The organism is Brevundimonas sp. NPDC046655 (assembly GCF_044901625.1).
Lineage (GTDB): Bacteria > Pseudomonadota > Alphaproteobacteria > Caulobacterales > Caulobacteraceae > Brevundimonas.
This window is the reverse complement of sequence record NZ_JBJDPV010000002.1, coordinates 165200-277127: the sequence shown is the minus strand read 5'-3', so window position 1 is coordinate 277127 and position 111928 is coordinate 165200. Positions and strand designations below refer to the sequence as shown.

The following is a 111928-nucleotide window of genomic DNA, read 5'->3' as shown; positions in this document are numbered from 1 at the left end:
CTTTGGCGAGCTTTTCCCCGACTGGGCCGAGCAACTTGTCGTGGTGTCCGCCGCCCATCGCCCTCACCCCCTGGCCACCGCCTGGCGCGGCATCCAGCGCCGCATCCTGCAACTGGGCCTTGAAACCGGCCGAGTGGATCAAGCCGTGGGCCTGGCCCGCGAACTGGCCATGACCACCTATCGCACACCCGACGAGTTCGGCGAGCGCTTCGATTCCGAGGCCCCCAGCCACGCAGGGCAGGCCTATCCCGTCTGCGACTATCTGACGGCGCGTGGCAGGGCCTACCGCGACCGCACCACCCCCTCGCGCTGGCTGAGCCTGTCGGATTCCATCGACCGCCACCGGGTCGAGCCCGAGGCCATCACCGCCCCGGTCACCTTGATCGGCTTCACCACCGACCGCCTCTGCCCCATCGACGACATGAGGGAACTGGCCGCGCGCCTGCCCAACCTCTGGCGCTTCGAACAACACCCCTCCCTCTACGGCCACGACGCCTTCCTGAAGGAAGACGCCCTGGTCGCCGACATCCTGACTTCCGTACTGAAGGACATTGACCAATGAGCCGCGCCCGTCCCGCCGATCCTCGCACCATCGCCGCCCGCTCGGGCGTGGATACGGACACGGCCCACGGCGCGGTCATGCCGCCGCTGTACCTGTCGTCCAACTATTCCTTCGCCGGGTTCGACCAGAAGCGGAAGTATGACTACTCGCGCTCGGGCAATCCGACCCGCGACGTCCTGGCCGACACCCTGGCCGAGTTGGAAGGCGGCGCCGGCGCCGTCGTCACCGCCACCGGCATGGCCGCGGTCGACTTGCCGCTGAGCCTGCTCAACCCCGGCGAGCTGCTGATCGCGCCGCACGACTGCTATGGCGGCACCCACCGCCTGTTGTGCGCTCGCGCGAAGAAAGGCCACTTCCGCGTCGCCTTCGTCGATCAGAACGACGGCGAAGCGCTCGACGCCGCGCTCGCTGACTGCTGCAAGCTGGTGCTGATCGAGACCCCCTCCAACCCCCTGCTGCGCGTCGTGGACGTGGCCGACGTCTGTCGTCGCGCCCATGCCGTCGGCGCCAAGGTCGTGGCCGACAACACCTTCCTGTCGCCCGCCCTGCAACGCCCGCTGGAGCTTGGCGCCGACATCGTCGTCCACTCGACCACCAAATACATCAACGGCCACTCCGACGTGGTCGGCGGCGCCGTGATCGCGGCGGATCCGGCGGACCATGAGCAACTGGCCTGGTGGGCCAACTGCCTGGGCGTCACCGGCTCGCCGTTCGACGCCTACCAGACCCTGCGCGGGCTGCGCACCCTGTTCACCCGCATCGAGCGCCAGCAGGCCACCGCCGGTCTGGTCGCCGCCGCCCTGGAACAGCACCCGACGGTCAAGGCCGTCCATTATCCGGGTCTGAAGTCCCACCCCGGCCATGCCCTGGCCGCGCGCCAGCAGTCCGGCCCCGGCGCCATGCTCAGCTTCGAACTGAACGGCGGAACCGACGCCGTGCGCGGTCTGATCGAAGCCCTCGACATCTTCACCCTGGCGGAGTCGCTGGGCGGGGTCGAAAGCCTGATCGCCCACCCGGCCACCATGACCCACGCCGCCATGACGCCGGACGCCCGCGTCACCGCCGGCATCACCGACGGCCTGATCCGCCTGTCGGTCGGGCTGGAGCATCAGGACGACATCCTGGCCGACCTGGTTCAGGCCCTCGACGCCCTGGTGCTGCAACAGGCGGCCTGATGCGAAAAGGGCCTCTCCGGTGCGCCGGAGAGGCCCTCGTTTTCACTCGCGCTGCAGGCCTCAGGCCACCGCCCGCGCCAGCATCCGCTGCTGACCGCGCGCGTCCATCGCCGCCTCTTCCAGCGAGAACTGACCCATCATCCGGTCCAGCTCACGCGCGTCCTGCGCCAGCGAGTGGCTGGCGGCGGTCGATTCCTCGACCATGGCGGCATTCTGCTGGGTGACCTGATCCATCTGGGCCACGGCGATATTGACCTGCTGCAGGCCGCTGGACTGCTCCTGCGACGAGGCCGAGATCTCGCGGGCTATAGAGGTCAGGCGCGTGATCTGTTCGGCGATGCGTTCCAGCGCATGGCCGGTGTCGCCGACCAGGGCCACGCCCTCGCCGACCTGACGGCTGGACGCCGAGATCAGGGTCTTGATCTCTTTCGCCGCCTCGGCCGAGCGCTGGGCCAGAGCCCGCACTTCCGAAGCCACCACGGCGAAGCCGCGACCGGCCTCGCCCGCACGCGCCGCCTCGACGCCCGCGTTCAGGGCCAGCAGGTTGGTCTGGAAGGCGATCTCATCGATCACGCCGATGATGTTGCCGATCTCGTTCGAGGACTGCTCGATCTCGCCCATGGCGACGATGGCGCGACCAACGACGGCCTGACCTTCAAGCGCTTCGTGACGCGCGCCGTCGACGACGCCGCCGGCCTCGACCGCACCTTCGGCGGAACGGGCCACGGTGGCGGTGATCTGTTCCAGAGCGGCGGCGGTTTCTTCCAGCGAAGCGGCCTGCTGCTCGGTGCGGCGCGACAGGTCATCGGAGGCCTGGCTGATCTCATGGGCGCTGGCGCCGATGGCGCTGGAGCGGTCGACGATGACGCGCATCGTCTCCTGCAGCTTGGCCATGGCCCCGTTGAAGTCAGCGCGCAGCTTTTCGTACTCGGGCGCGAAGACGGTGTTCAGGCGATAGGCCAGTTGACCGTTCGACAGACGGTCGAGGCCTGAAGCGATGCCTTCCACGACCTGGGACTGCTGACGGGCCGCCTCGGCGTCACGTTCGGCCTGGGCGATGCGGGCCTGTTCGGCGGCGGCGCGCTGCACCTCGGCCTCGGCCTCCAGACGCACCTTCTCCTCGGCGTTCTGTTTGAAGGTCAGGACGGCGTCGGCCATGTGGCCGATCTCGTCGCGACGGCCGACAGCGGGAATGGCGACGTTCAGATCCCCGCCCGCCAGACGGACCATGGCGCGCGTCATGGCCTCGACCGGACGGCTCAGCGCCCCGATCAGCCAGGCGATGGCGCCCAGGGCGACGACCAGGGCCACGACCCCGCCGATGGCGAAGCTCCAGTATGCCCCATTGTAGGCGACAGCCTTGGCCTCTGCGTTTTCGGCGGCGACCACCGCCTCCTTGTCCTGAATCGAGGTGATGGCGGCGCGGATATCCGACAAGCGGGCGCCGGCTTCCAGACCAGCCACGGCCTGCGGCTGGGTGGCGGGGTCGCGTGCCAAGGCGATCAGGCCGTCGGCGCTCTGGTGGAAGGCGTCCACCGCCCCCTTCAGCGCCGCCTGCTCCTGGCCATAGGCGGCGTTGACGTCGGCGGCGGCGAGATCGGCCAGCCGCGACACCAGAACCTTGCCCGGCTCCTCGTATTTGGGAATGAAGTCGGCGTCGCGCGTCGCCACAAAGGCGCGCATGGCGTTCTGCTGCTCGACCGCGGCGGCCAGCACCAGGTCCGAGGCCTTGAACATCTCGGCGGAGGCGGCATTGGCGGCGTCGGCGCGCTGCAGCACCGTCACGGCCCAGAGGACCACCATGGTCGCCGTCCCGCAGGCCGCGATGACGGCGGCGAAGGACAGCATCAGCTTCTTGGGTACGGACAGGTTCTGCAGCATTTTCTACGCTCGGGGGAAGACTACAGCCTCTCCCTAACCGCGTGCTGTTCGCCAAAGCCTTAGCGTGGCACCCCGGAAATTTACGTAGGCGAAATGGGCGTTTCCCAAAGCGCCTTCCACACCACCGACAGGGCGGTCAGCAGCAGGTAGACCGCAAAGGCCCTCCTCAGCACCTTGCGGTTGAGCCGGTGCGCCAATCGCGCGCCATAGGGGGCGGTCAGGGCGGTCAGCAGCCCCATGATCACCGCCGCCGGCACGTTGACGTAGCCCAGAGACAGCGGCGGCCGTCCCGGCGCGTCCCAGCCGAAGACCGCGAACCCCAGCGCCGCCGTCGCCCCGATGGCCAGACCGAAGCCGCTGGCCGTCGCTACGGCTTGATGGATGGGCCGCCCGCACAGGGTCATCATCATGCCGCCGAAACTGCCGCCGCCGACGCCCATCATGGCCGACAACAGGCCGATGCCCGTCCCCACGCCACGCCGCCCCCAGCCGGTCGGCAGGTCCTTGCGCAGGGTCATATGCTCGGGCAGCAACCCCATCTGCATGGCGATCAGCAGCAGGCAGACGCCATAGACGACGGCCAGTCCCTCCATCGAGGTAAAGCCCGCAATCGCCGCCCCGACCAGGCCGCCGAACGCCACCCAGGGCGTCCAGGTCTTCAACACCACCTCGTCCACCGCCCCATGCGCCCGGTGGGTCGCCAGGGACCGCAAGGACGTCGCCACGATGGTCAGCAAGGAGGTGCCGATGGCGACGTGCAGATTGCTCTGCCCGCCCACGCCCAGCACCGAAAAGGCGTAGAACAGCGCCGGCACCAGCACCGTCCCGCCCCCGACCCCGAACAGGCCGCCGATCACCCCGGCCACCGCCCCCGCCGCGACCAGGGCGGCGGCCATCATCAGAAATTCGAACAGGGGCAAGGCGCTCATGGCTTGGGCATAGCCTTGCCGTTCGCCAGCGTCATCCCGGAAAGGGGATCAGGCCGCTTCTTCGTTCTCGCCCAGCCGCGCCTGCCGCGCCTCGGCCTCACGCACGGCCTCGACCGCGCGGTCGACGACCTCCAGCCCGGCCCCGGCCTTCACGCCCTCGACCGTCAGGATGCGGCGGAAGGCGCGCGCCCCCGCCCGACCGTGCATCAGACCCAGCATATGTCGCGCCATGCTCGCCAGATGCGCCCCTTCGGCTAGCCGCCCGGCCATATAGGGGCGATAGCGTTCGATGGCGGCGAAGGGGTCGACGTCCTCGACATCCATCCCAAACAGTCGCCGGTCCACCTGCCCTAGCAGGGCCGGTTCGTGATAGGCGGCGCGGCCCAGCATGACGCCGTCCAGCTGCACGCCGTCAGCATCATCCAGATGCGCCTCGGCCTGATCCAGATCGCCGATCCCGCCGTTGATGCAGATGGTCAGATGCGGCCGCTCGCGCTTCAGACGCCGCACCAGATCATAGTCCAGCGGCGGCACGTCGCGGTTTTCCTTGGGCGACAAGCCCTTCAGCCAGGCCTTGCGCGCGTGGACGACGAAGCTGGTGACGCCCACCGCCGCCGAGGCGTCGACCGTGGCGAACAGGCTGACTTCCGGGTCCTGATCGTCGACGCCGATGCGGCATTTGACCGTGGCCGGGACGCTGACCGCGTCCTTGATCGCCGCCATGCAGTCGGCCACCAGTTCCGGCTCGCGCATCAGGCAGGCGCCGAACTTGCCCGACTGCACCCGGTCCGAGGGACAGCCGACGTTCAGATTGATCTCGTCATAGCCATAGGCCGCGCCGATCCGCGCCGCCTCGGCCAGTTGCGCCGGGTCGGAGCCGCCCAGTTGCAGCGCCACCGGATGCTCGACCGCGTCAAAGCCCAGCAGCCGCTCGCGATCGCCGTGGATCACCGCCGGCGCCGTGACCATCTCGGTATAGAGCAGCGCCCGGCCGCTCAGGGCGCGGTGAAACGCCCGGCAGTTGCGGTCGGTCCAGTCCATCATGGGCGCCACGGACAGCCTATGAGCTTGATTTATCGGCATTTTTTCAGTAAGATCAAAAAGTTGGAAGGCGGCGTGTGCACTCGAATTTGCGACGTGATGCGACGTTTTTTCCGGGTTTTCGACACCTCAGTGCACACAGAGCGCACACGAAATGGCGACCTACTCGAAACTCCCGTCAGGAACGTGGCGGGTCCAGGTAAGACGGAAGGGTCGCTATATAAGCGAGACCTTCCTCAAACGCGATGACGCCCGGCGGTGGGCGACCGAAGCCGAGGGACGGATCGATCGCGGAGAAGTTCCCACTCCGTCTCGTTCGGCCAAGCTGCGCACATTTGGCGAGCTCATCGACCTGCACATCCACGACATGAAGTCCGTCGGGAAGGCGCCCAGGCGATCGAAAGCGGCGACGCTCAAGATGCTGAAGACGCGCTTGGGCGGGAAGAAGATCGCCCAACTGGATCGACAACTGTTCATCGACTTCGGTCGGAGACGCGCCACCGAAGGCGCCGGCCCCATGACGCTGAGCATCGACATCGGCGCGATCAAGCTCATCCTCTCCCATGCCGCAGCGGTTCACGGCCTGACTGTCTCGGTTGAGGCTATTGATATGGCCCGCCTCGCCCTCAAGCGCCTTGGCTTGATTGGCAAGGGCGTCGAGCGAGATCGCCGCCCCAGCGATGAAGAACTGGAGCGCTTGATCCGCCACTTCGAGGACAAGCCTCGTCAAACCATTCCCATGGGCGCCGTCATTCGCTTCGCAGTCGCGACGGCGATGCGCCAAGAAGAGATTTTCAAGGTCGTCTGGGACGACTATGCAGCGCGGACCAAGATGCTGACCATCCGCGATCGCAAGGACCCTCGCGAGAAATCGGGCAACGACCAGCGTATTCCACTTCTTTCAGTCAGCGGCTTTGACCCCGTGGCGCTCATTGAAGAGCGGCGTTCCTCGCAGACAAATGCGGACGCCCGCATCTTCCCTTTCAATCACCGGTCAGCCGGCACCGCGTTCACGAGAGCCTGCAAAGCGCTCTGCATCATCGATCTCCATTTTCACGACCTTCGCCATGAAGGGACAAGTCGCCTGTTCGAGGCGGGCTTCCAGATCCACCAGGTCGCGCTTGTTACCGGCCACAAAGACTGGAAGATGCTCCGACGGTATACGCACCTTCGTCCGGAATCCCTTCATCTCATTGCAGCGGGTCTGGCGACATGAGCGGCACGCCGGTCACGGAAGCTGGGGCGGCGTAAAGCTTGGGTGGAAACCCTCACCATGCCAAATGCAGTCGCATGAACTCGATCCGAATTCGTCCGTATGATCCGGCTGATTTGACCGCTGTCGTCGAGCTGTTCAATGGCTCGGTCAGAAAGGTCGCCAATCGTGACTACAGCCCGGCTCAAATCGAGGCCTGGGCGCCGGTAGCGGTTAACCTGGTCCAGTGGTCCGAACGTCTTGAGCGTAAGCCGACGTTCATCGCCGAACACATGAATCGAATTGCAGGTTTCAGCGACCTCGGACCGACAGGCCATATCGATATGCTTTTCGTCCATTGCCAACATCAGGGCCGAGGCGTCGCCAAGAGCCTGATGGACCACATCCTGCTCAAGGCTCGCGAACAAAAGCTGTCGTCTTTATGTACGGACGCGAGCATCACGGCAAAGCCGTTCTTTGAACGCAGCGGATTCGAGGTGGTCCAGGAACAGGACGTTGAACTCCGCGGCCAGATCTTCCGCAACTATCGCATGATCCGCTTTCTTTAGCATCGCTCAGTCGCCCCGACCGCCGTCATCCGAAGGTTGGAAAAACCTGATGGAGGCTTCCCGCGATCGTGTCGCCTGGTTCGACACGGCGCGATCAAAACCGTTTTGCTCATCAGCATGATGGCTCACGCCGCCGGCGCTCCGACGTTCCCTCATGTGCCGGAACGAAATCGACCAGGTCAGATTGTCTCCTGACGGAGATCAAAATGCCCAAGACGTTCGATGTCGGAGATCATGTGATCTGGAATTCCGAGGCAGGGCGAGTAACTGGCCGGATCACTCGAGTTCATACACGCGACTTCGAATACAAGGGTCACACTCACCGCGCTTCCAGAGCAGAACCTCAATATGAGATCAGGAGCGACAGGACTGATCACATCGCCGCTCACAAGGGGACCGCGCTGGATTATGTGCGACGTCGAGAATGACGCTGCCGTTCTACACAATCGGGCACTCGAACCGCAGCCTGGAGGAATTCGTCGCCCTGTTGCAGGGAACACAGGTTCTGCAGGTCGTAGATGTCCGGAAGATTCCGAGGTCCAGAGCCAACCCTCAGTTCAACCAGGAAACGCTTCCCCACAGACTGGCGGAGCGCCAGATATCCTACGCCCACAATGTCAAACTCGGAGGAAGACGGGGTCGGATCGGAGATGTGGCCGACGGCATAAATGGCTACTGGGAGAACAAGAGCTTCCACAACTACGCCGATTACGCTCTCTCCGCCCCGTTCCGCGCCGGGTTAGAGCTGTTGATCGAAACGGGGCGGCGCCAGCCTAGTGCGATCATGTGCTCTGAAGCGGTCTGGTGGCGGTGTCATCGACGGCTCATCGCCGACAATCTTCTCGCTCGGGGCGAGACCGTCATTCACATCATGGGACACGGCAGGCTGGAGAAGGCTCGATTGACGGCAGGTGCTATCCTTCATCCCGACGGGACGGTCAGCTATCCGGCTTCTGCGCACCACGAACAGCGTCCATAGCAAGGCCGTTGGCGCCATTCCTTCGGGAGGTGCGTTGCGTCATGGAAAGGAGCTTCCATGCCCAGACGCAACTTGATCGCTGCGAGATCGCCTAGACGCCCATTCCATTCGTTTGCGAACATCCCTGATCAGACGGGCAGCCAGGAAACCAGACCCGCCCGAGGCGGGCACAAGCCATGACCGCGGAACGCTCCGTGTGGTCCAGACCGAAAACCACGACCGCCCTGCCCGCTTTTCGTCCCGTGCAGCTCGCCACGCTCGTCGACGCCGTGCCAGGAGGAAATCGCTGGCTGCATGAGATGAAGTACGATGGCTACCGGCTGGAGGTCGTCGTCGGCGGAAGTCGCGCTCGAGCCTTTACGCGCTCCGGACTTGACTGGTCGGAGAAGTTTTCGGGGATCGTCGACGCCGCTGCGTCCCTGAAGGTGGATTCCGCCGTGCTCGACGGCGAGGCTGTCGTGTTCGACGCCGAAGGGCGCTCCAGCTTCCAGACGTTGCAAGGCGCTCTGAAGGGCGAACCAGGCAGGATCGCCTATGTCGCTTTCGACCTTCTCGCGCTGAATGGCGAAGATCTGACGTCTCGCCCGCTGCTTGAGCGCAAGGCTCTCCTGCGTGACCTGCTTCCAAAGAGGCCGGGACGGCTCCGTTACTCCGATCATATTCGAGGCAATGGCGAAAAGCTGTTGAACAGCTTTTGCGCAAACGGCCTGGAGGGGGTGGTGTCGAAGCTGGCCGATAGCCGATACGTCGGCGCACGCTCGGCGGCTTGGGTGAAAACCAAGTGTATCCAGCGTCAGGAGTTTGTCGTGGCGGGATGGCTTCCTTCAGACAAGTCACGCGCCTTCCGCTCCTTGATCCTCGCCGTAAATGAGAATGGCGCCCTCCGTTATGCAGGCAAGGTCGGCACAGGCTTCGATACGATGGAGTTGCAGCGGCTCCTGGAGGTCATGAGACCGCTCGAACAGGACAGTCCCACCGTCAAGGCCCCCCGCGCCGAGGTTCGGGACGCCCATTGGCTCCGCCCCCGGCTGGTGGCGGAAATCGCTTTCACTGAAATGACCAACGAAGGCACGTTGCGCCACCCGAGCTATCTCGGCCTGCGGGATGACAAGAGGCCCGAGGCGGTCGTTGTCGAGAAGCCAGCGTTGGAGACACCGGCGCCGGCTGGTGAGACCGTGCCAATCAGCAACGCTCAACGGATCCTCTTTCCGGAGTGTCAGATCACCAAGGGTCAGCTGGCGGACTACTACGCCGCCGTTGCGCCTATCATGCTGCCCTGGGTCGCATCTCGTCCGATCAGCCTCGTGCGATGTCCCCAGGGCCGATCGAAAAAGTGCTTCTTCCAGAAGCACGACGCCGGAAGCTTCGGCGAGGCCGTGCGCCATGTGGCGATCGAGGAGAAGGACGGCGAGACTGAACCCTACCTCTATATAGATACGCCGGAAGGTCTGATGACTTGTGTCCAGATGGGAACCATAGAGTTCCACGGCTGGGGCGCACGGATCGAAGACGTCGAAAAGGCCGACCGCCTGGTCTTCGATCTCGACCCGGACGTCGGGCTCGATTTCGAGGCCGTGCGTTCCGCCGCTTTTCGATTTCGCGATATACTCGCGACTATCGGACTGGAGACATTTCCAATGGTCACCGGGGGCAAGGGCGTTCACGTCATCGCGCCGCTGACCCCCGAGGCCGAATGGCCTGAAGTGAAAGATTTCGCCCGGCGTCTGGCTATTGCGGTCGCTCAGGCAGAGCCGGCCAAGTTCACGGCCGCTCTGCCGAAGGCCCAACGCAAGGGTCGCATCTTTGTCGATTATCTCCGCAATCAGCGCGGCGCTACGGCCGTCATGCCTTACAGCGTGCGCTCAAAAGAGGGCGCGCCCGTAGCGGCGCCGGTCACTTGGAAGGAAATGGAGACAATCGCGAGCCCTGCGCTGTTTCATGTCGGCGATCAGCTTGAGCTCCTCAAACGCGCGGGATCGAAAGCCCTTTCTTCATGGGGGCGGGCTGATCAGGCGCTGCCGGATTTGTGAGCATCGCACTGACAGCGTGAGCGCTTTTCGCATTGGCGTCGATGATCCCGTCGAAGGCCGTTTCGTCGGTCGCCGCGACGGGCGTTTCCAGCCCCACGCGCCATTTGAGAACAGAACCTACTCCCGACCGAAAATAGCATGGGCTCACGCGGGCTCGAACCAGGTCGGCGAGCCTCGCGACATCGCCCTAAATGGTGAAGACGTCCGGGCCGATGTCAGCCTTCACCTCGTCCAGGTCCTCATCGTCTCGACCTACGATCTCTACGCGCGCGCCGTGCTCATGAAACTGCCTTGCCGTCAGGAGACCAATGCTGCCCGATCCGCCGATGATCTGGCGGGTTGGCCTTCAAGATTATGAATGCGCCATCCCTGAGCCTAATCGGTGATCGGCGAGTGAACCGTGCCTACCGACCCGCGCTGCGCTTCGATGCAGCGGGCGGCGATAAAGTCGATAGCTCGACTGTTATACCGCGCCGAGCGCTCCAAGAAGCCCATGTGATTGACGCCGGAGATGGGCTCCAAAGTGGCATCCGACGCCATCTCGTGGATTGCTTCGCTGGCCTCCAGCTTGGTCACTATATCGAGGTCGCCGCCGAGGATCAGGAGGGGACATTTCATCTTTGCCACTGCGCGGGAGCCGTCCCAATCGAACATGGCGAGATTGCCCTTGGCCAGAATAGCGGGAGAGTTGCGGGTCCCCAGCAGGGTCGTGTGCTCAAGCTGGCTGCGGGTCACGTATCTGCCGAACTGAAGCCTGTTCGCCATGTGGGCCGTGCCGTTCAAGTAGCCCTGCCAGGCGCCGAACCAAGCAAGCGGTTTGAACAGAACGGCCATCTTGAAAACGGGCTCAAGCACCGGGCGACGCAGGGCCAGAGCCAGTCTGCTCAGGATCATGGTGCGCAGGGGACTGGTATAGGTCGTGTCGATTAAGACGACGCCGGTGACACGTGCGCTGAACAGTTCAGGACGGTCACGCGCCAGTGTCTGGATTGTCATCCCGCCGATGCTGTGCCCGATGAGAACGACGGGTCGGGGCGAGACTTGAGCGATCAGGTACGCGAGGTCATTGGCGAAGAGCTCCAACGAGATCTTACCGTCAGCTGGGGGCTTTGAGCGCCCCAGGCCGGGAAGGTCCCAATTGACCTGTTGATGGGGGACTTGGCTGCGGTGGGTAGCCAGGTCGCGGTTCAGATAATGCCAGATCGTGCTGTCCAGGCCCCAACCATGGACGGCAATGACCACCGGTCCGTCAGTTGGACCACGTGTCTCGACATAGAGTTTTGAGCCGGTCGGACTATCGATCATGACGCCATCGGCCCGCCGGGGCGCCGTCGCGTCGATGTCTTTTCTGGCTAAAAGGAGGGTCGTGGGCCAGCGGCCGAGGATACTCCAAGCCAGGAGCCCGGCCGCCGTCCAGGCACGCCAATCCTCACGAGCCCGGTATTCGGTTCCCTGCATCTGAATAACAATCTGGCCAGACCACCACGTCCACAACAGATAGCCGGCAACGACAAGGAGCAGCCATCCAAGCCATGAAGCCAGGATGCGGGTGAAAGGAATCAGAGGCATGGGGATCTTCCTGTTCGTGGCGAACAGAATGTCGCGGCACGAGCCAAGAAGACGTCGGAGCTGCAAAAAGTTGCTGTATCGCTTGCCCGACACAGAAGGTTCAGCGCCGAGTTTCGATGGACGCCGGACAGCAAAACTGCGGCCGTGATTAACGCAGCGATCGCCAGTCAAGGGTCGCGCTTGTTCGGCGCGCCGTGGTCGAGCAAGAACTGGAACGCGGCCGTTTGGTCCATTTTCCGCCCCATGTGCGCTGGCTGGTTCGATGGGCCTACTACGTCGTGGCTTTCCGGCGGGCAGCGCAGCGCGGAGAGGTCAGAGCGTTCCGCGACTGGCTAGCCGGCTCTAGCGCCCGCGAAGGCACGCGCGGGGACTGCTTAGCGACGGCCGCTCCGTCACGTTTGCGCCAGCGGCGGACATTGGTCGGCTGGCCGAGCGGACGTCATACCGGTTGGAGTCTTCGGATCCGCTATCGACCCGTTGCGGACCTATCCGATTGCCTTGGTCAATCGTCCAGCTAACGTAGAGCTATGGAAATCAACCGCAGAATCGTCGTTGCTGGAGTGGGTTTGACCGTCACTTCACCCCTCCACGCCTCTGCTGCGAGCACGAGCAGCGCGCCGATGTACGGCTTGATCGGGAAAATGACAGCGCAGCCAAGTCGTCGCGACGAGCTGATAAGCATCCTCATCGAGGGAGTCAGCGGTCTGCCAGGCTGTTTGAGCTACATTGTTGCTGCCGACCCTCAGGAGCCGGAGGTGATCTGGATTACAGAAGCGTGGCAGAGCAAGCAGGCGCACGGTGCTTCACTCACGCTCCCGTCTGTCCGGGATGCGATCTCAAAAGGGCGTCCGATGATCGCGAACATGTCGAGGGTGGCCGAGACGGAGCCGGCAGGAGGACACGGCCTCCTCACTCCTGCTCTCTGACATCCGCTTCCACCCTCAGACCCTCGAATGGTCCGCCTGGGGGCGCGAGATTGGCGGCTAAGTCCAGTGCTGGCCTCTCATTTCGCCCCACTGGCGGTGGCCGCCGTGGATGATCCCGAGACTATCCAGCCTTGTTAGTGTCAACAGCGGGCGTTGCTCTGTTGCCAGAAAGCGGACGTTCGACCGGACGGCGGCCTGCAGGCCGCACTCACCAAGGCCGTCTCACGTTTGATATTTCTTGCGTCGTCTGCTGCGGCGGGGCATGAGTCCGCCCAACCTCGGACCGTCCCCCACTTCGTGGAGCGAACGGTGGCTATCCTGACCGCCCATCCGTCAGGAAACCGAGCTGCGAATGCGGCTCATCCAGTTGAACCTCCATGTCTCTAATCGCTTCCACGCGCCAGCAATGGCTCGCTAACCCGCGCCGCGAACTGCTCGCTGGTACGGTCGTCGCCCTCGCCCTGATCCCCGAGGCGATCGCCTTCTCCATCATCGCCGGAGTCGATCCGGCGGTAGGCCTCTACGCCAGCTTCATCATCGCAGTGACCATCTCCATCGTCGGCGGTCGCCCGGCGATGATTTCAGCTGCGACCGGCGCCATGGCTCTGGTCATGGTCACGCTCGTTCGGGACCATGGGCTTGAGTACCTGTTCGCCGCCTCCCTGCTGACCGGGGTATTCCAGATCATCGTCGGGCTGCTGAAGCTGGGCCGCTACATCCGCTTCGTCAGCCGCAGCGTGATGACCGGTTTCGTGAACTCGCTAGCCATCCTGATCTTCCTTGCGCAGATGCCCGAGTTGATCGGCGCCAACTGGCAGACCTTCGCCCTCGTCGCGGCATCCCTGGCGATCATCTACGGCGTACCGCGGATCACGAAGGCGATCCCGTCGCCCCTCATCGCTATTGTGGTCATCAGCGCCTTCGTCATCTGGTCCGGACTGGATGTCCGCACCGTTGGCGACATGGGGCAGATGCCCTCGACGCTGCCGATGTTCCACCTCCCGACCGTCCCACTGACGTGGGAAACCTTCACCATCATCGCCCCGGTCGCGGCGACCCTGGCCTTCGTGGGCCTGCTGGAATCCCTGCTGACCGCCAACCTTCTGGATGACATTACCGACACGCCGTCGGACAAGGACCGCGAGACCCGCGGGCAGGGCATCGCCAACATCGCCGCCTCCCTGTTCGGCGGCATGGCGGGCTGCGCCATGATCGGCCAATCGATCATCAATGTGACCTCCGGCGCGCGCGGGCGCTTGTCGACCCTGTGGGCGGGCCTGTTCCTGCTGTTCCTGATCCTAGTGCTTCAGGACTGGGTGGCGCGCATTCCGATGGCCGCGCTGGTGGCGGTGATGATCATGGTCTCGGTCGGAACCTTCGACTGGAAATCAGTGCTGACCCTGCGTTCAACCCCAGTCCAGTCCTCCATCGTCATGCTGGCCACCACGATCACGGTGGTCGTCACGCATGACCTGTCCAAGGGCGTGGTGCTGGGCGTGATCCTGTCGGCTATCTTCTTCATGCGGAAGCTGGGCAAGACCATCGTCGTGCAGGAAATCGAGACTCCAGAGCCCGGCGTGCTGCGCTATCACGTCAGCGGCCAGTTGTTCTTCGGCTCGGCCGACGTCTTCGCCGCCTCGTTCGAGCATCATGGCCAGCCGACTCGCGTCGAGATCGACATGAGCGACGTGCATCTGTGGGACCTCACGGCCGTCGTCGCCGTGGACAAGGTGGTGTTCCGCTATCGCCGTCAGGGCGCGGAGGTGCGTCTCATCGGCATGAACGAGGCTGCGCAGTCGCTGATCCAGCGTGTCGGCAAGCACGACAAAGCGCACCTGCCTGTCGGCATTGCTCACTGACTAGAACGCGTCATGAAAGGACGTCCGGCCCGTCGGCGACCTCAGGACCACTTGCCCCAGAGGAGACATTCAGCCTTGGCCCCGTCCTGCCCGCGCTAGAGATATCCAAAAACCCATCAACAGCGTTGAAGCCGCTTTAGTTTGGCATCCGGTCAGGGATGAACCGTGAGGTACATCCGGACGAGTTCGGACAGGCTTCCGGCCTGCATCTTGGCCATGAGGTTGGCGCGATAGACTTCCACGGTCCGCGCGCTGATCTCGAGATCATAGGCGATGACCTTGTTGGCGTGGCCCTGAACCAATCCTGCGAGCACGTCGCGTTCCCGTCCTGACAGGGCGTCGAGACGCGCCGCCAGCATCCGCTTCTCGGCTTCGGCCGACGCCGTCTCGCCCGCTCGATCCGCCGCACGCTGGATCGAGGCCAGCAGGACCTCGTCGTCGAACGGCTTTTCAATGAAATCCACCACGCCTGCGCGCAACGCCTCCACGGCCAGAGGCATGTCGGCATGGCCAGTGATGACGATTACAGGTTCCCCGGAACCGTCCGCCTGTAATCGGCGCGCTAGCTCTATCCCGGTCATGTCAGGCATGCGGACATCCGTGATAATGCACCCGGGCTGTCGGTCTTTCACGGCGAGAAAGGCGACGGCGGACTCGTGGGTTTGCACGCATAGTCCGGCTGTACTCAGGAGGAAGGCGATCGAATCCCTCACAGCGGCGTCGTCGTCGATGACGTGCATGATCGGAGCGTTTGTCATGCGAGCTCTTCCTCAAGTCGGGCGCGATGAAGCGTGAAGTGAAAATCCGCGCCTCCAGCGGCGTTGGCCTCGAACCACAGGCGCCCGCCATGGGCTTCCATTATGGTCCGCGATATCGAAAGCCCAACCCCCATGCCGGTCCGCTTCGTCGTAATGAAGGGCTCGAACAACTGGGCCGCCACATCGGGATCAATCCCCGCCCCCGTGTCGGAAACCGTGACCTGAACATGATCCTCATCCAGCGCCGAGGCGGATATGGCCAGGTCTCGTGTCCCGCCGTCCTGCATGGCGTCCATAGCGTTTCGGATCAGATTGAGCAGTACCTGCTGGATTTGAACCCTGTCGGCGATGACGAGGTCAGCGGACGGATCGAGGGCGAACCGCACCTGAACGCCGTGCTCGCGCGCCCCGACCAGCGCCAGTGCGCTGGCCTCCTCGATGAGCGAATGCAGGTTCTCGATCCGCCTTTCAGTCTCTCCCCGGGCGACGAACTCTCGCAGGCGCCGGATGATCACGCCGGCGCGCAGCGCCTGGTCAGCCGCCCGGTCCACGGCGTCGGAAATGCGATCGGCCGGCGCATTCTCCGCTCGAAGCAGTCGCCCCGCGCCCTTCAGATAGTTGGTGATGGCGGTCAGCGGCTGGTTCAGCTCATGAGCGAGCGCTGACGCCATTTCGCCCAGCGCCGTCAGACGCGAGACCCGGATCAGGTCTGCCTGAAGCTCCTGCATCCTGGCCTCAGCCTGTTGGCGTTCCGTCAGATCCCGCACAAACCCGGTGAAGAAACGTCCCTCCTTGGTCCGCATCTCCCCGACGGCGAGTTCCAGAGGAAAGTCGGACCCGTCCTTGCGACGCCCGACCACGACGCGCCCTACGCCGACGATCCGGCGCTCTCCGGTCCGGTAATAGCGTTCAAGATAGCTATCGTGCGCTTCGCGATGAGGGGCGGGCATCAACAGGCTGACATTCTGCCCGATGGCTTCAGCCGCAGTCCAGCCGAACAGCCGTTCTGCAGTGGGGCTGAAGGCTCGCATGGCCCCCTTCTCGTCGATAAGGATCATAGCGTCAGGCACGGTATCCAGAATCAACCGTAGATGGGTCTCGCGCGAGGAAAGCTCCTTCAGAACCCGTTGGAACCACTCGCCTCCCCAGGTCACGGCGCCCGCGACGACGAGGAAGAGCACGGCTTCCGCAAGATGCGGCTGACCGTCCCCCAGAAGCAGTCCCGTCGCGACGCCCAAGCTGGCGGCCAAGGCGCCGGGCCAGACGCCGCCCAAGGCTGAGCCCGCCACCACGGCGGGCACAAAGACCAGAAAGGACAACCGGACGTCGAAGAGGGACGGCAGACTTGCTCGCGCCCACGCGCCCATGAGGATCAGTATGAGAACCGTGGCGACCGCGAGCCAAGGCGAAGACGGCCTCACAAGGGGAGAAGACGAATGAAAGACGCGCATCGTCCGATTTCTATCCTTGTTCACCAATGGGCCGCGCCTCCGGAATTTCCCCTAGGGTCAAGACCCGGATACCGCGTTCAGGCCGCCCCTTCTACATCGGCCTCATCCTCTTTCGCCGGACGAACCGGCCCGGGACACCCCGGTTTCAAGGACCAAGGCCATGAGCGCCCCACTCGTCGATCTCTCCGTCCACCACCAGCCCAAGGGACTGTCGGACCGCGTCGCCTTCGGCTTCACCAAGCTGCTGCGCTTCTGCGCCGATACCTTCTTCGCCAAGCGATACGGACATCGCGCTGTCGTGCTGGAAACGGTCGCGGCCGTGCCCGGCATGGTCGGCGCCACCATCAACCATCTGAGCTGTCTGCGTCGGATGTGCGACGACCGGGGCTGGATCAAGACCCTGATGGACGAGGCCGAAAATGAACGCATGCACCTGATGACCTTTATCGAGATCTCGAAGCCGACGCTGTTCGAGCGGTTCGTCATCGTCTCGGTCCAGTGGGTCTTCTACCTTTTCTTCTTTGGTCTCTATCTCGTGTCCAACAAGACTGCCCACCGGGTGGTCGGCTATTTCGAGGAAGAAGCGGTGATCAGCTACACCCACTACCTCGCCGAAATCGACGAAGGGCGCTCGCCCAATGTACCGGCCCCAGAGATCGCCAAACGCTACTGGAACCTTCCTGACACTGCGACCCTGCGCGACGTCGTCCTCGTCGTTCGCGCGGACGAGGCCCACCACCGGGACGTCAACCACGGCTACGCCAACGAGCTCGGGGGATTGCCCGTCCAGGCCGTGGCGCCCTGCCCGCCTCACGCTGCTCTGGAGCCGACCTGGAAGACTGCGGCCTGAAGCCTCGCCTCTCCGTCGAGCCGTCTGCCCCCTCACATGCGCGGACATCTATGAAGCGCCGCGCGTGTCCTGCCGACCTGACCCGGCTTGGGCACGCCGCCGACAATCCTGCGGCCTGAACGACCGCGTTTTCCAGTTTCCAGTTTCCAGTTTACCGAGGACACCTACTGATGTCGCAAGCCCTCAGCGAGCGGACGGTCACGATCGTCAAAGCCACAGTTCCAGCCCTTGAGGCCCATGGCCTGGACATTGTCCGGGAGATGTACGCCCGGATGTTCCAAAATCCGGAAATCCGCGATCTCTTCAATCAATCCCACCATGGCGATACTGGCTCCCAGCCCCGGGCGCTCACAGGCGCCATCCTCGCCTATGCCGCCAATATCGACAATCTCGGCGCGCTGACGGCCGCAGTTGAACGCATTGCGCAGAAACACGTCGGGCTGCAGATCATGCCGGACCATTACCCTCATGTCGCAAGCGCCTTGCTTGGCGCCATCGGCCATGTCCTGGGCGAGGCTGCGACCGAAGACGTTCTCGCTGCCTGGGGCGAGGCCTACTGGTTCCTCGCGAACATCCTCATCACACGCGAGGCGGCCCTCTACGAGAACCTCGCCGCCGCCGAAGGCGGATGGAACGGCTGGCGCGCCTTCGAGGTGGCGGAAGTCCAACCCGAGAGTTCGGTCATCACCTCCATCATCCTGCGGCCGGTCGATCGCGGACCGGTGCTGGCTCACAAGCCTGGGCAGTACCTCACCTTCTGGCTTGACCTGCCCGGGCACTCGCCGATCAAGCGCAACTATTCGATCTCCTCCGCGCCGAACGGGGAGACCTATAGGATCTCAGTGAAGCGGGAGCCGCATGGTCTCGCCTCGACCTGGCTCCACGAACACGCCCGGCCCGGCAAAATTCTCAAGGTCGGCGCGCCGGCGGGCGACTTCTTCTTGCCGGAGGATCCGCAACGACCCATCGTGCTCCTGTCTGGCGGCGTCGGCCTGACCCCCATGGTTTCGATGCTGGAGACGCTGGCGGCCCGACAACCGCAAGCCGGGGTTCACTATGTTCACGGCGCGCGCGATGTCGCCTCCCACGCCATGGGCGATCATGTTCGCCGGCTCGCCGCAGCCATTCCCGCCAGCCGCAACACTGTCTTCTACGAAAGCGTACCGGAGGCCGCGAACCTGGCCGCTCACGAACGGACGGGTCGGATCTCAGGCGCCTGGCTGGCCTCGGAGACCCCGGTGAACGAGGCCGACTATTACCTGTGCGGCCCCCGCCCCTTCTTGCGGGCTCTGGTCTCCGAGCTGGTCGCCATCGGGGTGCCCGCCGATCGCATCCACTATGAGTTCTTCGGCCCTGCCGACGAAGCCCTGGCGGCCTGAGGGCCGCCCTCTCATGGTCTGCCGATGTCGGACGTCCTCGATCCGGCGTGTCAGTCGTCCGATCACCGGCGCCATGAATCGGAGCAGGCGCCCAAACACCTCAAGGGCCGCGCCATCGCCGTGGCCATTGTCGGCACGCCACTGGCTCTTTCGATCGGCATTCCCGTCGGCACGATGGTCAGCGGCGTGATCGGCCGGCGAGCCGCCTTTCTGGTGTTGATCGGCCTCAGCCCGCTGCTCGCACTGATCGGTTGCGTGATCTTTCTGAATCGGAAGGCAGGTTTCGCCTAAAAGCACATTCGATTGAGTTCCGGATGCGCCTTGAGCCATCATTGGCGCGCGGCCCAAAATGAGGACTCTTGGCAGCCGCATGAAAAACAGTCTGAGAGTCGCACCACCTCGGACTCTATAGATAAGTCATGAATGAAGGCGCGCTAGCGACCTGTGAATTCACGATATTTGCGGGTCAGATCGCCGCAGATCAGCCTATAGTTCTAATGCGGTCCGTTCTCTAGGCTAGCAACGCCCCGCAACAGGAACTCCGTCACGCATGCCCCATACCCTGCTGCTGCTCATTCCGTTCGGGGCGCCCTTTGTGGCGGCAATGATGGCGATCTTTCTGCCGTCACGCGCCCGGAACGCCGCAGCAGCACTGGCCTGGCTGACGTCTCTGGCGGGCCTGCTCTGCCTGGTGGCCCTTTTCCCCGCCGTCGCCAGCGGAGAGTCTGTGCGCTGGTCCACGCCCTGGATGCCCACGTTCGGCGTCCACTTCACCCTGCGGATGGATGGTCTGGCATGGCTGTTCGCAGTCATGGTGCAGGGCATCGGCGCCCTCGTGGTGCTCTACGCCCGCTACTACATGTCGGCCGACGATCCGGTCCCGCGCTTCTTCGCCTTCCTGCTGGCCTTCATGGGCGCGATGACCGGCATGGTCATGGCCGGCGACCTGATCCAGTTGGCCGTCTTCTGGGAGCTAACCAGCCTCTTTTCCTTCCTGCTGATCGGCTATTGGCACCATAGCGCGTCGGCCCGCGACGGGGCGCGGATGGCGCTGACCGTTACGGCGGCGGGCGGTTTGTGCCTGCTGGCCGGGGTCGTTGTGCTGGGCCGCATCGTCGGCAGTTTCGATCTGGACGCGGTGCTGGCGTCGGGCGAGATCATCAAGAACAGCCCCTGGTATCTGACCGCCCTGCTTCTGATCCTGGCGGGCGCCCTGACCAAGAGCGCGCAATTCCCGTTCCACTTCTGGCTGCCCCGCGCCATGGCCGCTCCGACCCCGGTCAGCGCCTATCTGCATTCGGCGACCATGGTGAAGGCGGGCGTCTTTCTGATGATCCGCCTGTGGCCGGTGCTGGCGGGAACCGACGCCTGGTATGTCATCGTCAGCACTGCGGGGATTGCGACCCTGTTGTTCGGGGCCTGGAACGCCGTCTTCCAGAACGACCTCAAGGGCCTGCTGGCCTATTCCACCATAAGCCATCTCGGGCTGATCACCCTGTTGCTGGGGCTGGGCAGTCCGCTGGCGGCCGTGGCGGCCATCTTCCACACGGTCAACCACGCCACTTTCAAGGCCTCCCTGTTCATGGCCGCAGGGGTCATCGACCACGAGACCGGCACGCGCGACATGCGCAAGCTCAGCGGTCTCAGGCGGTCCATGCCGGTCACGGCGGCCCTGGCCATCGTCGCCGCCGCCGCGATGGCCGGGGTGCCCCTGCTGAACGGCTTTCTGTCCAAGGAGATGTTCTTGGCCGAGGCGATCGCCCATACCGGCGGGCGCCACCTGAACCTGGCCTTGCCGGTTCTGGCCACGGTCGCAAGCCTTCTGAGCGTGCTCTATTCGGTGCGCTTCATTCACCAGACCTTCTTTGGCCCGCCGCCCGTCGATCTGCCCGAGACCCCGCATGAGCCGCCGCGCTGGATGCGCTTCCCGATCGAGGTTCTGGTGGGCCTGTGCATCATCGTCGGCGTTCTTCCGGCTATCACCATCGGCCCGGTTCTGGCCGTCGCCGTCCGTTCGGTGCTGGGCGAAAACGTCCCCTATTACAGTCTGGCGGTCTGGCACGGCTTCAACCTGCCGCTGGTGATGAGCGCCATCGCCTTGATCGGCGGCGTCGTGGCCTACAGGCTGCTGGGTCCGCGCATCAACGCCAGCGAGCGCCCCTGGGTGGTCGGACGTTTCAACGGCGCCCGCGCCTATGACCGGGTCATGCGCGCCTTCAAGGGCGGCGCCGAGTGGATCGTGCGTCGCCTCGGCGCCACACGACAGCAGGCGCGCCTGCGGGCCATCATCCTGACCTGTATGCTGGCGGCGGCGCTGGCCAGCGGCGTGGCGGGCCTCGGCTTTGATGAGGCCGGGCTGACGGTTCATCGTCCCGGCTTGGGCTTCACCCTGTTGTGGATCATCGGCGGCGCCTGCGCGATCGCCGCCGCTTGGCAGGCCAAGTATCACCGTCTGGCCGCCGTGGTCCTGGTCGGAGGGGCCGGCCTGGTCAGTTGCCTGACCTTCGTCTGGTTCTCGGCCCCCGACCTGGCCACGACCCAGATGCTGGTCGAGATCGTCACTACCGTCCTGCTGTTGCTCGGCCTGCGCTGGCTGCCCAAACGCCTACCCGACCTCGCTTCGCCCAAACAGGAAGCCAAGGCCCGCTGGCGGCGTGTGACGGACCTCGTCATCGCGATCATCGCCGGCGCCGGCGTGGCCCTGGTCGCCTTCGCCGTCATGACCCGGCCGTCGGCGTCGCCGCTGGCTCGCTACTTCCTGGATCACGCCTATTCCGAAGGCGGCGGGCGCAATGTGGTGAACGTGCTGCTGGTCGACTTCCGAGCCTTCGACACCCTGGGTGAGATCACGGTCCTGGGCATCGTCGGACTGACGATCTGGGCCCTGCTGCGGCGTTTCCGTCCGGCGTCGGACAGTCTCGGCCATACCGAGCAGAAGCAGCACCAGGACCACAGCGATGATCGCCGCGAGGATCGCGAGCTGGGGGACACCCTATCCGAGACCATGCTGATCCCGCGCGTGGTGATGCGCTGGCTCTTCCCCTTCATCATCCTGCTGGCGCTGCATCTCTTCCTGCGCGGGCATGACCTGCCCGGCGGCGGCTTCGCGGCGGGGGTGGCGCTGTCGATCGCCTTCATCCTGCAATACATGGCCTCGGGCGCCCGCTGGGTTGAGGAACGGCTGGAGATTCGGCCCCTGGTCTGGATCGGCGGGGGGCTGCTGATCGCGGCCCTGTCGGGGGTCGCGTCCTGGCTGTTCGGCTATCCGCTGCTGACCTCCTGGTTCACCTATGTCGACCTGCCGCTGATCGGCAAGACGCCGCTGGCGTCCGCGGTCGTGTTCGACGCAGGCGTGGCCCTGCTGGTGGTGGGGGCGACGGTCCTTATGCTGGTCGCCATCGCTCACCAGTCCCTCCGCAAACCGCGCGCCGTCGCGCCCGCGACCACTGATGAGGAGAGCGTCTGATGGAACTGGTCCTCGCTCTCGGCATAGGCGTGCTGACCGCCGCCGGCGTCTGGCTGCTGCTGCGCCCGCGCACCTTCCAGGTCATCATCGGCCTGTCCCTGCTCGGCTATGCGGTCAATCTGTTCATCTTCGCCATGGGTCGCCTGCGCGCGGGCGCGCCGCCTGTGCTGAAGGGCGAAGGGCCGGTTGATCCCGCCGCGTATGCCGACCCCGTACCCCAGGCCCTGGTCCTGACCGCCATCGTCATCAGCTTCGCCCTGACCGCCCTGTTCCTGGTGGTGCTGCTGACCAGCCGGGGCATCACCGGAAGCGATCACATCGACGGACGGGAGCCGGGCGAATGACCGACTGGCAGGACCACCTCATCGTCGCGCCCGTCGTCCTGCCGCTGATCGCGGCGGCGGCCATGCTGCTGCTCAAGGAGCAACGCTATGGGTTGAAGGCCTTGATCAGCCTGCTGTGCTTGGTCGCTCTGGTCGGCGTGGCCTATGCCCTGCTGCACGAAGCAGCCGTCGGCGGTCCCGCGGGCGACGACACGGCCCGCATCTACAACCTCGGCGCCTGGGCCGCTCCCTTCGGCATCACCTTGGTGGCGGATCGGCTTTCGACCCTGATGCTGGCGCTGACAGCCACGCTGGCGGCCGGCGGCTTGCTGTTCTCCTACGCCCGCTGGGACCGGGCCGGACCACGCTTCCACGCCCTGTACCTGCTGCTGGTCATGGGGGTGAACGGAGCCGTTCTGACAGGGGACCTGTTCAACCTGTTCGTCTTCTTCGAGGTCATGCTGGCCGCCTCCTACGGCCTGCTGCTGCATGGGTCGGGCGAAAAGCGGGTGCGGGCCGGACTGGGCTATGTCGCCATCAACCTGACGGCGTCGCTGTTCTTCCTGATCGGGGTCAGCCTGATCTACGGCGTGACCGGTGCGCTCAACATGGCGGACATCGCCAGCAAGGTCGCCGCCATCCCGGACCATGACCGCGCCCTGTTCCATATCGGCTGCGCCATCCTGGGCGTGGCCTTCCTGGTCAAGGCGGCGGCCTGGCCGCTCGGCTTCTGGCTCCCGGGAGCCTATGCCGCCGCCAGCGCCCCGGTCGCAGCGGTCTTCGCCATCCTCAGCAAGGTCGGGGTCTATGTCATCCTGCGCCTGGCCGCCCTGCTGTTCGGCGCCGACGCCGGCGCCTCGGCCGGGTTCGGCAATATCTGGCTACTGGCGGCGGGCGCGGCCACGGTCGTCTTCGGCGCCGCCGGCATGGTGGCGGCGCGACGCCTTGAAGGGGCGGCTGGTTATGCCGTCATGGTCTCCTCCGGCACGGTCCTGGCCATAGCGGGGACGGCTGTGCCTGACGCGGTCGGCGGCGCGCTCTTCTACATGGCGGCCTCCACCCTGGCGGCTGGGACCCTGTTCCTGATCGCCGAGATTCTTGCGCGCGGCGAGGACGTGGCGGCGTCGCCCCAGGATGCGGTCTTCGACGACGAATATGACGACCCCTTCGCCGCCGACGACGTGCAAGAGGTCGGGCGTGTCCTGCCGGCCTCGACCGCCTTCCTCGGCGGGGCCTTCATCCTAGCCGCCCTGGTGACCGTCAGCCTGCCGCCCCTTGCCGGTTTCGCGGGCAAGCTGGGCATCTTCGTCGCCCTCTTGTCCGGCGACGGCGCCCTGTCGCCCGCCAGCTGGGCCCTGGTCGGGGTGCTGACCCTATCCAGTTTCGCCGCCCTGATCGCCCTGACGCGGTTCGGCGTTGCGGGCTTCTGGCGCGAGGACGCCGTGGCGCCGAAGGTCCGCAGTCCCGAGTTCCTGGCCATCGGCGGCCTGGTCCTGTGCTGTCTGTGGTTGAGCGCCGGGGCCGCCGCCGGACTGACCTATGCCGAGAAGACCGGCGAATGGCTGGCTTCGCCCACGGCCTATATCAGCGCCGTGTTGGGAGACGCCGCATGATCCGCGCCCTCCTGCCCCACCCCCTGTTGGCCCTGGGGCTGTTTGCCAGCTGGCTTGTGCTGAGCGGGCCCATTTCGGCGGGCGACGTCCTTGTCGCCCTGATCGCCGCTCTGGCCATCCCCCAGGTCATGCGACGGCTGGAGCCCGACCGATCCGGAGTCCGCTCGCCGGGCGCCATCCTGCGGTTGGCCGGCTATGTCGCCGTCGATGTCGTGCGCTCCAACTACGCCGTGGCCATCATCATCATGGGGCGGCGCAGACGTCAGCGTGTTTCCGGCTTCATCCATGTGCCGCTGGACCTGCGCAACCGTTACGGCCTGGCGGTGCTCGCCATCATCGTGACCAGCACGCCCGGCACCCTGTGGGTCCAATATGACCGGCCGTCGGGGCGCCTGCTGCTGCACGTCCTCGACCTGGTCGAGGAGCAAGACTGGATCGACCTGATCAAGGGTCGTTATGAGCGCCTGCTGTTGGAGATCTTCCCATGACCGCCTCCGCCGTTCTCTATTGGGGGTTGGGCGCGGCCCAGGCCATGCTTTTGCTGGCCATGCTGCTGGCCGCCTTGCGCATGATGCGCGGGCCGCGCGCGCAGGACCGCGTCCTGGGTCTCGACACCCTCTATCTGAACGCCATGCTGCTGATCCTGGTTCAGGGAATGCGCAGCGGGGTCAGCCTCTACTTCGAGGCGGCCCTGATCATCGGCATGCTGGGCTTCACCGCCACCGTCGCCCTGGCCAAGTTCCTGATGCGTGGCGAGGTGATCGAATGACCCCTTCCGACCTACCGCTGTGGGCGGCCTGGACCATCGTCGCCGTCACGGTTTTCGGCAGCCTGCTGGCGCTGATCGGCTCCGTCGGCCTTGTGGTTCTGAAACGCTTCTATGAGCGGGTTCATGCGCCCACTCTGGGAGCCACCCTGGGCATGGCGCTGATCGTCGTGGCCTCGGTCGCCTTCTGGTCACTGACCGAGGGGCGGCTTGCGCTCCGCGACCTGCTCATCGGGGTCTTCCTGACCGTCACGACGCCCGTGACCCTGATCCTGCTGGCCCGCGCCGCCGTCTATCGCGACCGCGTCGAGGGCGTTAAGGCTGCACCGCCGGAATAGGGCGACAGATCGTCACGAGCGCAACGCCGGCCATCTCAGAAGCGTTGCAGATCAAGACCACTAAGATACGGAGTCATCATGGCGGCGGTTTTTGAAGTGACCCTCGGCGCGGAGGACGGCTCCTCGCGGCTGATCCGGACAGAAGCCCTCAGCGCCGATGACGCACGAGACGCCGTTCAGAGCCACCTTCGTCCAGGCGAGACCATCATTTTCGTTGAAGCTGCTGAACTCGATGAACTGGACGAAGACGGCTTGAGAGATCATCCCCAGGATGGGGCTGATCTGAATCTCGCACCATCCCCAAAGACCAGCGATCTTCTCTAAATAGGCACGACTCATCACCCCGTCGTTTGATGCGGCAGACAGCATTATCAGCTTGGGACGGTGCCTGCTTGCTCGCGTTTGAGCAGGCACCCTGACGTCAGACAAGCGCCATCAGCGGACATTGGCACCCGGCCAGTCACGCGACCTTCGGGTCTGCAAACTGAATGTCGCGGGTTCGATTCCTTCAGCCAGCACCGGTAAAATCAGTAACTTACTAGGTTGGGCACCGTGGACTTTCCCGCGAGGGACACACGCAGCTTTGTCCCGAATGGGCTGAAGCCCAGCATTTTCATGCTTTTCGCGGCTGCTCAGGCGGCATCTTCGCCGATGCAGAGGCGTCGAGTGAGGAAGTTCTGGCCTGACGCCTCTCTCTCAGTGAGACGTGCCGACCATGGCCCGCTGGAAGAACGATCCAGCTTGGCCTTGCCGCAGTATTCCGCGGAATAGCCCCCGGCAACAACCTATGAGCGACCGCCACGGGATGGTATCCGATCCGTCTAACCGTCAAGCTGGACTCATGCCGCTCGCTATTATCGATCATCCGGCCGACATTGCGGCGGACTGCAGTGGACCGTCGACGACATCGACCTCCTCGCCCAACTGGTGGCCACGGTCCTGCAGGGCCGCGCGCGGCACGCCGCCAACGTCCTGGCCGGTGCCACCCACCTTCCGGCGACCTCGCCCGAAGGGATGAAGGCGCAGATTCGCGCGGACCTGTTTCCGCACAATCCGGCCAATGTCTTCCACCGCGACGGCCTGTTGTTCGAAATCATCTGCTGGATGGTCTCACGAGAAACCGCCTTGCCGGGCGACGTCATCTCCGAACCGCATACTCGGGCCACACAACAGGGCGTCGACACCTTCAAGGTCACCTGGAACGAGGCCGACCGGTCCCTGATCTCGGCGACCATCTACGAGTACAAATGCACGACCGGCGCCCGGGCGGTGTTCCGAAGCCAGGTCGTCGGCGCCTTCCGGGACTATTTCGACGGCAATCGGGACCCTCAGCTGGTTCAGCAGGCGATCGCCCTGCTCGACGTCTTCCAACTTACGGATCAGGAGCAGATCCAGACTTGGTCCCGGATCGTCTATGACCGGCCGCTGGTGTTCGACGCGGCCCTGACCGTCCAGCCGTCGCCGTTCGGCGCCGCCGCCTGCGTCGACCTTTTCGACCGCTACGCGACCCTCGGCGTGCGGGACCAGCGGCTCGGATCCACCATGCCGCTGGCCGACGTTCGGGCATGGTTCGAGCAGTTCTCCGCGCTCGTCTGGGCCAAGATCGATGTTTGACGCCGATTCCGCACGCCTGATCCGGATGGCGCCCGCGATCGGCGATAACAATCCCCAGACCCTGCCCCAGGACCTGACCCGGGCGTATGCGCAGCTTGTGGCGCTGCGTTTGCGCACCGATGAACCGGACGCGGAAGCCCAGGCCGAGCTCCGCCATGATCGATTGATGAAGATGGCGGCGGTCTATGAAGGTCTGGTCGATACGCTCGCCGATAAGAACCACCGCCGCGGCGCGGCCTTCGTGGCCGCCACCGCCTATCAGATTCTCGGTCGGGTGGCGGGGCCGGACGCCGTCGATCTGCCGGTCCTGAGCCCCGACGCTATCCACCCGCAGGTCGCCGCGCCCCTCCTGTTCATGATCGCGGGCCAGGCCCCCGACGCCCGCGAGGCCGGGACCCGCCTCATCGCCCCGCGCGACGCTTCCGTGCTGGTGCGCGCCCTGGTCGAATCCGTCATCGATCTAGCGCGGGAGAATCTGGACGGCATCCTGTCACGCGCCGCCCGTCTCGCCGAAAGTCGGCCGTCCGCCAGGGCCGGGGTGGTCGATCAGGTCGAGCAGACTCTCTATGGCCTGTGCTGGGCGGGCCTCGTGCAGCTTGCCGCCGCCGTGCTCGATCGGGAGACGCCGCGTTCGGTGTTTCGCCTCGGCGACACGCCGGCCGAGACCTTCCGTCGCGTCGAGACCCTCGCGGCGTCGGATCCCGACGGAGACGGCGGCCCCGGCGTCTCCGTCAATGCCTATGCGGGGCCTCGCCATCTGGCCCGGCTGCTGCGGCATGCGGCCGGCGAATTCATGGGACACGGTCTGGCCGGCCTCGCCGCGCCTGCGGGGGCCGACGAGGCGGTGTGGCGGCCGTGGCTGTACCGGCGCGCCCTCGACAAGCCGATGATCTGGCCTAACCACCGTCAGGCCATCGCCAAAGGCGTGCTCGAACCCGGCCGGTCCGCCGTGCTGGTCCTGCCCACGGGAGCCGGCAAGACGACCCTGTCGGAGCTCAAGATCGCCGCGACCATCGCCAGCGGCAAGACGGTGATCTTCCTGGCGCCGACACTGGCCCTGGTCGACCAGCTCAAGGATGATTTTTCGAAGAGCTTCAAGGACGGCATGGGCGACATCGTGGTCTCAGCCGACGGAGACCTGAGCCTTATCGCCAACGGCCCCAGCCTCAGCGCCATCGAGGTGATGACGCCGGAACGGTTGCTGGCCATGCTCAGCTTCGCCGACGCCGACCTGTCCGACGTCGGGCTGGTGGTCTTCGACGAGTGCCATCTGCTGGCGCCGCAAGGGGGCGGCAGCCGAAGCTTGGACGCCATGCTTTGCCTGCTGCACGCGGCGCGCCGGGCTCCGGACGCCGACTTCCTGTTCCTTTCGGCAATGCTGACCAACGGCGAGGAATTCGCCCGCTGGATCGCCGATCTGACCGGTCGTCCGACGGAATTCTTCCATGACCCCTGGAAACCCAGCCGGCAGGCCCGGGGCGTGGTCATCTATCCGCAGGACGAGCTGGACGCCGTGCGCGCCGCCGTCCTCGCCGGATCGAAGGACCGGACCTTTCCGGCGTCGCCCAACGCCCTGTTCGGCCTGCAGCAGAATTGGGTCGCGGGAGCCGGAGCGGACACAGCGGTCGTAAGGCTGACGGACCGGACCGTACCCCTGACCGCAAACGCCTGGCAGGCCACGCCGAACGCCAACGCCGTCGCCGGCGTTCTGGCCGAGCGCGCCGCCCGCGCGGGCCTCAAGACGATCATATTCGTCCAGCAGGCCGACTATGCGCCGTCCACGGCGAGGACGATCTCCGAGCGCTACGTTGGGCCGTGGAAGCTGACCCCGCTCGAACAGGGGCTGATCGCCGACATCGCCGTCGAGCTGGGGACGGGCGACTCCCTCGTAAACGCCCAGGCTGGCGCAGTGCCTCACAACGGTGACATGATTCCACTCGAGCGACGCTTGGCCGAGTCCCTGTTCAGACGCCCCGATGGCCCGTCGATCATCGTCGCCACCCCCACCCTCGCCCAGGGCATCAATCTGCCGGCCCAGGTCGCCCTGCTCGCGGGCGACAAGCGCGTCCAGATCAACGGCGGCCGAGAGCCGCTGGAGCAGCACGAACTCCTCAACGCCGCGGGCCGGGCCGGCCGCGCCGGCTTCCTCGCCAATGGGACAGTCTTGCTGGTGCCCGAACCGGTGATCGGCTTCACGCCAGGCGTGGCGGCGATCGGCGCCTACGGCAAGCTGCGGTCCATTCTGCCGCTCGACGACCGCTGCGTGGTCATGGAGGACCCGGTCGAGGCCGTCCTGGATCGCATCCAGAACGGCGTCAGAGGCGCGGAGATCGACTATTTCGTCAACCGGATGCGGTTCGGCGAGCCCGGCGAGGCGGATGCGGCCGCCGTGGCCCTGGCAGGACGTTCGTTCGGCGCCTGGCAAGCCCGGGCCCGAGGCGAGACGATCGACGCCGCCGTGACGGCGCTCGAAGCGGTGCTCGCGGACACCCCGGCCGAGGACGACGCGACCGGGGCCCGCGTCGCCGCCTTGACCGGCCTGCCCCGGGCGTCGGTGGCGGCGCTCGCGGCTCGGCTGGGAGACGATCCGGCCGCCTTTCCGCAAACCATTCCGGCATGGGTCGCCTGGATCGTGGCCTTCTTCCGCGCCGAACCGGCGCTGGCCGGCGAAATGGTGGGCGATCTGGAGACAATCAAATCGGTCGTCCGCGGTCGAAAGACAGGGCCGGCCATCACCGACGACGAATGGGCGCGCCTCGACGCGGCGCTGCTGGCCTGGATCGGCGGCCAGACCTTTTCTGACATTGAGCTGGCTTTGGGCGTGGTGCCCGACAGGGTGCGGGCCTGCGGCCGAGCCCGCGACCTCGTGCTCAAGGTGATCAATCGCAATCTCTATATGGTGGCTACCGCCGCGGCCGAGCTTGCGAAACGAAGACTGCCACCGGGCGCGGACGGCGCCACGCCGAATGTGCCGGCCGTGCTGGAGATCCTGCCCTACGCCCTGCGGTCGGGCTATGACACACCCGCCGCGGCCGCCTTCCATCACCTCCAGACCGACATCCGGACCCGCGTCGGCGCTCACCAGGCTTTCGGCGCCGATCCCGTGCTCGCAGCCCTGTCGAATGAGGGGACCTATCGTCAGGTCTACGACCGTGTCGAAACCCATCTCATCCTGCAGGAGATGGAGACGCTCGATGAATGAGGGCCGCGCGCCTCCGGACGAATTGGCTCAGGATCGGCGGCATGTCCGCCGCTGATCTCTGAACATTCCGGAGGAGGATCGCACCTGACCCTCGCGACCTATCGGCTCTGGGAGTGGCTGACCGGCGCACCGTCGGTCAAAAGCCTGGAGGGACGGCTGGTCCGACGGATAGCCGCGCAATGGATCCACCTCGCTCCCCGAAAGAAGACGTGCCGAATCGCCGCTATGAGTCAAAAGCGGCCACAGCACCGGCTAAAAGACTTTCTGAGACACGGGTAGAGGGCCACGGCCCCGGTAACGCTATTTCGAGAGCGGCTAAGGGGCACTTCTAGCGCAGCAGCAATGCGTCCCAGCGCCCTGACGTCACCCGCCTACCCGGCGCGGACAACAAGACGCGAGCAACTAGCGATATACGAGGTCGCCGCCAAAGTCAGTTGCACCCACCCGCATCGTGCCCCATCAATCTAGTTTGAGACAAGTCTCGCGTTGTCGTGATGACGCGAAGCGGCGCCAAAGCGGTTCGGCGAGCAAGCGTAAACGTCGCGAGCCCTGCGATCGCACTATCGCCTTGCCTCTAAAAGACGGGCCGGCCCCACGTCCAAGGCCTCAGCGATAGCCACAATCGTCTCGAGGCTTGGATTTTCTTCACCTCTTTCGATCCCAGCGAGGAACCGCAAAGACAAGTTTGCTTCACCCGCAAGCGTCTGTTGCGACCAAGTCTTGTCGGCGCGATAGCGCCGGATGTTCTGACCCAAGCAAATCTTCCAATCCATCAGCAGATGAGAACATTTGAAAGAGCCACAATGAAAGGTTCTGAAGTGCTAGCAATATATTGCTAGCCACAGCAACACGTCTCCCCTTCTTCCGGACGAAGCAAAGCCCAAGTCGGAACACCGAGAGCTAGAGAAATCGCGGTCATTGTAGCCAAAGAAGGATTCTCCTCCCCGCGCTCTATACCAGCGAGGTAGCGGAGAGAAAGCTCTGCTTCGCCAGCCAAGTCTTGCTGGGTCCACTTCCGAAGAGATTGAAAGCGGAAGACGTTGCGCCCGAGAATAACTCGCCCATCCATCTGAGATGATGTCGCCGTTTGCGAGCACCTATGAAAGGTGATAAGTTGCTAGCAATATATTGCCCGCTCACAGGAGGGCTGATTTGTCATTGTCAGACGCTTCACGGCTCAAGGAGGTCAGCCTTGGTGAGCTCTATCGCTGCCACTCAGACTGGCTCTCATCCCGTCTCCGCGGTCTAGGCGTCACGGGCGTCGACGACGTCGTCCAGGAGACCTACCTCCGCATCGCGCCCTACCAGGCCCGAGGCGAGGTCCGTCACCCGAAGTCTCTCCTGCTCCGGATCGCCACCAACCTCGTGGCCGAGGAAGGCCGTCGCGTCCAACGACAGCGCCTGCACGCCGCCACCACCACCGCTTGCAGCGACGCCGCCTCCCAGACCGAAGCCGTCCTGCTGAAACAGCTCATCCTCAAGCTTCCACAACCCGAGCGAGATATTTTCATGCTCAGCCGCTTCGGAAGTTTGACAAACGAGGAGATCGCAGCGCGACTAGAGTTGTCGGTAAAGACCGTGGAGCGTCGCATCACGCGGGCGCTAAAACAGGTCGATGCTCAACTCCGACGCTAGTCCAGGGGCTGCAATGCCGACTGAGGTGAAGACACGAACGGCCGCCGACGATCAGGCCGCCAACTGGATAGCGCGGCTCGGCACGCGCACCATTTCGCTCGACACCGTCCAGGCCTTCGCCAAATGGCGGGAGATCCCTGAAAACGCGGAGGCCTACCGTCGCGCAGAACAGCTCTGGGCTCAGAGCGGCGCGCTCGCGGGCGACCCGGACATCCAGGCAGCCCTTCAGCAGGCCCAGAAGCGCAGGCCGCGTCGTTTCGGCTCGCGCGAAGTGCGCGCAATCGGCCTGACAGCGGCCTTGGCCGCGACGCTGGCCGCCGGGTTCGTCTTCTGGGAGGGGCGCAACACCTACTCCACCGGGGTTGGGGAACAGAGAACGTTGCAACTGGCCGATGGGTCACGGGTCCGTCTGGACACGGCCTCCAGGATGCGGGTCCGCTTCACCGCCGGTGAACGTCGCATTGAGCTGACGGAGGGACAGGCCCTGTTCGAGGTGGCGCACAACGCCGCCCGTCCCTTCGTGGTGTCAACCGCCGACGCCTCCGTCACCGCGGTCGGGACCGTTTTCGAAGTTCGTCGCGTCGGTTCGGAAACCCGCGTCGTCCTGGTGTCGGGCGCCGTTGACGTCGCTCAGGCCGCTGCACCGGCCGCGCCTCAGAGGCTGAAGCCCAACCAGCAATCGGCGATCCGCGCTGGCGCCGCCAGAATCTCGGCCGTGAACGCTGATGTCGCGACCAGTTGGACCGACGGCCAGCTCACCTTTGTGGATACCCCGCTCGCCGACGCCGTGGCCGAGATGAACCGCTATCTGACGACTCCGATCATTCTGGACGCGCCCTCGTCGGCGAACACCCCGATCAACGGCGTCTTCCGCAGCGGCGAACGGTCGGCCTTCGTCTCCGCGGCCGCCCACCTGCTCGACCTGAAGGTGATCCGGGAGCCTGACGGCACGGTTCGACTCGTCAGCCCAAGGAATAATGAAAAGGGGTGAGGGTCAGACCCTAGCTCAACCGTCTCTACCCCGACGCGCTCCTGCGTCGAGGGGGAGAGACAAGATGACCGCCCACCGTTTCAGCCTTTTCGCGGGCGTGGCCCTAGCCGCCGTATCCGGCGCCGCGCACGCCCAGTCTTCGGCCCCGCCTTCGACATTAGCCCAGGCGCCGGCCCAGACCGTTTTCGCGATTCCCGCCGGACCTCTGGGCGCGGCCCTCAACGCCTATGCTCGCCAGGCCGGCCGGCAGTTGATGTTCACCTCGGACCAGGTCGCGGGCCGTCGGACGCCTGGCCTGAACGCCCGAATGAGCGCCGACGCCGCCCTCGACCAGCTGCTGGCCGGGTCCGGCCTCGTCGCGGTTCAGTCCTCCAGCGGGGCCTGGGTTCTTCAGCGCGCGCCCCGAGATGAATTCACGGACGCCTTGATCGTCGACGACGTCCACGTCACCGGCACCCTGTTGCGCGGTCCGAGCGACACCCCCTCCCCGGTCACGGTGATCCGGCGCGACGATCTCGACCGCACCGGCCGCGCCACTATCGCGGAAGCCTTGGCCGCCCTGCCCCAGAACTACGCCGGCAGCGGCACGCCGACGGCGGCCCTGGTCGGATCGGATCCGATGCAGAGCAATTCCGGGCTGGCGACCGGGGTGAACCTGCGCGGTCTCGGACCGGACTCAACCCTGGTGCTGGTCAATGGCCGTCGCATGGCCGGCGCCGGCGGCAGGGGTGACTTCGCGGACGTGTCGGCGGTTCCGACCGCCGCCGTCGAACGTGTGGACGTCCTGCTCGACGGGGCCTCCGCCCTCTATGGCGCCGACGCCGTCGGGGGCGTGGTCAACATCATTCTTCGGCGGGATTTCGACGGCCAGGAAAGCCGCCTGCGCCTAGGCGCCTCGAAAGGCGGCGGCGAGTCCGTCATCGCCGCCCATACGTTCGGCCGGACCTGGTCGACCGGTCAGGCGCTCCTTTCGTACGAGTTCGAGCGGCAGAATGCGTTGAGCACCACGGACCGCGTCTATACGGCCACGGGCGACCTGAGGCCCTTCGGCGGCACTGACCATCGGACCTATTACGCAGTCCCGGGGAATATCGTCCGCTTCGACAACGCCAGCAGCAGCTACGTCGTCACCCACGCCATCCGCCCGGGGGCCGGCGGCGTCGCGGTTTCGGCGGCGGATTTCGCGGCTGGCCAGCAGAACTACGGCAACACCCGAACAGGCGCCTCCCTCGTCCCGGAGTTCGACCGCCACGCGGCCTATCTCTACGTCAGGCAGCAGGTCGGCGCGCATCTCGAGTTCACAGGCGATCTTCGCTTTAGCCAGCGCGCGTTCGAAACCGAAAGCACCACCCCGACCGTCATCGCGACGGTCACGACGGCGAACCCGCACTTCGTGTCGCCGACCGGCGCGACATCGCACAGCATCGCCTATTCCTTCGGTGAAGACCTTGGGGTCTCGCAACGTTCGGGTCGAGCACGCAGTCTCGGCGCGACCCTGGGCGCGCGGGTCTTTCTGCCCTCGGACTGGGAGGCCGAGGTCTTTCTGACCTATGGGGCGGAGCGGGCCGACGACGGCCGTCGCGGCATGATTCAGTCCACCTTCCTGCAAGAAGCTCTGGGAAACACCGCGGACGATCCGGCGACCGCCTTCTCGGCGCCGCGTGACGGCTACCTCAACCTCTTCGGCTCCGGCGCGGCCAACTCTCGCGCTGTCCTGGACTTCATTTCCAGCGGCTGGAGTCGTTATACCGACGAGAACGAGGTGGCCTCCGCCAACCTCATGGCCCAGGGCACGGCGTTCAGCCTGCCCGCGGGAGATCTGAAGGTCGCGGTCGGCGCCCAGTTCCGAACGGAGGTGCTGAAGAACAGCGGCGTCACCTTCACCTCCGGTCTCAGCCGCCTGTCGACGCGCTCCCCTGACAAGGACCGCAAGGTCGCCGCCGCCTTCATCGAGGTTCGCGCACCGCTCGTCGGTCCCGCCAATGCAATCCCGGGAATCCAGAAGCTCGAGCTTTCTCTGGCGGGACGGTTGGAGGACTATGACGACATAGGCTCCACCGCCAATCCCAAGATCGGTCTGATGTGGACCCCCGTCGAGGATTTCAAGGTCCGCGCCAACTGGGGGACGTCCTTTCGCGCGCCGGCCATGACCGAGCTGGCGCAACGACGCTACATTTCCGCGACCTTCGTCGCTGATACCGTCGGCCAACAGGTCGCCCTGTTTGAAGGGGGCGGCAATCCCGACCTCAAGCCCGAGACCGCGGACACCTTCACCCTCGGTTTCGACTACCGCCCCGGGGACAGGTCATGGCGTTTCGGCGCCACCTGGTTTGACATAGTCTTCTCAGATCGGATCGGGCGTCCGGCGCTCGACAATCTCACCCAGGTCCTGCTGGATCCCACCCTGGCGCCCTTCGTCCATCGGGTCGATCGCAACTCGGCCGCCGACCGGGCGGCTGTAGAGGCGCTGATCAACAGTCCCGACTTCCTGCTGCCGGGCGTGCTTCCCGCAGACGCCTTCGGTGTCATCGTCGATGGGCGTTGGCTGAACACGGCGGCGGTAGAGGTGCGGGGCCTCGATGGTTACGCCGCCTATGATCTGGACCTGGCTGGCGGCGAGCTCACCCTGGAAGCCACGGCCTCCCACATGACCGACTACAAGCGCCGCATTACTTCCGCCGCGCCGACCGTCGACCTTGTCGACACCTACGGCTTCCCGGTCGATCTGCGCGGCGCCCTATCCGGTCGCTGGGTCCGGGACGATGTTTCGCTCCGGGTGGCGGTGAACCATGTCGGCGGCTACCGCGACCTCCTGGAGTCCCGGATCGGCTCCTGGACGACGACGGACCTGCAGGCGGGATGGACGCCCTCGGGCGCATGGGGCGAAGGCCTCAGTCTGACCGCCTCGGTGCGGAATGTCTTCGATGCGGACCCGCCCTTCTATGACGCCGTCACCGGCATCGGCTTCGACGCCGGGCAGGCCGACCCCCTGGGTCGGACCTTCGCGCTGCAACTGACCAAGCGCTGGTAGGTCTCCCATGTTTCGCACTGTGCTCGCCGCCGCGGGCGCGGTCCTGATCTGCGGATCCGGACCCGCTCTCGCCGCGCCTATCACCCTGGACGACCTCCTTTGTGTCGAACGCTTCGGCCAGGTCGCCCTTTCCCCTCATGAAACCACCCTCGCCTTCGAACACATCGGCCCCATGATCGAGGCCGGACCCTACGAATATGACGCCCTGGATCTGGTGCTGCGCTCGAGCATCATGATCGCTCCGGCCAACGGAAGCGCCGCCCCTCGCCGCCTCCTCCCGAGGGCGAAGGGCGAGGGCCATGTCATCGGCGCCTGGTCTCCGAATGATCGACGTCTGCTCATCTATCGGCTCGCAGAACGCTCTTTTGCGGCGGGGATCGTGGACACGGCCACAGAAGACGTCCTGTGGCTGCCCGGCACGCCCGACACCTCCATGTGGGGTCGGGCGGCCCAATGGCGCAACGACGCTGAGCTGGTCATGATCCAGCGCGTCGAGGGCGACCTCCCGCCCATGGTGCGCCAGGGCTTTCATGTCCAGGATCGGATGAGCGAGTTGTGGCGGTCCACCCGCGAGGGGCTGCAACCCGGCCGCACCCTGATCGGCGGGGGCGCCTTTCTGGACAGGAACCCCAGGCCGGCGGAGTCCCGTCTGGTTCTTGTGTCCGCCGCGACCGGACGACAGCAGAGCCTGGCGACGGGCCGTTTCCACGACCTGGAAATCGCCCCGGGCGGAGCCTTCGCCGCTGCGGTGCGGTTCTCCGGGGACCGCGCGTTCGATCCAGACGCCCCCTTCCTTCAGGGCGATTTTTCAGAAAGGCGCGAGCTCACCCTGGCCAACCTCGAAAGCGGCGAGGTCTGGGAACCGCTCCCGGGACAGGACATCTCCCCGCTCCTGATGTCATGGTCGCCCTCTGGCGATCGTCTGCTGGTCTGGGCAAGGCAGGACGGCGAGCCCTGGTCGAGCGGTCGACTGATGCAGATCGACCCCCGACGGAAAACCGTCAGTGCTGCGGACCTGGGCGGCTTCAAGCCGGCGCGGCTCGAGACCGGACTTCGCACGGAATTCATCAGCGCGGACTGGCTTGGCGAAAACCCGATCCTCTATGTCCAGAACGGCGACCGACGCGACTGGATCTCCCTCACGGATACCGGCCCACGGGTCCTGACGACCGCGCTGACCTCGCCCTCCTTCTCGCTGATCGCGGTTTCCGCTGACCGCCTTGTGGTGCAATCCGGAACCGAGGCCTGGTCCGTCGATCAGAACGGCCAGGCGACACGCCTGGGAAGGGCGATCCGCGCCAGGCCGAGCGCGACATCCGCCCTCTTCAGCCGGGGTCAGCGCTTCTCGTTCAACAGCCCGGCGCGACGGGACTGGACATTGACCGGTGATGGCCAGGAGATGTGGCGCGTGGATATGACCACGGGCGCTGCGACAGGCTCGCGATCGGAAGTCTCATCCCGGATCGTCGCAGCGGGGGAACGGCGCACCGTCGTCGCGATCAGGGATGACCGCAACCGGGAAGCGCTCGCCGTGGACGGCGCGCCTCCCTTGATGCGATTGAACGATCGGCTCGCCGAGGTGAGCTATGCTCCTGCGGAAACGGTGATCCATACGGGTCGGGACGGCGCGCCGCTCACGAGTTGGCTCTACCGTCCGCTCAAAACAGGCGCTCGCAAGCCCCCACTGATCGTCGTTCCCTATCCCGGCGAGCCGGCATATCAGCCAGCCTCGCCGGAAGACGGCGTGACCTCCAATGTCCAGCTGATGACGGCGGCCGGCTATGCGGTGCTGATCCCGAGTCTCCCTAGACCGGACCGGCGGGGCGAGCCCGCCCTCGGCATGGCGGACGACATCCTGGCTGCTGTTGACGCCGCAGAGTCTCTGGACGCCTTCGACCGGGACCGGGTCATTCTCTGGGGGCACAGCTTCGGCGCCTTTGCGGCCGTGGCCGCGGCGACCCAGTCAGACCGCTTCTCAGCCGTGATCGCGGCGAACGGCCCCTATGATCTGCTCAGCGCCTGGGGCCAGTTCTCCCTGCCCGCCGCGCTTTCGCCGGCAGACGGGCTGCCGGTGAGATCGAGAGCCGGTTGGGTCGAGACCGGTCAGGGAGGGCTCGGGTCTCCTCCCTATGCGGACACGGACCGTTATGTGCGCAACAGTCCGGCCCTGGCCGCCGACCGGATCTCGGCGCCGGTTCTGGTTGTCACAGCCGATCGGGACTATGTTCCGCCCGGCCAGGCCCAGGAGCTTTTCTCAGCCCTCTACCGGCAGCAGAAGGACGTCGTCCTCCTGACCTACATGGGCGAGGGCCATGTCCTCTCCAGCCCGGCGAACATCCGCGACTTCTACGAAACCGTTTGGGCCTGGCTGGATGAGGTGCTGCAATCTTCGCCCGTCAGGTCCGGTCGCCAGAATGAGTAGCCTTCCTTCATAGGCCTGACGCGCTCAGGTCCGGCGCCCCAGGCACTGGATCTGAGCGATCGTCAGTCTCTGAGGTCCGATCAGCGTCGGCTCGGTCTCGCGCCAAAATCAGTCCGCGCGGCTCGACGCCGATCGCCCTGCGGCGCTCGATCCGGACGGCTGATCTCCTTGATCAGCCGGTCCGGCTGTTGCCGATAGCAGCCGAACGCGGCGCCAAGGCACAGCCCTGCGCCGCTGCGTCATCAGCCCGCCTTCGACCTGCCGCCCGACCTGGCCTTTGGAGCCGCCTTCGCCGCCCTGCGACCACCGGCCCCCAGCCCCATCCGCTTGGCCAGATCGGACCGCGCTTTGGCATAGTCGGGGTGGACCATTGGGAAATCCGCTGGAAGGCCGAAGGCCTCGCGATAGGACTGCGGGGTGTGCCCGTGGATCGCCAGGTGACGTTTCATCGACTTGAAGGGCTTCTGCGTGATCAGGCTGATAATGCCCGCGGGGGTGATCAGCTTGCGAGCCTGGGCCGCCGTGAGCTTTCGTACCGGTTCAACCTCCTCGACGCGCTCCGAACCGGTGGAACCGAGCGCGGCATGGACTGAGGTGATCAGGCCGGGCAGCGCGCCGGCCTCAATCATGTTGTTCGTCACATAGGCTGCGACGATGTCGGCGGTCATGTCGAGAAGGTCCCGGTCAGGCGTCATCGCGTCTTCCAAGGTACGGCTCCAGTAAAAAACGGGGCTTCCTGGATATCCTGTCACGCCGTCATCGGACAGGTCGAATAGGGCTCGCCAGTTCGAGGGGCGGCCGACACGTTGCTAGCCAAGCCAGGCGCTCACCCAGCTTTCGACAAGGCTCAGCATCATCAGTTCCAAATAGCCGCCTTGCCAGATCAGGTGTTCAACCTGCAGCGCGGCTTCGACCTGCCCCCGATCGATCAGGCCCTGGCGAGCAAGATGTCCCTCCAGCAGATGCGGTCGGAGACGGTCGATGTTGGCGGCCAGCACGCGACCGTAATAGCCGCCGAGTTCCGCCTTCGAGCGCCGCTGGATCAGGGCGGCGGGCAGCCTGTCGGCGAACGCCTCCCGAGCCAGGAGTCGATCATGCCCGCCCCTTGTCAGTTCATAGGCGGGTGTGGCGAGGACGGCTTCCATGACGGGTTGGCTGAGTGCCGGATGAAGCAGATCCGCCCTCGCATTTCGCAGTGATCCGCTGTGAAGCCCGAGATTGCTGGTGAAGCCGACGACCTGCTGACGTTTGGCGGGCCCCAGGTCAGCCACGTCCTGCAGCCAGGGATGAGACGCGCCTTCCATTTGGCGGATATCCGGATGAAGAAGTCCGTTCGCCGACGGGGCGTAGTCGTGCGGGCGTCGCGCCGAAACCAGCGCCGCCCTCATGGTCCGCCAGGCGGAGCGCCTCATGCGGCGGGCCAGCACCGGCGCCGTCGGGGTCAACAAAGCCCCCAGCCCGCAATCTCGAATCTGGTCGGCGAGAATGCTGGAACTCGCCGTCTGCATGAAGGCGACATCCCCGCCCTTGCCGGTCAGAACCCCTTCGACGCCATGCCGCTCGCACAGGTCCGCCTGCAGGGCGTCGTAGGCTGCATCGAGCTTGTTGAGGCTGGGCCTGAGCGACCGGGGATGGTCCAGCGCCAAGCCATCGACCAGATCCCGGGCGGACCGGGACATGATCGTCAGTTCAACGCCGAGGGTCTCGGCCACCGCCCGGGCGTAGGCCCGCTCATCCGACTCGGCATAGGGCCCGCAGGTGTTGAGCCACACGGCCCTGCCGCGGAAACCGCCCGCGAGGAGGCTGGAGGCCATGATCGCCGAATCCAGGCCGCCGGAAACCTCGGCCAGGACAGAGGTCCGCCTCCCGACCAGGCCGGTCACCGCAGCATCGACCGTCGCTCGCAACCCGGCCGCATCGGTCGGCGATGAATGACGCGCGGCCTGAGCCGGCGACCATATCTGGCGATTTCGTCCGTCAGGAAGGTGGAGCCCTCCTGGCGGCACCGTCTTCCACCCGGCGACCAGATCGGCGGAGGACAGGGTGATGGGGTCGCGAAGCACCTCCGCCACCGTTCGCCAGGAGAGCGCCGGACGATCGTTCGTCGCCTCGATCATCCAGGCCGAAGCATCGCTTGCGACCAGCCAGGTCGATCCGCTTCGCGATACGGCGCAGTCGACGGCTCCCGACGGATCCCTGAACACCCCGCTCAAGACCTGATCCGGGCCTAGTAAGAGGGCAATGTAACGGCCCCAGAGGCTCTCGCTCAGATCCCGACACAGGGCGTCGACCGTCTTCCCCGAGATCAGGAGCGGCGAAGACGTTACGACCTCGCCTATGATCAGAAGTTCGCCGGAGGCGTGAGGAAGGCGGGCGACGACCGCCCGGTCCGTCGCGACCCACAACCGAGAACCGATCTCCGTGATCCGCCAGGCTTCACGGCGAGCCGCTTCCTTCATTGCCTGGAAGGCGCCTTCGTCCGCCTCCGGACCCAGCACGGCGACGAAGCGCGTCACGCCCCGATCACCAGGATAGGAGTGTACAGCGCCACCCGATCGAGATCATCGTCGAGAAGCACATCCCCGACCTGGAGCCAGCAGTGGGCGGAAAAGGGCCATGTCCGGACCCCGAAAATCCAGGTCGAGCCGAGGCCGCGCGACGCCAGGTGGGCCCGCAGAAGACAGGCCCTGTAAAGACACTGCCCCTGCCCCGGCGCCCATGGCGTCCAGCGATCAAACAGGCGGGCCTCGGCCATGGCGTCGTCAGCCCGATCATACCGCAAGGGCAGGCCGGGCGACCGTCCGATCAGGGCTCGCAGAGGACGGCCAGGGATGCGCCAGGCCTCGGACGCCATGACCCTCGCCAAGGCCAAATGGGAAAAGAAGCCGCCTTCGGGACCTTCATAGCGCCTGGAGGTCCGGACGGCAGGCGCAGGCATGATAGGCGGGTGGTCTGAACAGCCGGTCTGGAACAGCCCTGTTTCAACAAGGCCCTGCGCGACCGCGGCGCTTGCGGCTATCCACCGGCCGTCGCCTTCGCATTTCAGATAGCGGCCCACACCAGGGAGGCAGAAATAGGCGTCTGTCTCGAGATCCAGCGCGACCAGGTCGTCTTCGACGACGGCGATATGGATGGAGGGCGCTGGCGAGATCATGACGCGCAGGACGGTCGGCCGCCGGCCGAAGCCGACGGCCTGCGTCCTCAGCCCTGCGGCTTGATGCGGGTGAAGTCGATCTCAAGGACGCCCTCGAGTTCGCCGCCGCGGGTCAGGGCGCGCGCTTCGCCGAGGCGGATGAGGCGGATCGGTCGGGTCATCTCAGTCTCTCCTCTGGTATGCCGCGGAAGTGCGGCTTCTTCAGGAGGCGACCGAGGAGCGGAACCGGCAAGCTATATTGCCATATATTCCATGGCCGGTGCAGGCGCCGGCGTCATTCCGGCGCCTGCGGGTCCGTCAGGCCATGCGGATGTAGGAGCCGTCCAGTTCCAAGACGCCGACGTGCCATCCGCCGCGAGTGAGGTCGCGGGCCTTGCCCAGACGAACCAGGCGAACACGGGTTGAGTTTTGCATCACAGTCTCCTTGATCAGCCGCAGGATTGCGGCGCCTCCATGGGCTGCCCGTCTCAAGGCGGTGACAAACTATATCTCGATATATTCAACGGCCCGGCTTCGGCCTGGCCCGACGCAGGGCCTCCTCGCCCGCCTTCAGCCAGTCGGCCTCATCGCCGCCCGCCGATTTTTCCACGAGATCGCGCACGCTCGCATTGACAGCCGCGACTATGGTGCGCGCCTCCAGGGCCGCCAACCGGTCGCCGAGCTGATGATTGAGCTGCTGCACGCCGATCATCACGATGCTCATCAACTTGTTCGAACGGCATCGGATCGCGAAATCCGGAGATCCGATCGAAAGAGAGGCGAAGATGGCGTCCGGATCGGCGTCCACGAAATGGCAGAAGCGGTAGATGTAATCGACGTTGAGACGTCCTCGCCCCGCTTCGAAATCTTGATAGGTTCGGAGAGCCAGGTTCATTCCTTGAGCGACTTCCGCCGACGAGAAGCCGCGCAGGCGTCTAAGACCCCGGATCGCGGCGGAAAGCACTGCGCTGTCGCTTTCAAGCTCTGATTGGTCCGGCGGCTTCATTTCACAACCTCCCCGCGACAGGTGTGGGCGGGGAGAGCGTTTCAGGCAACAGAAGTCAGCGTTTCTGTGCTCAGAATTCACCGTTTGCGCGAATATACCGCGTGTAAATGCGAGCTTTTCATCTCCCGGCGAGGATATGCCGCGCCCGGACCATCCGCAGCTTCCCCCTCGTGCGAGATGGCCCGACTCTGGCGATTCGAAGCCCGGAGTCGTCGGATGGCGCGTAATCGCGACCCTTTCGCCAACGCCTTACGTACGCTCCGCGAGCGCGCGATCGCCGGCGTCTTCTCCCCCGGCAAGCCCATCATTATTCTGGACGAAGCCCAGGCTCTGGGCCTGTCCACCACCCCCGTCCGCGAAGCTCTCGCCTGGCTCGGCGGCGAAGGTCTCATCAGCCGCGCCCCCGCTGGAGGCTATGCCGGTCTCAGCCTCGACCCCATGGGGCTGGTCGGTCGCTACAGGCTCCGTCTCCACTGCCTGGAAACGGGTCTCTCCAGCGCCGCGACCCTCAACACATTTCAGCCGGACGCCGAACCGGCCCGGCTTTTCAGACATATCGTGGCGGGGGCCGCCGATCCCGCCTTGATGGGGTTGTATGACCGCACCCAGAACGTGCTCCAGAGGTTCGCCGGCGCCGAAGCCAAGCTGCTGGGGGATATGCCGCTCGCCCTGGAGAGGGTGACGGGCCATCTGGCCCGGGGCGATACCGAGGCGGCCGACGCCGAGCTTCGCGCCTTCCACCATCGACGCATCAACGCCGCCGCCCTTCTGGCGGAGAGCGAAATGCCCGAGGCGGGCGCGGTGTGAGGGCAGGACCTGCCTCGCGGCTGGACCTGACATCCCTGAGGTGGAGCATCGCCGTCGCCAGCGCCGGCGGGTTCCGAAAAGCCGCCCAGACCCTCGGCGTCGAACAGTCGGCGCTCAGCCGGCGGATTCGGGGCCTTGAAGACGAAATCGGCGTCTCCCTGTTCCACCGCAACCCCGGAGGCGCCTCCCCGACCTTCGCCGGGACATCCTTCATCCGGGGCGTGGAACACGCGCTTGATCTGCTGACCGACTGCGTAACGGAGGCGCAGGAGGCGGGCCAGGGGCGACTGGGCAGGCTGAAGATCGGGCTGACCCCCTCCTTCCTGTCGGACGCCCTGTTCGGCCTCCTCGATCGATTTCGCGGAGCCCATCCCCATGTCCAGATCGAGATGGTCTGCGGCGCTGCCGAGGATCATCTCGCCGCCGTCGCTGATCGGCGGCTTGACGTCGCCGTCCTGCCCGGAGGCATGACGGTGACCGGCCTGGACATGTCGGAGCTGTGGCGGGAAAGCCTTCACCTCGTTCTCCCCGCGCGCCACGTCCTGGCCCAGGGCTCCACGGTCGATCTCCTGGCCCTTGAACAGGGTCCGTTGCTGATCAGCGAAGGCGACCTGGGCGCCGATGTGCTCGCCCATATCGGCCTGCCCCCCTCCGTGACCGTCAGGATCGTCCGGGCCGGACTGCCGATCCTGTTGTCACAGGTCGAGCTCGGCCTCGGGCTGGCGATCATCGCCTCCAGCGCGCTTGCGCACGCCCGTCTGCCGGCCGGACTGACCCACCGGCCGCTCAGCGCCAGGGATGGTTTGAGCGTGAGCTTCGCCGCGGCCTGGTATCACCAGAACGACAATCCGGCGCTCCGTCGGTTCGTCAGTTCAGCCCGGGCCTTCTGACGCCGCAGTATCCCGCGCCTCTGAAGCTATCGGTCGACGCCATGACGCGTCTTGGCTGTGATGAAGGATCGATCGGACGCCATGAAGCGGCTCAGCATGGGAGCGATGAGCTGGACGGCCGTGTAGGATCTTTCCCCGTGGGCCGAAAGCACCTCGGCGTACAGGACCAGGTCACGGTGGATGTCTGCGGGCATTTCAATCGTCATCTTCACCGGGGTGTCGTCCTGCAATCCGGCGAGCTTAAGGGCGCTCATGAATCAGCCTCCGTAGGGTTGAAGGTTCAGGTCCCGGGTCAGGATGATGCGAAAGGCGAACCCCGCGCGGACGGTGATGCGGGGCGGGATCGACAGACCGCGCTCGACCAGACCTCGCCCCAGAACGTTCATCCCTCGCCCTGTCCCGTCGCGGAGGGCGCGCGCCACGCGGTCTGCATCATCCCCTTCAACGGCCGCGCCGCCGACGGCGAGCAAGGTCGTCAGGGCTGCGGCCCTCAGTCGTTCGCCCCAGCGCGGGTCTGTGCGGTCCTCAAGTCCCGCATAGCCCCGGGCGTCGGACGCCGCCTCACCCTCGAGAGCGATAGAGCGGCCGTTCGGCAGGATGATCCGGGTCCAGCGCACCATGAGGCGAGACTGCCCCTGGCTTACATCCGCGGCCTGCGATCCGATGAGCCGCGAACCCTTGGGGATCAGAAGGTCCCGACCGGTCAGGGTGTCATGCACATCCGCCGTGATCTGACCAAGCACCGGTCCCGCCAGGTCTGACCGAACACCCGTCACCAGGCTGGCCTCCAGGACCGCTCCCGCCAGCAGGGTTGCGTCCGCCTCAACGTCCGGCGACCTGTCGACCTTGACCTCGGACGGGTCGCCCGGCGAGCCTCGTGCGCCGCCGGCCCGGATCGAGCCGTTCTGGATCAGAAGCAGTGGCGAGCCGAGCGCCGCTTCGGCCTCCGCGCGGCGGCGTTCACGTTCAGCGCGGCGGGCCTCCGCCCGATGCTCGTCGCGATCGGCAGAAGCCGTCGCGCCCGGGCTCGCCTCGACGGCGTTCCGTGCGTTCAGGACAGGCTTGCCCAGGTCACCGGGCAACGGCGGCCCCAGCCGCGGCGCCGCATAATCCCCTGGCAGGGCGCGCACCGCTTCGGGCGGCGGAGCCCTGGACGGGGCGAGTTCCACTGGCGGCGTTTCCTTCGGAGAGTTCAACAGGCCGAAACCCGCTGCGGTCGAAATGGCCGCCACCAGGCCGGCGGCCCCCGCCATCGCCGCCTTGCGCGAAAGCCGGAGAGGTTTTGGAGGATCAGCCCTGAGCCTCATGGCCCTGACGGCGGGATCGAGGTCGGCGGACGCGCCCTTCATCGTCCGTCCCTCCTCTTTTCGATCGCCACGGTCTGGGTTCGCCGGCCGGAAACCAGACGAAGCTCCGCCTTGTCGAACAGACGGTCGACGACGACCCGACGGCCGAGCACGCGGTAGTTCACCAGCGCCGCCTCGCCGTCGGCTTCGATGATAAAGAGCGGCGGCAGCCTTGCCTGATCGATCGCGGCGTCGAACTCGAGAACGACCTGCCGACCGTCGTCAAACACTCGCACAGGCCGCCAGGCCAGTCGCGGACCCGATACGCGATAGCCGAAGTCGAGATCCTCCAACCTCATCCGGGGCTCGGCGTCGCGCTCGGCCTGCCGCGTGGCCCGAGCCTCAAGGGCGACGAGGTCGTCGAGCGGATAGCGCCAGGACACGCCGGCCATATAGGCGGCGGGTCGGGCATTGAGCTCGATATGATAGGTCCGCCGGTGGGTGTTGATGACGAGGTTGGTTTTCAGATCACCGCGCGTGGGCTTGACCAGAATATGGGTCCGACGGGCGTCGCCGGCGCCGCTCTCCGTCTGGCCGATGATCCAGCGAACCGTGTCGCCGGCCGCCACCGGCCCCTGCGCCGCCAGGGCCTCTCCCGGCTGCAAGGCGATGTCGGTGACATGTCCGGGCGCGGCGTAGACCTGAAACAGCGCGCCCGCCTCATAGGCGAAGACCTGGGTCGCATTCAGATAGTTCTCGCTGGACGGTTGCACACGCGCGGCGGCGTTGGCCGCGGCGACGTCCGCTCCGGGAGAGGAGACGCTTCTCCGCGCGGACTGGAATGTCGCCGCTTCTGTCACCCAGGGAACAGCAAGGCAGAGCGCGACCAGGGCCGCGGACGACAGGTGGCTGCGGCGCATCAGTTGATCTCCTTCGACCAGTTGAAGGCGTGAACGAGCACGCCGAGAGGGTTCTTCCGCAGGTCGTCGGCCGTCCTCGGCGGCTGGATCGTCACCGTCAGGATCGCCGTCCATCGCTCGCTGGCCGAAAGGCGGCCGTCGATGAAACGCCGCTCCGTCCAGGCGACCCTGAACGAGGACGGCGAGGCGCGGATGATGCTGGAAACCTCGACCCCGACCTGAATTCGGCCCACATCAGCGAAGGGATCATGGGTGCGGGCGAAGTCGGACAGAGCAGCGGCGCCTTGGTCGGTCGTATAGTCGTAGGCGCGCAGCCAGTTGTTCCGGACCACGACCGGATCCGCCGGGATGCTGCGGACCTGCTCGACGAACCGACCGAGATGCCAGGCGATCTGGGCGTCGCTGGGCGAGTATCCGGCCTGGGCCGGGGCGACCGCGATCGCCTCGCCATGCGCGTCCACCTCGACGATCCAGGGGGTGACGACGCCCCGAGCGGACTGGACCACGAGGGCGGAGGCCAGCCCCCCGGAAAGGCCGAGCGCCATCAGGGCGGCGAGGCGCCAGCTGCGCGCCTGGACCCTGGCCGACCCGATCCGGTCGTCCCACGCCTGCGCCGCCCGCTGATAGGGCGTCTCCGGCGCGGGGGTGCGCCCGTAATGGCCGCTGGAGCGTTTGAACGGATTCATGAGCGGTCCTCGCTGACGGAAACGGATGCGGAGCCCCCAGGGCGATCACCGGACCGAACCGCGTGAAGCGCGCCGGCCACGCCATGGGCGAGAGCCTGACGGCGCTCCATCTCCCTGGCCCACTGCGGCTTGTCCTTCGGGCTTGATGCGGTCGATCCGGCGTCGGCCGGGGTCGCCGCCCGTTGGGTCCCGGCCTCGGCCGACGGCGCCCCGTCCCGCCGACCGGCGCCCGTCTCCGAGCCCGCCGAGGCGGCTTCGGGCGGGGCGGCAGACTTCTGCTGCGTCCTTCCTGACGGTTGGGTCGCCGGATCAGCGCCTGCGCCTCCTCGACCGCCGCCGCGGCCAGACCCGCGCCCGCCTTCGCCGCCTCCCGTCCCCTTCCCGTCTCGAGATCCGCGGCCTGAACGCGGGCCTGAACCCGGGCCTGAACTCCCGCCGGAGGCCGGAGCCCCGGCGCGCGACGCGGTCGCGGCCGTCCCGGCCCGTCCCGCCAGACCGGCCCCCGCACCGGCGGCCAGTCGGGCGCCGGCCACGCCGACCGCCGCGACGCCCCCGACCGCCAGACCGGTTCCGATCGCGGCGCCTGCCCCCAGTTGAGGCCCGCCGGACACCAGGCCTGTGGCGATGCCGGGGCCGAAGATGGCGAGGCCGGCCAGACTGAGAGCCGCCAGGGTGACGGCGAGAACGTCCTCAAGCGCCGGCGGCTGGCCGCCGAAATCCGTGACGAAGGCGTCGAACAGGCTGGATCCGATGCCGACGATGACGGCCAGAACCAGGACCTTGACGCCGGAGGCCACCACATTGCCGAGAACACGCTCCGCCAGAAAAGCCGTCTTTCCAAACAGACCGAAGGGAATGATGACGAAGCCCGCCAGGCTCGTCAGCTTGAACTCGATGAGGGTGACGAAGAGCTGGATCGCCATGATGAAGAAGGCGATCAGGACGATCAGAAAGGCGACCATGAGGATCGCGATCTGGACGAAGTTCTCGAAGAAGCCGGGAAAGCCGGACATTTCGGCGGCGGCCATGAGCATCGGTCGCCCCGCATCAATCCCCGCCTCGGCGAGTTTGCCGGGCCTGAGAAAATCTTCGGTCGAGAGTGTCGTGCCGGAACCTTTGAGGCCTAGGCCGGCGAAACTGGCGAAAACGATCTCGGACAGCTGTTGGAAATTGCCGATCAGGAAGGCGAAGAAACCGACGAAGAGGGTCTTCTTGACCAGTCGGGCGAGAATGTCGTCGGACGGCCCCCAGGCCCAGAACAGGGCGGCGAGCGTCACGTCGATGACGATCAGGCTGGTCGCGATGAAGGCGACCTCCCCTCCCAGAAGCCCGAAGCCGCTGTCGATGTAGCGGCTGAAGACCTCGAAGAACCGGTCGATGACGCCGGAGTCAGTCATGGCGCCCTCCGGCGAAAAAGCGTCGTCGGCTTTCCGCCCAGGCCGCATGACAGGCCGGATCGGCGCCGCCCGCCTCCCCAAGCGCGCGGCAGCGGACCAGTTCTGCTGAAGGCCCGGCCGCGGTCGGCCCCACGGATCGTCCTGACCGGAGCTCCCGCGGGCTCGCCAGCGCCGCCGCGACGAGGGCGCAGATCGCGATCATGACGGCGGCCGCCGCCAGAGGATCCTTACGGATCAGGCTTCTCACTGTTCCGGCTCTCCCATGAAGCGCCGAAAGCGCGCCTGGGCGTCCGCACGCGCGGCGGCGCGGTCGGCGGCGTCCAGGGCCTCCGCCCTTCCTTGTGCGGCGAGCAGGGCGGCAAGCTCGACCAGTTGGCTGGACTGCAGGGCCAGCAGCTGATTCCCGGCCTGGGCGGCCTGGAGCGCGCCCGCTGCGCCCTGACTGGCGCTCACCAAACTTTCCAGCTCTTCCCGGGTCGCGCCCAGTCCCTGGACCACGCCGGCCTGGACGCGCATGGCGTCCTCGAAACCGGCCACGGAGGAAAGCCAGCGCTGACGCGCCCGCGCCACCAGGTCTTTCTCGGAAGTCGACAGGGCCACGGCGCCGTAGCGGGCGTCGAACGCCGCCTCGATCTCCCCCACGTCAAAGGCCAGGGTTTGGGCCTGCGACAGAAGACCGCGCGTGCGCTCCACCTGGCCCTGCAGGGTCCGGAGCGAGGAATAGGGCAGGCTTGTCAGATTCCTCGCCTGGTTCATCAGGGCGGTCGCCTCGTTCTGCAGCGACTGGATTTGGTTGTTGATCTGCTCGAGGGCGCGGGCGGCCTGGATGACGTTCTGAACGTGATTGGTCGGATCATGGACCACGACCTGGCCCGTCGCCGGACCTCCGCACAGAAGGACGACAATGGCTGCGGCGGACACGGCGAAAGGCGAGCGCGGGCGCTTCATGGTCAATCTCCGGCTTGGGGAATGTTCGGGGTTTCAAGCAGATCGGCCGCCCACGGCAGGCCGCGACGACGCAGCCAGGCGGCTCCGAAGCCGGTTCGGCCGGCCTGGGCGAGAACAGCGCGGACGGCGGCCTGATCCTCCGTCGAGGAGGCGGCGCAGAAGGCCAGGGCGACCGGGCCGAGGCCGAGTTCGAACAGCCGGTTCCCTGCACGTGACTGGCAGTAATAGTCGCGTTTGGGCGTCGCCCGGGTCAGGATGTCGATCTGCCGGTCGTTGAGGCCGAAACGACGATAGACAGCGCTGATCTGCGGCTCGCGCGCGCGGGCGTTGGGCAGGAAGAGTCGGGTATGGCAGCTTTCGACAATGGCGGCGGCGAGGGGACTGCCGTCGATATCGGCGAGCGACTGGGTGGCGAAGACCACCGAGGCGTTCTTCTTGCGCAGGGTCTTGAGCCATGCCCGCAGCCGGGCGCCGAAACCGGACGCATCCAAAGCGATCCATCCTTCGTCGATGAGGATCAGGGTCGGGCTGCCGTCCAGCCGCGCCTCGACCCGATGAAAGAGGTGATCCAGAACGGCGGGCGCGGCGGCCGAACCCATGAGGCCTTCCGTTTCAAAGACCTGGACCGCCCCCGTCCCGAGGTGTTCATGATCCCCGTCGAGCAGGCGTCCCCACGGCCCGGCCAAGGTGAAGGGCGCAATCGCCTGCTTCACGGCGATGTTCTGAACCAGGGCCGCAAAACCGGACAGGGTGCGCTCGCTCGCCGGCGCCCCCGCCAGACTGGTGAGGGCGGACCAGATCCGATCCTTGGTCTCGGGATCGACCGTCACGCCTTCTCGCGCGAGAAGATCCCTCAGCCAGGCCTGGGCCCAGGCGCGCTCGCCGGGATCGTCGATCCCCTCGAGCGGCTGGAGGGTTAGACCGCCTTCGCGGTTCTGCATGGCCTCTCCGAGGTCGTGGAAATCGCCGCCCATGCCGAGCGCCGCCGCCCGGATCGATCCGCCGAAGTCGAAGGCGAAGACCTGGGCGGCCGGATAGCGGCGGAACTGCAGCGCCATAAGCGCCAGTAGAACGCTCTTCCCCGCCCCTGTCGGCCCGACCATCAGGGTGTGGCCGACATCCCCGACATGATGGGAGAAGCGGAAGGGCGTGGCGCCGTCCGTGCGGGCGTGGAAGAGGGGCGGCCCGTCCAGGTGGGGGTTCCAGTCCGGCCCGGCCCACACGGCCGACATCGGCATGATGTGAGCCAGGTTCAGCGTCGAGATCGGCGGCGTCCGCACATTGGCGTAGACCTGCCCCGGCAGGCCGCCGAGCCAGGCCTCGACGGCGTTGAGGCTCTCGGCGATGCAGGTGAAGTCGCGTTCCTGCACCGTCTTCTCCGCCTGTCGCAGCTTGGCGTCGGCGACCGCCGGGTCCTCGTCCCAGACCGTCAGGGTCGCGGTGACGAGCGCGTAGCCCACGCCGTCGGCGCCGAGATCCTGAAGCGCCAGATCGGCCTCCGCCGCCTTGTTGCCGGCGTCCGTGTCCATGAGGACGGACGCCTCATTGGTCATCACCTCCTTGAGAAGGGCGGCGACCGACTTGCGCTTGGCGAACCACTGGCGACGGATGCGGCCCAGCAGGCGAGCGGCGTCCGTCTTGTCCAGGCACAGAGCCCGGGTGGTCCATCGGTAGTCGAAGGCCAGGCGATTGAGTTCGTCGAGCAGCCCCGGCCAGGTGGCGGTGGGAAAACCGATGATCGTGAGGACCCGCAGGTGCGACCGGCCCAGTCGCGGCGCCAGCCCGCCGACCAGGGGCTGGTCCGCCAGGAGGGCGTCGAGATGCATGGGGGTTTCCGGCAGGCGCACAGCCTGGGGCGCGGTCGAGACCGTGGCGTGCAGATAGGTCAAGGTGGCCTCATCGTCGAGCCAGTCCGCCTGGGGCATGAGCCCCTCGATCAGGGCGAGGAGGCGGTCCGTGCGATCGACGAAGCCCTTGATATGCCCGGGCCAGTCCACGCCCTTTTCCGCCTCCCCCTCGTACAGCCAGCGCGCCGCCCGTCCCCGATCCTCGGTCGGCGGCAACCAGACCAGGGTGAGATAGAAGGCGCTCTCGAAATGCGCCCCGCGCGTCCGAAAGGCGGCCTTGCGCTCCTCGTCGACCAGACCGGACACAGGGTCGGGAAAAACGCTCTCGGGATAGGCGGCGGCCGGATGACGCTGCGCTTCCACGAAGAGGGCCCAGCCGGAGCCGAGCCGACGCAGGGCGTTGTTCAATCGCCCCGCCGCCCCGGCCAATTCGGCATTGGTGGCGGAGTCCAGATCCGGCCCGCGAAAGCGCGCGGTGCGCTGCAGGCCGCCGTCCTTGTTGAGGACCACGCCCGGGGCGATCAGCGCCGCCCAGGGCAGGACGTCTGCGAGTCGTCGCGGCCGGGAGCGGTATTCCTGAAGCGAGAACATGGTCAGACATCCAGATAGGCGGGGAGCCGCAGGTGGCGACGCGCCGCCTCGACGAAATCCGGGTCGTGTCGGGCGGCGAGGACCCCGAGCGCATGCCCGATGATCCAGAGGGCCACGCCGACGGCCCACAGCCGCAAGCCCAGCCCCAGGGCGGCGGCGACGGTGCCGTTGACGAGGGCCAGGTCGCGCGGCGCGCCGCCCAGAAGGATCGGCTCGACCAGGGCTCTGTGGACCGGGGCGACGAAGTCTTCGGGGATTGGATCGGACATCAGACCAGGGCGCCGCCGCCGAAGGAAAAGAAGCTGAGGAAGAAGGAACTGGCCGCAAAGGCGATGGAGAGGCCGAAGACGATCTGGATCAGGCGACGGGCTCCGCCTGAAGTGTCCCCGAAGGCCAGGGTCAGGCCGGTGACGATGATGATCATCACGGCGATGATCTTGGCGACCGGCCCCTCGATCGACTCGAGGATGGACTGAAGCGGGGCCTCCCAGGGCATGGAGGAACCGCCGGCCAGGGCGGGTGAAACCGAGGCTGCGGCTGCGACCAGCGCAAGGGCGGCGTGAAGACGACGACAGGCGATCATGGAGATGCTCCTGGGCAGATGACGACAGTTCAGCAGGCGATGGGCGACAGCCGGTAAGCCCCGTGGGGGTCCAGGCCGTCGACGGCGGCGAGTTCGACCAGGCGTCTTTCAGCGCCGCGACCGGCGAGGACGGCGATGAGATGGATGGTGTCGGCGATCAGGGCGCGAGGCGGGGTGACGACGGCTTCCTGGATGAGTTGTTCGAGCCGGTGGAGGGCCCCGCGCCCCGAGTCGGCGTGCAGGGTGCCGACCCCGCCCGGATGTCCTGTGCCCCAGGCCTTCACCAGATCCAGAGCCTCCGCGCCGCGAACTTCGCCGACCGGAATACGGTCCGGCCGCAGGCGCAGGGCGGAACGCACCAGGTCGGACAGAGTCACGGCTCCATCGAGGGTGCGCAGGGCCACGGTATTGACCGCCGCGCATTGCAGCTCGCGGATGTCCTCGAGCAGGATGATCCGGTCGTCGCTGTCGGCCATCTCCGCCAGCAGGGCGTTGACCAGGGTGGTCTTTCCGCTGGACGTGCCGCCTGCGACCAGAATATTGCGTCGTCCTGCGACAGCGTCCCGCAAGCTCCGGGCCTGGCTCGCGGTCATGACGCCGGCGGCGACGTAGTCGTCCAGGGTGAAGACCGCGACGGCGGGCTTGCGGATGGCGAAGGCCGGGCCGCGCACGATCGGCGGCAGCAGGCCCTCGAAGCGCTCCCCCGTTTCGGGCAACTCAGCGGAGATGCGGGGACGGCTCTCGTCCACCCCCAGTCCGACGTGGTGCGCGACCAGCCTCACGATCCGCTCCCCCTCCGAAGGCTCCAGCCTCTGGCCGGTGGCCTCCAGGCCGCTCGTCAACCGATCCAGCCAGATCCTGCCATCGGGATTGAGCATGACCTCCGCCACGTCCGGCTCGGAGAGGGCGTCCAGCAGCGCCGGCCCTAAAGCTGTGCGAAGCATTTTGAGGCTGCGCGCCGGAATGGTCATGGCGTCCCGTCTGCGAGAGCGGATCGACGACCGATCCGGACGGGGGCGACAAGAAGGCCTCAAATCACCAGGGTTCAACACCCCTGACGGCGTAGTAGGGCCTTGGCGCAGAAAGACAGGCGATCGGCGGCGCGGCCGCCCGCACCCGAGAACGGGACCTCTGTTCTGAGGCTCGCGATATCAGGATTCCGGGTCACTGACTGAAAGGACGAGGTCATCCGACCGGCGGAGCGAATCGTATCGCGCTCAGGCCCGGGACTTGCTCCAGGCCTGCTGCACGAACACCCTTGTCGAGTTCCGCTTCATTATGACCCGTTCCTCCCGCATTTCCGAACTTCGCCAGCTGCAGCTCAACGCCGAACGCATGGCCCGTCTTTCGCCGTTCGAGGCCGATCGCGACCGGTTCGCCGGCATGGCGGAGCGCTATCGCAAGGATGCCGATGCTCTCGAGATGAAAGACGAAGACGCGCCGCTGACGGGCGGGTCCGCCCGGAGGGTTTGACCGCGTCGGCCTCCCGAAAGAACGGCCGCCGCTCAGCCGCCGATGGTGCGACGGGCATGCGCCCCAAGAAAATCTCTTCGGGCGACCGCGACGACTGAAGCGCCGATATAGCCAGGGTCCGGCCAGGAACGCCCGCGCAGCTTCATCGCGTGCCCCTTGCGGATCATGCCGGATGGCGTCGACACGCAACGCCGGCTGTCCAGCTCAGGAGCAACCCTTTCCCGACTTCACGGTTATTCCGGGCTGGTGATCAATTTCGCTCTTGCCGGTAGAAGTTGGTCGTGCGTCGAGCCCTCGGGCTCCGCCTCGAGGCCCGCCGCCTTTAAACGAGGAGGCGGGCCTTTGGCTTTGTCAGTACAGATCACAGGCTACCCTAACCCGCAAACGAGACCCGACCGGGAGCCGCCTCGGCTATCCGGCATAGGTCTCGGGTCGGGCGCATGGCCATGCCCGTCAGCGTAAGCGTGGCGCCGTGTCGCAACTCGCCTGCGATCTGGATCAAATCCTCGACCGAGCGGGTGTCGGCATAAACCACGATACTGCCGCCGCTTCGCGCGAGATCGCAGAGCTCACTGGTCGTTTTCCGCTGCATCCCCCACCCTCCTGAAGCCCGTCACCGGGCATTACCGCCCCCTTGACTTCAGGCGTCAAGCGCCGCCGATCCATTGAAGGCCGTCCGGACTCGCTTTGTCCTAAAGCTTGAAAGAGAGCCGTCGGGCCCTGGCGATGGGGGGAGCCCCCGCTGAAGCAGCCGCTCGGACTCCCGCTAAGTGGAGCGAGGCGGAAGCTCCAGATAAGCGCCGTCGAATTCCGCCAGCCTGGCCACTTCCCGCCATTGTCGGAGCCGGACTGCATGCCCGCTCCAGGCGATCAGACCCTCATGGCGCATCTCCGAGACCACGCGATTGACGTGGACCGCCGACAACCCCAGCGCATCGCCCACCTGGGCCTGAGTGAGGGGGAGACGAAAGCTGTTGTCCGCCGCGCGGTCGACAGCCTCCAGCCGACAGTAGATCTCGCACAGGAAGCGGGCCAGTCGCGCCTTGGCGCTCTGCGCGCCCAGTGAGAAGATCCATTCCCGGCCTATGGCGCCGTCCACGAGGGTCTCCAGCCAAAGGACCTTGGTGAGATCGGGGTCGCCGTCGATCAACAGCTCCAGGCGCGGATGGGCGAGCGAAACCGTCTTGCAGTCGGTCAAGGCCAAGACGCTTTGGGGTTGTCGTTTCTTCAGCACGGTCCCCAGATTGATGAAGTCTCCCGGCACCACAATGTCCGTGAACTGGCGCCGACCGCTCTCCAGCAGGCGGTACCGGGCGGCGAAGCCATCCAGAAGCAGGAGGCAGGATGACGCTCGGACGCCCTGGACGATCAAGTCCTCGGCCGCGGGCGTTCGATCCAGCGGTTCGAAAGCGTCGGCGACATTCTTCACCGTCGCGAGAGACAGTGGTCTTCGGCGAGTCAGCTTCGCCTTCAGGAGATGGAAGAGTTCATTAGACAACCTTTGAGACCTCCTTCCTGCGTGGCGGTTTCCGGAAAATGGATCCGAACTATATCTTCCTCCTCAGGTCTGACGAACGTCTGACAACCGTGGAGCTTGAAGTTCCAGATCACAATGCAGCTGCGGCGCAGGCGTTGCTCGCGACGGCGGATATTGTGAGAGATCACGCATTGCGCGGGACGACCTTCAGCCGTCTCACCGTGAAAGTGATGACTTCCGATGGAGAGCCCGTCTTCGAAGCGCGACTGGACGTGTCGCGCCCATCGCTTCCTGCCGACGAGGGCGGCCAGGTCTGGCTGGACGCGTAAAAACAGCCACGGCCCAGGCGCCGCGAGCCGTCCCTAACAGCCCGCACGCCAGGGCTTTCACTCCCCTGGGCCGGCCGCGCGCTTTTCCCCAGCCCCATCCTCGAATGACTCGGCTGGCGCATCTCGGGTCGCCGCCTCAAGTTCGAACGCCAGCTCGCGCGTGAACGACCGCCCCGACGCCAGCCGGCGGCCCAGGTGCTCAACGAAACGTTCGTAACGATCGCGCCCCCTCGCACGCGCCGCCGCCTGGGCGGCGTCCGGCAGCGAGGGCGTCGCGGCCATCCAGGTCCGGACGAAAAGCGCCATCATCTCGACCGCGATTTCGAGGTCCCGTTCCAACCGGTCCGCGTGACGATTGAGCCGATCCAGCCGCCGGCCGAGCGCGGCCTCCTGCTGCTGGGCGGCGTCCGGGGTGAGAAAGCTGGCGATGGCCGCCTCGGCGACGGTCGACTTGGGCACGCCCCTTCGCTTCGCCTGCGCGACCAGGCGGTCGAGCAGCTCGGGCGTCAGGTAGACGGTGAGGAAGGGCTTCTTCATTGCACCGGCCTAAAGAGCGATGCCGTCGTCAGGATCGAGCGCGACCTGGCGCGCGACGCGCCGCATCCGGGCTTCGAGGTCGTCCGGAAGAACCGCGAAGCCCTCGTCATCCTCGCGGTCGGAACCGAGCGGATCGCATGACGGGTCGTCGACGACGAGCGCCGGCCCCAGGACGTCCGGCGCTTCGAGATCCTGTGCCTGTCTCAGGACTCCGTCATCGGCCTCCCCCGGCTTTGATCGCCATGCAGCGACTGGAACCGAGGGAGTCGGCCAGGGCACATAGGCTCCGCCCGCAATCGCGCCTCGCGACGCCGGAGGCGGAAGCACGCGCGCCTTGAGCTGACGGTCCGCATAGTAGCGGACCTTCTTCACCCGCAGCGGCGCGCATCCCGACGCCAGCACCAGGGCGTCCGTCGAGGGCAGTTGCATCACCTCGCCCGGGGTCAGGAGGGGACGGGCCGTCTCCTGGCGCGACACCATGAGATGACCCAGCCAGGGCGACAACCGATGCCCGGCGTAGTTCCGCATCGCCCTCAGCTCGGTCGCCGTTCCCAGGGTCTCGGAAATTCGCTTGGCCGTGCGCTCGTCATTGGTCGCGAAGGCGACCCGGACGTGGCAGTTGTCGAGGATGGCGTTATTGGGCCCGTAGGCCTTCTCGATCTGGTTGAGGCTCTGGGCGATCAGGAAGGCCTTCAGCCCATAGCCCGCCATGAAGGCCAGGGCGGTTTCGAAGAAGTCGAGACGACCGAGCGCCGGGAACTCGTCGAGCAGCAGGAGAAGGCGGCGACGCCCTGCCCGCGCCTGCAGATCCTCGGTCAGGCGTCTGCCGATCTGGTTCAGGATCAGGCGGATCAAAGGCTTGGTGCGGCTGATGTCCGAAGGCGGCACGACGAGATAGAGGGAGACCGGCCGTTCGCCGTCGACCAGGTCGGCGATGCGCCAGTCGCAGCGTCCGGTCACCGCCGCGACGATCGGATCGCGATAGAGGCCGAGGAAGCTCATCGCGGTGGAGAGGACGCCCGACCGCTCGTTCTCGCTCTTGTTCAGCAGTTCGCGGGCGGCGGCTGCGATCACAGGGTGAGGCCGTCCGTCGCGATGAGGCGTCGTCATCATGCGCCGAAGGGTGGCTTCGATCGGCCGTTCCGGATCCGACAGGAAGGCGGCCACTCCGGCCAGGGTCTTGTCGGGCTCGGCGTGCAGGACATGGAGGATGGCCCCGACCAAGAGAGCATGGCTTGTCTTCTCCCAGTGGTTCCGACGTTCGAGCGCGCCTTCGGGGTCGACGAGAATGTCGGCGATGTTCTGGACGTCGCGCACCTCGAGCGGTCCCGGCCGCACCTCCATCAGGGGGTTGTAGGCGGCGCTCCCCGCATCGGTCGGATTGAACATCAGGACCGGCCCGAAGCGAGCGCGCCATCCCGCGGTCAGGGACCAGTTCTCGCCCTTGATGTCATGGACGAGGGCCGAGCCGCCCCAGGTCAGGAGGGTCGGCACCACCAGACCGACCCCCTTGCCCGAGCGGGTCGGCGCGAAGCACAGCACATGCTCGGGTCCGTGGTGGCGCAGATACCGGCCGTCCATCTCGCCCAGCAGCACGCCGTCATCACCCATCAAGCCGGCGGCGCGGGCGTCCCGGACGTCGCCCCATCGCGCGGTGCCGTAGGTCGTCGCCGACGCCGCCTCTCGCGAACGCCAGACCGCCATGGCGATCGAGACCCCGATGGCGACGAGCGCAGAACCCGCCGCGATCGCCCCGCCCTCCAGGAAGAGCCGCGGCGCATAAGCCTCATAGATGAACCACCAGAAGAAGAGGCTCGGCGGGGCGTAGATCGAATGCCCCATGAGCTCGAACCAGGGCGCGCCGAGCGCCGGCTGATAGGCCAGGCGCCAGGCCGTCCACTGGGTCGCCCCCCAGACGCCGGCGAGGATGAGACCGAGGACCAGGCTGATCTGGCCCCAGAGGATCTTTCCAGCGGACATGCTCCCTCCTTCCGAGGTTGAGGTCTTGGGGTCCAGGCCTAGCGGCCCAGGGTGCGCGGCGGGCGCCATTGGATCTCGCCTCGGCCGCCCGCAAATCCGGTGACCGATCGGCCGAGATTTCGCTCGAGCGGAGGCCGCCAGGGCACGAGGGTGAAGCCCGCCCCGTCGTCGATCATGGCGAACCGTCCCGAGGCCAGGTCCACGCGTTTGCGGTAGACGCCCGAAACCTCATCCCCCTCGGCTGTCGGACGGAAGACCAGGCCGGTCTCATTCCGAACCCGTTCCGAGACGAGAGCCATCTCCCGCGCCTTCAGGATTTCCAGCAGGCCGGGCGCGAAGCGCACGCCGGCCCCGCGCCGTTCGGCCAGCCCCTCGGCGACCAGATGATCAATGCGCGCTTCGCGGGCGGCGGCGACTTCGTCCGCGAAGCCGCCGGCCTCGGGCAAGGGGTTGGGATCCAGCGCTCGCCTGTCCAGCCATGTCGCGCCCCTGGCGGTGATCTGGCCGGTCAGGTCCAGGTCGGACAGCGTCACCGTCATCGGATGGGCGCCGCGCGACGGCGGGCTGGCGCGCACGATGGCGTCGACCCTGGGATCGGGCGCGCCGGCGTCCGCCAAGGTGATGTGATGAACCCGACCGTCCAAGCCGTCGATGACGGCGAAACCCGTGCCGCGCAGTTCGTCGTCCCGGCCGCGCGCAAGAACCCGTCCGACGACGACGTCGGACAGGGCCGAGGTCGCCCACTGTTCCGGAGCCCGAACGAGCGCGCGCGCCTCCAACGCCGCCGCCAGACGAGCGGCCGTTTCAGTCTCGCGGGCGATCGCGCGCAGCCGCTCCCCGATCCCCTTCTCCAGCCGCCATCGGCCCGGGCTTGCCGGGACCGCCAGGCCGAACCCTTCGAGCGTCCTGAGCCGATGAACCAGGGCCCGGACGCCGACCGGATCGCCGAGCGACTTCGCCGGGATCAGGTCTACACCGCCTTCGCCGTCGGCCAGGCGCTCGAGCGCGCGATCGAGGCGGGTCCAGCCCTGGGCCTCGGCGTCCCGCATCAGCGCGACGACGCGTTCACGCGGACTCGGCGGCCCCAGTTCAAGCTCCGCCAGGGCCTCGGCGCGCGCGAAAGCCCCGGCTGATATAGTCCCGGCTGATGACCAGGTCGGAGCCGTCATCCAGCCTTCCGCGCAGCACTATATGGATATGGGGATGGACGGTGTTCAAGTGATCGACCGCGACCCAGTCGAGCGGCGCGCTGAGATCCCGCTGAACCTCGGCCATGAGATCGCGGGCATAGGCGCGAAGGTCGGCGAGTTCGGCCGCGTCCTCCGGCGAGACGATGAAGCGAAAATGATGACGATCGTCCTTTGACCGCTCCGCAAAGGCAGAGGCGTCGATCATGTCGCTTTCGGCGCCGAAGAGCCGCCCCGCTTCGCCGTCCCGAGTCACGCCGTCGCGCTGGAGATAGCCGATGTGCGCGGCGAGCCCTCCTGAGCTTCGCCGCGCCACCCGCGCCTTGACGACCACCCGCCTCCGGGACGTCCCTGCGTGGAGGCTGCGAACCACGGCCGCGCGCCCCCGCCCAAAGGTGCTTCCGCCTGAACCGCCTCCCTTGCCTACGCGCGGTCCGCGCGGGCGACCGCCGGCGCGGGCGACGGCGACCAGAACCTGGCGCAGCGCCGTATCGATCCGCGATCCTGACGCCCCGCGGATGCGTCCGGGCCGCACCTGGAAGTCGTCGTCTCGGGTCATGACGGCAGGCAAAAGGCGCAAAAACATGCGTCCTTCCCGTGACATGGCCAGTCGGGCAAGGCTCGAAGCCTTAACAGACCTTGATTCAAGGCCTTGATACAAAAGGCAAAAACCCTCCCCCACCCTCGCCGCGCCTTGCGGCTTTTATCTCGCCCTCCCTTTTTCACCTTTCCAGGGAGCCTCATCGCGGCAAAACCGGATCTGAGCCGGCGGCGGGCGCCGACACGGGGAAGAGCCCGGCCCCTTCATGACCGGAAGACTGAGGCATGTCCGGGAAGAGCGGCGCCTGGTGCGGATCCGCTGCGGGGACATCCATGATCCGAGGCGCGGCGGGCGACGCCGCCATCCTGTCCAGGAACCCTATTCGGGCGACATAGTCGCGGGTTTCCAGAGGCAGTGGGCGACCCTTGTCCCGATGCTCGAGGTAACGCCGCGGCCCGGCGTTGTAGGCGGGCAACATGCCCTGCAGGCCGAACCGGTCGTGCAGTTCGCGCAGATAGGCGGCGCCGGCCATGATGTTGTCGCGAGGATCGTAAGGGTCCGCCCCGAGGCCGTGCCGTCGCCGCAGCTCCTCATAGGTGGCGGGCATGATCTGCATCAGACCCATGGCCCCCGCGCGCGATGTGGCGCGCGGATTGAAGCCGCTCTCCTGCTTCATGACCGCCCGGATCCAGTGTGGAGGCAATCCGAAACGGCTCGCCGCCTGGATGATCAGGTCATCGACCGCGCGTCCGGCAGGGGCTTGCCGGCGCGGCTCCGGAACCGCCGGGAAGGCTATCGGGACGCCCGGAAAACCAGTCGTCGCCAGGGCCAGGCCCACCGCCGCCGCGCGCACTACGCCCCTGCCAGGCAAGGACCGGGCGCTCATCGGCGATCCTCCCTGGTGCGGATCGGCGCGATGCGGCCGATCAGATCCCTGCGGTCGACCGGACCGAAATACCGGCTGTCCAGCGCGTCCGGAACATCAGGCGCGAGCAGGAAGACGGCCTGGGGAGCGAGGACTCTGCATCCCCTCCAGCGCGGCAGCGGGCGTCCGGCGCGGTCCTTTTCCAGCGCCATGGCGGCCGCAGCGCCGTCGATGGTGATCAGAAGTCCCTCGCGACAGACCACGGAAGGCGCGGTCGCCGCGATCGGTTTCAGGAGCGGGACGCCGTCCGGCAGATAGCCGCGCGCGGCGAAGGCCCGCGACCATTCCGGCTTGGGGCGGTAGGCGCCAAGGTCGCCTGCGGCGACCGCGCGTGTCGGCTCCAGCCGGTAGAGGCCGACCGGAAGGCTTCCGGAAACGTTCCAGATCAGGCGCGGCGTGCGGGCGGCAATCGGGCCGAGCGCGAGAAGGACAAGCGCCAGCCCGGCCCATGCTAGCGCGACCGGCCTCATGACGAGACCTGCTGGCGTAGACGAAAGGCCCGGTGACGCTCTGCCGTATAGGCCAGAGGCGGCAGGCTGACCGTCATCCGGGCGTGGACGTGGCGCCAGTAGTCGGGCGCGACCTCGCCCGGTTCGAAGCCGCCGGCCTCTACGGCGTCAATCAGATCGAGGGCTCGGCGAACCCGCGGCCAGCCGTTCAATCGAAGCAGGCTGACCGCGCCCGGAACCACGCCGGGGATAGCGACCCGGTCGCGGGTCGGATCGGCCGCCTGGAGAATGTCGAGGCGCGACACGACGGCGCCACAGGCGTCGGCGGTCCAGCGGACATAGGCGAAGACGGCGCCGGGGGGGAAGGCGACGAAACGGTTCCGGCGCGAGACGATGCGCTGGTCGACCGCCTGACCGAAACGAATCCAGCGTTCTGCACGTCCCGGGTCGAAGACGAGTTCGACCCAGGTCAGGAGGTCGGCGGAATGGGACGACGCGCCCGCCATCACGACAGGTTCGCGGTGATAGGCCAGATAGGGCGGCGGAGGGCCCTCCTCATCCCGGCCGGTCATAGCCCCGAGCCCCCATGCGAGCGGCGCGCAGGGGAGATTCGGTCGTGGCCCGGGTCCGTGGTGGAGGATTTGACGCCGCGATCCGCCCAGGCCTGAAGGTCGCCGACGGCATAGACGACCCGTCCGCCGATCTTCCGATAGAGAGGACCGGTGCCGTAGCAGCGGTGTTTCTCGAGCGTTCGTCCGGACAGGCCGAGATGCCGCGCCGCTTCGGCGGTGCGGAGGTAGCGCGGCGGCATCGGGGTCTGGGCGTCGTGCATGACGGCAATCCTTGCAGGGCTGGAACGCCGTCGAATGTCGGCGGCGGGACAGGCCAAGGATTTCGGCAATCCGGCGTTTGCGGCAGTCGGCGCGCGGGCATCAGGCGATGCCCGCGCGTCATCACGCCCGTTCGCATCAGGGCGGCGGCTGCCTTTCAGCCAGGAACCTCGCGGCGCGTTCCGCATGGGCGGCGGCGGCGACGATAAAGCGGGTGTCATTGCGCAGGACCCGCAGCCAGGAGGCGATGTAGGCGGCGTGGTCGGGCCGGGGTTCGAGGGTCAGGCCGAGGTCCGCGCAGACGAAGGCGGCGCCGAGTTCCGCCACCAGTTCCTCGCGGGCATAGGCCTCGTCGCCGAAGCGGCCGAGCTTGAGATCACGGTCCAGACGGGAGGAATGACCCGTCCAATGAACCAGTTCGTGGGCCAGGACGGCGTAGTAGGCTTCCCGATCCCGGAAGGCCTCGAAGGCCGGCATGTGAACGGCATCAGCGTCCGGACGGTAGCAGGCTGTGTCGCCGCCCTCCCGGATATCGGCGCCGCTCGCGGCGAAATAGCGTTCCGCATGGTGAATCCGGTCCGCGGCGTTGGGACGGTCCGGCGGGGGATATCGATCACCGAGCCCCTCGATCTGGTCCAGGTTGAAGACGATGTACCGCTTGAGGAAACGGCCAGAGCGCCGCGCCTCCGGCTGATCATCCCTGTCATCGCCCGCCGCCGGCGCGGCGTAGACGACGGGGACGCCTTTTTCGCCCTTTCGCACCGCACCGCCGAGGGCGAGGGCCTGACGAAAGGTCATCCAGACAGGACGGCCGTAGCCGCAGCGGGCGGCCCGGACCCAGAGGGTCAGGACGTTGACCCCGTGATAGGGCTCTCCGTCATGACGCAAGGGCCGGGAGACTGCGCCCTGGGTCGTCCACGGACGGCTCCAGGGTCGGACGCCGGCTTCGAGGTCGGCGAGAATGAGAGCGGTGATTTCGGCATGGGGATCGGGGCGAACGGAAGCGGCGGGGCGCGACATGGCGGCCTCCTCGAACAGGGTCTGAAGGGATGGCGGCGGCGCCCCTGGCGCCGCCGCGGGGTTCTCAGTTGCGCGACCAGATGAGGCTGTGCCCCTCGTCGCTCTCGACCAGGGAGGCGTAGATCGGCGCCGGGAAGCTCGGATCGTCCAGCTTGACCGAGAGGTATTCGCGGTTCTGCTGGCTGGTCTTTTTCCAGGCCGCGCCGAACTCCGTCGTCCCCGCGAAGATCCGGTAATCCGGGGCCTTGTCGTCGCTCTTCTCATTCGGCCTGAAGGCTGCCGATTTCACGTTGAGCGTCAGGGTCTTGATCGAACCGGTGTAGCCGTCGCCCTGGGCGATGAAGGATCCGATAGCGGCCATGTCAGTCTCTCCTTTGCTTCGGGCCACGCCTGTCGCGGCCTCGATGGCGATCGGGAGGCCGGGGCCGGAAGGCGCGCAGGGCGAGCGCAGCGAGACCCCGCAGCGCAGCGGAGGACCGGAGGGACCGTCTTTCTTGCTTCGCGAGGAAGGCCGCAGGCCGGGGAAGAAAGTCGTCCTGACGGTTGCGCCAGCCGACCGGTCCCGGTCAGATCCGCCTCATGGAGAGGCCGCGCCGGATGGCGCGAAGGACGGAAGACCGGCCGCTGGACGGAAGCACCTGGCCAGGCGCCCAGCAGGTTTCAGTCTTTCCCTGCCCCTCGGAAGCAAGGCTCCGACCTGGCCGTTTTGAGAATCGACTTCCAATCCTGCCGGACTTCAGATGCGGGCGCCGTTCAGGCGAAAGCTCGGAATGGCGGCCCGCTGAGCCCGACGCGGGCGCCCTCGGCAACGTCAGGACCCATCGAATTTGCGGCGGTCCTCTTCGCTCCCGGCTATGGCTGCAGAAGCGAGAAGGACTCAGCGACGGCTGAACTGCGGAGCCGTCCAGCGCATGGCGACGCCGCCTCGCCGCCGCATCCCTTCACTCCATCCTTCAAAGGTGCAGCCAGTCAGTCTGCGTGCAGGTCCGCGGCGATGACCTGATCGCTCTTGAACTGACCTGACCGCGGGACCCGGCCAGGCCTGGCCGGTCGTCGAGCCTCAGTCCGCGGAGGTCAGGTCAAAATAGGGCTCGCCGCGATCAGCGGCTTCGGCGCGGGTCAGGACCTTGGTTTCGAACAGGGATGAGACCACGATCTTGATCCCTCGATGCCGAATGCCTTCGTCCAGGGTCCTGGCGACGTGCTCAACCGCATGGAGGCTGTCGCACCATTCCGCGCTGTTCACGGCGATCAATCCAGGCATCCGTTGGGCGTCGTCCCCGGCGGCCTGCTGCATGGCGTCGAGGGCGGCGGTCAGCTGATCAGGGGTCATGTGCAGCGGTTAATCTGAGTCGGGTCGCCGCCAAGCCTTGCTCCTATGGATAAACCCGCTCGACGAAGAGCGAGCCCGCGGGACCTGGTCTGAGGATCAGTTCGTCCGGCGCGGAAAGGTCGAGCCAGGGCAAGCCGGCCCCTGGCGGCAGGACGACGATCTGACGGTCGTGATAATGGGCCACGTCCGGGCCGGGCTCTGTCGTCAGCATGGCGAAGGCGCCGTCTTTCATTACCCCGGCGATCCAGAACCAGGGCTGGTCGATCAGGGTGAAACACCACCTGGTCTTCTTGCCCGCCACCTTCGGCTCGGTGAATTCGTAGAAGCCGTCGGCGGGGATGAGGCAGCGGGTCGATCCGGCGAAGGACCGGCCCTCGGACCGGAAGTTGAAGACCGGCTTTCCGGTCGGCCCCTTCCAGGCCCAGGGCGTCGTCACCTGCCGAAGGCCGCCCTCCCCGGCGAGGACGACGGGCGCGCGATCGCCGATCCGGTAGTCTTTCGGCTCAAGGTTCGGCGAACCCTCGGGCATGGCGAGCGTCCGGCCGCTATCGCTGAAGGGCGCTGCCAACTGGTTGACGGGAACATGCAGGCGATAGTTGTTGCACATGGTCCCGTTCCAACGCCCCAAACCCCGGTCGGCTTCCTCTCACCCGGTTTGACGCCCTGTTCCGCCCGGCGGCGCGGGAGAGCCGCAAAGGATTCACAGGGATTCGCAAAGCGGCGCCGCAAGGGACCGTTGACTCCGGACCGAATTGAGAACCAGAACAAAACAGGAACTTCAGACCTCGGAAAGGAGGCCCTCATGTCAATCCGGCCTGCAGCCGAGCTCGCCGAACTGCGCGCCCGTATCCAGAATCTTGAAACCGGGTATCGCCGATCCGCCGGCGTCCTGCCTTTCGGGGTCGCCCCTCTCGACGCCGCCCTGCCCCAGGGCGGGCTGATCCTGGGGGCCCTTCACGAGGTGGCCGGGGGCGGAGACGGGGCGGTCGACGGCGCGGCCGCGGCCCTTTTCGCTGCGGGAATCGCGGCCCGCCTGTCAGGTCCGGTCCTGTGGTGCGTCACCCGGGCCGACCTCTTCGCCCCGGCCCTTCAACAAGCCGGCCTCGACCCGGGGCGCCTGATCTGTCTTGAGGCCGCGGACGAGACGAGTCTGCTGGCCTGTTTCGAGGAAGGACTGCGCCACGGGGGGCTCGCCGCCGTGGTCGCCGAGACGGCCAGGCTGTCAATGACCGCATCGCGGCGTCTGCAACTGGCCGCCGAGATTTCGGGGGTGACGGGCCTGGCCGTTCGTCGATGGCGACGGGCCGCCGAAGCGGCGGATTTCGGCCAGCCTACGGCGGCTGCGACCCGCTGGCGGATCACGCCCCAACCCTCCTCGCCCCTGCCTGCGCCCGGCGTCGGTCGGCCGCGCTGGCTCGTGGAACTGCTCCGCTGCCGGTCAGGCGGCTGCGCCGATTTCTCTCTGGAAGCCTGTGATGAAAAGGGTCGTCTCTCTCTACCTGCCGAACTGGCCCATCGATCGGTTGCGCCGGCGGCTGGGCGAGGCCGCGCCGCCGCCTGAGGCGCCGATCGTTCTGATCGGACGGGATCGGCGCCGACGCCTTCTCACCGCCTGCAACCCTATCGCGCGAGCCCTGGGCCTGCGGCCCGGCATGGCGGCGACCCAGGCTCACGCGCTCGCGCCCGGACTTTCGTCCTTCGCAGCCGATCCCCTGGGCGACGCCTCAGCCCTTGAACGCCTCGCCTGTTGGGCGCTTCGCCTCTACGCCCCGGTCTGCGCCGCGGACGGCCCCGACGGTCTGGCGATCGACGCCACGGGGGCGGCCCATCTCAAGGGCGGGGAGGCCGAGCTCATCGCCGACATGGAGGCGCGACTGGCGGCGGCAGGCGTACAGGCCCGGGGCGTGATCGCCCCCGCCTACGGGGCGGCCTGGGCGGTCGCCCGCTATTCCTCCGGACCCGCCGTCGTGGCCGAAGGCCAGGTCGGTCGAAGGCTCGGCCCCCTGCCCCTGGCCTGCCTGCGTCTGGATTCGGACCTGGTCGATGGACTGCGCCGCATGGGCTTCGAGACCGTTCTGGATCTGGAGCGGCAGCCCCGCGGCCCCTTGACCCTGCGGTTCGGACCCGAGGCCGGGCTAAGGCTCGACCAGGCCCTGGGCCGGGTCTTCGAGCCGATCATCCCCGTGATCGAAGCGGAGCAGCCGCGCGCCGAGCGCCGCTTCGCCGAGCCCATCGGGGCGGCCGAAACCCTCTCACATCAAGTCGGCCTGATGGTCGAGGATCTCTGTCTCCAACTCGAGCGGTGCGGTCTGGGCGCCCGCCGACTCGACTGGCTGTGCCACAGGGTCGACCATCGCGTCGAGGCGGTGCGGGTGGGGCTGGCCCGCCCGGTGCGTGACCGGGATCGGCTGTCACGCCTGCTGCGAGACAAGATAGAGACCATAAACCCGGGATTCGGCATCGAGCGCATGACGCTCGCGGCTTCCATCACCCTGCCGCTGGACTGGCGACCCGGCTCAACCGGCCTGAGCGACAGCGAGAGCCCTGACGTGGCGGGTCTGGTCGATGTCCTGGCCAACCGCGTCGGCGCCCGCCGCCTCTACAGCGTGGCGTCGGTCGAGAGCGACGTCCCCGAGCGCTCGGTGCGCCGCGCCGCGCCGCTCGGCGGGACAGAGGCGTCCAGCTGGCGCACGGACTGGCCTCGCCCGATCCGGTTGTTCCCCACCCCTGAACCGGTCGAGACCCTGGCCCTGCTCCCGGACAATCCCCCGGCCTGGTTCACCTGGCGCGGCGTCCGCCGCCGCATCCGCCGTGCGGACGGTCCCGAACGCATCCATGGGGAATGGGGCCGCAGCGACGCCGAGATGTGGGCCGTGCGCGACTATTTCCAGGTGGAGGACGACGGAGGCGACCGGTTCTGGCTGTTCCGCGCGGGCGACGGCGAGGACGCCCGGACCGGTCCCCAGACCTGGTTCATCCACGGGAAGTTCGGATGAATCCTTCAGCCCTCCAGGCGACGATAGAGGACATGGGCGGTGGCGAACGGCAGGCCCATGCGGCCCGCGACGCCTTTCACCATCACCGCGGTTTCGTCGATGCGATAGAACCAGTCGTCGAAATTCAGTCTGGTCGAGGTCCCGTCCTTCTGAGGCACGTCGCGACTGTAGCGCCAATGAAAGGCGCAGCCGGCCTGGTCGCCTTCGGCTTCGCCGTCGACGCGATCCTCGCGCCCGCTGTAGCGACCATCGCCGAGCGGCCGGATGCACCAGTTCAGCGTATCGACATGACCGTCATAGAAGGTCCAGGTCTCGGTGAAGACCAGTTCGCTTCCATCGAAGTGTCCGCGCGCCGCCACGGTGAAGCGCTGCTGCAGACCGCCGGTCATGCGCTCCAGCACGCCCCAGCCCTCGAGGCGGGCGCTGAGAAAGGTCTCGGGGCGGTATTCGGGGGTCGTGCCCGTGAAGTCGGAAATGTTCATATGGGGGTTCCGCAAGAAGAAGGCCTCCCGACCAACCCCGCAGCAGCGTCAGGGTTTCGCCCTGGGCCGGACAGTCTCGTCGGCGACCTCGATCCAAACGGGCGCATGATCGCTCGTCTTCTCCCAGCCGCGCACCTCCCGATCAACCTCGGCGCGGCGCAGACGAGGCTGGAGCGCCGGGCTCAGCAGGAGGTGGTCGATACGCAGGCCGCTGTTGCGGGCGAACCGGTTTCGCAGATAGTCCCAGAAGGTGTAGACGACCTCATCCGGATGCAGGGCGCGCAAGGCGTCGCACCAGCCCTGATCCAGCAGGCGGGCATAGGCCTCGCGCACCTCGATCCTGAACAGGGCGTCGTCGCGCCAACGTTCGGGGGCGTAGACGTCCAGATCGGTCGGCATGACGTTATAGTCGCCGGCCAGAACCACGGGCGCGCCGCTGTCCATCAAGGCCTCCGCCCGCGCTGCAAGTCGTTCAAACCAGCGCAGCTTGTAGTCGAATCTGGGACCGGGCGCGGGATTGCCGTTAGGCAGGTAGAGGCAGCCCACGATCACCCCCTTCACCGCCGCCTCGATATAGCGGCTCTGCAGGTCGTCGGCCTCTCCGGCCAGGCCGCGTCGGGTCTCGACCGGGGTGTCGCCCCGCGAGAGGATGGCCACGCCGTTCCAGCTCTTCTGTCCCTGCCAGACGGCGCCATAGCCCGCCTCCTCCAGGGCGGCGATCGGAAAGGCCTCCTGCGGAGCCTTGAGCTCCTGCAGACAGACAATGTCCGGCTGGCGCAGGGCGAGCCAGCGCAGCAGGACCTCGAGCCGTCCCCGGACGCCGTTCACATTATAGGTCGCGATCCGCATGCCTGTGGCCAACGCCCCCGGCCGGCGGATGTTGCAACGCGACTCGCTCCTCCCCGCGCAGCAGCGAGAACCGTCCGCCTTCCTCCGGCTCGGCGCGATCGGGCATGACCGACCCCCGCTACGTCGAGCTCCAGTGCGCCTCGCACTTCTCCTTTCTTCGCGGCGCCAGCGCCTGTGAGGAGCTGTTCCATCAGGCGGCGGTCTGCGGCATCGAGGCCCTGGCCGTCACTGACCGCAACAGCCTGGCCGGGATGGTCCGCGCCCACGAGGCCGCCAAGGCTGCGGGAGTCCGGCTCATCGTCGGCTGCCGACTGGAGCTGACCGACGGAAGCGCCATCCTCGTCTATCCCATGGATCGACCGGCCTATGCCCGCCTCTGCCGCCTGCTGTCGCTGGGGAAGCGGCGCGGGGGCAAGGCCCGGTGCCTTCTGGGCTGGGAGGACCTGGAGGCCTATGCCGAGGGCCTGATCGCCATCCTGGTCCCCGACCATGCGGACGACGTCACACGGCGCCGACTAGAGCGGCTGCGGGCCGTCTTCGCGGCGGAGGCCCATCTCGCCCTGACCCTGCAACGCCGTCCCCGGGACCAGATGCGGCTGCATGAGCTGTCGATGATGGCGGCGGATGCGGGGGTGAAGACGGTCGTCACCAATGACGTCCTGTTTCATCATCCGGACCGGCGCATCCTCCAGGACGTGCTCACCTGCATTCGGGAAGGCTGCACGATCGACAGCCTCGGGTTCCGCCGAGAGCGATCCGCGGACCGGCATCTGAAACCGGCCCGGGAGATGCACCGCCTGTTTCATCGCCACCCCGAAGCCCTGGCCAGAAGCCTCGAGATCGCCGATCGCTGCCGTTTCTCCCTGGACGAACTGGCCTATCAGTATCCGCATGAGGCCGGCCTGCCCGGTCTGACGCCGCAACAGGCCCTGGAGCGTCTGACCTGGCAAGGGGCCGCGGGCCGCTACCCCGAAGGCCTCCCGGACAAGGTCCGCAAGCTCCTGGAGCATGAGCTCCGACTGATCGCCGACCTGGGTTATGCGCCCTACTTCCTGACGGTTCATTCCATTGTCCGCTTCGCGCGCAGCCGGGAGATACTGTGTCAGGGCCGGGGATCGGCCGCCAACTCCGCCGTCTGCTTTGTCCTGGGCGTCACCTCCATCGACCCGGAGCGCAGCGACCTGCTGTTCGAGCGTTTCATCAGTCAGGAGCGCAAGGAGCCGCCGGACATCGATGTCGATTTCGAGCACGAGCGGCGCGAGATCGTCATGCAGTGGATCTTCGAGACCTATGGCCGCGACCACGCCGCCCTGTGCTCGACCGTGATCCGCTACCGCTCGCGCGGCGCCCTGCGCGACGTGGGCAAGGCCCTCGGCCTGAGCGAAGACCTGATCAGGTCCCTGTCCTCCCAGGTCTGGAGCTATTCAAGCGACGGCGTCGAGGATCGGCACGCGGAGGAACTCAACCTCAACCTTCAGGACCGTCGGCTGCGCCTCGCCCTCGACCTGTCGCGACAGCTGATCGGCTTCCCCCGTCACCTGAGCCAGCACCCGGGAGGCTTCGTCCTCACCCATGACCGCCTGGACGACCTGGTTCCCATCGAACCGGCGGCGATGAAGGATCGCCAGGTGATCGAATGGGACAAGGACGACATCGACGCCCTGAAGTTCATGAAGGTCGATGTCCTGGCTCTGGGCATGCTCAGCTGCATGAAGCGCGGCTTCGACCTCCTGGCCGAGCACAAGGGCGTCCATCTCGATCTGGCGTCCATCCCGGCCGAGGACCCCCGCACCTACGCCATGATCCGCAAGGCGGACACCCTGGGGGTCTTCCAGATCGAGAGCCGGGCCCAGATGGCCATGCTGCCCCGCATCAAGCCGCGCACCTTCTATGACCTGGTCATCGAGGTGGCCATCGTCCGCCCCGGTCCCATCCAGGGCGACATGGTCCATCCCTATCTGCGCCGCAGGGAGGGTCGGGAGCCGGTCGTCTATCCCAGGCCGGAGCTCGAGAAGGTTCTGGGCAAGACCCTGGGCGTTCCCCTGTTTCAGGAACAGGCCATGCGGGTCGCCATAGAATGCGCCGGCTTCACCGCCTCGGAGGCTGACCAGCTGCGGCGCGCCATGGCCACCTTCAAGTTCACCGGCGGGGTCAGCCATTTCAAGGACAAGCTGATCAGGGGCATGGTCGAGCGCGGCTACGCCCCCGACTTCGCCGACAGGACCTTCCGCCAGCTGGAGGGCTTCGGCTCCTATGGCTTCCCCGAGAGCCATGCGGCCTCCTTCGCCCTGATCGCCTACGCCTCCTCCTGGCTCAAATGCCACCACCCGGACGTCTTCTGCGCCGCCCTGCTCAACGCACAGCCGATGGGCTTCTACGCCCCGGCCCAGATCGTCCGCGACGCGCGCGAGCACGGTGTGGAGGTCCGACCGGTCTGCGTCAACGCCAGTCGCTGGGATTGCAGCCTGGAGCCGACCCGCGAGGGCTTCGCCGTTCGGCTCGGCCTGCGGATGGTCCGAGGCCTCTCCAATGGCGAGGCCGCCCGGCTCGTCGCCGCACGGGAGGATCGCGCCTTCACCTCGCCTGACGATCTCTGGCGTCGCGCCGGCGTCCCGGTCTCGAGCCTGGTGAAACTGGCCGAGGCCGACGCCTTTCGGCCGTCGCTCGCCCTGGAGCGCCGCGAGGCCCTGTGGGCGCTGAAGGCCCTGCGCGACAACCCCTTGCCCCTGTTCGCCGCCGCCGATGAAAGAGACCAGACCCATCGGCCCGAGGTCCCCGAGCCGCCCCCTTCGCTTCGCGCCATGACGCCCGGCCGGGATGTCGTGGAGGATTACAACCATATCGGCCTGACCTTGCGTGACCACCCGCTGACCTTCCTGCGCCACGCGCTGGAGAGGCGTCACGTCATGACCTGCGCGGACGGCGCTGCCATGCGGGACCGGCGTCTGACCCGCGTCGCGGGCCTGGTCCTGGTCCGTCAGAAGCCGGGCAGCGCCAAAGGGGTGATGTTCATCACCATCGAGGACGAGACCGGCGTCGCCAACCTGGTGATCTGGCCCCGTCTCTATGAAGAACAGAGGCGGATCGTCCTCGGCTCCAGCCTGCTGATCGTCGACGGCAAGGTGCAGAAGGAGGGAGAGGTGGTCCACATCGTCGCCACGAGGCTTTACGACGGCGCCGACCTCCTGGCCTCGGTCGGCGATCACGGCGACGCCTTCCCCCTGCCCCATGGACGCGGCGACGAAGTCCGCCGCGGCGGCGCCCCGGATGCGCGCAGGCCCAGGGCCCGGGACATCTACATTCCCGACCTGTCCCTGGACGCCGTCAAGGTGAAGTCGCGGTCAAGGTGACCGAGATGATCGAGGCGGGACGATCAAAAGGGAAGGTTCGCCCCTATCCGACGCCGTTCGCCCCCGGCCCCGTCGAACGGCCGACGGTCCGCAGCGAAAAACGAGAGATCAGAAGAATCGGCCGGAACCGCGGAGCCCCTGTCTCGTTTGATGCGCCAGTTCGAGGAAAGTGGCGTGAATTCATACTTCTGCATCGTTAACATGCCCGGGGTCCCGGCGCGGGAGATTTGCGTCCTGGACGCCGCAGACGATGCTTCTGCGATCAAGGCCCTGGATGCGGTCGAAGCCCTCTGGATCGGCTTTGACACCATCTGTCTTTACCAAGGCGAGCGCTTCATCAAGGTGCTCAGCAATCCGGCGCTCGGCTTTCCCCGGGATGGTCTGGCCCTCCCGTGCGATCTTGATCAGGCCGCCTGACGGGGGGGCCATCGCAATGCGGTCGAACATCGGGGCGCCGCGGCCGCGCGTGGATCGCAAAGACAAGGCGTCAGGACGTCTCGTCTAGCCGACGGCTCAACCTGCATGGACGCAGACGAGGTCCCTTCTCGGCAAGGCGTTTTCAGGCCTGATCAGAGACGTCGCGACAAGACCGCGGACCCGGATGAAGGCGTCCCGTCTCCGAACCGGCAAGCACGCGTGGCGGCGGGCGGGCTCCGGCGACCGCTTGAAGCGGGCGCGCTCAGGGACGACTGCGGCAGGGTCGCCCTTCAGCCTTGGCCAGGATCTCGTTCCAGTAGACGGCCTTGCCCAACAGCCGCGCGCGCGCGCCTGGGTCGCGCTCCGCCAGGGCCTCTGTCAGGAAGGCATCGATCTTTTCAAGCAGCGGGTTGGCCGTATCCCTCGGAACGGGCGCCTCCGAACAGGGGTTGGATTCACAGGGTGTTGAACTAACCCCACCCCCAGTGTTCGGTTCCCGACACACCCGGCGCGGCGGTCGGCCGAGACGGACTTTCGATACGTCGCTTTCCAATCACCCGGAGCGAGGGCCGGGCGGCCGCCTCGTCGAGGAGCGACGCCGCGACCGTCCACCGCCGCCAGGCATGTCCCGTCGGCTTTCACCTGACGTCGGAGCGCCCTTCATGATCCTCGGCGGCTTGGCTTTAAGGAACTCGTCAGGTCTTGCTCCGCTTGAACAGGTTCACGGAGGAGACAGAAGCATGCCTACCGAACGCACTGTTCAACACCCGGACGGCTCCGTCGAACGGACCACGACGACCGACGGCCCGACCGTCGTCTCGGAAAGAAGGGGCGGCGGCATGGGCGCGGTCGTCGCTCTCATTCTCGGCCTGCTGGTGGTCGGCGTCATCGCCTACTTCCTGCTCAATATGAGCCAGAGCGAGAGGGTTGAATCCAACGCTATCGCGGGCGCTGCCGAGAGCGTTGGCGCCGCTGCGGAGAACGTCGGCGAGGCGGCTCAGTCGGCGGTCCCGGCGGCGAACTAATCCGCCGCCCCGTCACCCCGGACCGGCTTTCGGTCCCGGCGCGGCTGTTTCGATGGCGGGGCAAGGCCGCGCTTTTGCCAGCGAACCGTCTCGCGGCGTGAACTCGCGGTCCCGGCGGCCGCCGAGCGCAGTCGCTCGCCTCCGGCGGTCGGCCGCGCGCCCATCCGACGCGCGGCCGTTTTCGTCGTCGCCTATTCCGCTGCGAAGGCGTAGCCGTCCTGCTTCTCCTCGAAATCCGAGGTACGGGTATCGACCGGGGCCGGCTCCTTTGCTTCGACCTCAGCCGCAGGGACGGCGGGCGGGGAAGCGCGCAGGACGACGGGCAACCAGCCGCGTCCTTCCACCAGTCGTTCGGCGGCGTCGGCCATGTCGGCCTTCTTGAGGCCGACGATACGCCCGGCCTCTTCCGCACCTGCCGCCTCCGAAACGGCTTCCACCACCCGTGACTTGCTGACTCGGGAGAAATAGCTGGCGGCGGTGGCCGACCATGTCGCCGTCATGTCCAATCCGACCGCCGTCGTCAGCGTCTCGGCCTGAGCCCATGCGCCGGGTCGACGATCATGCGGATCGCGCACCGCGTGGAGACCGGCGCCCGCACAGCAGGCGAGAAGGTCGAGAAGCTCGGAGCGGTCCATCGGCGCCATCACGGCCCACAGGTCAGCGGCCCCTTCCGGCAGCCGCGCGCCCCAAGCCTCGAGACGGTCGGCCACGCGCCGCCCCGCCGGACCGTCGCCCACCCCCGGCGCATAGCGCTCCAGCCCTCCGACGGACAGGCGCAACTGCAGGGGCGTGAAGTCGCCGTAACCGGGATAGAAGACCTGCAAGGCCATGGCGTGAACTACCGTCGCCAGGGCGGCGGCGACATCGGCCTGAACCGCATCCCTGAGACCCATGGTCTTGTGGGCCGTCAGGTCCATGAGCAGGCGATCGGAAAGGGGCGCCCGTTCTGGGTCCCGTTCCACCCCGTCGGTTCTGGAACCCGGGCGGTCGTTCTCGGGATCGCCGCAGGCGTCGCCGGTCTCGCCCTCGCTTTTCCCGGCCTCTTCTTCCCACGGCGGAGGCGGCGCCGAAACAGCGTCCTCGGCCCGAACCAGACCGCGCTCGAAGCGGGCGAGACCGTCATGGCCGAGCATGACCATGATCCCGGACCGCGCCCTGGCCTCGGGCGTATAGTCGTAGTCGGGACCATCGGCCTGCAAGGCCCTGTCGATGACCTCCAGTCGGGCGTCCGTCTCGGGCGGCAGAAGCTCCACCGCATCGGCCTGCGAGATGAGCCGGTCATACTCCTGCGACAGCGCCGCCATCTCCGCGAGCTCCGTCTCGGACCTGACCACCGCCGCCGGATAGACCCGCCCGAAGCCCGCCGCTTCCGAAAACTCGGCGCAGACCCCGCCCCATTTCCAGCCTTCGCGCTGGCGAGCGTCCTCGACGAGCGCCGTCAGCTTCTCGCCGACCAGCCGATCCAGCAGGACCGGGTCTTCCAGCCAGCCGCCTCCGTCCTCAGTGAAGAGGTCGCGCAGCACAGCGCCGCCTTCGGCCTCATAGGCCTCGAGCCCCACGAAACCGACGCGCCGGTCGTCGGCGCGGACCTTGGCCTCGGTCATGGCGCGACGAATGGCGTAGATGGAGGGATAGGGTCCCATCTGCGCCATCACCTGACGCTGGCGGTCCTGATCCTCGCTGACGCAGAAGGCGGTGAGAATGTCGAGGGTGATCCTTCCCTCGCGATAGGCGTCCATCAGTTCCGGCGCCGCCGCGCCCAGCCGCAGGCGCTGTCGCACCACCTGAGCGGAGACCCCGAAACGCGCGCCGATCTCCTCCGGGCCGTAACCCCTGTCTTCCGCCAGCTTGCGGAAGGCTTCGAACTGATCGGCCGGGTGCATGGCTTCGCGCGTGATGTTTTCATCGAGGCTGATCTCGTGGGCGTCATTGTCGGAATCGACCGTCACCCTGACCGGATGGGTGCGCTTGATCGCCTTTCTCCTGGACAGAAGCCGCAGAGCCTGCCGCCGCCCCTCCCCGATGGTCACGAGATAGTTTCCTGTCCCGGCGCCGTTCGCCGAGCGTTCGATCTCGACCACGGGCGGCTGCAACACCCCCTTGGCCCTGATCGACGCCGCCAGCGCCTCAATCGCCGCTTCGGAATGCTTCACCTTCCGGGCGTTCCTCGGCGAGGCCTTCAACCGGTTCAGCGGAACCACGATCTCCGCGCCGTGCGCCGGTTCCTGAACCGCCGGATCGCGCAGGTCCGGGGCGGCGACGTCAGTCGCCGCCATGGCGAGCGTCTGGATGGAATGAGCAGTCATGTCTGCCTCCTCTGGGCGAGGGTTGCAGGCACGCGAAAGGCGCGCCTGAAACCCTGCCCGTCGGCGAGACCGGGGTAGCAAGGGCCAGGGCGGATCGGGCGGAGGGGGATCACCCGGCCTGCACAAGCTCACAGGTGTGACATCCCTGGCGACGCTGGCCGCGCGGAAGGCTGGGGAGACCGGCCGATCCGGCGGCGCAGCCGCTTCACCCTGGCCCGCGCGAGGGCGGAGCCCTTAGGGCCCTTCGCCTCTTCGGGCGGGCGTTCCGTCGGTTCCGCGGTCGCCCTGCCAGTCGGGCCGAGGCGGAGCATGGTCGCCTCTGGTCACGGAATTTCCCGAAGACGAGGCGCGACCGGCCTGGCGAAACATGTCTGCAGGGTCAGGTCGATCCCTGTTGCGCCGTCATTGACGGGAAGGCTCGCCGCACACCTCGGACTGCACACGGGATGCGGCGAGGAGATCTCACCCGTCAAGCCTCGCCCTGTGCGGATCGCCTTCCCATCGCTCACTTGGGGACGCGGCGGCGTCCTACACGAGGCCCCACCGGGAGACCTGCCGCTTCATAGGCTTCGGCGATGGACCCGAATATCGTCCTTATCCGGTTATCGCCTGGAATCCCCGGCGACGCCTTGATCAGCTTGAGAGAGATGCGCCCGTGCTGCTTGTGGAGAGCGCGCAGGGCCTCGATGGTCTGGTCGCGATCAAGCGGCGTCCCGTCCGGGTTCAGCCCGCGACGATACCCCGTGTAGCGAAAGCCGACGCGCTCATAGGCTGCTTTCATGGAGCCGAAGCGGCTGCGGTAGACCGTGGGCGAGGCCATGTTCTCAGCCTTGGCTATCGCCTCAAGCGTGGGTCGCTGACGCGCCAGAAGACAAGCCAGTTCGCGGATCATCTCTTCTTCAGTCTTGCCGTGACCTCGCTTCAGCGCGCCCATCCGCTCCTGGGCCGCGACAAAGGTATCCACGTCCACAATGGGTTCAAGAACCCGGACGTAGGTCCATTGCGAGCGATCGACAGCAATCGTGCGCTTTCCCAGCTCAACCCTGGACTTCCCGTAGGCCTGGAAGCCGACAACCAGTTCCCGTCTGAGTATCTTCTGTACGCGATCACCGTTCCAGGGGGTTCCGTCACGCCACATGACGCCCTGCCGTGTGAGAAGTCTCGCGATCCCCGCCTGACTGCGGGCCTCATGCACGAACCACTCAAAAATTCGCTGTATGACTGCAAGTTCTTCCGGCGGCCCCCAGATGTAGCGGACCTCCTGGTCGGGCCGCGACTTCCATTGTCCGTCCTGAAGGATGGGTCCCGCGCTCCCGTCCGCGTTCACCACCTGCCGCCGAAAGCCGTACACGGCGCCGCCGCCCAGGGCGCGGCCTCGGGCCGCCTTCGCCCGGCGCCCGGCGCGAACCTTGACGGACAGGTCCCGACTGTACTCTCCGGCCATGACCCGTTTGAGTTGCTTGAAGACCGAGCCAAAGCTGTCGTCAGCGAAGAGCTCGGCACAGTAGATGACGGAGAGCCCGGCCTCTCGGCACAGGAACTCATAGTGCGCCGCCTCGTCGGCGTCCTGAAACCGGCCCCAACGACTGACGTCGAAAACGAGAATGGTCGAGAACGGAGCCTTCCCTGACAGAACCTCCGACAGGAGGCGCTGAAGGCCGGGGCGTTTGTCGACGGTCACGCCGCTTCTTCCTGCATCCTCATAGGTGCGGACGATCTCGATCCCACGGCTTTCCGCGAAGCCCGCGATATAGGCGCGCTGACTTCCCAGGGAGTAGCGCTGATGATCTGTGGACATACGCAGGTATTGCGCAGCGAGAGCCGGTTTTCGCTCAACACGGGGCAGATCCGGAGACAGGACGACGGCGCCGTCGGCGTCCCGCCCGAAATGGCGTCTCAGCCTGGCCGGAAGATCATCCATGCCGAAAGGCGGTTCTTCCTCCATCACAAGCCTGCCGCGCGATAGGCGGCCGTAACCGTGCCGAACGTCTTTCGGATCAAACCGATTGATGGAAGACGACGATCCGCCTGTATCAGGGAGACATTCACCCTCCCCCTGTCTTGATGCAGTCGACGCAGCCCCTCGAGGATGGCCGCCCGCGAAAGGGGCTTTCCATCCGGCGCCGCGCCTCGCGAAACGCGCGGCTTGACGTAGCCTGCCAATCGTTCCGCCTCCGCAAGGGTGCCGAAACGCGACATGTAGCGTCTCGCACTTGGAATTTCGGGGCAGGCGTCGATCAGGGCGGCGGTAAGTCTTCCTTCCTTGTCAAGGAGCGCTTTCAGCCCGGAAACCAGTTCCTCCCGGGTATGGGCATATCGGCCGTCGAGCGCTCTAAATCGCGCCTGCGCCGCCTCGAACATCTCCTCCGACACGATCCCCTCGAAGACCTGGATTTCTCCCCAACGGCCGCTGTCCAACTCCGGTCCGCGGACGCCCAGTACGGTTCGGGAACGGCCATAGTGTTGCAGTCCCTTCGACAGCGGGTCGCGAAGGATTCTGGCGACCCGGCGACGCGTCCAACGCGATCCGTCCGTCCAGAAGATCCCTTCTTCCGACAGGATCGATGCGATATCCGCCATCGACCTGCCGCCTTCGACGAACATCTGGAAAATGCACCGTACAGTCTGGGACCGCTCCCCGGTCGCGGGAACCAGGCGCAAGGACTGAAGCGGATGAGAGCGAAAGCCGCCGCACCTCAGAACAGGTCCGCACGTCCCGTCAGCTTCGATAATCTGCCGGTCCACAAGGTACCGGGGCCACGCGCCCGGCGCGCGGCCCGCCTCCGCAGCCCCCCGCTTTCCTCTGCGCGTCCTGTCCGAAATCTGCCGGACATAGTCCGCCGCCATCACGCGCCTGACCTGCTTGGCGAGTTGGGCCGGAGGGCCGACCCCCACCAGGTCGCGACAGTAGGTTACAGAGACGCCGTGACTTCGGCAGACGAACTCGTAGTGCGCCGCCTCGTCAGGGTCCTGAAAGCGGCCCCATCGGCTGATGTCGAGGACCAGAACGTGGGCATAGTTCGCCCTTTTCGTGACCACGTCGAAGAGAAGACGGCTCAAGCCTGACCGTTTCTCCAAGGTCATGCCGCTCTTCCCGACATCTTCGTACGCCGCGACGATGTCGAAGCCCTCGCTCCGGGCGTAGCCTTGGAGCTCCCGCCGTTGGAGCGCCAGAGACGTAGGCTGTCGCAGCGTCGAGACCCTGAGATAGGCGGCCGCCCGTCGATCAATCGACTTCGGGCTCTCCTCAATCCTTGCGGGTCGAATCCGCCGCACCACCCAGTCGTCTACATGGGCCGAGTACTCCGGGGCCGGGCGCTTCTCCATTGGAGCCACTCCATCCTCCGAGGACAGGGGACGGCCATGAGGGTCGGTCCTCCTCGCTCGTAGACGAATTCCGTGACGCATGGAGCTCGCCGCGATGGGGACCCATAGGTCCCTGCCCGCGGCCATGCGTCAAGCCCGCGTCGCATTTGCGCAGGCTTGCGCGGCGGGCCGGCGCATCCGCCAGGATGGAACAGTCAAATCCAGGGCGCGTTGGTCGCACGTCGAATGATCGGCAGGGAGGTGTCGAGCTTAACCTCCATCAACAGACTCCGGAGGACCGTTCCATGCTTCGCTGGGCCATCATCTTCTTCATCATCGCCCTGGTCGCGGCCGTGCTCGGCTTCGGCGGCATCTCGGGCATGTCGTTCGAGATCGCCAAATTCATCGCCGTCATCGCCGTCATCCTGTTCGTGGTCTCGCTGGTCGTCGGAGGCATGCGTGGTCGCGGTCCGCGACTCTGACGCGCTTCAGTCGCGCCGCCTAAAAGGCCCCGGTCATCGCCGGGGCCTTTTTCCTGTCCGCCGCCTAGCCGCGCAGACCTCCGCTTCGCCAGGTTCCCGGCCGCGTCCAAACTTATCGTGAAACGCCAATGCAGGAACGCTCGTTTCCGCAGCCGCTTCCCTTCCTGCAACCCAGAAGGAGAAACGACATGACCGACGTCCAACCGAACCCCGACCGCGAACAGGATCCGGAAACCAATACGCCCCAGCCGGATGAAAACCCGCAACAGCGCGAGCATCTCCGCGATCAGGCCCAGCGCCAGCCGGGCAAGGACGACCCGGCGCCCGCATCGGGCGGCGAAGGCGCCGCCGGCGCGGGCGGCCCTGACGGCTTTGGCTCTGGAAGCTGAAGGGAGAGCCCTTGTGACCGATACCCGACCCAATGAAAGCGCGCCGGCCGACGCTGGTCCGAACGACGACCCTCAGGATCACGACAGCCTTCAATCTCAGGCGCGGCGGGAGACGTCCAAGGCGGCGGGCGAAGACCCCGATGGGGATCGTCGATCGCCCATGACCCCGCCCATTGCAAACCCGGACTGAGGAGATGGAAGGTGACTGAATCCAAGCCCGATCCCGACCGCGACCCGACCCGTCCCCAGCCCGGGAAAGCCGACGACAGCGGCCTCGGCCTAGGTGAAGACAGCCTTCAGAAACAGGCGGCTCGCGAAACCACCTTGGATCAGAGCGGCGACAAGAGGGCCGCCGACTGTCTTTCGGACGAAAACGGAAACCTGACGAAGATACCGGCCGGCGCCGTGCCGGAAGGCGATCTTCAGGAACAACAGCGCGGCAAGGGCCAGCAGAGTCCGTCCTGAACGCCGAGCCTAATCCGAAAGGACCGGTCTTTTGCGGTCATGGCCGAGGCGGTTGCACAAAAGCCGCTTCGGCCTTCACTGCACGACGGATCGGCGCGGGAGCTGCGCCCCAGCCCCTACGGGGAGAGGCGTTCCTTTAGGCCGTCAGGCGCGCGCCCCCCGAACCCCTGAGGCGCCGGCCACTGACGGGCGGCGTGCAGCACGCGGAGAATGCGGATTTGGTCGGCGGCCATGTCATAGGCCGGGACGTAATTCCGGTGCGCCGCCAACTCGCGTGTTCCAGGGATGCGCCCTGTCCGACCAAGGCCGGAATCATCAGCGAGGCGAGCGGCCTTTTCGGAAATCAGTTCGTCCGACGCCAGGGCGGCGGTTGGACTGTCCGCCGAGATGTATTCGCGAATGTCTTTCCGGTCGATGCTCGCAAGCCGGGTCCAGACCAGCCTCACGAGTGCGACGCCAACCGCTGTCGCGTCACCTCGCGCCATGCCGCCGCCTCGGCCCCGACCTCCTCGGCCGAGATCAGATCACCGGCGTTGGCGGCGTCGATTCCAATCTGCACCTGGCGACGGAACATGGCGTCATGGTCGGCGGCTTCCTGCTGCTGGCGCACGTAGTCCCCCATGAAGCCGCGCAGCACCTGGGCGGCGTTCCGATCACTGGACTTCGCCGCCGTCGTGAACTCGCTTTTCAGGGCCTCATCGACCCGGAAGGTGAAGTTGGCTTCGTTCATGTGGACTGCTCCATGTGTTTCTGGATTAGTGCCTTGTAACAAGTAGGCGGTGCTGCGGGGGCATCGATGACCGACGTGCATGTAGTTGATGATGTAGTGGTGAGAGGCCAGAGGCGACCAGCGGGCGTGCCGGACCCGTTTCCTGCACTTGGCGACCTGGTTTGGCCAGCTTGGGTAGTCGAGAGGGGCGAGCATGAACCGGGGGCGTTCAATCCCTGCATGGCGTCCCAAATGCGACGTGAATGGAACCGTGATGCTGCTGCTGCGTCAGCAGTCCAAGAATTGGAGCAGTTCGCAGCCAATAATCCTCCCGATTCACCTATAAGCGATCGAGGGTTTTGGGCTCGGGAATATGGAACTGTCTTGTGGGAGCTTCCCAATGGGATGGTCGTCCGCGGCCCTATGACTTGGGGGGAGCATACTTTCCGACAAGCTAGCGCGGGACCAGAAGGGCGTTCTGGTGTTGAGCTCGATTGGACGCCACCAGCGCCGGGTGCGGTACCCATCGGAACCATCCACACGCATCCTTCAGGTGGTCACATTCCGTCGGGGCGTCCAAATCAACCAGGATATGATGATTTCGGCGTGCTTACTTATACCCAAGATATGCGAGCGTATTATGGTGCAGCGTCTACTAAGAATGCAGCCCGCCTCTATATTGCCGCATACCCCCTTGCCCAAGTTGGACAAACTGTAATTCCGCAAATAAATATCTATGATTACAGGAACATTGATGAGGCTGTCACGGGTAACTACACAGGTCCAGAAGTGAATCCATCGGGATCGCCATGTCCGGAACAATGATTTTCGCAGTTGTTGGCGCCGCTTTTGCCGTTGTGTCTGATGATCTTGGCTACAATTCTAGCCGATCGCAAGCACCCGATGGTCTTTCGTTTCAAGCTGGGTATGCCACACACGGCAATGGAATTTGGGCTACAGAATTTTATATAAGGCAGGATGATAGCCATTCGAGTGAATGGGTCATTCGGAAAGGACTAGTTACCCCATCAGGGCGTGAGCAAGTTTCTTGGATAACAAGTTCTTCTTGCCCTATTGCTTCGGAAGTCGCTATCAGCCTCAATCGGGTAGCTTTAGGATCCGTTTGGATGCCTGAGATCCCAGATCAACCACGCATGTTTGTTTTTCCACAACTGTCTGCCCCCCCTACTGAAGCTGACGGATATAGCCTGTGGGGGAGTTCCATTCAGGGAGATGGAATCGCCCAGTTTCGTGTAGACGCTACGACGGGAACTTCCGCTGACTGGGTCAAGGCGGCGGATCGAGCGCTTGAATCTTGTTGGACCGAGGCTGATCGTAGCTGAATCGGGACGTCCGGTTAACGGCGGAATAGGTTCCAGAAACCCGCCTCTCAGCGGGCTCAGCCAGCAACAGACGTTCGGCTTGATTTCGCCATGCATCGCGCTCCTCTTTGAGTTCACTGATGCGTTCGCGGACCATGCGTTCTCCCGCGTCATGTCAGGGGGAGGCAGGGGTGGTTTCATGGGGGGTTACGGATTGTCTCGCTGTAACCGTTCCGGTCTGTTTGACACGAAACCGCTCGGCCGGGCGATCACGTCGTCACATCCGTTTCATTAGCGCCTCTCTTGGGGGCAGGCCTCCCGTCCTCTGCAGAACCCGGTGAATGTCTGTTCGATGTTGGAGGCTGGCGAGCGGGATCAACTTGCCCTCCGCCCGAGTGCGGAACCGGGCGGCGACGTGATCCAGATCGGGGGTCGGCTGGGGAGCGCGGGCGACCGGCTCCTTCCGGCGCCCGTATCGGATCGTGCCTGTCTTCTTCAATGGGTGTGATCGAATATTCGGTCGGACAATGAGGCCGGTGAAGAAGAATTAGTCGGTCCGGTGCGTACGGGGTTTGGCTGAGCACGACGCCGGACCGACCTGCATTCCTCTGGGGAAGTGCGAAGGGGTAACCGCAGGATGGAAGGCTTGTTCCCTTACGAAGCGCCGCAACCGTCCAGATGTCTTCCCTTGGCGCTCGCCACGCGCCCTTCAGGCCCGATTGATGTCAGGATTGCTCGTCCGCCAGGGCGGGAACCAAAGCCGCCGCCCTGGCCTGACTCCAGGGAGAGGAGGTTCCTATGAAAAAACTGATCCGCGCCCAGGCCGGTGTGAAGCTGACGCGTGTCAAGCGCATGGCTGACGGCCATAGGAGACAAACCTGCTACCGGCTGACCAGCGGTCGGAACAGGTCCGGTCGGGTTATACTCGACGAGAATGAGGCCCACCGGGCCTTTGCACGGGAAGTCGCCGCCTCCCTAAGCCCAAGGTCCTCATGGATTTTGACTGGCGCGAACTGACAACAAAGCCCCTCGCCGATCAGGGCGAGGGGGAAGGATGGGTTCAACTCGATAGGGGACGAGCGGCGCTTATCGCCGGCAGGCCGCTCGAACAGCCGGCGCTGTCTGGCTCGAACGGCTCGTGAACGCCTGAGGTTCCAGAGTTCGGAAGCGAACTCATCACAGGCTGGGCGAGTTTTCTCACAAAAAATCGCGGACACTGGCCCGACCATGATACGGCGTGCCGACCGGGATGCTCTCAGGACAGAGGCCGGTCGTTGGGAGTTTTGGAAAACAAGCGGAACCATAGGTCCCGCGGCGCCATTTGATCGCAGCAATCAGGAGGAAAGCCGTGGACGATTTCAAACGTGACGACCCGAATGTAATCGCGCCTATCGGCAGCACGATCCGCCGCGCGCCGGAGACCATCATCGTCGAACGTGAAACCAATATAGCTCTGTGGTGGGTTGTCGGCATTCTTCTCGCCGCAGTCGTCTTCGGCCTTATCTATTTCCTGACGCGTCCAGCAACTGCGCCCACTGACGCCGAATTGCGCGTCATCCAGGCAGAAGCAGCGGCGGACAATGCGAGGCAAACGGCAGAGGCCGCTCTGGCTCAGAACCAGCTCAGCAGCACTCGGGACAGCGTGGCGATCGCACAGGCCCAAAGCGCGACGGCTCGCGCTGAAGCGATCCGCGCCCAGGCTGAGGCGCGCGCAGCCGAAGCGCGGGCTTCCGAGCCGGTCGTCGTCGAGCGTCAGACGGTGCTGACGCCCCCGTCCAGCAGCACGGCCGTCGTCACGACCACCACGCCCCAGCCCGGCGACCGCCCTTAACAAGCGAGGCCCTCCTCGCTGCGCCGAGGCGCAGGGGGCCCTGAACGCCATGGGTGGAAGCGCGGGGCGCACGGCATCGGACACGATAGAGGGAAAGACGCGTCCCCCTGGACCTATGACTTCCAGTTCCCGCCCGGCCGCCTCTGAGAATGACGGGCAAGGCCTAACCCACCGCCCCCGACGTCTTCATGTCAGGAAGCAGGGCGGTGACCAGGCCCAGAAGCGGCAGCACGGCGCAAAGCTTGTAGACCCAGACGATGCCGTTGGCGTCCGCGAGCAGGCCGAGGCCCGCCGCGCCGATCCCGCCGATGCCGAACATGAGACCGAACATCAGGCCCGACACCAGGCCCACACGGCCCGGCACGAGTTCCTGCGCATAGACGACCAGGGCGGCGAAGGCGGAGGACATGATGAAGCCGATGGCGATCGAGAAGACGGTCGTCCACCCCAGGTCGACGTAGGGCAACAGCAGGGCGAAGGGCGCCGCGCCGAGGAAGGACAGCCAGATCACGGCCTTGCGGCCTATCCGGTCGCCGATCGGGCCGCCGGCGAAGGTCCCCGCCGCCACGGCCGCGAGGAAGGCGAACAGGTGGAACTGGGAATCCTGAACCGAGAGAGCGAACCGCTCGATGAGGTAGAAGGTGAAGTAGTTGGTGAAGGCCCCGATGTAGATGAATTTGGCGAACATCAGCACGGCGATGATCGCAAGGGCGCTGATGATCCGACCCCGGCTCAGCTGCGGGCCGTGGCTCACGGTCCTGACCGCGACCATCGCGTGGGGATTGCGGATACGCCAGCGCGTCACGCCGAAGAGCACCCAGATCGCCGTCACCGCAGCGACCGCCAGCCACCCCACCGCGGTGAGGCCCAGGGGCAGGATAATCAGCGAGGCCGCCAGAGGCCCGATGGCGGAACCGGTGTTGCCGCCGACCTGGAAGGTCGATTGCGCTGTGCCGAACCGTCCGCCGGAGGCGAGACGGGCGACACGCGAGGCTTCCGGGTGGAAGGTGGCGGACCCCACCCCGATCACCGCCGAGGCGACCAGGAGCATGGTGAAGCCGCCGGCGGTCGCCAGCAGGCCGATCCCGATCAGGGTGGCGAACATCCCGCAGGGCAGCAGATAGGGCTTGGGATGCTTGTCCGTATAGAAGCCGATCCAGGGCTGAAGCAGCGAAGCCGTGAATTGGTAGACCAGGGCGACAAGGCCGATCTGGGTGAAGCTCAGGGCGAACTTCGTCTTCAGCATCGGATAGATGGCCGGCAGGACCGCTTGAATGAGGTCGTTGAGGAGGTGGGCGAAGGCCACGGCGCCGACGATCCGGATCAGAAACCGCGGCGAGGTCGCCATATTGGGGGCCGGCTGGGCGTCTGTCAGATCTGTCGGAATGGTCATGGGCGCACTCGATACTGCGGGCCGAGGCGGCGCGCGGCTCCTCCGCGCACCTATAGCAATTCGATCTCCCGCGTGCCGGAGAACAGACGGATCAGAAGGTGAGGCCGACGCCGCGCGCCTGCCTGGAATTTTGTGGGCCGCCGGATCGCTCCAGATTCTCGCGACTTTCAGCCTCATCCTCACCACAGAATGACACCAACCTTCGCTACTGCATCGCGCCGTCGGTCGAACGGCCAAAACAGTCAAGCTATGGCCTGGGCCGCCTCATCAGATCGCCTGCAAGCTCCAGATGAGAACGCTGATGCTCACGCCAATGAAGAATGTGGTCGCCAGAACCACGAAGATCAGCAGACCGCGTCGCAAGCGTTCCATCAGCGCCCCAGCTCAGACCTGAATATCCATGACATCGCCGTCGACGCTGAACCCGGAACGTCGAGCCAGATCTGCGGCGCTCTCCGCTGACGCCATCATGTGATTGGGCCGTCTCCTAGCGCTGCCGTCGACGATCGGCGCGTACTCGTACCAGATGCGAAGGCCACAGCCGGGCTGCTTGCGTCGGCAGCGAAGAATGATCGCCGTAGCCACTTGATCGCCTCTCCACCAACAGATCATCGAACGTCGCTGCAATACGTTCGACGCAAGACCCGGGGAGGGATCGGTCTTCATGATCACGTAAAGGACCGCGCGTCCACAACATAGGTTAGGAAGATGGGCGTCATTGCGCGCGTTGAAGCCCTGGCGGTCAGAGGTCGGAACGAAACCGGCTGTCCGAGGACAGGCGGAATCGTCCACGCGCCACCAGGCCAGCCGGTCGGTATTCTCTTTCCAGCCTGCCGTTCAGTTCATGGCGCGCCAATCTGTCCATCAGCTTCGTGCCGAACCCTTCGCGCGTAGGCGGGCTCACGACAGGCCCTCCGCGTTCGCGCCAGACAAGCTGGACGACCCCATCCTCCTCACGCGACCACCCAATCTCTACGCTGCCGGTTTCCGAGCCCAGCGCGCCGTACTTGAGGCTGTTGGTGGTGAGCTCGTGGGCGCACATGTAAAGGGCCAGCGCCGCCTCGGGCCGCAACATGACGGAAGGGCCGCGGGCTCGAATTCGTCCCTCATGGTTTTCCCCGCAACGCGCGAAGACATCCTGCATCTCGACTTCCGTCCAGGCCGCCTGCGTCAGCAGATCATGAGCCCGACCCAGTGCGGAGAGCCTTCGCTCGAACGTGCGGCAAGCTTCGTGCTCCGCCCCTCTAAAGGTCTGCGCCGCAAGCGCCTGGACGGTCGCCAAGGTGTTCTTGACGCGATGATTGAGCTCGTTGATCAGGAGGGTCTGCCTTTCGTCACGTCGGCTCAATTCGACCGAGGCGCAGCTGAGCGCCTTCTGAACCTTGGCCATGGTCGCTATGCGCCCTCGGCGAGGCGGCACGATCCCTCCGCCTCCCAGCGCAGCCGCGTCCTTTTCCAGAGCTTCCAGTTCACGCGAAATGGCGTTGGACTGGTTATGCACCGCCACCAGGCTCAACCCGCCGAGAAGGAGAAACACCGCGCCGACTCCCAGGACGTTGGTCCAGATGGGCGCTTCCAACGACCAGCGCGGCACCACGACCATGGTTGTCCAACCGGACAGCTCTGATCGGGTGTAGGCCACGACAGTCGGATCGCCGTCCAGCGAACGACTGGCCACCACGCCTTCCGGCGCGGCCGCCATTGCAGCGACCATCGCCGGCGTGGCGGACGCCCCCAGATGAACGGCGTGGTCTCGAGACCGTGCAATCACGCGGCGCCGGGCGTCGACGAGGGTGACCAGGGCGGATTTTGAAACCGGTTGGCGAGTGATCACGTCCAGAAACCGGGTTGGAGGGACGATCAGGACAACTGTCGGTTTGGTCTCCGGGGCTTGCGGGGCGGCCCCGATCGCAATGCCAGGGGCCTCGGATCGGAAAGCCCCATGAAGATCGGACACTCTGGCCCGTCCTTGCGCCGCGAACCGGATTTCATTTTCCGGGCGGATCGTCATCGGGACCGCTTGCTCGGCCGGCGTCTCGCCGACCGGCATATGGAGGGCGCGGGCCCCCTCCGGATCGACCACGGACAGCTCTATGCCCTCCCCCAACCCGAGCCGACTCGTCCGCTCTCCGAGGCGCCTCCAGTCCCCGGCGGCCAAGGCGTCCGAACTCGCGATGGCGTCGACGGCGTCAAGCTTTCGCACCACATCTATATCTATGGCGGTCGATACTGATCGAGCCGTCGCCAGAAGCGCGCGTTCATGAGCGCGACGCGCCTCGAGCACATTGAGGCCGACCAGGAGACCGAGGGCCGCAGCCGCGGGGACGGCCACGCTCAACACCAATATCGTCAAGCGTCTTCGCATGACCGCCCCTTCGCCAACCCGACAGAGAGAACCACAGGCTTTACCTTGGGTTCCTTGTGAACAGGAATGCACGAAGATGCGAGCTGCCTGTCCGGTCCGCTCCCGCAGCGAGTCCGGCGTCCGCCGCCAAGCTGGGCCAAGGCGGGACGGACCTCCGCCCACGAGCAAGGCAAACCTTGCCGGTCGTTTCCGCGCCAGACCGCATTCCAGGCGCCGCTTCAGAAGAAATCACGGAACATGACGCGACATGGAAGGTTCTATCTGGCCGTGACGCAAAGGATATCGCCTCAATGCACGTCGACAATGGACAAGCCGTCAAAACCTTGAATGATCTGATCGAAACGACCCTGGACAGTGTTCATGGTTATCGACACGCCGCAGACGGCGCGAGCAACCCCGAACTCAAGACCATGTTCAAGGATCGTGCGGACAGACGCGAAGAGCTGAGCCGTCAACTCCAGTCCGAAGTGCTTAACCTGGGGGGTGAACCGGAAGACGACCAGTCGCTGCTCGGCCGCGTCCATAACAAGTTCGCCGAACTGAGAGGCGAGCTCATGGGGCGTGATGACAGCGGTGTGATCGATGAGGTTGAACGCGGAGAAGACGTCATCAAGGCGCGTTTTGAAAAAGCTGCGGAAGACGCTGTTCTTCCCGACGCCCTGCGACAACGCATTGCTGCGGCCTATGCGGCCATCAAGGCCGACCACGACGTGATCAGCAGCCTGAAGCATCGCCAAGGTTAGGAGCCCCTGTCGCACAGCCAAGGCGTGCAGGTCTGAAGCCCACCGTGGGCGCTCAAGGCTGAAGGCCTTCGGCAGAAGCCGAAGGCCTGACGCTGTTCATGGCTCCCTCGCACGTCCCGCTCGACGCCTGTCGGCGATCGATAAGAGACGAAAGCGACGGCGCGGCGTCATGCATCTGGGGGCGTCGAACAGGCCTTCACCCCGCATCTGTTCAATGCCCCGCCTTCCGGCCGCCGCGCTCCCCTTCACGTTCGATGGCCGCCAAGACCGGGACCAGAGCGGTCGCTTGCTAGGGCTTGGTTCATACTCTCCTCCCATAGAGGTGAAGGGCGCCGGGTAGTGGAGTAAGAATATGGCCCGGATTCTGATCGCGGACGACGATCCTTTGCTGCGAGCTTTGCTGCAACACAAGCTTGCGGCGGCGGAGCATCAGGTCATCGCGGCCGAGCACGGCGGGGAGGTTGTGGACCTCGTGCAGGTTCACAAACCGGACCTTATCGTTCTGGACGCCATGATGCCGGTCATGGACGGTTTCGAGGTGTTGCGTCGCCTGAAAAGCGACGAAACCACGCGGGCTGTCCCTGTGATTATGCTGACAGCGCTAAAACATGAAAAAGACATCGTAGGCGGCCTTCAGCTGGGCGCCGCCGACTATCTGGCCAAACCCTTCATTCCCGAAGAACTCGTCCAGCGCATCAGCCGGATCATCGCGGACTCGAGCATGGAGCGCGACGATGCTCGTTCAAGACGTTCCGGCTGAGGTCCGCCAGGATCCGACCGTGCTTTATGAGGAGGCCGTCCGCGACCGACGCGCGGGGCGCAGCGAGGCGGCGCTTGCCAAGCTGGATACGGTTCTTCGGATTCGGCCCGAAAATACGGACGCCCTTTTGAATCGCGGCCTCTCCCTCGTGGCGCTTGACCGGCTGGACGAGGCCGAGGCGGACTTCGAGGCCGTCCTGGTCCGGGCTCCGAATTATGTGGACGCCCGTCTCGGGCTGGCGCTCGTCGCGCGCAGGCGCGGCGACGCCAGGCGCGCTATAATGGAAACCAATAAGGCGCTCCTTGAGGCGCCTGAACGGGCTGATCTGAAAGCCCTGGCCCGCGCCTTGCGGCCGCAACCCGCTTGGCGCTTTGATCTGGACGGCTCAAGGAGCCGCCTTGGCGCGGGATTGTCCGACTGGAACGAAGTGCGTGTCGCCGCCGCCCATGCCATGGATGAGCGCTCGACAATCACGGGCGTAGGCGAATGGACGGAACGGTTCGACAAACGGGACCTGTTCGTCGAGGGACGGCTGGACCGTCTCTTCCCCTGGGGCGAAGCTTACGGCGCGCTAGGCGGCGCCGTGGAGGCGGACTACCGTCCGACAGCCTCGGTGCGCGTTGGGGCGGAAGTCCATCTTCTGCCGAGCATCAACGGAACGCTGGACGCTTCCGCCGCGCGCTTCGCAAGCGGGACCGTGAGCAGTCTGCAGCCCGGGCTGGTCGCCGACCTCGCACAAGGGCGGGTGCGGCTGGCCGCGCGCTGGATCAACGTCTGGGACGAGACCGACCAGCACCGCGCCGGCTACGCCGTCAGTGTCAACTGGACCCCGACCGATCGTCTGCGTTTCCGGGCGGACTACGCTGACGCTCCCGAAAGCAGTGAAGGTCTGACAACAGATGTGCGCGCTCTCAGCGCCGGCGTCGAGATCGGTCTGACAGACCAGATCAGCTTGCGGGTGGGCGCCCTGCAAGAAGATCGGGGTCGTTATGATCGAAAGGCGATCACCCTCGGTCTGGGCTGGCGATTCTGGTGAGCTTTCTAACCGCATTGTGGTGGAGTTCGCTGATGCTCATCGCAGCGGCCGTGGTCTGGATGACGGGTCTGATTCTCGCCCGCCTTCTGCGGGAACGGTTCGACGGCAAACGGGCTGGGGATGAGGCCCAGATCCGCAGGTTGTTCCTGGCGATCCTGAACGGCGACGTCGGGGTAGAGCCACAACTGAAGCCCTATCAGATCCGAGCCCGTCTGATGGCCGAAGCTCTGGTGGAGGTGTTGGGGCTTGTACGTGGCGCGCAGCGGGATCGCCTGATCGAAAGCCTCGCTCGGTTGGGGCTTCCCGACCGTCTGCGCCTCCGACTCGACAGGGGGAGCAAGGCCGACCGAATAGCGGCGGTTGAGGCGCTGGCCGCCTTTCCAGATGTGGCGACCGTAGACGCCTTGCGGTCGGCCCTGGCCCGATCACGCGACGGGGATTTTCGCGTAGCGGTCCTCACCGCTCTTCTGGACATGGACGCCGCTCCGCCGTTGCAGGACATGCTGACGGACATAGCCAGACGCGGCCTGCAGGACTCCTCGCTGTACGAACCCGTCATCAGACGTGCCGCTAAGGCGACGCCGACGGAGGCTCTGGACGTCTTTATTCTTCCTCTCGCTCCTTCCGCCACCCGCGCGATGTTGGCGGACGCTTTAGGCGCGTCAGGAGACTATCGTGCCGTGGAGCCTCTGGTGCGAACCGCGGCCGACTCGGACTTGGAACTGCGTATCGCCTCGGTGCGCGCCCTTGGGCTTCTCGCTCATCCGGCTGGTGAGGCGGCCGTGACGGCGGCGCTGACCGACGCGGCCTGGCAGGTTCGCTCCGCCGCCTGCGAGGCTGTCGGTCGGATCAGGCTGGTCCAGGCCGCGCCGCGGTTGCGACAGGCGCTGGGAGACCCGGCCTGGTGGGTTCGTTTCCGCGCTGGCGAGGCGCTGGCCATCCTCGGCGATCCGGGGGTCGCCATCCTGCGCGCAGCGATCGAAGATGAGCATGACGTGGTGCGCCGCGCCGCTTCGCTCGCGCTGGCCGAGCGCGGGCTGATGAAGGCTGCGGCGTGACCGAGGAGATAGCCCTCATCCTGGTGGGATTCGCCCAGTCGATCGCCATGTTCGTGATCGGCATGGGTCTCGCCCAGAATCTCGTCTACCTGATCCAGTTGTTGCTGGCGGCCGGCGCGCTCGCCGCCCGACCGGCGATCCCGGAATCCGCCGCCCTGTGGCGCCGCTACGCCGAGGCTTCGCCGCCTATCGCCCTGCTGGCTCCGGCCTACAACGAGGCGTTCACGATTGTTCAAAGCGTCAGGTCACTGCTGTCCCTGCGTTACCCCAGTTTCGAGGTGATCGTCATCAATGACGGGTCCAGGGACGCCACCTTGCAGGTGCTGATCGACGCCTACGAATTGAAGCCTGCGCAGCGACATTATGAGCAGGCCCTGGATCATCAACCGATAAGAGGCGTCTACACGGCCGCGCACCAGCCACGCCTAATCGTCGTGGACAAGGAGAACGGCGGCAAAGCCGACGCGCTCAACGCCGGCATCAACATATCCCGGGCGCCGATCTTCTGCTCGATGGACGCTGACTCCTTGCTGGAGCCCGACGCCTTGCTGCGCGCAGTCCAGCCCTTTGTCGAAGAACCTGAGCGCACCGTGGCGGTCGGAGGCACCGTGCGTATCGCCAACGGCTGTCTCATCAGAGACGGCCAGGTGCTGGAAGTCCGCCCTCCACGCAATCTGCTCGCGCTGCTGCAGACCGTCGAATATCTGCGCGCCTTCCTCATGGCCCGGCTTGCCTGGAGCCGGATCAACACTCTCACGATCATTTCGGGCGCCTTTGGCCTCTTCCGGCGAGCACGCGTGATCGAAGCCGGCGGCTACACCCGGGGGACGGTCGGCGAAGACATGGAGTTGGTCGTCAAGCTTCACCGCCTCATGCGCGATCAAGACCGGCCGTATCGCATAGGTTTCGTTCCTGAGCCTGTATGCTGGACCGAGGCTCCGGAAGACATCCGGGTCCTGGGGCGCCAAAGGGCGCGCTGGCATCGCGGAGCTCTTGAGACCTTCGAACGCCACTGGGACGTGATGTTCCGCCCTCGCTATGGCCGCCTCGGTCCCGTCGGCTTCGGCTACATCTTCCTCGTGGATGTCCTGGGACCGGTGGTGGAGCTGCTGGGCTATCTCCTCATCCCGGCCTTCTGGGCGCTGGGACTGCTATCTCTGGACTATCTGCTGGCCTTCCTGGCCATCACCTTCACCTTCGGAGTCGTGATTTCAGTGGGAGCGCTGGCATTGGAGGAGTCAGAGCTCAGACGCTTTCCACGTGCGCGCCACCTCCTGTTGCTGACCGCTGCGGCGGTGCTGGAAAACTTCGGCTATCGACAACTCAACAACCTCTGGCGACTGCGCGGCTTGTGGCAATATCTCCGTCGAAGCCAGTCTTGGGGCGCAATGACGCGTAAGGGTTTCAGTCCGCCCGCCTAGCCAAGGCCTCCTCGAGGGCGGCCGTCAGGCGCTCGACTTTAGAGCGATCGGGCGCCTGTCCTTGAACCAAGGCGTCGTCACAGTCGGCCGCCGCGTCGCTGATGACAAGAAATCCGAAAGTGCCGGCGGCGCCCGCGAGCCTATGCACCAGAGCCTGCAATTCCTCCGAATTCAGGGCGTCGCGCTCGCGCAGCTTTTCGATGCGTTCGAGATCGCTTACGCAGCGGTCCAGAAACCGCGCCCTGAGGCTAGCCAACAGGTCGTTCATTGGCCAGCCGCAAGGATGGCCCGGACGTCTGCGGCAAGGGTCATGGGATCGAAAGGCTTGATGACGACGTCCAGCGCGCCCAAAGCGCGATACTGATCGATTTCTCCGGATCGCGCTCGCGCCGTCATGAAAATTACGGGCGTGTTTTCAAGCGCCGGCTGTTCGCGAATCCTCACAAGGGTCCCGGGTCCATCCAGGTTCGGCATCATCACGTCGAGCAGGACGACGTCAGGCCGAAGTCCCTCGTCCAGCGCGGCGAGCGCCGCCTGGCCCGAGGCGACCGAGGTCAGGACGATGTCGGGATCGAGAGCGAGCGCGTAGGCTGCGACCTCACGGATGTCGTCCTCGTCGTCGACGTGCAGTATGTTCAGGGCTGTCATTTTTGGCCTCCGGCGCGACGTGTCAGGCGGCGCACAGTGCGCGCCAGCTGGGTCAGGGACATGCGGGACTTGGTAAGCACGGCCTGGACCGCTGGCGCGGCCTGGCGATCCAGATCCTGCGCGGAATAGATGACGACCGGGATGGTGCGCCCCTCCTCGTCCGTCAGTTCCGGCAGAAGGTCGAGGCCGTTTCCGTCCGGAAGGCCAAGGTCCAGGATCACCAGGTCGGGCCGTCGGCGAGCCAGTGCGGCGCGCGCGTCGGCCAGGCTCTCCGCGCCGACGACTTCCACCGTTTCAAGCCCGTGGCGCGTCACCTCCAGAATGTCCCGGTCATCGTCCACATGCAGGACCAGCGGCTTTGCGTCTGACCGGACAAGAGATTGCACGGCAAGGCGCAAGCGGGCCTGATCCACCGGCTTCTCCATCCAGTCCGCTACCTCCAGCGAGCGTCCGCGCGCCTGGCCTCGGGCCGCGTCCCCCGAGACGACGATCACCGGCATGGCGCGCGTATCGCCGCCGGCCTTCAGCGCGCGGATCAGGCTGACGCCGTCGGCATCCGGCAACTGCAGATCGACAAGCGCCGCCGCATAGACCCCCTTGCGCGCCATCGCCAGGGCGTCCCGGGCGGTGACGGCCACGTCGGCCTGATAGCCTTCAAGGGACAGCATCTCGACCAGAACCCGTGCGGAATCGGGGTCGTCCTCGCAGATGAGCAAACGTCCCGGCCCCTCGCCCTGATCTGCGTCCGGCAGGTCCAGCGGCAGGTCGAGATGGAAGGTGGCGCCTTCGCCCTCGGCGGATTCAAACCACAGCCGTCCGCCATGGCGTTCGGCGATGTCCCGCGCGATGGCCAGACCCAGACCCGTGCCCCCCTTGGCGCGCGTGTCGGTCGAATCCGCCTGGGCGAACTTGCCGAAGATGCGCGAGCGGAATTCCTCCGAAATGCCGGGGCCGTGGTCGGCGACGCTAAGCCGGGCGATCCGGGTTTCCGGATTGACGGTGACCGTCACCTCGCCGCCGACCGGAGAGAACTTGGCGGCATTGGACAGCAGATTGGTCACCACCTGGATCAGCCGGTCGGCGTCGCCGCGCACCGGCGCGGAAGCGCCGTCCTCAAGACGCAGATTCACGCCCAGCTGATGGACGTAACCCCTGACGCCGTCGATCGCCCGTGCCGCGATGTCTCGGAGATCGAGCGGCGACATGGTCAGGACCAGCTTGCCGGCGTCAAGCTTCTCGACGTCGAGGATGTCGTTGATCAGCCGGACCAGCCGCTGGCTGTTTGAATGGGCGATGCCGATCAGACGGGCGGCTCTCTCGGGCAGGTCGCCGGCGGCGCCGCCGGCCAGCAGGCCGAGGGAGCCGGCGATGGAGGTCAGGGGCGTGCGCAGCTCATGGCTGACCGTCGAGACGAAGGCATCCTTCATCTCGGCCACCCGGCGGCGTTCGGTGATGTCCCGGATCACGGCCACCACATGGCGGCCGGCGGGCAAGTCCATCGCGCCGAGGGCCACGTCGGCGGGGAAGCTCTCCCCCGTCCGACGTTTCCCGGTCAGCTCGCGTAGAAGGCCGTCCTCCCAAGCCCCCTGACTGGCGCCGAGCCGATCCAGGAACGCGCCCTCGCCGTTTTCCGCCAGGTTGATCAGGATTCCGACGTCCCGCCGACCGATTTCCTCCGCGCGCCAGCCGAACATGCGCTCTGCAGCCGGGTTCATGGTCTCGATGCTGCCGCTCGGGTTCAGGGTGACGATGGCGTCGAAGGCGCTGTCCAGGGTGGCGCTGTGTCGCGCGGCGGCGGCCTGCAGCCGCTCCAGAAGAAGGCTTCGGGTCGCCAGATATCTCCAGACCATAAACACCGTCGCCGCCGCGATGACGACCAGGCAGAGGAACAACAACAGGACCATAAGCTCCGTGCGCGCGGTCCGCTTTGCCGCCTTGGCGGACAGGGCGGCCAGATGCTCGGCCTCGCGCTGCGTCATCTGATCCACCACCTGGCGGATCTCGTCCATTGTCGCCTTGCCCTCGCCGCTCGACACCGACGCCACGGCGGCTTCGGCCTGTCCTGCCTGGCGCAGATTGACGCTGCGCTCCATGATCCAGCGCTTACGCGCGATTTCCTGTGACAGGCGCTGGTGGTGAGCGGTCTGCGCCTCGTCGGCATTGAACAGGACGCCGAGGGCGTCCATCTGCGCGCTGATCCGCGTCAGAGCCAGATCATAAGGCTCCAGAAACCGATTATCGCCGGTGATAATGTAGCCGCGCTGTCCGGTCTCGGCGTCCTGGAGCAGAGAGAAGACGGACTGGATCTGCAATCGAGTATCGTAGGACCGGTCTACGGCCGCACGTAGGGCTGCGGCCCCGGCGAATTCACGCCGAAGCTCCACCCCGATGACGATCAGAGTCACGGCGAAGAACACCGAAGCAAGTCCCAGGGCAAAGCGAAAGCGACGCCGCCCTGGTTGACGAACCATGATCGTCATCGGCTAGACAGATACGAACGATCAATCAGGAGCTCCGCCGTGAAAGTCTGCGTCATCGAGGACGATCCCCTTTTGTTGCGTCATCTGGAGGACATGCTGGAGCGTATGGATTACCAGGTCATGACCGCCGAAACTGTCGATCAAGGGTTGGACATCGTGCGAAAATGGTCGCCCGACGCCGTTCTGCTGGACATTTTGATGCCCGACCGGGACGGGCTGAACTTCATTATGGATACGCGTCATCTCAGGGAGACAATGCGGGTCGTCGCCATGACCGGCGGGGGTCGGCTCGGCCCCGGTCCCATTCTGCAGATGGCTTCCGGCCTCGGCGCTCACGCCGTCCTCACCAAGCCATTCACCGCGGAGGCTCTTGCGGATGCGCTGTGCGACCGGGGCAGCAAGCAAACCTCGGCCATAGGCGTCGACTGCTGACACTTAACTCTCGGCCAGCATCAGCTTGGCGGAAGTGACCGCAATGCTGGTCGCTATCATTGCAGAGAGCACGGCGATCCCGCCGCCCAATACCGCCAAGGTCAGCGCTGACCAGATCTCAGTCGCAGATGATATCGCTGGAAGAGCCCGATTGACCCTTCCCAGACTTTCGGAAGGTCCGCTTAAGGGCGTGAGACCGGCGCCTGAGGCGAACACCATCGCGGCCTTTCGTAGGAACGGCGGCGGTGCCCCGCAGAGGATTCGAACTTTCGGATCGAGTTGGTCTTGGACGTTAGATCCGGACGCGCGATTGCAACCCAGACGAGGCGCAATTCCCAGCGATGCGATCCGGGCGTAGGGCAAAATCGGGTTCAAAAGTAGGAACGAAAAGGAAAGAAAACAGGAACTACGTGAGCAAATTTTGCACACGCTACTTCGGAACTATTTGAATACAATCAGAAATCAAGGCGATCCATCATTGGGGCGACGGACAGTCTGTGCGGCGGATGTGGCGTCATGACCTCAAGGGGCGAGAGCGTTCGGGCGTTGGCCGCTCCTATAGGGCGAACCGGCCCAAAACGCGACCGACGTGCGGCCAAACCGCCTAGTCGCGGACCAGACCGCCGTCGACCACCAGGTTCTGACCCGTCACCGCCCGGCTCCACGGCGAGGCGAAGAACAGGACCGCGTCGGCGAACTCCTGCGGCGTGGTCACCGAGCGCAGCGGCGTCATCCCCGCGATCAGGTCGAACACCGCGTCCGGCGTCGCCGCACTGGCGTCCGTGGTCCGCAGCAGGCCGCCCGAGACCATGTTGACCGTGATCCCCGAGGGTCCCAGGTCGCCCGCCGCCGTCCGCGTCAGGCTGAGCAGAGCCGCCTTGGCGGCGGTGTAGTCGTGATAGGGCACGACCGGATTCTGGAACAGGTTGGTGCCGATGTTGACCACCCGGCCGAACCCCTGCGCGCTCATGCCCGGCGCCGTGGCCTGGATGACGTTCAGCGCGCCGAGGATCACGGTCGAGAACTGACGTTCCATGTCCGCCCAAGGAATGTCGGCCATCTGTGCCCGCGCGTCGCCGTTGAAGCTGTAGTCCAGGGCGTTGTTGACCACGGTGCTGATCGCCCCGCCGAAATGGGCCTCGGCCTGAGCGACCATGGCCTCGACGGCCGCCCGGTCCGTCACGTCGGCCTGAATGGCGACAGCCCGCTCGCCCAGTTCGGTCGCCAGAGCCTGCGCCTGCTCGCCGCTGGCGCGCCAGTTGATCACCACCCGCGCGCCCTGCCCTGCAAAGGCCCGCGCCGCCGCCGCGCCCACGCCGCGCGCGCCGCCGGTGATGAGAACGATCTGATCGCGGATTTCCATGAGAACGACTCGCAGCAAGAGAAACGACCTCAGCCATAGGCCGGGCGCCCGCCGAAGGCCAGCCGCACCTCAGCGAACACGGGTTGCATTTAGGGCTTTTCCTAATTAGTCTTTTCCCTATGAACAGTCTGTTCAAAGCCCTGTCGCACCCGGTGCGGCGACGCATCATCGCCATGCTGCGCTCCGGCCCCCTGTCCTCGGGCGAGATCGCCGCCGCCTTCGACATGAGCTGGCCGACGGTCACCGGGCATCTGAACGCGCTCAAGGAGGCCGAACTGGTCAGCACCGAGCGCGAAGGCCAGTCGATCCGCTATCGGCTGGAGATCTCGGCCGTCGAGGAGGCCCTGGCCTTCCTGATGGATCTGAGCGGAACGGGCAAAACGGACGAGGAGGAGCAAGAACCGTGATGAAAAACCTCACCCTGGCCGACACAGTCGCCGCCATCGCCTCGCTCCTGATCCTGACCGGGTCGGCATGGATCGCGGTCTATGGCCCCGAAACCCCGATCCCGGTGCATTTCGACGCCGCCGGGCAGGCCAATCGTTACGGCAGCCGCTACGAGCTCGCGGCTGTTCTGGCGGGACTGGCCTTGCTGAATTTGCTGGTCGCCTGGATGACTGGTCGTCAGGCCGCCTCCGTCGCCGACCCGGTCCGCCGCAAGGGGCTCCAACGCGGGCAATGGCTGTCGATCCTCATCATGGGGGCGGTCGCTGTCTTCGTCGCCTGGGCCAGCCTCGGCCCCGCCGCCGCGACCGGGGTGAGCCCTCCGGGCGTCGCCATGGCCTTTACCGCCTTCATCCTGCTAGCCACAGGCGCGATCCTTGGCCGGGTCAGCCCCAATCCCTTCATCGGGGTCAAGACGCCCTGGGCCTACAAGTCACGACTGGCCTGGGACCGTTCCAACCGGCTGGCCGGTCGGCTGATGTTCTGGCTGGGCGCGATCGGCCTGATCGCCAGTCCCTTCGTCATCCAACCCGCCGGAATGATCGCCCTGATCGTCGGCGTCCTGATCGCCGCCCTCTGGTCCGTGTTCGAAAGCTGGCGCGTCTGGCGCGCCGACCCTGAGCGCCAGCCTTTCTGACTTCTCACCCCACAAGACGGAGACAAGCATGCTGACCCTCGCCGCCGCCCTGCTGCTCTCGCCGGTTGCGACTCCGGTCGAACTGGCCTCGACCCCCGCCGCCCTGCACGGAACCCTGTTGACGCCAGAAGCCCAGACGCGCGCCGCCGCCGTCATCCTGCCCGGCTCCGGCCCCACCGACCGGGACGGAAACAGCGGTCAATTCGGCATCCGCGCCTCGACCTATCGTCTGCTGGCCGAGGGCCTGGCCGAGCGGGGCGTCGCCACCCTGCGCATCGACAAGCGCGGCATCGCCGGCAGCGCGGCGGCCGCGACCTCGGAAGCGGACCTGCGTTTCAACACATACGTCGACGACGCCCGCGCCTGGGCGGCCGAAGCGGCGGCGAAGACGGGCCAGCCCTGCGCTTGGCTGATCGGCCATAGCGAGGGCGCGCTGGTCGCCCTGGCCGCCGTCGCCGACCATAACGACAAGATCTGCGGCCTGGTGCTGCTGTCCGGCGCCGGTAGGCCGGCCGCCACCGTGCTGCGTGAACAGCTGGCCCCCCTGCCCGAGCCGCTGAAGATCCAGGCCTATGACGCCCTGTCCGAACTGGAAGCCGGACGCACGGTCGCCGACCCGCCCGCCGAACTGGCCGCCGTATTCCGCCCCTCGGTCCAGCCCTACATGATCTCATGGCTGGCGCTGGACCCGGCCCAACTGGCCGCTGCCTACGACGGTCCCATCTTCATCGGTCAGGGCGCGACCGACCTTCAGGTCAGCGTCGCCGACGCCGAGGCGATCAAGGCCGCCCAGCCGCGCGCCGCGCTGACGATCTGGGACGGCGTGAACCATGTGCTGAAGATCGCGCCAGCCGAGCGCACCGCCAATATCGCCACCTACATGGACCCGGCCCTGCCGCTGGCCCCCGGCGTGGTCGAGACGGTGGCGGACTTCATCCTGAAGTAGGCCGCCCCCCTCTCCTGGCGCGCCAGGCGGGCTCGACCTTGACTTCGGCCCGCCTTGTCCCAGATAGACATCTCAGAGGACGACCTCTCCCTTCTTGGGCATGACCGCCGGGACGACCCGGCTCGCCATGCAAGGGAGTAGCGTCATGGCCTGGATTTTCCTTCTTCTCGCCGGCGTCCTCGAGGTCGTCTGGGCCTTCTTGCTGAAGGCCTCGGACGGCTTCAGCAAGCCTTGGCCGACCCTAGGCATGATCGCCTTCATGATCCTGAGCTTCGGCCTGTTGTCGATGGCGATGAAAACCCTGCCGCTGGGCACGGCCTACGCCATCTGGACCGGCATCGGCGCGGTCGGCGCCTTCGTCGTCGGCGTCATGGTGCTGGGCGAGGCCCTGACGCCGATGCGGATTGGCGGGGTGGTGCTGATCGTCTCGGGCCTGGTTGTGCTGAAGCTCTCGTCCAGCCATTGATGGGCAGCAGCCATTGATAGACGATAGCCTCGAGGGAGCGACGGCCATGGAACTGGTGATCGGCGACAAGCTCTATTCCACCTGGTCGTTGCGCCCCTGGCTGGTGCTGAAGCGCTGCGGCGCGGACTTCACCGAGACGGTCATCCGCTTGAACCAGCCCGACACCGCCGAACAGATCGCGCTTCATTCGCCCGCCGGGCGGGTTCCGGTGCTCAAGGTCGACGGCGAGACCGTATGGGACAGCCTCGCCATCTCGGTCTGGTGCGCCGAGCGCTATCCCGAGGCCGGGCTGTGGCCCGCCGACGCCCATGCGCGTTGGCAGGCGCGGTCGGTGGTCTGTGAAATGCATTCGGGGTTCATGGCGCTGCGCACCGAATGCGGCATGGCCCCGGATCACTCCATGGTCGGCCCTGACCGCAGCCCGGCTCCGACGAGCGAGGCGGTGGCCGCCGACATCCGCCGTCTGGTGCAGATCTTCCGCGAGGCGCGCGCCCGCTTCGGCGCAGGCGGTCCCTATCTCTATGGCGAATGGTCGATCGCCGACGCCTTCTTCACCCCGGTGGCGGCGCGCTTCCGTCATTTCCAGATCGACCTCGCCGCGCACGGCGACGTGGACGGCGTAGCGCGCGCCTATGTCGACGCCCTGCTGGCTCAGCCGGATTTCGTCGCCTGGGGCGAGGACGCCCTGGCTAACGCGGCTTAAGCCTAGCCGCAAACCGGCGATTAACGAGTGATGTTACATTCTGTCCTCGCGGCGTCGGGCCGTGGGGGACAGGCGATGCGGACGATCAGTCGCAACACCAATTGGGCCAAGGTCGCCCGAGGTTACTTCCTGGCGGCTCTGGCCTTCGCCTTCGTCTGGGCCATGCTGCTGTCCAGCGTGGTCTGAACGGGGCTTTAAACTGGCGCAAAAGATCTGGGCTCTGACTGATCGCGTCGGCCAGAACCGATTTGGCTCTCTAACGCGTTCCGGCGACCGGGGCGGCCTCGGCCACCTGCAGGGGCGCGACCGGCGGCGGAGCCACATAGTCCAGACGGATCGGCACGGCCTTGGCGCCTGACGCCACGGCGTCCAGGGTGTTCAACGGCGCGCCCAGCATCCGCTGATAGATCCAGTAGGCCGCCACGACCTTCTCCACGTATTCGCGGGCCTGCGGCACGTCGATGGTCTCGATCAGCAGCAGGGGATCAGCGTCTGGCCCCAGCTTGCGGATCGCCGCCAGCATCGGCCCAGGACCGGCGTTGTAGGAAGCGACGGCTTTCAGAATATCGCCCTGGAAGGACTCGATCTGGAACAGGCGGTTCACATAGTCCTGACCCAGCTTCAGATTGGTGGCCGGGACATAGAGCCGTTCGGGGCTGCGGACATAGCCCTGATCCCCGGTCATATAGGCGGCGGTCGCGGGCATGACCTGCATCATGCCATAGGCGCCGGCTCCCGAGCGGGCGTTGGCGTTGAAGTCGGTTTCCTTGCGCGCGATCGCATAGACCAGCGCCTTCTCTATGGTGAAGCCGCCCTCGGGCTGGAGGTCGGGCATCGGATAGCGGGTGGCGTCGATGCGGGCCGCGTCAGCCTGGGCGGCCCGGTTCGGGGCCACGGTGCGATAGAGGCCTGCCCACAGGCGCCGTGCGCCATCGTCGCTCGCCGAGCGCATCCCGGTGCGGGCGGCTTCCTCGGCGTCATTGCGCCGACCGACTTCATAAAGAGCCACGGTGCGCCGGGCGGTTTCGTCCGAGCGGATGAAGGCGTTCAGTTCGCGCGCGTCGACGCCGGTCGGTTCGGGCGTGAAGCTGGCGCGCTGCAACGTCGCCTCATAGGCGCGCGGACCCAGGTTCTCGATAACGGGTTCTTCGCCCAACTGGCGCAGGGCGACCTGGCCGTAGAAGGTGGCGGGCCAGCGCGCGGCCAGGCGCAGGTTCTCCACCACCCGATCCTGACGGCCTGAACGACCGGCGGCGCGGGCCGTCCAGAAGGCGGCCCCGGCGCGGACCCAGGGATCCTCGGTCGGGTCCTGGGCCACGCGCTCGAAGGCGCGGAAGGCGTCGGAAAACTCGTTCATGCGCCAGGCGGCAAGCCCTGCGCTCCACCAGTCACCGATCTCGGCGCCGGTGCGATAGGCCCCCGCCAGATCGTCGTTGTTCAGGGCCACGCGCGCGGCCTTGGCCGGATCGGTGACGCCGCCGTCGTTGGCGCCGGTGACGCTGGCCCAGGTGCGCTCCAGCAGATTGCCGGGACGCTTCGGTTCGGGGGCGCCGTCGGGAATGCGACGCATGGCCAGGGTATAGACCCGCTGAGCCATGGGCAGGTCGGAATAGGTCTCCAGCCAGGCCGCCAGTTCGTCATAGGTGGCGACGTGGGTGGGGTGGAACAGGCGCTCGAACTCGACCTGACCCAGCAGGATGCGGTCCTGGGCCTGGCGGGCCGAGGCGCGGGCCAGCTCCAGATCGCCGCGTCGCAGGGCATCGAAGGCGGTGGTGTAGCTGAGCCGATCGGAACTGCTCAGGGCCGTGGGGGTTCTGTCAGAGTCGTTCGCGACATAGACCGTTCCGTCTTCAGCGCTGTTTTCAGAGGCCAGCGCGGCGGGAGCGACAATGGCGCAGAGCGCAGCGGCGAGCAGAGGCGCGAGCGCCGCGCGGTGGAAAAGGTACATACGCGGCGGCCCCCTTCGTCGGCGCTGCTCCCTTCTCGACGTCGGGATTCTCAGCGCTCTGTGGACTGGTCGTCAGCCGCCTAACATGCCTGACTCAGTCGTCAGGCTCAACCTGGGCCGTATCCAGACGCGCCGCCAGCGACAGGATGTCAGCCCAGGCGACCCGCTTGGCCTGCGGCTGACGCAGCAGGAAGGCGGGGTGCAGGGTGGTTATGGCGGGGGCCGCAGCCGCCCCGTCGTCGAGCCGCCATTCGCGCCACTGGCCGCGAATTTTCATCAGGCCTTCCTCGGTGTTCAGCACCGATTTCGCCGCCGCCGCCCCGACCAGAAGCACGGCCTTCGGCTGCATCAGGGCGAAGGTGCGCTCCACGAAGGGGGCGCAGGCGGCCTGCTCCTGCGGCGATGGGGGACGGTTACCGGGCGGCTTCCAGAAGACGGTGTTGGTCATGAGGACCTGATCGGCCAGACCCGCCGCCGCCAGCATCCGGTCCAGCAGTTGTCCGGCCTGCCCGACAAAAGGTTCGCCGCGCAGGTCCTCGGTTTCGCCGGGCGCCTCGCCGATCAGCAGGATCGAGCCCTTGGGATTGCCGCGTGCGAACACGGCCTGCTTGGCGCCCATGGCCCGCAGGGGGCAACCCTGGAAGTCAGCGACCGCGTCGGCCAGCGCCTCCATCGTCATGGCGGCGGCGGCGACACGGCGCGCCTCGGCCAAGGCGTCAGCTCCTGACATTCCCCCATGCAGGGCCGTGACCGTGGCGGCGGCCTTCTGCATCACCTGCGGCGCAGGCGGGGCGACGAAGACCGTGCGGTCGACCGGCTCGTTCAGGTAGCAGGCGTCCACCCCCGCATCGCGCCAGAAGGCGAACAGGGCTTCGGTTGCGGCGGTGTCGAGGGGCTGCGGCGTCATTCGCTGACAGGGATAAGCCTTGACCGCCGCTGCGTCACCTCATGATAAGGCGGATAACCACGACGATAACGAGGATTCAGGGGACCATGGGCGAGCAAGCGATCGAAGGCGGCGCAATCAACGCCTGGCAGGAAGCCGTCATCGACAAGCTGCCGCCGGCGGAAGCGTTGGAAGGCGTCGAGCGCGAGGTCATGGAATATGACGTCGTCATCGTCGGCGGCGGCCCCGCCGGCCTGTCCGCCGCCATTCGCCTGAAGCAGCGAGCCGAAAAGGACGGAAAAGAGATTTCCGTCGCCGTGCTGGAGAAATCCGCCGAGATCGGCGGCCACATCCTGTCGGGCGCCGTGATCGATCCCAAGGCCCTGAACGAGCTCTTCCCCGACTGGAAGGAGCGCGGCGCGCCGCTGGAGACCCCGGTGACCAAGGACAAGTTCCTTGTGCTGGGTCCGCAGGGCCAGGCCTCGCTGCCGATGTTCGCCATGCCGCCCTTCATGCACAATCACGGCTGCTACATCGCTTCGTTGGGCAATGTGGCGCGCTGGCTGGGCGAACAGGCCGAGGCCCTGGGCGTCGAGGTCTATCCCGGCATGGCCGCCAGCCATGTCGTCTGGGATGAGCCGTCGGGCCGGGTGAAGGGCGTCGTCGCCGGCGTTTTCGGCATCGACCGCGAGGGCAAGCCGACCGGCGACTTCCAGCCCGGTCTGGAACTGCACGGCAAGTATGTCTTCATCGCCGAGGGCGTGCGCGGCTCGCTGGCCAAGACCATCATGGCCCGCCACGACCTCACCGCGAACTCGGACCCGCAGAAGTTCGGAATCGGCCTGAAGGAGCTGTGGCAGATCCCGGCGGACAAGCACCAGCCCGGTCTGGTTCAGCACACGACCGGCTGGCCGCTGGACGACAAGACGGGCGGCGGATCCTTCCTGTACCACTTCGGCGACCGCTACGTGTCGGTCGGCTTCGTCGTGCACCTGAACTATCAGAACCCCTTCCTGTCGCCGTTCGACGAGTTCCAGCAGTTCAAGCACCACCCGGCTATCGCCGAGCATCTGGAGGGCGGCACGCGCATCTCCTACGGCGCCCGCGCCATCACCGAGGGCGGCTTCCAGTCGGTGCCCAGGCTGGCCTTCCCCGGGGGCGCCCTGATCGGCTGCTCGGCGGGCTTCGTGAACGTGCCGCGCATCAAGGGCAGCCACAACGCCATGAAGACCGGCATGCTGGCCGCCGACGCCGCCTATGAAGCCGTGATCGCGGGCCGCGAGGGCGACGTGCTGGACGCCTACGAGGCCGCCTACAAGACGTCCTGGGTCTACAAGGAGCTGAAGGTCGTCCGCAACGCCAAGCCCATGCTGTCCAAGCTGGGCACCATGATGGGCGGGGCGGTCAGCATGTTCGACATGTGGGTCAACCACCTGACGGGCGGCTTCTCCTTCTTCGGCACGATGAAGCACACCAAGACGGACGCGGCCTCGACCGGTCTGGCCAAGGACTTCAAGCCAATCACCTATCCCAAGCCGGACGGCAAGCTGTCGTTCGACAAACTGTCCAGCGTCTTCATCTCCAACACCAACCACGCCGAGGACCAGCCGGCCCACCTGAAGCTGCTGGACCCCAGCGTGCCGATCAACGTCAACCTGCCCAGGTACGGCGAACCGGCCCGGCTCTATTGCCCCGCGGGCGTCTATGAGGTGCTGACCGACGAGCAGGGCCAGAATCCGCGCTTCCAGATCAACGCCCAGAACTGCGTCCACTGCAAAACCTGCGACATCAAGGACCCGTCGCAGAACATCGTCTGGACCACGCCCGAAGGCGGCGGCGGCCCCAACTACCCGAACATGTAAGGCCCAGAGGTTTCAGCCTCTTGCAGGCGGAAGGGAAAGCGTGAAGGGTCCGCCCATGCGCTTCGCTTTCCGCCGCTCCGCCCTGTTCGCCGCCGCCTCGCTGATCGCGCTGGGTCTGGCCGCGCCGTCTCTGGCTCAGGACGCCCCGCAGACGCCGCCCGCTCAGGACGCGCCCGCCCAGCCTGAGCCTGACGCCGAGCCCGCCGAGACGCCCGACGCCACGGCGCCCGCCGACGAAGCGCCCGCCGCGCCCGAGATCGTCCCGATTCCGGCGATCTGGGCGCCGGTTCCCACAGATGCGGAACAGCACAGCGCCTATGGCCTCTATCTGGCCGGTCGCAACGCCCTGGTCAGCGGCGAAAGCGCGGCCGGCGCCGACTACCTGGCCCGGGTCGAGGCCCTGACCCCCGAACAGCCGCGCGTGCGCGAACAGGCCTTCACCGCCGCCCTGCTCGCCGGCGACCTCGATGTGGCGGGGCGGATCTCCCCCAACGGCGAAGGGGTTTCCCCCGTCATCGTTGAGGCCGGACGACTGGTCTCGGGCGTTCAGGCCTTCGTGGCAGGCGATGTTCGTCGCGCCGACGCCCTCTTCAAGGCCGCACCGATCGGTTCGCCGCATGATCGCGCCGGATTCTATGTCCAGGCCTGGATCGCCGCCGCCGCAGGCGACTGGGACCGAGCCCTGGCCGCGCCGCCGACGAGCTGGGATCCGGTCAGCATCCTGGTGGCGCGCGGCAACCGCGCCCGGCTGCTGGAGATTCGTCGCCAATATGACCAGGCCGACGCCGAATGGCGCGACCTGACCAACCACGCCGTCGCTTCGTCCCTGTTCCGTCTGCCCTATGGCGAGTTCCTGGAGCGGCGCGGCAAGCGCGACGAGGCCCTGGCTCAATACGACGCCGCCATCGCCGGCGGGGCCAGCGACCGGGCCACGCGTCAGGCCCAGGCCCGCGTGACGGCCAGGGGCCGAGCCCCGGCCCTTCTGACCTATCGTCAGGGCGCCGCCCTGGCGCTGAAGACGGCGGCGGATCAGGCCATCGCCCAGCGCGCCCTGGAGTTCGGCGCCGTCTATTTGCGCCTGGCCCTGAACCTGTCGCCCGACGACCCGACGCGCTTCATGATCGGTCAGACCCTGCAACAGGCCGAACTGGAGCCCGCAGCGCGCGTCGCCCTTGCCCAGGTCAGTGAGCGTGATCCTGAAATCTTCGCCGCCGCGCGGGTGCAGAGCGCGCTCAGCTTTGAAAAGGACGGCCAGTCCGAAGCGGCGCTGGCGGAGTTGAATCGCGCCGTCGCCGCCCGCCCGGCGGATGCCGCGGTCGCCTACCTGCTGGCGGGCCAACTGATCCAGATGAAGCGCTTTGAAGAAGCCCTGACAGTGCTGAACGGCCCTCTTCTGAACACGGCGCAGCAGGGTTTCGAGGTCAACTTCCTGCGGGGCGCTGCCTATGAAGCGCTGAACCGCAAGCCGGAGGCTGAGGCCGAACTGTGGGCCGCCTTGCAGAAGCAGCCCAACAATCCGACCGTGCTGAACTACCTCGGCTATCTATGGGTCGACGGCGGAACCCGGGTGGAGCAAGGGGCCGAAATGATCGCCCGCGCCTTCGCCGCCGATCCGTCGGACGGCAACATCCAGGACTCGCTCGGCTGGGCGCAATATCGTCGGGGGCAGTTCGAGGTCGCGGTCGAGACCCTGGAACAGGCCGTGGCCAAGGAGCCCGCCAACGCCGAGATCAACGACCACCTGGGCGACGCCTACTGGGCCGTGGGTCGCCAGCGCGAGGCAGGCTTTCAGTGGAACCGGGTGCTGACCCTGGAGGTCGACGCCGAGCGCAAGGCCGAGGTCGAGGCCAAGCTGCGCGACAAGCTGGGTCAGGATCCCACCGGCGACAAGGGCGCGGGCCTGGGCGCCGAGAGCTGACGGCGTGATCCTCAGCGGCCTGGCTCCGGCCAAGATCAATCTGTTCCTGCACGTCGGGCCGGTGGCGGCTGACGGCTATCACCCCCTGGCCAGTCTGGTGGCCTTCGCCGATGTCGGCGACGTGGTGACGGTCGCGCGGGCCGAGGCCCTGTCCCTGAGCGTGACCGGCCCGTTCGGCGCGGCGTTGGCGGGCGAAGGCGACAACCTGATCTTGCGTGGCTTGCGCGCGCTGGGCGAGGCCGCCGGGATCGGCGCGCCGCCGGTGGCTGTCAGCCTGGAAAAGAAGTTGCCCATTGCGGCCGGGCTGGGCGGCGGCTCGGCCGACGCGGGGACCGCCATCCGGCTGGCGGCGCGACTTCTGAACCTGAATCTGGACGAGGCGGCGCTTGAGGCCGTCGCGGGCGTGGTCGGGGCGGACGGCCCCATGTGCCTGCGCGCCCGTCCGGCCTGGGCGACCGGCCGAGGCGATGATCTGAACGATGAGCCGCGCCTGCCGCCGCTGCACGCGGTCCTGCTCAACCCCGGCCTGCCGTCGCCGACCGGGGCGGTCTACCGCGCCTATGACGACGCGCCCGCGGGCGGCGCCGACTACCCGAACGCGCCCGGCGACTGGTCGCCCGCCGCCGTGATCGACTGGCTGAAGGGCCAGCGCAACGATCTGGAAGCCCCTGCCCTGCGCGTGACCCCCGGCATAGCCGAGGCGTTGAGCGCCATGCGCGCCGCGCCGGGCTGCCGCCTGACGCGGATGTCTGGCTCGGGCGCGACGGTCTTTGGGCTGTTTGACGACGCGGCGGCGGCGGAAAACGCGGCGGTCGTGCTGCAACGCCCCGGCTGGTGGGTGCGATCCTGCCTGTTAGGAAATCCCGCGTCCGGTTGAGTTTCCGGCTCGCGCGCCCTAGGGTCCGCGCTCAAATTTTGCGCTGCGAAAACGAGCCGTCGTGACGACCGAACCCCTATCCTTCCAGGACCTGATCCTGACCCTGCACAAATACTGGGGCGACCAGGGCTGCGCCATTCTGCAGCCCTATGACATCGAGGTCGGCGCCGGCACCCTGCACCCGGCCACGGTGCTGCGCGCGCTCGGTCCCAAGCCGTGGAAGGCCGCCTACGTCCAGCCCTCGCGCCGTCCCGGCGACGGCCGCTATGGCGAGAACCCCAACCGGCTGCAGCACTATTACCAGTATCAGGTCATCCTGAAGCCGAACCCGGACAACCTGCAGGAGCTGTATCTCGGCTCGCTGGCCGCTATCGGCATCGACCCCAAGCTGCACGACATCCGCTTCGTCGAGGACGACTGGGAAAACCCCACCGTCGGCGCCTGGGGTCTGGGCTGGGAGGTCTGGTGCGACGGCATGGAGGTGACGCAGTTCACCTATTTCCAGGGCGTCGGCGGCATCGAGGTCGACGTGGTCTCGGGCGAGCTGACCTACGGGCTGGAGCGTCTGGCCATGTATGTTCAGGGCGTCGACAACGTCTATGACCTGAAGTTCAACAAGGAGGGGCTGACCTACGGCGAGGTCTTCCTCGAGAACGAGCGGCAGCAGTCCGAAGCAAACTTCCACGGCTATGACGTCGCCGCGCTGAAGCGCCGCTTCGAGGACATGGAGCGCGAGGCCGCCCACTTCCTGACGCTGAAGGGACCGCAGGGCCAGCCTCTGGTCCTGCCCGCCTATGACCAGGTGCTGAAGGCCTCGCACCTGTTCAACCTGATGGACGCCCGCGGCGCCATCGCCGTCGCCGAACGCCAGAGCTACATCGGCCGCATCCGCGACCTGTGCAAAGCCTGCGCCCTCGCTCAAGTCGAACACGAGAAGGCGACGTCGTGAGCCTATCCCTGCCGTCATTCCGGGGCGGCGCAGCCGAACCCGGAACCCAGGCGCCGGCGCTCAGCACGGCCCTTTCCGCTTTGAACTCCGCCGTCTGGGTCCCCGGATCGGCGTCGCTCCGCGACTTGTCCGGGGATGACGGAATTTAATCGAATGCCCCAGCTTCTCCTCGAAATCTTCTCCGAAGAAATCCCCGCCCGCATGCAGCAGGGCGCCGCGCGCGACCTGGAACGCATGGTCTCAGAGCGCCTGAAAGCGGCCGGCCTGACCTGGGAGGCGCTGAACGTTTTCGCCGGTCCGCGCCGCCTGACCCTGGTGATCGACGGCCTGCCCGCCGCCACGCCCGACCGCAACGAAGAGGTCAAGGGACCCAAGACCTCGGCTCCGGCCCAGGCGCTGGAAGGCTTCCTGCGCAAGACCGGCCTGACGCAGGACCAACTGGTCGAGCGCGACGGGATCTGGTTCGCCGAGATCAGCAGCAAGGGCCGTCAGACGACCGAGGTCTTCGCTGAAGCCGTCGATCAGATCGTCCGCAGCTTCCCCTGGCCCAAGTCGATGCGCTGGGGCACGGGCAGCCTGCGCTGGGTGCGCCCGATCAAGCGCATCATCGCCCTGTTCGACGGGGCGTTGGTTCCGTTCGAGATCGACGGCATCCAATCGGGCGACGTGACCGAGGGCCATCGCTTCCTCGGCAGCGGCAAGCCGTTCGCGGTCAAGGACTTCGCCGACTACCGCGCCAAGCTGGAACGCGACTTCGTCCTGATCGACGTGGCCGACCGCAAGCTGCGCATTCTGGAAGCCGCCAAGGCCGCCTGCGCCGCGCGCGGTCTGGTGCTGGTCGATGACGACGGCCTGCTGGACGAGGTGGCCGGTCTGGCCGAATGGCCGACGCCGATCCTGGGCGACATGGACCCGCAGTTCCTGTCCCTGCCGCCCGAAGTGGTCCGCCTGTCGATGAAGGTGCACCAGAAGTATTTCGCCGTGCGCGATCCGTCGAAAGACGGCCTGGCGCCCAACTTCCTCGTCGTCGCCAACGTCGAGGCGACCGACGGCGGTCAGGCTCTGGCCGCCGGCAACAGCCGCGTCCTGTCGGCCCGCCTGAACGACGCCCGCTTCTTCTGGGACGAGGACCAGAAGGTCGGCTTCGACGCCTGGAACGACAAGTTGGCGGGCGTCACCTTCCACGCCAAGCTGGGCACCCTGGCCGAGCGCGTCGATCGCATCGCCGCCCTGGCTCGTGAAATCGCCCCTCTGGTCGGCGCCGACGCCGATCAGGCCGAACAGGCCGCTCGCCTGTCCAAGGCCGATCTGGCCAGCGGCATGGTCAGCGAGTTCCCGGAACTGCAGGGGATCATGGGCGGCTACTACGCCCGTCTGGCCGGCTACCCCGACGCCGTCGCCGACGCCGTGCGCGACCACTACAAGCCGCAAGGTCCGGGCGACAGCGTCCCGACCGCCCCGGTCACGGTCGCAGTCGCCATCGCCGAGAAGCTGGACACCCTGGTCGGCTTCTTCGCCATCGACGAAAAGCCCACGGGCTCGCGCGACCCTTACGCCCTGCGCCGCGCCGCGCTGGGCGTGATCCGGTTGGTGCTGGAAAATGACGCCCGCATCGGTCTGCGCCGCGACGCCTTCGCGGCGGCCATGGCGGCTCTGGAGAAGGGCAATGTTCAGCGCGCCGTCGACAAGCTCGCGGTCGAAACTGAACTCAGCGCCTTCTTCGCCGACCGCCTGACCGTCCTGTTGCGCGATCAGGGCCAACGCCACGACCTCGTGGCCGCCGTCTTCGCTCTGGGCGACGACGATCTGGTGCGGATCGTGCGTCGGGTGGAGGCGCTGGCCGCCTTCCTCGCCACGGACGACGGGGCCAACCTGCTGGCCGGCTACAAGCGGGCCTCCAACATCCTCAAGGCCGAGGAGAAGAAGGGACCGCTGCCC

Annotated in this window: 107 protein-coding genes and 1 other annotated feature (2 of these 108 cut by a window edge); of the genes, 55 read left to right on the top strand and 52 right to left on the bottom strand. The window is 66.4% G+C overall.

Annotated elements, in window-relative coordinates; translation table 11 throughout:
* Together ACI2KI_RS09090 and metB are read left to right on the top strand one after the other, a co-directional pair.
* Window positions 1–562 carry the 3' portion of a homoserine O-succinyltransferase gene (locus ACI2KI_RS09090; protein WP_404619416.1) on the top strand. The gene continues 506 nt to the left of window position 1, outside the view, so only the last 562 of its 1068 coding nucleotides appear in the window; the start codon falls outside the window, past its left edge; it ends in the stop codon at window positions 560–562.
* Window positions 559–1737, top strand: a complete 1179-nt coding sequence (metB, locus tag ACI2KI_RS09085) for a cystathionine gamma-synthase (RefSeq protein ID WP_404619414.1) — start codon at window positions 559–561, stop codon at window positions 1735–1737. Before ACI2KI_RS09090 ends, metB begins: the two co-directional genes overlap by 4 nt.
* Before the next feature lie 60 nt (window positions 1738–1797).
* On the opposite strand, the gene ACI2KI_RS09080 is transcribed toward metB, so the two are convergent.
* The 3 genes from ACI2KI_RS09080 to dusA form a co-directional block, all read right to left on the bottom strand.
* A complete protein-coding gene (locus ACI2KI_RS09080; protein ID WP_404619412.1) occupies window positions 1798–3618 on the bottom strand; it encodes a methyl-accepting chemotaxis protein in 1821 nt (606 codons plus the stop codon).
* An 80-nt stretch (window positions 3619–3698) separates the two neighbouring features.
* On the bottom strand, window positions 3699–4547 hold the full coding sequence (locus tag ACI2KI_RS09075) for a sulfite exporter TauE/SafE family protein (RefSeq protein ID WP_404619410.1): 849 nt from the start codon (window positions 4545–4547) through the stop codon (window positions 3699–3701).
* Window positions 4548–4595: 48 nt separating this feature from the next.
* On the bottom strand, window positions 4596–5630 hold the full coding sequence (gene dusA, locus ACI2KI_RS09070; RefSeq protein WP_404619407.1) for a tRNA dihydrouridine(20/20a) synthase DusA: 1035 nt from the start codon (window positions 5628–5630) through the stop codon (window positions 4596–4598).
* A 112-nt stretch (window positions 5631–5742) separates the two neighbouring features.
* On the opposite strand from dusA, the gene ACI2KI_RS09065 reads away from it, so the two are divergent.
* The 6 genes from ACI2KI_RS09065 (at window position 5743) to ACI2KI_RS09040 (ending at window position 10716) form a co-directional block, all read left to right on the top strand.
* Window positions 5743–6804 carry a site-specific integrase gene (locus tag ACI2KI_RS09065; RefSeq protein ID WP_404619405.1) on the top strand — a complete coding sequence of 354 codons (1062 nt, stop codon included), beginning with the start codon at window positions 5743–5745 and terminating at the stop codon, window positions 6802–6804.
* Between the two features lie 74 nt (window positions 6805–6878).
* Complete coding sequence (locus tag ACI2KI_RS09060) at window positions 6879–7349, top strand: GNAT family N-acetyltransferase (protein ID WP_390182761.1); 471 nt, start codon at window positions 6879–6881, stop codon at window positions 7347–7349.
* A gap of 206 nt (window positions 7350–7555) precedes the next feature.
* Entirely contained in the window at window positions 7556–7777 is a 222-nt protein-coding gene (locus tag ACI2KI_RS09055; RefSeq protein WP_292084013.1) for a DUF2945 domain-containing protein, read from the top strand.
* Window positions 7774–8328 (top strand): DUF488 family protein, encoded by a 555-nt coding sequence (locus ACI2KI_RS09050; protein WP_404619403.1) that lies wholly within the window; start codon window positions 7774–7776, stop codon window positions 8326–8328. Before ACI2KI_RS09055 ends, ACI2KI_RS09050 begins: the two co-directional genes overlap by 4 nt.
* A 176-nt stretch (window positions 8329–8504) precedes the next feature.
* Window positions 8505–10358 (top strand): DNA ligase D, encoded by a 1854-nt coding sequence (ligD, locus tag ACI2KI_RS09045; RefSeq protein WP_404619401.1) that lies wholly within the window; start codon window positions 8505–8507, stop codon window positions 10356–10358.
* A 16-nt stretch (window positions 10359–10374) separates the two neighbouring features.
* The gene (locus ACI2KI_RS09040) at window positions 10375–10716 is read left to right on the top strand and encodes a hypothetical protein (RefSeq protein ID WP_404619399.1); all 342 of its coding nucleotides are present in this window, start codon (window positions 10375–10377) and stop codon (window positions 10714–10716) included.
* A 17-nt stretch (window positions 10717–10733) separates the two neighbouring features.
* Here the strand turns inward: ACI2KI_RS09040 and ACI2KI_RS09035 are convergent, their stop codons facing one another.
* Window positions 10734–11927 (bottom strand): alpha/beta fold hydrolase, encoded by a 1194-nt coding sequence (locus ACI2KI_RS09035; RefSeq protein WP_404619397.1) that lies wholly within the window; start codon window positions 11925–11927, stop codon window positions 10734–10736.
* 527 nt (window positions 11928–12454) lie between these two features.
* Between ACI2KI_RS09035 and ACI2KI_RS09030 the strand changes: the two genes are divergently transcribed.
* On the top strand, window positions 12455–12853 hold the full coding sequence (locus ACI2KI_RS09030; protein WP_404619395.1) for a putative quinol monooxygenase: 399 nt from the start codon (window positions 12455–12457) through the stop codon (window positions 12851–12853).
* A 277-nt stretch (window positions 12854–13130) separates the two neighbouring features.
* Window positions 13131–13196: a sequence feature (sul1 is cis-regulatory element that is thought to sense ions involved in sulfur or methionine metabolism; They are found in Alphaproteobacteria), on the top strand.
* A gap of 34 nt (window positions 13197–13230) precedes the next feature.
* Window positions 13231–14712, top strand: a complete 1482-nt coding sequence (locus ACI2KI_RS09025) for a SulP family inorganic anion transporter (protein ID WP_404619393.1) — start codon at window positions 13231–13233, stop codon at window positions 14710–14712.
* Between the two features lie 152 nt (window positions 14713–14864).
* Here ACI2KI_RS09025 and fixJ read toward each other — a convergent pair whose 3' ends face one another.
* Together fixJ and ACI2KI_RS09015 are read right to left on the bottom strand one after the other, a co-directional pair.
* Complete coding sequence (gene fixJ, locus ACI2KI_RS09020; protein ID WP_404619391.1) at window positions 14865–15452, bottom strand: response regulator FixJ; 588 nt, start codon at window positions 15450–15452, stop codon at window positions 14865–14867.
* A 14-nt stretch (window positions 15453–15466) separates the two neighbouring features.
* Complete coding sequence (locus ACI2KI_RS09015) at window positions 15467–16789, bottom strand: PAS domain S-box protein (protein WP_313412989.1); 1323 nt, start codon at window positions 16787–16789, stop codon at window positions 15467–15469.
* Between the two features lie 292 nt (window positions 16790–17081).
* Here ACI2KI_RS09015 and ACI2KI_RS09010 point away from each other — a divergent pair, with 292 nt between their 5' ends.
* The 12 genes from ACI2KI_RS09010 to ACI2KI_RS08955 all read left to right on the top strand — a co-directional run bounded on the left by ACI2KI_RS09010 (window position 17082) and on the right by ACI2KI_RS08955 (window position 30472).
* Entirely contained in the window at window positions 17082–17771 is a 690-nt protein-coding gene (locus tag ACI2KI_RS09010) for an alternative oxidase (protein ID WP_313472115.1), read from the top strand.
* Window positions 17772–17941: 170 nt separating this feature from the next.
* Window positions 17942–19150: an NO-inducible flavohemoprotein gene (hmpA, locus tag ACI2KI_RS09005; RefSeq protein ID WP_292084019.1), complete on the top strand. Its 1209-nt coding sequence runs from the start codon at window positions 17942–17944 to the stop codon at window positions 19148–19150.
* 24 nt (window positions 19151–19174) lie between these two features.
* Window positions 19175–19441 (top strand): hypothetical protein, encoded by a 267-nt coding sequence (locus tag ACI2KI_RS09000; protein ID WP_313472116.1) that lies wholly within the window; start codon window positions 19175–19177, stop codon window positions 19439–19441.
* Window positions 19442–19700: 259 nt separating this feature from the next.
* Window positions 19701–22616: a monovalent cation/H+ antiporter subunit A gene (locus ACI2KI_RS08995; protein WP_404619388.1), complete on the top strand. Its 2916-nt coding sequence runs from the start codon at window positions 19701–19703 to the stop codon at window positions 22614–22616.
* Window positions 22616–22960, top strand: coding sequence for a Na+/H+ antiporter subunit C (locus tag ACI2KI_RS08990; RefSeq protein WP_292084023.1), 345 nt, complete (start codon window positions 22616–22618; stop codon window positions 22958–22960). The genes ACI2KI_RS08995 and ACI2KI_RS08990 overlap by 1 nt, the downstream gene beginning before the upstream one ends.
* On the top strand, window positions 22957–24552 hold the full coding sequence (locus ACI2KI_RS08985; RefSeq protein ID WP_404619386.1) for a monovalent cation/H+ antiporter subunit D: 1596 nt from the start codon (window positions 22957–22959) through the stop codon (window positions 24550–24552). The genes ACI2KI_RS08990 and ACI2KI_RS08985 overlap by 4 nt, the downstream gene beginning before the upstream one ends.
* The gene (locus tag ACI2KI_RS08980) at window positions 24549–25040 is read left to right on the top strand and encodes a Na+/H+ antiporter subunit E (RefSeq protein ID WP_292084025.1); all 492 of its coding nucleotides are present in this window, start codon (window positions 24549–24551) and stop codon (window positions 25038–25040) included. The genes ACI2KI_RS08985 and ACI2KI_RS08980 overlap by 4 nt, the downstream gene beginning before the upstream one ends.
* Window positions 25037–25321, top strand: coding sequence for a K+/H+ antiporter subunit F (locus tag ACI2KI_RS08975; protein ID WP_390182753.1), 285 nt, complete (start codon window positions 25037–25039; stop codon window positions 25319–25321). The genes ACI2KI_RS08980 and ACI2KI_RS08975 overlap by 4 nt, the downstream gene beginning before the upstream one ends.
* The gene (mnhG, locus tag ACI2KI_RS08970; RefSeq protein ID WP_404619383.1) at window positions 25318–25656 is read left to right on the top strand and encodes a monovalent cation/H(+) antiporter subunit G; all 339 of its coding nucleotides are present in this window, start codon (window positions 25318–25320) and stop codon (window positions 25654–25656) included. Before ACI2KI_RS08975 ends, mnhG begins: the two co-directional genes overlap by 4 nt.
* A gap of 78 nt (window positions 25657–25734) precedes the next feature.
* Window positions 25735–25980 (top strand): hypothetical protein, encoded by a 246-nt coding sequence (locus ACI2KI_RS08965; protein WP_292084028.1) that lies wholly within the window; start codon window positions 25735–25737, stop codon window positions 25978–25980.
* Between the two features lie 603 nt (window positions 25981–26583).
* Window positions 26584–27270 (top strand): hypothetical protein, encoded by a 687-nt coding sequence (locus ACI2KI_RS08960; RefSeq protein ID WP_404619381.1) that lies wholly within the window; start codon window positions 26584–26586, stop codon window positions 27268–27270.
* The gene (locus tag ACI2KI_RS08955) at window positions 27263–30472 is read left to right on the top strand and encodes a DEAD/DEAH box helicase (protein WP_404619379.1); all 3210 of its coding nucleotides are present in this window, start codon (window positions 27263–27265) and stop codon (window positions 30470–30472) included. The genes ACI2KI_RS08960 and ACI2KI_RS08955 overlap by 8 nt, the downstream gene beginning before the upstream one ends.
* A 560-nt stretch (window positions 30473–31032) precedes the next feature.
* Here ACI2KI_RS08955 and ACI2KI_RS08950 read toward each other — a convergent pair.
* The gene (locus ACI2KI_RS08950) at window positions 31033–31245 is read right to left on the bottom strand and encodes a helix-turn-helix domain-containing protein (RefSeq protein ID WP_404619377.1); all 213 of its coding nucleotides are present in this window, start codon (window positions 31243–31245) and stop codon (window positions 31033–31035) included.
* Between the two features lie 62 nt (window positions 31246–31307).
* Window positions 31308–31541 carry a helix-turn-helix domain-containing protein gene (locus ACI2KI_RS08945; protein WP_404619375.1) on the bottom strand — a complete coding sequence of 78 codons (234 nt, stop codon included), beginning with the start codon at window positions 31539–31541 and terminating at the stop codon, window positions 31308–31310.
* An 83-nt stretch (window positions 31542–31624) separates the two neighbouring features.
* Here ACI2KI_RS08945 and ACI2KI_RS08940 point away from each other — a divergent pair, with 83 nt between their 5' ends.
* The 4 genes from ACI2KI_RS08940 to ACI2KI_RS08925 all read left to right on the top strand — a co-directional run bounded on the left by ACI2KI_RS08940 (window position 31625) and on the right by ACI2KI_RS08925 (window position 38551).
* On the top strand, window positions 31625–32107 hold the full coding sequence (locus ACI2KI_RS08940; RefSeq protein ID WP_404619373.1) for an RNA polymerase sigma factor: 483 nt from the start codon (window positions 31625–31627) through the stop codon (window positions 32105–32107).
* 25 nt (window positions 32108–32132) lie between these two features.
* On the top strand, window positions 32133–33098 hold the full coding sequence (locus tag ACI2KI_RS08935; protein ID WP_404619371.1) for a FecR family protein: 966 nt from the start codon (window positions 32133–32135) through the stop codon (window positions 33096–33098).
* A gap of 64 nt (window positions 33099–33162) precedes the next feature.
* Window positions 33163–36129 (top strand): TonB-dependent receptor, encoded by a 2967-nt coding sequence (locus tag ACI2KI_RS08930; protein ID WP_404619369.1) that lies wholly within the window; start codon window positions 33163–33165, stop codon window positions 36127–36129.
* 7 nt (window positions 36130–36136) lie between these two features.
* On the top strand, window positions 36137–38551 hold the full coding sequence (locus ACI2KI_RS08925) for an alpha/beta fold hydrolase (protein WP_404619367.1): 2415 nt from the start codon (window positions 36137–36139) through the stop codon (window positions 38549–38551).
* 242 nt (window positions 38552–38793) lie between these two features.
* On the opposite strand, the gene ACI2KI_RS08920 is transcribed toward ACI2KI_RS08925, so the two are convergent.
* The 4 genes from ACI2KI_RS08920 to ACI2KI_RS08905 all read right to left on the bottom strand — a co-directional run bounded on the left by ACI2KI_RS08920 (window position 38794) and on the right by ACI2KI_RS08905 (window position 42690).
* Entirely contained in the window at window positions 38794–39258 is a 465-nt protein-coding gene (locus ACI2KI_RS08920; protein WP_404619365.1) for a MucR family transcriptional regulator, read from the bottom strand.
* 102 nt (window positions 39259–39360) lie between these two features.
* Window positions 39361–41067, bottom strand: coding sequence for an asparagine synthase-related protein (locus tag ACI2KI_RS08915; protein WP_404619363.1), 1707 nt, complete (start codon window positions 41065–41067; stop codon window positions 39361–39363).
* Window positions 41064–41489, bottom strand: a complete 426-nt coding sequence (locus ACI2KI_RS08910) for a lasso peptide biosynthesis B2 protein (protein WP_404619361.1) — start codon at window positions 41487–41489, stop codon at window positions 41064–41066. The genes ACI2KI_RS08915 and ACI2KI_RS08910 overlap by 4 nt, the downstream gene beginning before the upstream one ends.
* A gap of 715 nt (window positions 41490–42204) precedes the next feature.
* Window positions 42205–42690 carry a helix-turn-helix transcriptional regulator gene (locus ACI2KI_RS08905; RefSeq protein WP_404619358.1) on the bottom strand — a complete coding sequence of 162 codons (486 nt, stop codon included), beginning with the start codon at window positions 42688–42690 and terminating at the stop codon, window positions 42205–42207.
* 216 nt (window positions 42691–42906) lie between these two features.
* On the opposite strand from ACI2KI_RS08905, the gene ACI2KI_RS08900 reads away from it, so the two are divergent.
* Window positions 42907–43497 (top strand): hypothetical protein, encoded by a 591-nt coding sequence (locus ACI2KI_RS08900; RefSeq protein WP_404619356.1) that lies wholly within the window; start codon window positions 42907–42909, stop codon window positions 43495–43497.
* The gene (locus tag ACI2KI_RS08895) at window positions 43494–44387 is read left to right on the top strand and encodes a LysR family transcriptional regulator (RefSeq protein WP_404619353.1); all 894 of its coding nucleotides are present in this window, start codon (window positions 43494–43496) and stop codon (window positions 44385–44387) included. The genes ACI2KI_RS08900 and ACI2KI_RS08895 overlap by 4 nt, the downstream gene beginning before the upstream one ends.
* A gap of 26 nt (window positions 44388–44413) precedes the next feature.
* Here the strand turns inward: ACI2KI_RS08895 and ACI2KI_RS08890 are convergent, their stop codons facing one another.
* From ACI2KI_RS08890 to trbB, 11 genes are read right to left on the bottom strand one after another with little or no spacing between them, the layout of a single operon-like run.
* Complete coding sequence (locus tag ACI2KI_RS08890; protein WP_404619351.1) at window positions 44414–44641, bottom strand: DUF2274 domain-containing protein; 228 nt, start codon at window positions 44639–44641, stop codon at window positions 44414–44416.
* A gap of 3 nt (window positions 44642–44644) precedes the next feature.
* Window positions 44645–45736 (bottom strand): TrbI/VirB10 family protein, encoded by a 1092-nt coding sequence (locus ACI2KI_RS08885; protein ID WP_404619349.1) that lies wholly within the window; start codon window positions 45734–45736, stop codon window positions 44645–44647.
* Entirely contained in the window at window positions 45733–46593 is an 861-nt protein-coding gene (trbG, locus tag ACI2KI_RS08880) for a P-type conjugative transfer protein TrbG (RefSeq protein ID WP_404619347.1), read from the bottom strand. Before trbG ends, ACI2KI_RS08885 begins: the two co-directional genes overlap by 4 nt.
* Window positions 46593–47279 carry a conjugal transfer protein TrbF gene (gene trbF, locus ACI2KI_RS08875; protein WP_404619345.1) on the bottom strand — a complete coding sequence of 229 codons (687 nt, stop codon included), beginning with the start codon at window positions 47277–47279 and terminating at the stop codon, window positions 46593–46595. Before trbF ends, trbG begins: the two co-directional genes overlap by 1 nt.
* The gene (gene trbL, locus ACI2KI_RS08870) at window positions 47276–48676 is read right to left on the bottom strand and encodes a P-type conjugative transfer protein TrbL (RefSeq protein ID WP_404619343.1); all 1401 of its coding nucleotides are present in this window, start codon (window positions 48674–48676) and stop codon (window positions 47276–47278) included. Before trbL ends, trbF begins: the two co-directional genes overlap by 4 nt.
* Window positions 48669–48878, bottom strand: coding sequence for a putative entry exclusion protein TrbK-alt (gene trbK-alt / locus ACI2KI_RS08865; protein ID WP_404619612.1), 210 nt, complete (start codon window positions 48876–48878; stop codon window positions 48669–48671). The genes trbL and trbK-alt overlap by 8 nt, the downstream gene beginning before the upstream one ends.
* Before the next feature lie 41 nt (window positions 48879–48919).
* Window positions 48920–49624 (bottom strand): P-type conjugative transfer protein TrbJ, encoded by a 705-nt coding sequence (gene trbJ, locus ACI2KI_RS08860; RefSeq protein WP_404619341.1) that lies wholly within the window; start codon window positions 49622–49624, stop codon window positions 48920–48922.
* 2 nt (window positions 49625–49626) lie between these two features.
* Window positions 49627–52062 (bottom strand): conjugal transfer protein TrbE, encoded by a 2436-nt coding sequence (gene trbE, locus ACI2KI_RS08855; RefSeq protein WP_404619339.1) that lies wholly within the window; start codon window positions 52060–52062, stop codon window positions 49627–49629.
* Window positions 52063–52064: 2 nt separating this feature from the next.
* Window positions 52065–52331, bottom strand: a complete 267-nt coding sequence (locus ACI2KI_RS08850) for a VirB3 family type IV secretion system protein (RefSeq protein ID WP_404619337.1) — start codon at window positions 52329–52331, stop codon at window positions 52065–52067.
* Complete coding sequence (locus tag ACI2KI_RS08845; protein ID WP_404619335.1) at window positions 52331–52645, bottom strand: TrbC/VirB2 family protein; 315 nt, start codon at window positions 52643–52645, stop codon at window positions 52331–52333. Before ACI2KI_RS08845 ends, ACI2KI_RS08850 begins: the two co-directional genes overlap by 1 nt.
* A 29-nt stretch (window positions 52646–52674) precedes the next feature.
* Entirely contained in the window at window positions 52675–53589 is a 915-nt protein-coding gene (trbB, locus tag ACI2KI_RS08840) for a P-type conjugative transfer ATPase TrbB (RefSeq protein ID WP_404619333.1), read from the bottom strand.
* Between the two features lie 286 nt (window positions 53590–53875).
* Here trbB and ACI2KI_RS08835 point away from each other — a divergent pair, with 286 nt between their 5' ends.
* The gene (locus ACI2KI_RS08835; protein ID WP_404619331.1) at window positions 53876–54118 is read left to right on the top strand and encodes a hypothetical protein; all 243 of its coding nucleotides are present in this window, start codon (window positions 53876–53878) and stop codon (window positions 54116–54118) included.
* 766 nt (window positions 54119–54884) lie between these two features.
* Here the strand turns inward: ACI2KI_RS08835 and ACI2KI_RS08830 are convergent.
* Window positions 54885–55547: a Crp/Fnr family transcriptional regulator gene (locus ACI2KI_RS08830; protein WP_404619610.1), complete on the bottom strand. Its 663-nt coding sequence runs from the start codon at window positions 55545–55547 to the stop codon at window positions 54885–54887.
* 107 nt (window positions 55548–55654) lie between these two features.
* Between ACI2KI_RS08830 and ACI2KI_RS08825 the strand changes: the two genes are divergently transcribed.
* Window positions 55655–55924, top strand: coding sequence for a DUF6894 family protein (locus ACI2KI_RS08825; RefSeq protein WP_404619329.1), 270 nt, complete (start codon window positions 55655–55657; stop codon window positions 55922–55924).
* A gap of 57 nt (window positions 55925–55981) precedes the next feature.
* On the opposite strand, the gene ACI2KI_RS08820 is transcribed toward ACI2KI_RS08825, so the two are convergent.
* From ACI2KI_RS08820 to ACI2KI_RS08765, 12 genes are all read right to left on the bottom strand, one after another.
* A complete protein-coding gene (locus ACI2KI_RS08820; RefSeq protein ID WP_404619327.1) occupies window positions 55982–56461 on the bottom strand; it encodes a CopG family transcriptional regulator in 480 nt (159 codons plus the stop codon).
* A 9-nt stretch (window positions 56462–56470) separates the two neighbouring features.
* Entirely contained in the window at window positions 56471–58441 is a 1971-nt protein-coding gene (locus ACI2KI_RS08815) for a conjugal transfer protein TraG (RefSeq protein WP_404619325.1), read from the bottom strand.
* Between the two features lie 38 nt (window positions 58442–58479).
* Complete coding sequence (locus tag ACI2KI_RS08810) at window positions 58480–59610, bottom strand: DUF3363 domain-containing protein (RefSeq protein ID WP_404619323.1); 1131 nt, start codon at window positions 59608–59610, stop codon at window positions 58480–58482.
* The gene (locus ACI2KI_RS08805; protein ID WP_404619321.1) at window positions 59531–59962 is read right to left on the bottom strand and encodes a relaxase/mobilization nuclease domain-containing protein; all 432 of its coding nucleotides are present in this window, start codon (window positions 59960–59962) and stop codon (window positions 59531–59533) included. Before ACI2KI_RS08805 ends, ACI2KI_RS08810 begins: the two co-directional genes overlap by 80 nt.
* 406 nt (window positions 59963–60368) lie before the next feature.
* The gene (locus ACI2KI_RS08800; protein ID WP_404619319.1) at window positions 60369–61007 is read right to left on the bottom strand and encodes a lytic transglycosylase domain-containing protein; all 639 of its coding nucleotides are present in this window, start codon (window positions 61005–61007) and stop codon (window positions 60369–60371) included.
* 44 nt (window positions 61008–61051) lie between these two features.
* Window positions 61052–61564 (bottom strand): S26 family signal peptidase, encoded by a 513-nt coding sequence (locus tag ACI2KI_RS08795; protein WP_404619317.1) that lies wholly within the window; start codon window positions 61562–61564, stop codon window positions 61052–61054.
* Window positions 61561–62115: a DUF2840 domain-containing protein gene (locus ACI2KI_RS08790; protein WP_404619315.1), complete on the bottom strand. Its 555-nt coding sequence runs from the start codon at window positions 62113–62115 to the stop codon at window positions 61561–61563. Before ACI2KI_RS08790 ends, ACI2KI_RS08795 begins: the two co-directional genes overlap by 4 nt.
* Window positions 62112–62375, bottom strand: a complete 264-nt coding sequence (locus ACI2KI_RS08785) for a helix-turn-helix transcriptional regulator (RefSeq protein ID WP_390182747.1) — start codon at window positions 62373–62375, stop codon at window positions 62112–62114. Before ACI2KI_RS08785 ends, ACI2KI_RS08790 begins: the two co-directional genes overlap by 4 nt.
* A gap of 136 nt (window positions 62376–62511) precedes the next feature.
* Complete coding sequence (locus ACI2KI_RS08780; protein ID WP_404619313.1) at window positions 62512–63393, bottom strand: ArdC family protein; 882 nt, start codon at window positions 63391–63393, stop codon at window positions 62512–62514.
* A gap of 64 nt (window positions 63394–63457) precedes the next feature.
* A complete protein-coding gene (locus ACI2KI_RS08775; RefSeq protein ID WP_390182745.1) occupies window positions 63458–63754 on the bottom strand; it encodes a DUF736 domain-containing protein in 297 nt (98 codons plus the stop codon).
* 699 nt (window positions 63755–64453) lie between these two features.
* Window positions 64454–64726, bottom strand: coding sequence for a hypothetical protein (locus ACI2KI_RS08770; RefSeq protein WP_404619311.1), 273 nt, complete (start codon window positions 64724–64726; stop codon window positions 64454–64456).
* Between the two features lie 43 nt (window positions 64727–64769).
* Complete coding sequence (locus ACI2KI_RS08765; RefSeq protein WP_404619309.1) at window positions 64770–65333, bottom strand: SOS response-associated peptidase; 564 nt, start codon at window positions 65331–65333, stop codon at window positions 64770–64772.
* 195 nt (window positions 65334–65528) lie between these two features.
* Here ACI2KI_RS08765 and ACI2KI_RS08760 point away from each other — a divergent pair, with 195 nt between their 5' ends.
* Window positions 65529–66287, top strand: a complete 759-nt coding sequence (locus tag ACI2KI_RS08760) for an ImuA family protein (RefSeq protein ID WP_404619307.1) — start codon at window positions 65529–65531, stop codon at window positions 66285–66287.
* Window positions 66202–67722, top strand: coding sequence for a Y-family DNA polymerase (locus tag ACI2KI_RS08755; RefSeq protein ID WP_404619305.1), 1521 nt, complete (start codon window positions 66202–66204; stop codon window positions 67720–67722). Before ACI2KI_RS08760 ends, ACI2KI_RS08755 begins: the two co-directional genes overlap by 86 nt.
* A 5-nt stretch (window positions 67723–67727) precedes the next feature.
* Here ACI2KI_RS08755 and ACI2KI_RS08750 read toward each other — a convergent pair whose 3' ends face one another.
* The gene (locus tag ACI2KI_RS08750) at window positions 67728–68204 is read right to left on the bottom strand and encodes a DUF3833 family protein (protein ID WP_292084042.1); all 477 of its coding nucleotides are present in this window, start codon (window positions 68202–68204) and stop codon (window positions 67728–67730) included.
* Between the two features lie 48 nt (window positions 68205–68252).
* The gene (gene xth, locus ACI2KI_RS08745) at window positions 68253–69053 is read right to left on the bottom strand and encodes an exodeoxyribonuclease III (protein ID WP_404619303.1); all 801 of its coding nucleotides are present in this window, start codon (window positions 69051–69053) and stop codon (window positions 68253–68255) included.
* A 104-nt stretch (window positions 69054–69157) separates the two neighbouring features.
* Here xth and ACI2KI_RS08740 point away from each other — a divergent pair, with 104 nt between their 5' ends.
* The 3 genes from ACI2KI_RS08740 to ACI2KI_RS08730 all read left to right on the top strand — a co-directional run bounded on the left by ACI2KI_RS08740 (window position 69158) and on the right by ACI2KI_RS08730 (window position 73845).
* The gene (locus ACI2KI_RS08740; RefSeq protein WP_404619301.1) at window positions 69158–72403 is read left to right on the top strand and encodes an error-prone DNA polymerase; all 3246 of its coding nucleotides are present in this window, start codon (window positions 69158–69160) and stop codon (window positions 72401–72403) included.
* Window positions 72404–72553: 150 nt separating this feature from the next.
* Window positions 72554–72820 (top strand): hypothetical protein, encoded by a 267-nt coding sequence (locus ACI2KI_RS08735; protein ID WP_292084045.1) that lies wholly within the window; start codon window positions 72554–72556, stop codon window positions 72818–72820.
* A gap of 740 nt (window positions 72821–73560) precedes the next feature.
* Complete coding sequence (locus ACI2KI_RS08730) at window positions 73561–73845, top strand: hypothetical protein (protein ID WP_404619298.1); 285 nt, start codon at window positions 73561–73563, stop codon at window positions 73843–73845.
* A gap of 191 nt (window positions 73846–74036) precedes the next feature.
* Here ACI2KI_RS08730 and ACI2KI_RS08725 read toward each other — a convergent pair whose 3' ends face one another.
* From ACI2KI_RS08725 to ACI2KI_RS08715, 3 genes are all read right to left on the bottom strand, one after another.
* The gene (locus tag ACI2KI_RS08725; RefSeq protein ID WP_404619296.1) at window positions 74037–76151 is read right to left on the bottom strand and encodes a ParB/RepB/Spo0J family partition protein; all 2115 of its coding nucleotides are present in this window, start codon (window positions 76149–76151) and stop codon (window positions 74037–74039) included.
* A gap of 505 nt (window positions 76152–76656) precedes the next feature.
* Entirely contained in the window at window positions 76657–78096 is a 1440-nt protein-coding gene (locus ACI2KI_RS08720; RefSeq protein ID WP_404619294.1) for a recombinase family protein, read from the bottom strand.
* Window positions 78096–79478 (bottom strand): recombinase family protein, encoded by a 1383-nt coding sequence (locus ACI2KI_RS08715; RefSeq protein WP_404619292.1) that lies wholly within the window; start codon window positions 79476–79478, stop codon window positions 78096–78098. The genes ACI2KI_RS08720 and ACI2KI_RS08715 overlap by 1 nt, the downstream gene beginning before the upstream one ends.
* 284 nt (window positions 79479–79762) lie before the next feature.
* Between ACI2KI_RS08715 and ACI2KI_RS08710 the strand changes: the two genes are divergently transcribed.
* The 3 genes from ACI2KI_RS08710 to ACI2KI_RS08700 all read left to right on the top strand — a co-directional run bounded on the left by ACI2KI_RS08710 (window position 79763) and on the right by ACI2KI_RS08700 (window position 80793).
* Entirely contained in the window at window positions 79763–79939 is a 177-nt protein-coding gene (locus ACI2KI_RS08710; RefSeq protein WP_404619290.1) for a DUF1328 domain-containing protein, read from the top strand.
* A 188-nt stretch (window positions 79940–80127) separates the two neighbouring features.
* On the top strand, window positions 80128–80328 hold the full coding sequence (locus tag ACI2KI_RS08705; RefSeq protein ID WP_404619288.1) for a hypothetical protein: 201 nt from the start codon (window positions 80128–80130) through the stop codon (window positions 80326–80328).
* Between the two features lie 201 nt (window positions 80329–80529).
* Window positions 80530–80793, top strand: coding sequence for a hypothetical protein (locus ACI2KI_RS08700; RefSeq protein WP_404619286.1), 264 nt, complete (start codon window positions 80530–80532; stop codon window positions 80791–80793).
* A 116-nt stretch (window positions 80794–80909) separates the two neighbouring features.
* Here the strand turns inward: ACI2KI_RS08700 and ACI2KI_RS08695 are convergent, their stop codons facing one another.
* The 3 genes from ACI2KI_RS08695 to ACI2KI_RS08685 form a co-directional block, all read right to left on the bottom strand.
* Window positions 80910–81278, bottom strand: coding sequence for a type II toxin-antitoxin system RelE/ParE family toxin (locus ACI2KI_RS08695; RefSeq protein ID WP_404619284.1), 369 nt, complete (start codon window positions 81276–81278; stop codon window positions 80910–80912).
* Window positions 81236–81523 carry a CopG family ribbon-helix-helix protein gene (locus ACI2KI_RS08690; protein ID WP_404619282.1) on the bottom strand — a complete coding sequence of 96 codons (288 nt, stop codon included), beginning with the start codon at window positions 81521–81523 and terminating at the stop codon, window positions 81236–81238. The genes ACI2KI_RS08695 and ACI2KI_RS08690 overlap by 43 nt, the downstream gene beginning before the upstream one ends.
* A gap of 1266 nt (window positions 81524–82789) precedes the next feature.
* Window positions 82790–82981 (bottom strand): hypothetical protein, encoded by a 192-nt coding sequence (locus ACI2KI_RS08685; RefSeq protein WP_404619280.1) that lies wholly within the window; start codon window positions 82979–82981, stop codon window positions 82790–82792.
* A 1191-nt stretch (window positions 82982–84172) separates the two neighbouring features.
* Between ACI2KI_RS08685 and ACI2KI_RS08680 the strand changes: the two genes are divergently transcribed.
* Window positions 84173–84655, top strand: a complete 483-nt coding sequence (locus ACI2KI_RS08680) for a hypothetical protein (protein ID WP_404619278.1) — start codon at window positions 84173–84175, stop codon at window positions 84653–84655.
* A 163-nt stretch (window positions 84656–84818) separates the two neighbouring features.
* Here ACI2KI_RS08680 and ACI2KI_RS08675 read toward each other — a convergent pair whose 3' ends face one another.
* Both ACI2KI_RS08675 and ACI2KI_RS08670 read right to left on the bottom strand, forming a co-directional pair.
* On the bottom strand, window positions 84819–86048 hold the full coding sequence (locus ACI2KI_RS08675; RefSeq protein WP_404619275.1) for an MFS transporter: 1230 nt from the start codon (window positions 86046–86048) through the stop codon (window positions 84819–84821).
* A 742-nt stretch (window positions 86049–86790) separates the two neighbouring features.
* A complete protein-coding gene (locus ACI2KI_RS08670; RefSeq protein ID WP_404619273.1) occupies window positions 86791–88401 on the bottom strand; it encodes a sensor histidine kinase in 1611 nt (536 codons plus the stop codon).
* A 302-nt stretch (window positions 88402–88703) separates the two neighbouring features.
* Here ACI2KI_RS08670 and ACI2KI_RS08665 point away from each other — a divergent pair, with 302 nt between their 5' ends.
* The 5 genes from ACI2KI_RS08665 to ACI2KI_RS08645 all read left to right on the top strand — a co-directional run bounded on the left by ACI2KI_RS08665 (window position 88704) and on the right by ACI2KI_RS08645 (window position 93431).
* On the top strand, window positions 88704–89156 hold the full coding sequence (locus tag ACI2KI_RS08665) for a PA2169 family four-helix-bundle protein (protein WP_404619271.1): 453 nt from the start codon (window positions 88704–88706) through the stop codon (window positions 89154–89156).
* A 352-nt stretch (window positions 89157–89508) separates the two neighbouring features.
* A complete protein-coding gene (locus tag ACI2KI_RS08660) occupies window positions 89509–89916 on the top strand; it encodes a PleD family two-component system response regulator (protein ID WP_404619269.1) in 408 nt (135 codons plus the stop codon).
* Complete coding sequence (locus ACI2KI_RS08655) at window positions 89891–90952, top strand: YaiO family outer membrane beta-barrel protein (protein ID WP_404619267.1); 1062 nt, start codon at window positions 89891–89893, stop codon at window positions 90950–90952. The genes ACI2KI_RS08660 and ACI2KI_RS08655 overlap by 26 nt, the downstream gene beginning before the upstream one ends.
* A gap of 32 nt (window positions 90953–90984) precedes the next feature.
* On the top strand, window positions 90985–92010 hold the full coding sequence (locus ACI2KI_RS08650) for a HEAT repeat domain-containing protein (protein WP_404619265.1): 1026 nt from the start codon (window positions 90985–90987) through the stop codon (window positions 92008–92010).
* A complete protein-coding gene (locus ACI2KI_RS08645) occupies window positions 92007–93431 on the top strand; it encodes a glycosyltransferase family 2 protein (RefSeq protein WP_404619263.1) in 1425 nt (474 codons plus the stop codon). The genes ACI2KI_RS08650 and ACI2KI_RS08645 overlap by 4 nt, the downstream gene beginning before the upstream one ends.
* Here ACI2KI_RS08645 and ACI2KI_RS08640 read toward each other — a convergent pair.
* From ACI2KI_RS08640 to ACI2KI_RS08630, 3 genes are read right to left on the bottom strand one after another with little or no spacing between them, the layout of a single operon-like run.
* Window positions 93415–93699, bottom strand: a complete 285-nt coding sequence (locus ACI2KI_RS08640) for an Hpt domain-containing protein (protein ID WP_404619261.1) — start codon at window positions 93697–93699, stop codon at window positions 93415–93417. The two genes, ACI2KI_RS08645 and ACI2KI_RS08640, sit on opposite strands and share 17 nt — an antisense overlap.
* Entirely contained in the window at window positions 93696–94079 is a 384-nt protein-coding gene (locus tag ACI2KI_RS08635) for a response regulator (protein ID WP_313472148.1), read from the bottom strand. The genes ACI2KI_RS08640 and ACI2KI_RS08635 overlap by 4 nt, the downstream gene beginning before the upstream one ends.
* The gene (locus tag ACI2KI_RS08630) at window positions 94076–96496 is read right to left on the bottom strand and encodes a CHASE3 domain-containing protein (RefSeq protein ID WP_404619258.1); all 2421 of its coding nucleotides are present in this window, start codon (window positions 96494–96496) and stop codon (window positions 94076–94078) included. The genes ACI2KI_RS08635 and ACI2KI_RS08630 overlap by 4 nt, the downstream gene beginning before the upstream one ends.
* A 102-nt stretch (window positions 96497–96598) precedes the next feature.
* Between ACI2KI_RS08630 and ACI2KI_RS08625 the strand changes: the two genes are divergently transcribed.
* A complete protein-coding gene (locus tag ACI2KI_RS08625) occupies window positions 96599–96991 on the top strand; it encodes a response regulator (protein WP_404619256.1) in 393 nt (130 codons plus the stop codon).
* A gap of 604 nt (window positions 96992–97595) precedes the next feature.
* Here ACI2KI_RS08625 and ACI2KI_RS08620 read toward each other — a convergent pair.
* Window positions 97596–98354, bottom strand: a complete 759-nt coding sequence (locus ACI2KI_RS08620; RefSeq protein WP_404619254.1) for a 3-oxoacyl-ACP reductase — start codon at window positions 98352–98354, stop codon at window positions 97596–97598.
* 119 nt (window positions 98355–98473) lie between these two features.
* Here ACI2KI_RS08620 and ACI2KI_RS08615 point away from each other — a divergent pair, with 119 nt between their 5' ends.
* The 5 genes from ACI2KI_RS08615 to ACI2KI_RS08595 all read left to right on the top strand — a co-directional run bounded on the left by ACI2KI_RS08615 (window position 98474) and on the right by ACI2KI_RS08595 (window position 101550).
* Window positions 98474–98761 (top strand): metalloregulator ArsR/SmtB family transcription factor, encoded by a 288-nt coding sequence (locus ACI2KI_RS08615; protein WP_404619252.1) that lies wholly within the window; start codon window positions 98474–98476, stop codon window positions 98759–98761.
* A complete protein-coding gene (locus ACI2KI_RS08610) occupies window positions 98761–99435 on the top strand; it encodes an SdpI family protein (RefSeq protein ID WP_404619250.1) in 675 nt (224 codons plus the stop codon). The genes ACI2KI_RS08615 and ACI2KI_RS08610 overlap by 1 nt, the downstream gene beginning before the upstream one ends.
* Window positions 99436–99463: 28 nt before the next feature.
* The gene (locus tag ACI2KI_RS08605; protein WP_404619248.1) at window positions 99464–100381 is read left to right on the top strand and encodes an alpha/beta hydrolase; all 918 of its coding nucleotides are present in this window, start codon (window positions 99464–99466) and stop codon (window positions 100379–100381) included.
* Between the two features lie 145 nt (window positions 100382–100526).
* The gene (locus ACI2KI_RS08600; RefSeq protein ID WP_404619246.1) at window positions 100527–100847 is read left to right on the top strand and encodes a DMT family transporter; all 321 of its coding nucleotides are present in this window, start codon (window positions 100527–100529) and stop codon (window positions 100845–100847) included.
* A gap of 46 nt (window positions 100848–100893) precedes the next feature.
* Window positions 100894–101550 (top strand): glutathione S-transferase family protein, encoded by a 657-nt coding sequence (locus ACI2KI_RS08595; RefSeq protein ID WP_404619244.1) that lies wholly within the window; start codon window positions 100894–100896, stop codon window positions 101548–101550.
* A gap of 256 nt (window positions 101551–101806) precedes the next feature.
* Here ACI2KI_RS08595 and ACI2KI_RS08590 read toward each other — a convergent pair whose 3' ends face one another.
* Window positions 101807–103498: a lytic transglycosylase domain-containing protein gene (locus tag ACI2KI_RS08590; RefSeq protein WP_404619242.1), complete on the bottom strand. Its 1692-nt coding sequence runs from the start codon at window positions 103496–103498 to the stop codon at window positions 101807–101809.
* 94 nt (window positions 103499–103592) lie between these two features.
* Window positions 103593–104405 (bottom strand): uracil-DNA glycosylase family protein, encoded by an 813-nt coding sequence (locus ACI2KI_RS08585; protein ID WP_404619240.1) that lies wholly within the window; start codon window positions 104403–104405, stop codon window positions 103593–103595.
* Window positions 104406–104596: 191 nt separating this feature from the next.
* Between ACI2KI_RS08585 and ACI2KI_RS08580 the strand changes: the two genes are divergently transcribed.
* From ACI2KI_RS08580 to glyS, 5 genes are all read left to right on the top strand, one after another.
* On the top strand, window positions 104597–106246 hold the full coding sequence (locus ACI2KI_RS08580) for an electron transfer flavoprotein-ubiquinone oxidoreductase (protein ID WP_404619608.1): 1650 nt from the start codon (window positions 104597–104599) through the stop codon (window positions 106244–106246).
* Between the two features lie 55 nt (window positions 106247–106301).
* Complete coding sequence (locus tag ACI2KI_RS08575; protein ID WP_404619238.1) at window positions 106302–108164, top strand: tetratricopeptide repeat protein; 1863 nt, start codon at window positions 106302–106304, stop codon at window positions 108162–108164.
* Between the two features lie 4 nt (window positions 108165–108168).
* Complete coding sequence (locus tag ACI2KI_RS08570; protein WP_404619236.1) at window positions 108169–109041, top strand: 4-(cytidine 5'-diphospho)-2-C-methyl-D-erythritol kinase; 873 nt, start codon at window positions 108169–108171, stop codon at window positions 109039–109041.
* Between the two features lie 61 nt (window positions 109042–109102).
* The gene (locus tag ACI2KI_RS08565; RefSeq protein ID WP_404619234.1) at window positions 109103–109990 is read left to right on the top strand and encodes a glycine--tRNA ligase subunit alpha; all 888 of its coding nucleotides are present in this window, start codon (window positions 109103–109105) and stop codon (window positions 109988–109990) included.
* A 153-nt stretch (window positions 109991–110143) separates the two neighbouring features.
* A protein-coding gene (gene glyS / locus ACI2KI_RS08560) for a glycine--tRNA ligase subunit beta (protein WP_404619232.1) crosses the window boundary here: on the top strand, window positions 110144–111928 show its 5' portion. It continues 285 nt past the right edge of the window; only the first 1785 of its 2070 coding nucleotides appear in the window; the start codon lies at window positions 110144–110146; its stop codon lies off the right edge, out of view.

Excerpts from the sequence above, each read along its gene's own strand:
- metB (WP_404619414.1), top strand. The coding sequence starts at position 559 with ATGAGCCGCGCCCGTCCCGCCGATCCTCGCACCATCGCCGCCCGCTCG.
- ACI2KI_RS09080 (WP_404619412.1), bottom strand. The coding sequence starts at position 3,618 with ATGCTGCAGAACCTGTCCGTACCCAAGAAGCTGATGCTGTCCTTCGCC.
- ACI2KI_RS09075 (WP_404619410.1), bottom strand. The coding sequence starts at position 4,547 with ATGAGCGCCTTGCCCCTGTTCGAATTTCTGATGATGGCCGCCGCCCTG.
- dusA (WP_404619407.1), bottom strand. The coding sequence starts at position 5,630 with ATGCCGATAAATCAAGCTCATAGGCTGTCCGTGGCGCCCATGATGGAC.
- ACI2KI_RS09065 (WP_404619405.1), top strand. The coding sequence starts at position 5,743 with ATGGCGACCTACTCGAAACTCCCGTCAGGAACGTGGCGGGTCCAGGTA.
- ACI2KI_RS09060 (WP_390182761.1), top strand. The coding sequence starts at position 6,879 with ATGAACTCGATCCGAATTCGTCCGTATGATCCGGCTGATTTGACCGCT.
- ACI2KI_RS09055 (WP_292084013.1), top strand. The coding sequence starts at position 7,556 with ATGCCCAAGACGTTCGATGTCGGAGATCATGTGATCTGGAATTCCGAG.
- ACI2KI_RS09050 (WP_404619403.1), top strand. The coding sequence starts at position 7,774 with ATGACGCTGCCGTTCTACACAATCGGGCACTCGAACCGCAGCCTGGAG.
- ligD (WP_404619401.1), top strand. The coding sequence starts at position 8,505 with ATGACCGCGGAACGCTCCGTGTGGTCCAGACCGAAAACCACGACCGCC.
- ACI2KI_RS09035 (WP_404619397.1), bottom strand. The coding sequence starts at position 11,927 with ATGCCTCTGATTCCTTTCACCCGCATCCTGGCTTCATGGCTTGGATGG.
- ACI2KI_RS09030 (WP_404619395.1), top strand. The coding sequence starts at position 12,455 with ATGGAAATCAACCGCAGAATCGTCGTTGCTGGAGTGGGTTTGACCGTC.
- ACI2KI_RS09025 (WP_404619393.1), top strand. The coding sequence starts at position 13,231 with ATGTCTCTAATCGCTTCCACGCGCCAGCAATGGCTCGCTAACCCGCGC.
- fixJ (WP_404619391.1), bottom strand. The coding sequence starts at position 15,452 with ATGCACGTCATCGACGACGACGCCGCTGTGAGGGATTCGATCGCCTTC.
- ACI2KI_RS09010 (WP_313472115.1), top strand. The coding sequence starts at position 17,082 with ATGAGCGCCCCACTCGTCGATCTCTCCGTCCACCACCAGCCCAAGGGA.
- hmpA (WP_292084019.1), top strand. The coding sequence starts at position 17,942 with ATGTCGCAAGCCCTCAGCGAGCGGACGGTCACGATCGTCAAAGCCACA.
- ACI2KI_RS09000 (WP_313472116.1), top strand. The coding sequence starts at position 19,175 with ATGTCGGACGTCCTCGATCCGGCGTGTCAGTCGTCCGATCACCGGCGC.
- ACI2KI_RS08995 (WP_404619388.1), top strand. The coding sequence starts at position 19,701 with ATGCCCCATACCCTGCTGCTGCTCATTCCGTTCGGGGCGCCCTTTGTG.
- ACI2KI_RS08990 (WP_292084023.1), top strand. The coding sequence starts at position 22,616 with ATGGAACTGGTCCTCGCTCTCGGCATAGGCGTGCTGACCGCCGCCGGC.
- ACI2KI_RS08985 (WP_404619386.1), top strand. The coding sequence starts at position 22,957 with ATGACCGACTGGCAGGACCACCTCATCGTCGCGCCCGTCGTCCTGCCG.
- ACI2KI_RS08980 (WP_292084025.1), top strand. The coding sequence starts at position 24,549 with ATGATCCGCGCCCTCCTGCCCCACCCCCTGTTGGCCCTGGGGCTGTTT.
- ACI2KI_RS08975 (WP_390182753.1), top strand. The coding sequence starts at position 25,037 with ATGACCGCCTCCGCCGTTCTCTATTGGGGGTTGGGCGCGGCCCAGGCC.
- mnhG (WP_404619383.1), top strand. The coding sequence starts at position 25,318 with ATGACCCCTTCCGACCTACCGCTGTGGGCGGCCTGGACCATCGTCGCC.
- ACI2KI_RS08965 (WP_292084028.1), top strand. The coding sequence starts at position 25,735 with ATGGCGGCGGTTTTTGAAGTGACCCTCGGCGCGGAGGACGGCTCCTCG.
- ACI2KI_RS08955 (WP_404619379.1), top strand. The coding sequence starts at position 27,263 with ATGTTTGACGCCGATTCCGCACGCCTGATCCGGATGGCGCCCGCGATC.
- ACI2KI_RS08950 (WP_404619377.1), bottom strand. The coding sequence starts at position 31,245 with ATGGATTGGAAGATTTGCTTGGGTCAGAACATCCGGCGCTATCGCGCC.
- ACI2KI_RS08945 (WP_404619375.1), bottom strand. The coding sequence starts at position 31,541 with ATGGATGGGCGAGTTATTCTCGGGCGCAACGTCTTCCGCTTTCAATCT.
- ACI2KI_RS08930 (WP_404619369.1), top strand. The coding sequence starts at position 33,163 with ATGACCGCCCACCGTTTCAGCCTTTTCGCGGGCGTGGCCCTAGCCGCC.
- ACI2KI_RS08925 (WP_404619367.1), top strand. The coding sequence starts at position 36,137 with ATGTTTCGCACTGTGCTCGCCGCCGCGGGCGCGGTCCTGATCTGCGGA.
- ACI2KI_RS08910 (WP_404619361.1), bottom strand. The coding sequence starts at position 41,489 with ATGCCTGCGCCTGCCGTCCGGACCTCCAGGCGCTATGAAGGTCCCGAA.
- ACI2KI_RS08905 (WP_404619358.1), bottom strand. The coding sequence starts at position 42,690 with ATGAAGCCGCCGGACCAATCAGAGCTTGAAAGCGACAGCGCAGTGCTT.
- ACI2KI_RS08900 (WP_404619356.1), top strand. The coding sequence starts at position 42,907 with ATGGCGCGTAATCGCGACCCTTTCGCCAACGCCTTACGTACGCTCCGC.
- ACI2KI_RS08890 (WP_404619351.1), bottom strand. The coding sequence starts at position 44,641 with ATGAGCGCCCTTAAGCTCGCCGGATTGCAGGACGACACCCCGGTGAAG.
- ACI2KI_RS08885 (WP_404619349.1), bottom strand. The coding sequence starts at position 45,736 with ATGAAGGGCGCGTCCGCCGACCTCGATCCCGCCGTCAGGGCCATGAGG.
- trbG (WP_404619347.1), bottom strand. The coding sequence starts at position 46,593 with ATGCGCCGCAGCCACCTGTCGTCCGCGGCCCTGGTCGCGCTCTGCCTT.
- trbF (WP_404619345.1), bottom strand. The coding sequence starts at position 47,279 with ATGAATCCGTTCAAACGCTCCAGCGGCCATTACGGGCGCACCCCCGCG.
- trbL (WP_404619343.1), bottom strand. The coding sequence starts at position 48,676 with ATGACTGACTCCGGCGTCATCGACCGGTTCTTCGAGGTCTTCAGCCGC.
- trbK-alt (WP_404619612.1), bottom strand. The coding sequence starts at position 48,878 with ATGATCGCGATCTGCGCCCTCGTCGCGGCGGCGCTGGCGAGCCCGCGG.
- trbJ (WP_404619341.1), bottom strand. The coding sequence starts at position 49,624 with ATGAAGCGCCCGCGCTCGCCTTTCGCCGTGTCCGCCGCAGCCATTGTC.
- trbE (WP_404619339.1), bottom strand. The coding sequence starts at position 52,062 with ATGTTCTCGCTTCAGGAATACCGCTCCCGGCCGCGACGACTCGCAGAC.
- ACI2KI_RS08850 (WP_404619337.1), bottom strand. The coding sequence starts at position 52,331 with ATGTCCGATCCAATCCCCGAAGACTTCGTCGCCCCGGTCCACAGAGCC.
- ACI2KI_RS08845 (WP_404619335.1), bottom strand. The coding sequence starts at position 52,645 with ATGATCGCCTGTCGTCGTCTTCACGCCGCCCTTGCGCTGGTCGCAGCC.
- trbB (WP_404619333.1), bottom strand. The coding sequence starts at position 53,589 with ATGCTTCGCACAGCTTTAGGGCCGGCGCTGCTGGACGCCCTCTCCGAG.
- ACI2KI_RS08825 (WP_404619329.1), top strand. The coding sequence starts at position 55,655 with ATGGATCCGAACTATATCTTCCTCCTCAGGTCTGACGAACGTCTGACA.
- ACI2KI_RS08820 (WP_404619327.1), bottom strand. The coding sequence starts at position 56,461 with ATGAAGAAGCCCTTCCTCACCGTCTACCTGACGCCCGAGCTGCTCGAC.
- ACI2KI_RS08815 (WP_404619325.1), bottom strand. The coding sequence starts at position 58,441 with ATGTCCGCTGGAAAGATCCTCTGGGGCCAGATCAGCCTGGTCCTCGGT.
- ACI2KI_RS08810 (WP_404619323.1), bottom strand. The coding sequence starts at position 59,610 with ATGACGGCTCCGACCTGGTCATCAGCCGGGACTATATCAGCCGGGGCT.
- ACI2KI_RS08795 (WP_404619317.1), bottom strand. The coding sequence starts at position 61,564 with ATGAGGCCGGTCGCGCTAGCATGGGCCGGGCTGGCGCTTGTCCTTCTC.
- ACI2KI_RS08790 (WP_404619315.1), bottom strand. The coding sequence starts at position 62,115 with ATGACCGGCCGGGATGAGGAGGGCCCTCCGCCGCCCTATCTGGCCTAT.
- ACI2KI_RS08785 (WP_390182747.1), bottom strand. The coding sequence starts at position 62,375 with ATGCACGACGCCCAGACCCCGATGCCGCCGCGCTACCTCCGCACCGCC.
- ACI2KI_RS08780 (WP_404619313.1), bottom strand. The coding sequence starts at position 63,393 with ATGTCGCGCCCCGCCGCTTCCGTTCGCCCCGATCCCCATGCCGAAATC.
- ACI2KI_RS08775 (WP_390182745.1), bottom strand. The coding sequence starts at position 63,754 with ATGGCCGCTATCGGATCCTTCATCGCCCAGGGCGACGGCTACACCGGT.
- ACI2KI_RS08770 (WP_404619311.1), bottom strand. The coding sequence starts at position 64,726 with ATGACCCCTGATCAGCTGACCGCCGCCCTCGACGCCATGCAGCAGGCC.
- ACI2KI_RS08765 (WP_404619309.1), bottom strand. The coding sequence starts at position 65,333 with ATGTGCAACAACTATCGCCTGCATGTTCCCGTCAACCAGTTGGCAGCG.
- ACI2KI_RS08760 (WP_404619307.1), top strand. The coding sequence starts at position 65,529 with ATGTCAATCCGGCCTGCAGCCGAGCTCGCCGAACTGCGCGCCCGTATC.
- ACI2KI_RS08755 (WP_404619305.1), top strand. The coding sequence starts at position 66,202 with ATGAAAAGGGTCGTCTCTCTCTACCTGCCGAACTGGCCCATCGATCGG.
- ACI2KI_RS08750 (WP_292084042.1), bottom strand. The coding sequence starts at position 68,204 with ATGAACATTTCCGACTTCACGGGCACGACCCCCGAATACCGCCCCGAG.
- xth (WP_404619303.1), bottom strand. The coding sequence starts at position 69,053 with ATGCGGATCGCGACCTATAATGTGAACGGCGTCCGGGGACGGCTCGAG.
- ACI2KI_RS08740 (WP_404619301.1), top strand. The coding sequence starts at position 69,158 with ATGACCGACCCCCGCTACGTCGAGCTCCAGTGCGCCTCGCACTTCTCC.
- ACI2KI_RS08735 (WP_292084045.1), top strand. The coding sequence starts at position 72,554 with ATGCGCCAGTTCGAGGAAAGTGGCGTGAATTCATACTTCTGCATCGTT.
- ACI2KI_RS08730 (WP_404619298.1), top strand. The coding sequence starts at position 73,561 with ATGCCTACCGAACGCACTGTTCAACACCCGGACGGCTCCGTCGAACGG.
- ACI2KI_RS08725 (WP_404619296.1), bottom strand. The coding sequence starts at position 76,151 with ATGACTGCTCATTCCATCCAGACGCTCGCCATGGCGGCGACTGACGTC.
- ACI2KI_RS08720 (WP_404619294.1), bottom strand. The coding sequence starts at position 78,096 with ATGGAGGAAGAACCGCCTTTCGGCATGGATGATCTTCCGGCCAGGCTG.
- ACI2KI_RS08715 (WP_404619292.1), bottom strand. The coding sequence starts at position 79,478 with ATGGAGAAGCGCCCGGCCCCGGAGTACTCGGCCCATGTAGACGACTGG.
- ACI2KI_RS08710 (WP_404619290.1), top strand. The coding sequence starts at position 79,763 with ATGCTTCGCTGGGCCATCATCTTCTTCATCATCGCCCTGGTCGCGGCC.
- ACI2KI_RS08705 (WP_404619288.1), top strand. The coding sequence starts at position 80,128 with ATGACCGACGTCCAACCGAACCCCGACCGCGAACAGGATCCGGAAACC.
- ACI2KI_RS08695 (WP_404619284.1), bottom strand. The coding sequence starts at position 81,278 with ATGGCGCGAGGTGACGCGACAGCGGTTGGCGTCGCACTCGTGAGGCTG.
- ACI2KI_RS08690 (WP_404619282.1), bottom strand. The coding sequence starts at position 81,523 with ATGAACGAAGCCAACTTCACCTTCCGGGTCGATGAGGCCCTGAAAAGC.
- ACI2KI_RS08685 (WP_404619280.1), bottom strand. The coding sequence starts at position 82,981 with ATGGTCCGCGAACGCATCAGTGAACTCAAAGAGGAGCGCGATGCATGG.
- ACI2KI_RS08675 (WP_404619275.1), bottom strand. The coding sequence starts at position 86,048 with ATGACCATTCCGACAGATCTGACAGACGCCCAGCCGGCCCCCAATATG.
- ACI2KI_RS08665 (WP_404619271.1), top strand. The coding sequence starts at position 88,704 with ATGCACGTCGACAATGGACAAGCCGTCAAAACCTTGAATGATCTGATC.
- ACI2KI_RS08660 (WP_404619269.1), top strand. The coding sequence starts at position 89,509 with ATGGCCCGGATTCTGATCGCGGACGACGATCCTTTGCTGCGAGCTTTG.
- ACI2KI_RS08655 (WP_404619267.1), top strand. The coding sequence starts at position 89,891 with ATGCTCGTTCAAGACGTTCCGGCTGAGGTCCGCCAGGATCCGACCGTG.
- ACI2KI_RS08650 (WP_404619265.1), top strand. The coding sequence starts at position 90,985 with ATGCTCATCGCAGCGGCCGTGGTCTGGATGACGGGTCTGATTCTCGCC.
- ACI2KI_RS08640 (WP_404619261.1), bottom strand. The coding sequence starts at position 93,699 with ATGAACGACCTGTTGGCTAGCCTCAGGGCGCGGTTTCTGGACCGCTGC.
- ACI2KI_RS08635 (WP_313472148.1), bottom strand. The coding sequence starts at position 94,079 with ATGACAGCCCTGAACATACTGCACGTCGACGACGAGGACGACATCCGT.
- ACI2KI_RS08620 (WP_404619254.1), bottom strand. The coding sequence starts at position 98,354 with ATGGAAATCCGCGATCAGATCGTTCTCATCACCGGCGGCGCGCGCGGC.
- ACI2KI_RS08615 (WP_404619252.1), top strand. The coding sequence starts at position 98,474 with ATGAACAGTCTGTTCAAAGCCCTGTCGCACCCGGTGCGGCGACGCATC.
- ACI2KI_RS08610 (WP_404619250.1), top strand. The coding sequence starts at position 98,761 with ATGAAAAACCTCACCCTGGCCGACACAGTCGCCGCCATCGCCTCGCTC.
- ACI2KI_RS08605 (WP_404619248.1), top strand. The coding sequence starts at position 99,464 with ATGCTGACCCTCGCCGCCGCCCTGCTGCTCTCGCCGGTTGCGACTCCG.
- ACI2KI_RS08600 (WP_404619246.1), top strand. The coding sequence starts at position 100,527 with ATGGCCTGGATTTTCCTTCTTCTCGCCGGCGTCCTCGAGGTCGTCTGG.
- ACI2KI_RS08595 (WP_404619244.1), top strand. The coding sequence starts at position 100,894 with ATGGAACTGGTGATCGGCGACAAGCTCTATTCCACCTGGTCGTTGCGC.
- ACI2KI_RS08590 (WP_404619242.1), bottom strand. The coding sequence starts at position 103,498 with ATGTACCTTTTCCACCGCGCGGCGCTCGCGCCTCTGCTCGCCGCTGCG.
- ACI2KI_RS08585 (WP_404619240.1), bottom strand. The coding sequence starts at position 104,405 with ATGACGCCGCAGCCCCTCGACACCGCCGCAACCGAAGCCCTGTTCGCC.
- ACI2KI_RS08580 (WP_404619608.1), top strand. The coding sequence starts at position 104,597 with ATGGAATATGACGTCGTCATCGTCGGCGGCGGCCCCGCCGGCCTGTCC.
- ACI2KI_RS08575 (WP_404619238.1), top strand. The coding sequence starts at position 106,302 with ATGCGCTTCGCTTTCCGCCGCTCCGCCCTGTTCGCCGCCGCCTCGCTG.